This is a genomic window from Actinomadura chokoriensis (assembly GCF_039529475.1).
GTDB classification, from domain to species: domain Bacteria; phylum Actinomycetota; class Actinomycetes; order Streptosporangiales; family Streptosporangiaceae; genus Spirillospora; species Spirillospora bangladeshensis.
On the sequence record NZ_BAAAMW010000002.1, the window covers coordinates 55,253 to 167,432 of the forward strand.

Annotated in this window: 109 protein-coding genes and 3 pseudogenes (2 of these 112 cut by a window edge); 48 read left to right on the top strand and 64 right to left on the bottom strand. The window is 73.0% G+C overall.

Annotation, left to right across the window (positions count from 1 at the left end):
* Positions 1-287, top strand: the 3' portion of a protein-coding gene (locus tag ABFX46_RS04430) for an ABC1 kinase family protein (protein ID WP_346040044.1). It extends 1,045 nt beyond the left edge of the window; the window shows 287 of its 1,332 coding nt (coding positions 1,046-1,332); its start codon lies off the left edge, out of view; the stop codon is at positions 285-287.
* Positions 288-507: 220 nt separating this feature from the next.
* Here ABFX46_RS04430 and ABFX46_RS04435 read toward each other — a convergent pair whose 3' ends face one another.
* From ABFX46_RS04435 to ABFX46_RS04460, 6 genes are all read right to left on the bottom strand, one after another.
* Positions 508-684 (bottom strand): hypothetical protein, encoded by a 177-nt coding sequence (locus ABFX46_RS04435; RefSeq protein WP_346040045.1) that lies wholly within the window; start codon positions 682-684, stop codon positions 508-510.
* A 92-nt stretch (positions 685-776) separates the two neighbouring features.
* Complete coding sequence (locus ABFX46_RS04440) at positions 777-1,055, bottom strand: WhiB family transcriptional regulator (protein WP_163059123.1); 279 nt, start codon at positions 1,053-1,055, stop codon at positions 777-779.
* A 122-nt stretch (positions 1,056-1,177) separates the two neighbouring features.
* Positions 1,178-1,498: a hypothetical protein gene (locus ABFX46_RS04445; protein WP_346040046.1), complete on the bottom strand. Its 321-nt coding sequence runs from the start codon at positions 1,496-1,498 to the stop codon at positions 1,178-1,180.
* Complete coding sequence (locus ABFX46_RS04450; protein WP_346040047.1) at positions 1,495-1,980, bottom strand: response regulator; 486 nt, start codon at positions 1,978-1,980, stop codon at positions 1,495-1,497. Before ABFX46_RS04450 ends, ABFX46_RS04445 begins: the two co-directional genes overlap by 4 nt.
* A 155-nt stretch (positions 1,981-2,135) precedes the next feature.
* The gene (gene tesB / locus ABFX46_RS04455) at positions 2,136-3,011 is read right to left on the bottom strand and encodes an acyl-CoA thioesterase II (RefSeq protein ID WP_346040048.1); all 876 of its coding nucleotides are present in this window, start codon (positions 3,009-3,011) and stop codon (positions 2,136-2,138) included.
* A gap of 76 nt (positions 3,012-3,087) precedes the next feature.
* Positions 3,088-5,154 (bottom strand): ATP-dependent DNA helicase UvrD2, encoded by a 2,067-nt coding sequence (locus tag ABFX46_RS04460; RefSeq protein ID WP_346040049.1) that lies wholly within the window; start codon positions 5,152-5,154, stop codon positions 3,088-3,090.
* 149 nt (positions 5,155-5,303) lie between these two features.
* On the opposite strand from ABFX46_RS04460, the gene ABFX46_RS04465 reads away from it, so the two are divergent.
* Positions 5,304-5,594: a mycoredoxin gene (locus ABFX46_RS04465; protein ID WP_131940559.1), complete on the top strand. Its 291-nt coding sequence runs from the start codon at positions 5,304-5,306 to the stop codon at positions 5,592-5,594.
* A 157-nt stretch (positions 5,595-5,751) separates the two neighbouring features.
* Here ABFX46_RS04465 and nudC read toward each other — a convergent pair whose 3' ends face one another.
* Together nudC and ABFX46_RS04475 are read right to left on the bottom strand one after the other, a co-directional pair.
* A complete protein-coding gene (nudC, locus tag ABFX46_RS04470) occupies positions 5,752-6,660 on the bottom strand; it encodes an NAD(+) diphosphatase (RefSeq protein ID WP_346040050.1) in 909 nt (302 codons plus the stop codon).
* A 21-nt stretch (positions 6,661-6,681) separates the two neighbouring features.
* Positions 6,682-8,067: a dipeptidase gene (locus ABFX46_RS04475; protein ID WP_346040051.1), complete on the bottom strand. Its 1,386-nt coding sequence runs from the start codon at positions 8,065-8,067 to the stop codon at positions 6,682-6,684.
* 18 nt (positions 8,068-8,085) lie between these two features.
* On the opposite strand from ABFX46_RS04475, the gene ABFX46_RS04480 reads away from it, so the two are divergent.
* Positions 8,086-8,448: a DUF4031 domain-containing protein gene (locus ABFX46_RS04480; RefSeq protein ID WP_346040052.1), complete on the top strand. Its 363-nt coding sequence runs from the start codon at positions 8,086-8,088 to the stop codon at positions 8,446-8,448.
* Positions 8,449-8,462: 14 nt separating this feature from the next.
* On the opposite strand, the gene ABFX46_RS04485 is transcribed toward ABFX46_RS04480, so the two are convergent.
* Entirely contained in the window at positions 8,463-9,071 is a 609-nt protein-coding gene (locus tag ABFX46_RS04485; RefSeq protein WP_346040053.1) for an HD domain-containing protein, read from the bottom strand.
* A gap of 170 nt (positions 9,072-9,241) precedes the next feature.
* On the opposite strand from ABFX46_RS04485, the gene ABFX46_RS04490 reads away from it, so the two are divergent.
* Genes ABFX46_RS04490 through ABFX46_RS04505 form a run of 4 tightly spaced genes read left to right on the top strand, consistent with a single transcriptional unit; the run spans position 9,242 to position 14,665 of the window.
* Positions 9,242-10,411 carry a siderophore biosynthesis protein gene (locus tag ABFX46_RS04490; RefSeq protein ID WP_346040054.1) on the top strand — a complete coding sequence of 390 codons (1,170 nt, stop codon included), beginning with the start codon at positions 9,242-9,244 and terminating at the stop codon, positions 10,409-10,411.
* The gene (locus tag ABFX46_RS04495; protein WP_346040055.1) at positions 10,408-11,994 is read left to right on the top strand and encodes an IucA/IucC family protein; all 1,587 of its coding nucleotides are present in this window, start codon (positions 10,408-10,410) and stop codon (positions 11,992-11,994) included. Before ABFX46_RS04490 ends, ABFX46_RS04495 begins: the two co-directional genes overlap by 4 nt.
* Positions 11,985-13,592 carry an IucA/IucC family protein gene (locus ABFX46_RS04500; RefSeq protein WP_346040056.1) on the top strand — a complete coding sequence of 536 codons (1,608 nt, stop codon included), beginning with the start codon at positions 11,985-11,987 and terminating at the stop codon, positions 13,590-13,592. Before ABFX46_RS04495 ends, ABFX46_RS04500 begins: the two co-directional genes overlap by 10 nt.
* A complete protein-coding gene (locus ABFX46_RS04505) occupies positions 13,589-14,665 on the top strand; it encodes a type III PLP-dependent enzyme (RefSeq protein ID WP_346040057.1) in 1,077 nt (358 codons plus the stop codon). The genes ABFX46_RS04500 and ABFX46_RS04505 overlap by 4 nt, the downstream gene beginning before the upstream one ends.
* Before the next feature lie 29 nt (positions 14,666-14,694).
* Here the strand turns inward: ABFX46_RS04505 and ABFX46_RS04510 are convergent, their stop codons facing one another.
* The gene (locus ABFX46_RS04510) at positions 14,695-15,555 is read right to left on the bottom strand and encodes a maleylpyruvate isomerase family mycothiol-dependent enzyme (protein ID WP_346040058.1); all 861 of its coding nucleotides are present in this window, start codon (positions 15,553-15,555) and stop codon (positions 14,695-14,697) included.
* Between the two features lie 106 nt (positions 15,556-15,661).
* Between ABFX46_RS04510 and ABFX46_RS04515 the strand changes: the two genes are divergently transcribed.
* Positions 15,662-16,234 carry a dihydrofolate reductase family protein gene (locus tag ABFX46_RS04515; protein ID WP_346040059.1) on the top strand — a complete coding sequence of 191 codons (573 nt, stop codon included), beginning with the start codon at positions 15,662-15,664 and terminating at the stop codon, positions 16,232-16,234.
* 715 nt (positions 16,235-16,949) lie between these two features.
* Here ABFX46_RS04515 and ABFX46_RS04520 read toward each other — a convergent pair.
* The 3 genes from ABFX46_RS04520 to ABFX46_RS04530 form a co-directional block, all read right to left on the bottom strand.
* Positions 16,950-17,588, bottom strand: coding sequence for a maleylpyruvate isomerase N-terminal domain-containing protein (locus tag ABFX46_RS04520; protein WP_346040060.1), 639 nt, complete (start codon positions 17,586-17,588; stop codon positions 16,950-16,952).
* 25 nt (positions 17,589-17,613) lie between these two features.
* Positions 17,614-19,197 carry an HNH endonuclease signature motif containing protein gene (locus ABFX46_RS04525; RefSeq protein WP_346040061.1) on the bottom strand — a complete coding sequence of 528 codons (1,584 nt, stop codon included), beginning with the start codon at positions 19,195-19,197 and terminating at the stop codon, positions 17,614-17,616.
* A gap of 466 nt (positions 19,198-19,663) precedes the next feature.
* Positions 19,664-19,825 (bottom strand): hypothetical protein, encoded by a 162-nt coding sequence (locus tag ABFX46_RS04530; RefSeq protein WP_346040062.1) that lies wholly within the window; start codon positions 19,823-19,825, stop codon positions 19,664-19,666.
* 31 nt (positions 19,826-19,856) lie between these two features.
* Between ABFX46_RS04530 and ABFX46_RS04535 the strand changes: the two genes are divergently transcribed.
* Complete coding sequence (locus ABFX46_RS04535) at positions 19,857-21,476, top strand: AMP-binding protein (protein WP_346040063.1); 1,620 nt, start codon at positions 19,857-19,859, stop codon at positions 21,474-21,476.
* A gap of 52 nt (positions 21,477-21,528) precedes the next feature.
* Here ABFX46_RS04535 and ABFX46_RS04540 read toward each other — a convergent pair whose 3' ends face one another.
* The 5 genes from ABFX46_RS04540 to ABFX46_RS04560 all read right to left on the bottom strand — a co-directional run bounded on the left by ABFX46_RS04540 (position 21,529) and on the right by ABFX46_RS04560 (position 30,285).
* Positions 21,529-21,834, bottom strand: coding sequence for a hypothetical protein (locus ABFX46_RS04540; RefSeq protein WP_346040064.1), 306 nt, complete (start codon positions 21,832-21,834; stop codon positions 21,529-21,531).
* Positions 21,835-21,888: 54 nt separating this feature from the next.
* The gene (locus ABFX46_RS04545) at positions 21,889-22,668 is read right to left on the bottom strand and encodes a class I SAM-dependent methyltransferase (RefSeq protein ID WP_346040065.1); all 780 of its coding nucleotides are present in this window, start codon (positions 22,666-22,668) and stop codon (positions 21,889-21,891) included.
* Between the two features lie 93 nt (positions 22,669-22,761).
* The gene (locus ABFX46_RS04550; RefSeq protein ID WP_346040066.1) at positions 22,762-26,394 is read right to left on the bottom strand and encodes an ATP-dependent helicase; all 3,633 of its coding nucleotides are present in this window, start codon (positions 26,392-26,394) and stop codon (positions 22,762-22,764) included.
* A gap of 23 nt (positions 26,395-26,417) precedes the next feature.
* Complete coding sequence (locus ABFX46_RS04555; protein ID WP_346040067.1) at positions 26,418-29,669, bottom strand: ATP-dependent helicase; 3,252 nt, start codon at positions 29,667-29,669, stop codon at positions 26,418-26,420.
* Between the two features lie 172 nt (positions 29,670-29,841).
* Positions 29,842-30,285, bottom strand: a complete 444-nt coding sequence (locus tag ABFX46_RS04560) for a GlcG/HbpS family heme-binding protein (protein ID WP_346040068.1) — start codon at positions 30,283-30,285, stop codon at positions 29,842-29,844.
* 220 nt (positions 30,286-30,505) lie between these two features.
* On the opposite strand from ABFX46_RS04560, the gene ABFX46_RS04565 reads away from it, so the two are divergent.
* A complete protein-coding gene (locus tag ABFX46_RS04565; RefSeq protein ID WP_346040069.1) occupies positions 30,506-32,233 on the top strand; it encodes a PucR family transcriptional regulator in 1,728 nt (575 codons plus the stop codon).
* On the opposite strand, the gene ABFX46_RS04570 is transcribed toward ABFX46_RS04565, so the two are convergent.
* The 8 genes from ABFX46_RS04570 to ABFX46_RS04605 form a co-directional block, all read right to left on the bottom strand.
* Positions 32,230-33,585: an MFS transporter gene (locus tag ABFX46_RS04570; protein WP_346040070.1), complete on the bottom strand. Its 1,356-nt coding sequence runs from the start codon at positions 33,583-33,585 to the stop codon at positions 32,230-32,232. The two genes, ABFX46_RS04565 and ABFX46_RS04570, sit on opposite strands and share 4 nt — an antisense overlap.
* The gene (locus ABFX46_RS04575) at positions 33,572-33,934 is read right to left on the bottom strand and encodes a Rieske (2Fe-2S) protein (protein ID WP_346040071.1); all 363 of its coding nucleotides are present in this window, start codon (positions 33,932-33,934) and stop codon (positions 33,572-33,574) included. The genes ABFX46_RS04570 and ABFX46_RS04575 overlap by 14 nt, the downstream gene beginning before the upstream one ends.
* Positions 33,935-33,937: 3 nt before the next feature.
* Positions 33,938-35,161: an NAD(P)/FAD-dependent oxidoreductase gene (locus tag ABFX46_RS04580; RefSeq protein ID WP_346040072.1), complete on the bottom strand. Its 1,224-nt coding sequence runs from the start codon at positions 35,159-35,161 to the stop codon at positions 33,938-33,940.
* Between the two features lie 16 nt (positions 35,162-35,177).
* Positions 35,178-35,522 carry a Rieske (2Fe-2S) protein gene (locus tag ABFX46_RS04585; RefSeq protein ID WP_346040073.1) on the bottom strand — a complete coding sequence of 115 codons (345 nt, stop codon included), beginning with the start codon at positions 35,520-35,522 and terminating at the stop codon, positions 35,178-35,180.
* 69 nt (positions 35,523-35,591) lie between these two features.
* On the bottom strand, positions 35,592-36,305 hold the full coding sequence (locus tag ABFX46_RS04590) for an iron-containing redox enzyme family protein (protein ID WP_346040074.1): 714 nt from the start codon (positions 36,303-36,305) through the stop codon (positions 35,592-35,594).
* Positions 36,306-36,340: 35 nt separating this feature from the next.
* Complete coding sequence (locus tag ABFX46_RS04595) at positions 36,341-37,783, bottom strand: aldehyde dehydrogenase family protein (RefSeq protein ID WP_346040075.1); 1,443 nt, start codon at positions 37,781-37,783, stop codon at positions 36,341-36,343.
* A complete protein-coding gene (locus ABFX46_RS04600) occupies positions 37,780-38,277 on the bottom strand; it encodes a RidA family protein (protein ID WP_346040076.1) in 498 nt (165 codons plus the stop codon). The genes ABFX46_RS04595 and ABFX46_RS04600 overlap by 4 nt, the downstream gene beginning before the upstream one ends.
* Positions 38,270-39,910 (bottom strand): gamma-glutamyltransferase, encoded by a 1,641-nt coding sequence (locus tag ABFX46_RS04605; RefSeq protein ID WP_346040077.1) that lies wholly within the window; start codon positions 39,908-39,910, stop codon positions 38,270-38,272. Before ABFX46_RS04605 ends, ABFX46_RS04600 begins: the two co-directional genes overlap by 8 nt.
* 254 nt (positions 39,911-40,164) lie before the next feature.
* Here ABFX46_RS04605 and ABFX46_RS04610 point away from each other — a divergent pair, with 254 nt between their 5' ends.
* Together ABFX46_RS04610 and ABFX46_RS04615 are read left to right on the top strand one after the other, a co-directional pair.
* Positions 40,165-41,796: a hypothetical protein gene (locus ABFX46_RS04610; protein WP_346040078.1), complete on the top strand. Its 1,632-nt coding sequence runs from the start codon at positions 40,165-40,167 to the stop codon at positions 41,794-41,796.
* Between the two features lie 8 nt (positions 41,797-41,804).
* Entirely contained in the window at positions 41,805-42,539 is a 735-nt protein-coding gene (locus tag ABFX46_RS04615) for a YoaK family protein (RefSeq protein ID WP_346040079.1), read from the top strand.
* Positions 42,540-42,743: 204 nt separating this feature from the next.
* Here the strand turns inward: ABFX46_RS04615 and ABFX46_RS04620 are convergent, their stop codons facing one another.
* From ABFX46_RS04620 to ABFX46_RS04645, 6 genes are all read right to left on the bottom strand, one after another.
* Entirely contained in the window at positions 42,744-43,052 is a 309-nt protein-coding gene (locus ABFX46_RS04620) for an MGMT family protein (protein WP_131944941.1), read from the bottom strand.
* Entirely contained in the window at positions 43,036-44,265 is a 1,230-nt protein-coding gene (locus ABFX46_RS04625; protein ID WP_346040080.1) for a S8 family serine peptidase, read from the bottom strand. The genes ABFX46_RS04620 and ABFX46_RS04625 overlap by 17 nt, the downstream gene beginning before the upstream one ends.
* Positions 44,259-45,026, bottom strand: a complete 768-nt coding sequence (locus ABFX46_RS04630) for a hypothetical protein (RefSeq protein WP_346040081.1) — start codon at positions 45,024-45,026, stop codon at positions 44,259-44,261. Before ABFX46_RS04630 ends, ABFX46_RS04625 begins: the two co-directional genes overlap by 7 nt.
* Before the next feature lie 25 nt (positions 45,027-45,051).
* Complete coding sequence (locus ABFX46_RS04635) at positions 45,052-46,428, bottom strand: S8 family peptidase (RefSeq protein WP_346040082.1); 1,377 nt, start codon at positions 46,426-46,428, stop codon at positions 45,052-45,054.
* Positions 46,416-47,195 carry a hypothetical protein gene (locus tag ABFX46_RS04640; RefSeq protein WP_346040083.1) on the bottom strand — a complete coding sequence of 260 codons (780 nt, stop codon included), beginning with the start codon at positions 47,193-47,195 and terminating at the stop codon, positions 46,416-46,418. The genes ABFX46_RS04635 and ABFX46_RS04640 overlap by 13 nt, the downstream gene beginning before the upstream one ends.
* Before the next feature lie 217 nt (positions 47,196-47,412).
* Positions 47,413-47,613 (bottom strand): CsbD family protein, encoded by a 201-nt coding sequence (locus tag ABFX46_RS04645; protein ID WP_346040084.1) that lies wholly within the window; start codon positions 47,611-47,613, stop codon positions 47,413-47,415.
* 236 nt (positions 47,614-47,849) lie between these two features.
* On the opposite strand from ABFX46_RS04645, the gene moeZ reads away from it, so the two are divergent.
* The 6 genes and pseudogenes from moeZ to ABFX46_RS04670 all read left to right on the top strand — a co-directional run bounded on the left by moeZ (position 47,850) and on the right by ABFX46_RS04670 (position 54,312).
* Positions 47,850-49,031: an adenylyltransferase/sulfurtransferase MoeZ gene (gene moeZ / locus ABFX46_RS04650; protein ID WP_131938816.1), complete on the top strand. Its 1,182-nt coding sequence runs from the start codon at positions 47,850-47,852 to the stop codon at positions 49,029-49,031.
* 155 nt (positions 49,032-49,186) lie between these two features.
* A pseudogene (locus tag ABFX46_RS43410) lies at positions 49,187-49,471 on the top strand (cation:proton antiporter domain-containing protein); the annotation flags it as partial.
* A gap of 65 nt (positions 49,472-49,536) precedes the next feature.
* A complete protein-coding gene (locus ABFX46_RS04655; RefSeq protein ID WP_346040085.1) occupies positions 49,537-49,740 on the top strand; it encodes a hypothetical protein in 204 nt (67 codons plus the stop codon).
* Positions 49,737-49,961 (top strand): ATP-binding protein, encoded by a 225-nt coding sequence (locus ABFX46_RS04660; protein ID WP_346040086.1) that lies wholly within the window; start codon positions 49,737-49,739, stop codon positions 49,959-49,961. The genes ABFX46_RS04655 and ABFX46_RS04660 overlap by 4 nt, the downstream gene beginning before the upstream one ends.
* Before the next feature lie 80 nt (positions 49,962-50,041).
* The gene (locus ABFX46_RS04665) at positions 50,042-53,029 is read left to right on the top strand and encodes an alpha-N-acetylglucosaminidase TIM-barrel domain-containing protein (RefSeq protein WP_346040087.1); all 2,988 of its coding nucleotides are present in this window, start codon (positions 50,042-50,044) and stop codon (positions 53,027-53,029) included.
* 113 nt (positions 53,030-53,142) lie between these two features.
* Positions 53,143-54,312 carry an ROK family transcriptional regulator gene (locus tag ABFX46_RS04670; RefSeq protein WP_346040088.1) on the top strand — a complete coding sequence of 390 codons (1,170 nt, stop codon included), beginning with the start codon at positions 53,143-53,145 and terminating at the stop codon, positions 54,310-54,312.
* A gap of 6 nt (positions 54,313-54,318) precedes the next feature.
* On the opposite strand, the gene ABFX46_RS04675 is transcribed toward ABFX46_RS04670, so the two are convergent.
* Positions 54,319-55,038 (bottom strand): TetR/AcrR family transcriptional regulator, encoded by a 720-nt coding sequence (locus ABFX46_RS04675; RefSeq protein WP_346040089.1) that lies wholly within the window; start codon positions 55,036-55,038, stop codon positions 54,319-54,321.
* 165 nt (positions 55,039-55,203) lie between these two features.
* On the opposite strand from ABFX46_RS04675, the gene ABFX46_RS04680 reads away from it, so the two are divergent.
* From ABFX46_RS04680 to ABFX46_RS04690, 3 genes are all read left to right on the top strand, one after another.
* Positions 55,204-57,360 (top strand): MMPL family transporter, encoded by a 2,157-nt coding sequence (locus ABFX46_RS04680; protein WP_346040090.1) that lies wholly within the window; start codon positions 55,204-55,206, stop codon positions 57,358-57,360.
* Positions 57,361-57,500: 140 nt separating this feature from the next.
* Positions 57,501-59,783 (top strand): MMPL family transporter, encoded by a 2,283-nt coding sequence (locus ABFX46_RS04685; RefSeq protein ID WP_346040091.1) that lies wholly within the window; start codon positions 57,501-57,503, stop codon positions 59,781-59,783.
* Positions 59,768-60,070, top strand: a complete 303-nt coding sequence (locus ABFX46_RS04690) for a response regulator (protein WP_346040092.1) — start codon at positions 59,768-59,770, stop codon at positions 60,068-60,070. Before ABFX46_RS04685 ends, ABFX46_RS04690 begins: the two co-directional genes overlap by 16 nt.
* 81 nt (positions 60,071-60,151) lie before the next feature.
* Here the strand turns inward: ABFX46_RS04690 and ku are convergent, their stop codons facing one another.
* Positions 60,152-61,039 carry a non-homologous end joining protein Ku gene (ku, locus tag ABFX46_RS04695; protein ID WP_346040093.1) on the bottom strand — a complete coding sequence of 296 codons (888 nt, stop codon included), beginning with the start codon at positions 61,037-61,039 and terminating at the stop codon, positions 60,152-60,154.
* 143 nt (positions 61,040-61,182) lie between these two features.
* Between ku and ligD (ABFX46_RS04700) the strand changes: the two are divergent.
* The 8 genes and pseudogenes from ligD (ABFX46_RS04700) to ABFX46_RS04740 all read left to right on the top strand — a co-directional run bounded on the left by ligD (ABFX46_RS04700) (position 61,183) and on the right by ABFX46_RS04740 (position 69,061).
* A pseudogene (gene ligD / locus ABFX46_RS04700) lies at positions 61,183-62,114 on the top strand (non-homologous end-joining DNA ligase).
* A 597-nt stretch (positions 62,115-62,711) separates the two neighbouring features.
* The gene (gene ligD, locus ABFX46_RS04710; RefSeq protein WP_346040095.1) at positions 62,712-63,620 is read left to right on the top strand and encodes a non-homologous end-joining DNA ligase; all 909 of its coding nucleotides are present in this window, start codon (positions 62,712-62,714) and stop codon (positions 63,618-63,620) included.
* Positions 63,621-63,728: 108 nt separating this feature from the next.
* The gene (locus ABFX46_RS04715) at positions 63,729-65,084 is read left to right on the top strand and encodes a dihydrolipoyl dehydrogenase family protein (protein WP_346040096.1); all 1,356 of its coding nucleotides are present in this window, start codon (positions 63,729-63,731) and stop codon (positions 65,082-65,084) included.
* Positions 65,081-65,362 (top strand): hypothetical protein, encoded by a 282-nt coding sequence (locus ABFX46_RS04720; protein ID WP_346040097.1) that lies wholly within the window; start codon positions 65,081-65,083, stop codon positions 65,360-65,362. The genes ABFX46_RS04715 and ABFX46_RS04720 overlap by 4 nt, the downstream gene beginning before the upstream one ends.
* Positions 65,363-65,583: 221 nt before the next feature.
* Positions 65,584-66,213, top strand: coding sequence for a TetR/AcrR family transcriptional regulator (locus ABFX46_RS04725; protein ID WP_346040098.1), 630 nt, complete (start codon positions 65,584-65,586; stop codon positions 66,211-66,213).
* Between the two features lie 94 nt (positions 66,214-66,307).
* Entirely contained in the window at positions 66,308-66,607 is a 300-nt protein-coding gene (locus ABFX46_RS04730) for a DUF3107 domain-containing protein (protein ID WP_346040099.1), read from the top strand.
* A gap of 113 nt (positions 66,608-66,720) precedes the next feature.
* Positions 66,721-67,020 carry a GlsB/YeaQ/YmgE family stress response membrane protein gene (locus tag ABFX46_RS04735; protein ID WP_346040100.1) on the top strand — a complete coding sequence of 100 codons (300 nt, stop codon included), beginning with the start codon at positions 66,721-66,723 and terminating at the stop codon, positions 67,018-67,020.
* A gap of 583 nt (positions 67,021-67,603) precedes the next feature.
* A complete protein-coding gene (locus ABFX46_RS04740; protein WP_346040101.1) occupies positions 67,604-69,061 on the top strand; it encodes a DEAD/DEAH box helicase in 1,458 nt (485 codons plus the stop codon).
* 121 nt (positions 69,062-69,182) lie between these two features.
* Here ABFX46_RS04740 and ABFX46_RS04745 read toward each other — a convergent pair whose 3' ends face one another.
* Positions 69,183-69,914: a glycerophosphodiester phosphodiesterase gene (locus ABFX46_RS04745; RefSeq protein ID WP_346040102.1), complete on the bottom strand. Its 732-nt coding sequence runs from the start codon at positions 69,912-69,914 to the stop codon at positions 69,183-69,185.
* Positions 69,915-69,973: 59 nt separating this feature from the next.
* On the opposite strand from ABFX46_RS04745, the gene ABFX46_RS04750 reads away from it, so the two are divergent.
* The gene (locus tag ABFX46_RS04750) at positions 69,974-70,849 is read left to right on the top strand and encodes an alpha/beta fold hydrolase (protein WP_346040103.1); all 876 of its coding nucleotides are present in this window, start codon (positions 69,974-69,976) and stop codon (positions 70,847-70,849) included.
* 59 nt (positions 70,850-70,908) lie between these two features.
* On the opposite strand, the gene ABFX46_RS04755 is transcribed toward ABFX46_RS04750, so the two are convergent.
* Entirely contained in the window at positions 70,909-71,166 is a 258-nt protein-coding gene (locus tag ABFX46_RS04755; protein WP_346040104.1) for a hypothetical protein, read from the bottom strand.
* Positions 71,167-71,171: 5 nt separating this feature from the next.
* Positions 71,172-72,752 carry a hypothetical protein gene (locus ABFX46_RS04760; protein WP_346040105.1) on the bottom strand — a complete coding sequence of 527 codons (1,581 nt, stop codon included), beginning with the start codon at positions 72,750-72,752 and terminating at the stop codon, positions 71,172-71,174.
* Positions 72,753-73,395: 643 nt separating this feature from the next.
* Between ABFX46_RS04760 and ABFX46_RS04765 the strand changes: the two genes are divergently transcribed.
* Positions 73,396-73,734: a cyclic-phosphate processing receiver domain-containing protein gene (locus tag ABFX46_RS04765; RefSeq protein ID WP_346040106.1), complete on the top strand. Its 339-nt coding sequence runs from the start codon at positions 73,396-73,398 to the stop codon at positions 73,732-73,734.
* Here ABFX46_RS04765 and ABFX46_RS04770 read toward each other — a convergent pair.
* Positions 73,731-74,180: a TetR-like C-terminal domain-containing protein gene (locus ABFX46_RS04770; protein WP_346040681.1), complete on the bottom strand. Its 450-nt coding sequence runs from the start codon at positions 74,178-74,180 to the stop codon at positions 73,731-73,733. The two genes, ABFX46_RS04765 and ABFX46_RS04770, sit on opposite strands and share 4 nt — an antisense overlap.
* A 5-nt stretch (positions 74,181-74,185) precedes the next feature.
* Here ABFX46_RS04770 and ABFX46_RS04775 point away from each other — a divergent pair.
* A pseudogene (locus tag ABFX46_RS04775) lies at positions 74,186-74,413 on the top strand (IS110 family transposase); the annotation flags it as partial.
* A 254-nt stretch (positions 74,414-74,667) separates the two neighbouring features.
* Here ABFX46_RS04775 and ABFX46_RS04780 read toward each other — a convergent pair.
* The 4 genes from ABFX46_RS04780 to ABFX46_RS04795 all read right to left on the bottom strand — a co-directional run bounded on the left by ABFX46_RS04780 (position 74,668) and on the right by ABFX46_RS04795 (position 77,442).
* Positions 74,668-74,922: a DUF6406 domain-containing protein gene (locus tag ABFX46_RS04780; protein ID WP_346040107.1), complete on the bottom strand. Its 255-nt coding sequence runs from the start codon at positions 74,920-74,922 to the stop codon at positions 74,668-74,670.
* Positions 74,919-75,221 carry a hypothetical protein gene (locus ABFX46_RS04785; RefSeq protein ID WP_346040108.1) on the bottom strand — a complete coding sequence of 101 codons (303 nt, stop codon included), beginning with the start codon at positions 75,219-75,221 and terminating at the stop codon, positions 74,919-74,921. The genes ABFX46_RS04780 and ABFX46_RS04785 overlap by 4 nt, the downstream gene beginning before the upstream one ends.
* Positions 75,222-75,647: 426 nt before the next feature.
* Positions 75,648-76,976, bottom strand: coding sequence for a metal-dependent hydrolase family protein (locus tag ABFX46_RS04790; RefSeq protein ID WP_346040109.1), 1,329 nt, complete (start codon positions 76,974-76,976; stop codon positions 75,648-75,650).
* A 79-nt stretch (positions 76,977-77,055) separates the two neighbouring features.
* A complete protein-coding gene (locus ABFX46_RS04795; RefSeq protein ID WP_346040110.1) occupies positions 77,056-77,442 on the bottom strand; it encodes a hypothetical protein in 387 nt (128 codons plus the stop codon).
* Positions 77,443-77,621: 179 nt separating this feature from the next.
* Between ABFX46_RS04795 and ABFX46_RS04800 the strand changes: the two genes are divergently transcribed.
* Positions 77,622-78,128, top strand: a complete 507-nt coding sequence (locus ABFX46_RS04800; protein WP_346040111.1) for a GNAT family N-acetyltransferase — start codon at positions 77,622-77,624, stop codon at positions 78,126-78,128.
* Here ABFX46_RS04800 and ABFX46_RS04805 read toward each other — a convergent pair.
* A complete protein-coding gene (locus tag ABFX46_RS04805; RefSeq protein ID WP_346040112.1) occupies positions 78,066-79,649 on the bottom strand; it encodes an FAD-binding oxidoreductase in 1,584 nt (527 codons plus the stop codon). The genes ABFX46_RS04800 and ABFX46_RS04805 overlap by 63 nt on opposite strands.
* Before the next feature lie 71 nt (positions 79,650-79,720).
* On the opposite strand from ABFX46_RS04805, the gene ABFX46_RS04810 reads away from it, so the two are divergent.
* The 4 genes from ABFX46_RS04810 (at position 79,721) to ABFX46_RS04825 (ending at position 82,795) form a co-directional block, all read left to right on the top strand.
* Complete coding sequence (locus tag ABFX46_RS04810; protein WP_346040113.1) at positions 79,721-80,596, top strand: oxidoreductase; 876 nt, start codon at positions 79,721-79,723, stop codon at positions 80,594-80,596.
* A 124-nt stretch (positions 80,597-80,720) separates the two neighbouring features.
* Positions 80,721-80,912 (top strand): DUF1059 domain-containing protein, encoded by a 192-nt coding sequence (locus ABFX46_RS04815; protein WP_203595945.1) that lies wholly within the window; start codon positions 80,721-80,723, stop codon positions 80,910-80,912.
* Positions 80,913-80,973: 61 nt separating this feature from the next.
* On the top strand, positions 80,974-81,807 hold the full coding sequence (locus ABFX46_RS04820) for an alpha/beta fold hydrolase (protein ID WP_346040114.1): 834 nt from the start codon (positions 80,974-80,976) through the stop codon (positions 81,805-81,807).
* 79 nt (positions 81,808-81,886) lie between these two features.
* A complete protein-coding gene (locus ABFX46_RS04825; protein ID WP_346040115.1) occupies positions 81,887-82,795 on the top strand; it encodes an oxygenase MpaB family protein in 909 nt (302 codons plus the stop codon).
* Positions 82,796-82,800: 5 nt separating this feature from the next.
* Here ABFX46_RS04825 and ABFX46_RS04830 read toward each other — a convergent pair whose 3' ends face one another.
* The 4 genes from ABFX46_RS04830 to ABFX46_RS04845 are packed head-to-tail and all read right to left on the bottom strand — an operon-like array spanning position 82,801 to position 85,892.
* On the bottom strand, positions 82,801-83,637 hold the full coding sequence (locus ABFX46_RS04830) for a RecB family exonuclease (protein WP_346040116.1): 837 nt from the start codon (positions 83,635-83,637) through the stop codon (positions 82,801-82,803).
* A gap of 10 nt (positions 83,638-83,647) precedes the next feature.
* The gene (locus ABFX46_RS04835) at positions 83,648-84,355 is read right to left on the bottom strand and encodes an MBL fold metallo-hydrolase (protein WP_346040117.1); all 708 of its coding nucleotides are present in this window, start codon (positions 84,353-84,355) and stop codon (positions 83,648-83,650) included.
* Positions 84,356-84,365: 10 nt separating this feature from the next.
* A complete protein-coding gene (locus tag ABFX46_RS04840) occupies positions 84,366-85,232 on the bottom strand; it encodes a PHP domain-containing protein (protein WP_346040118.1) in 867 nt (288 codons plus the stop codon).
* Positions 85,233-85,244: 12 nt separating this feature from the next.
* Positions 85,245-85,892 carry a DUF6758 family protein gene (locus tag ABFX46_RS04845; protein ID WP_346040119.1) on the bottom strand — a complete coding sequence of 216 codons (648 nt, stop codon included), beginning with the start codon at positions 85,890-85,892 and terminating at the stop codon, positions 85,245-85,247.
* A gap of 97 nt (positions 85,893-85,989) precedes the next feature.
* Between ABFX46_RS04845 and ABFX46_RS04850 the strand changes: the two genes are divergently transcribed.
* A complete protein-coding gene (locus ABFX46_RS04850; protein WP_346040120.1) occupies positions 85,990-86,301 on the top strand; it encodes an NUDIX hydrolase in 312 nt (103 codons plus the stop codon).
* 55 nt (positions 86,302-86,356) lie between these two features.
* Here ABFX46_RS04850 and ABFX46_RS04855 read toward each other — a convergent pair whose 3' ends face one another.
* Both ABFX46_RS04855 and ABFX46_RS04860 read right to left on the bottom strand, forming a co-directional pair.
* The gene (locus ABFX46_RS04855) at positions 86,357-87,724 is read right to left on the bottom strand and encodes a CPBP family glutamic-type intramembrane protease (RefSeq protein ID WP_346040121.1); all 1,368 of its coding nucleotides are present in this window, start codon (positions 87,722-87,724) and stop codon (positions 86,357-86,359) included.
* Positions 87,725-87,775: 51 nt separating this feature from the next.
* Positions 87,776-88,714: an HpcH/HpaI aldolase/citrate lyase family protein gene (locus ABFX46_RS04860; RefSeq protein ID WP_346040122.1), complete on the bottom strand. Its 939-nt coding sequence runs from the start codon at positions 88,712-88,714 to the stop codon at positions 87,776-87,778.
* A gap of 39 nt (positions 88,715-88,753) precedes the next feature.
* On the opposite strand from ABFX46_RS04860, the gene ABFX46_RS04865 reads away from it, so the two are divergent.
* A complete protein-coding gene (locus ABFX46_RS04865; protein ID WP_346040123.1) occupies positions 88,754-89,254 on the top strand; it encodes a hypothetical protein in 501 nt (166 codons plus the stop codon).
* 48 nt (positions 89,255-89,302) lie between these two features.
* On the opposite strand, the gene ABFX46_RS04870 is transcribed toward ABFX46_RS04865, so the two are convergent.
* Complete coding sequence (locus ABFX46_RS04870; RefSeq protein WP_346040124.1) at positions 89,303-90,190, bottom strand: RNA polymerase sigma-70 factor; 888 nt, start codon at positions 90,188-90,190, stop codon at positions 89,303-89,305.
* Between the two features lie 119 nt (positions 90,191-90,309).
* Between ABFX46_RS04870 and ABFX46_RS04875 the strand changes: the two genes are divergently transcribed.
* Together ABFX46_RS04875 and ABFX46_RS04880 are read left to right on the top strand one after the other, a co-directional pair.
* Positions 90,310-91,608 (top strand): magnesium transporter MgtE N-terminal domain-containing protein, encoded by a 1,299-nt coding sequence (locus ABFX46_RS04875; RefSeq protein ID WP_346040125.1) that lies wholly within the window; start codon positions 90,310-90,312, stop codon positions 91,606-91,608.
* A gap of 14 nt (positions 91,609-91,622) precedes the next feature.
* The gene (locus ABFX46_RS04880) at positions 91,623-92,102 is read left to right on the top strand and encodes a DUF1003 domain-containing protein (protein WP_207923677.1); all 480 of its coding nucleotides are present in this window, start codon (positions 91,623-91,625) and stop codon (positions 92,100-92,102) included.
* Between the two features lie 11 nt (positions 92,103-92,113).
* Here the strand turns inward: ABFX46_RS04880 and ABFX46_RS04885 are convergent, their stop codons facing one another.
* Positions 92,114-92,569, bottom strand: a complete 456-nt coding sequence (locus ABFX46_RS04885; protein WP_346040126.1) for a MarR family winged helix-turn-helix transcriptional regulator — start codon at positions 92,567-92,569, stop codon at positions 92,114-92,116.
* Positions 92,570-92,679: 110 nt separating this feature from the next.
* Here ABFX46_RS04885 and ABFX46_RS04890 point away from each other — a divergent pair, with 110 nt between their 5' ends.
* Positions 92,680-93,819 carry an Mrp/NBP35 family ATP-binding protein gene (locus tag ABFX46_RS04890; RefSeq protein ID WP_346040127.1) on the top strand — a complete coding sequence of 380 codons (1,140 nt, stop codon included), beginning with the start codon at positions 92,680-92,682 and terminating at the stop codon, positions 93,817-93,819.
* A gap of 161 nt (positions 93,820-93,980) precedes the next feature.
* Here ABFX46_RS04890 and ABFX46_RS04895 read toward each other — a convergent pair whose 3' ends face one another.
* The 5 genes from ABFX46_RS04895 to sigE all read right to left on the bottom strand — a co-directional run bounded on the left by ABFX46_RS04895 (position 93,981) and on the right by sigE (position 98,912).
* Positions 93,981-94,343, bottom strand: a complete 363-nt coding sequence (locus tag ABFX46_RS04895) for a sec-independent translocase (RefSeq protein WP_346040128.1) — start codon at positions 94,341-94,343, stop codon at positions 93,981-93,983.
* A 98-nt stretch (positions 94,344-94,441) separates the two neighbouring features.
* Positions 94,442-96,229 carry a S1C family serine protease gene (locus ABFX46_RS04900; protein WP_346040129.1) on the bottom strand — a complete coding sequence of 596 codons (1,788 nt, stop codon included), beginning with the start codon at positions 96,227-96,229 and terminating at the stop codon, positions 94,442-94,444.
* A 103-nt stretch (positions 96,230-96,332) separates the two neighbouring features.
* A complete protein-coding gene (locus ABFX46_RS04905; RefSeq protein WP_346040130.1) occupies positions 96,333-97,472 on the bottom strand; it encodes a sigma-E factor regulatory protein RseB domain-containing protein in 1,140 nt (379 codons plus the stop codon).
* Positions 97,469-98,086, bottom strand: a complete 618-nt coding sequence (locus ABFX46_RS04910) for an anti-sigma factor family protein (RefSeq protein ID WP_346040131.1) — start codon at positions 98,084-98,086, stop codon at positions 97,469-97,471. The genes ABFX46_RS04905 and ABFX46_RS04910 overlap by 4 nt, the downstream gene beginning before the upstream one ends.
* Positions 98,087-98,150: 64 nt before the next feature.
* Positions 98,151-98,912 (bottom strand): RNA polymerase sigma factor SigE, encoded by a 762-nt coding sequence (gene sigE, locus ABFX46_RS04915; protein WP_346040132.1) that lies wholly within the window; start codon positions 98,910-98,912, stop codon positions 98,151-98,153.
* Positions 98,913-99,095: 183 nt separating this feature from the next.
* On the opposite strand from sigE, the gene ABFX46_RS04920 reads away from it, so the two are divergent.
* Both ABFX46_RS04920 and ABFX46_RS04925 read left to right on the top strand, forming a co-directional pair.
* The gene (locus ABFX46_RS04920; RefSeq protein ID WP_163058629.1) at positions 99,096-99,755 is read left to right on the top strand and encodes an O-methyltransferase; all 660 of its coding nucleotides are present in this window, start codon (positions 99,096-99,098) and stop codon (positions 99,753-99,755) included.
* A 4-nt stretch (positions 99,756-99,759) separates the two neighbouring features.
* Complete coding sequence (locus tag ABFX46_RS04925; protein ID WP_346040133.1) at positions 99,760-100,404, top strand: hypothetical protein; 645 nt, start codon at positions 99,760-99,762, stop codon at positions 100,402-100,404.
* On the opposite strand, the gene ABFX46_RS04930 is transcribed toward ABFX46_RS04925, so the two are convergent.
* Positions 100,405-101,868: a leucyl aminopeptidase family protein gene (locus ABFX46_RS04930; RefSeq protein ID WP_346040134.1), complete on the bottom strand. Its 1,464-nt coding sequence runs from the start codon at positions 101,866-101,868 to the stop codon at positions 100,405-100,407.
* Positions 101,869-101,968: 100 nt separating this feature from the next.
* Entirely contained in the window at positions 101,969-102,136 is a 168-nt protein-coding gene (locus ABFX46_RS04935; RefSeq protein WP_083980698.1) for a DUF3117 domain-containing protein, read from the bottom strand.
* A gap of 177 nt (positions 102,137-102,313) precedes the next feature.
* Here ABFX46_RS04935 and ABFX46_RS04940 point away from each other — a divergent pair, with 177 nt between their 5' ends.
* From ABFX46_RS04940 to ABFX46_RS04950, 3 genes are all read left to right on the top strand, one after another.
* A complete protein-coding gene (locus ABFX46_RS04940; RefSeq protein WP_346040135.1) occupies positions 102,314-103,099 on the top strand; it encodes an enoyl-CoA hydratase-related protein in 786 nt (261 codons plus the stop codon).
* Positions 103,100-103,209: 110 nt separating this feature from the next.
* Complete coding sequence (locus tag ABFX46_RS04945) at positions 103,210-103,974, top strand: ABC transporter ATP-binding protein (protein WP_346040136.1); 765 nt, start codon at positions 103,210-103,212, stop codon at positions 103,972-103,974.
* Positions 103,975-103,979: 5 nt separating this feature from the next.
* On the top strand, positions 103,980-106,565 hold the full coding sequence (locus ABFX46_RS04950; protein ID WP_346040137.1) for an FtsX-like permease family protein: 2,586 nt from the start codon (positions 103,980-103,982) through the stop codon (positions 106,563-106,565).
* 32 nt (positions 106,566-106,597) lie between these two features.
* On the opposite strand, the gene ABFX46_RS04955 is transcribed toward ABFX46_RS04950, so the two are convergent.
* Genes ABFX46_RS04955 through ABFX46_RS04965 form a run of 3 tightly spaced genes read right to left on the bottom strand, consistent with a single transcriptional unit; the run spans position 106,598 to position 108,060 of the window.
* Entirely contained in the window at positions 106,598-107,161 is a 564-nt protein-coding gene (locus tag ABFX46_RS04955) for a DNA-3-methyladenine glycosylase I (RefSeq protein WP_346040138.1), read from the bottom strand.
* 9 nt (positions 107,162-107,170) lie between these two features.
* Entirely contained in the window at positions 107,171-107,641 is a 471-nt protein-coding gene (locus ABFX46_RS04960; protein WP_346040139.1) for an SRPBCC family protein, read from the bottom strand.
* On the bottom strand, positions 107,638-108,060 hold the full coding sequence (locus ABFX46_RS04965; protein WP_346040140.1) for a hypothetical protein: 423 nt from the start codon (positions 108,058-108,060) through the stop codon (positions 107,638-107,640). Before ABFX46_RS04965 ends, ABFX46_RS04960 begins: the two co-directional genes overlap by 4 nt.
* Positions 108,061-108,123: 63 nt before the next feature.
* Between ABFX46_RS04965 and ABFX46_RS04970 the strand changes: the two genes are divergently transcribed.
* Complete coding sequence (locus ABFX46_RS04970) at positions 108,124-108,441, top strand: hypothetical protein (RefSeq protein ID WP_346040141.1); 318 nt, start codon at positions 108,124-108,126, stop codon at positions 108,439-108,441.
* A 37-nt stretch (positions 108,442-108,478) separates the two neighbouring features.
* Here ABFX46_RS04970 and ABFX46_RS04975 read toward each other — a convergent pair whose 3' ends face one another.
* From ABFX46_RS04975 to iolD, 3 genes are all read right to left on the bottom strand, one after another.
* Complete coding sequence (locus ABFX46_RS04975; protein WP_346040142.1) at positions 108,479-109,795, bottom strand: alkaline phosphatase PhoX; 1,317 nt, start codon at positions 109,793-109,795, stop codon at positions 108,479-108,481.
* Between the two features lie 137 nt (positions 109,796-109,932).
* The gene (locus ABFX46_RS04980; protein ID WP_346040143.1) at positions 109,933-111,417 is read right to left on the bottom strand and encodes a CoA-acylating methylmalonate-semialdehyde dehydrogenase; all 1,485 of its coding nucleotides are present in this window, start codon (positions 111,415-111,417) and stop codon (positions 109,933-109,935) included.
* Between the two features lie 11 nt (positions 111,418-111,428).
* On the bottom strand, positions 111,429-112,180 hold the 3' portion of the coding sequence (iolD, locus tag ABFX46_RS04985) for a 3D-(3,5/4)-trihydroxycyclohexane-1,2-dione acylhydrolase (decyclizing) (protein ID WP_346040144.1). The gene runs 1,105 nt beyond the window's last position; only the last 752 of its 1,857 coding nucleotides appear in the window; the start codon falls outside the window, past its right edge — the gene reads right to left on this strand; the stop codon is at positions 111,429-111,431.

Genomic DNA, 112,180 nt, shown 5'->3' on the forward strand with positions numbered 1-112,180 from the left:
CGCTGCAGGCGTTCCTCGCCCCGATCACCGAGCCGTTCGTCACCGAGACGTTCAAGTTCAACCGGGAGTGGCTGCGCGACATGGCCGCCCGGGTCACCGACCTGCGGCCGTCCAACGTCGTCCGGCAGCTGAACCTGCCGCCCGAGTACGTGATCATCCACCGGGTGCTGTCGGCGGGCACCGGCGTGCTGTGCCAGCTGGACTGCGAGATCCCGGCGCGCGCCGAGTCCCTGAAGTGGGTGCCCGGCTTCGCCGACGACGAGGACACCGAGCTCGTCACCGGCTGACCCGGGCCGGGCTCAGCGGAGCCCCGCGCACTGATGGGGTGCGCGGGGCTCCGCTCTTCGCGCGTCCGGTGGAGTGGGGCCATCGGACGCGCTCCAGGTGCCCGCCCGGGAGGCGCCTACCGTCCGCCAAACCATCCAAGAAGGACGGACGGGGCCTCGACCGGGCGGCCACTTCGTCGGCTGGGGCAGAGGCCGGCCCCCGTCGGCGGCCTCTGCGCCGTCAGTCCCGGTAGTGGGGCTCCCGGGCGGTCGGTGCGAGCAGGACGCGGCGGACGCGGGACGCCCTGGTCCGCGCGTCCCGGCGCGCCCGGCGCAGCGCGCGCACGCGGGCGGCGACCTCGTCCGGCACGGTCACCGGTATTCGTTCTCTCGACAGGTCCTGGCTGAGCAACGTCATCTCGTTCTCCCCGGCCGCCCGGAGGCGCGGTCCCCGCGTGGGGACCACGCCTCCGGGGTCGATTCGGCTGAGCGTCGTGGACACCACCGCGCTCACACGGCCACTTCGTCGGGCCGCGGGTGCTTGCGCGGGCGGCCGCGCGGCCGCTTGCGCGGCACGATCACGCCGCGGACGAAGAGCTCGCCGCCCCAGACGCCCCAGGGCTCCTGGCGCTCGAGCGCGCCGGCGAGGCACTCCTTGCGGAGCGGGCACTCCAGGCACAGGGCCTTGGCGAGCTCGACATCGGCGGGAGCCTCGGCGAAGAACAGCTCCGGGTCGGTCCGGCACGGAAGCGTGAGGTCCTCCTCGCTGATCGCGAGGGCCCCCTGCATCACAGTCACCCTTGTTCCTCTCGTTGGATCTCAACGGGTGTGTCGGTGGGTTGTCTGGGCAAAGAAGAAGGCCGCGGATCCGGTGTCTGGATCCGCGGCCTGGGGGCTTGCCGGTAGTCGTGCTAGACCGGTCGCCTCCAGGGGTACGGACCCGACACGCCACCCTTGAGGGTGACGCCCACGTGGGCCGTGGCCGGAGCCGGGACGTTCGTGTCCTCGATGAGGTGTTCGGAGACACTCCGCCCCTGGTCGTCCTGGATCAGCTGCTCAAAGCGCAGATCCGCGCGCTGCCACTCGCGCAGTCGTCCGCCGGGCGCCTGGGCATAGGCGCCGGGCATGGCGACGCGGGACATGGACGCGCCGCGCACCGAGACACAAGGCATGGAGGCGCCAGGGACGGCAGCGGTCCAGGACGACGCGAGTTTCAGCAACGTGTTGCTCACCGGACTGCACACCACCTCTCTGGTTCCTCGGGCCGGGGCCGGCGGATCAAGATCCACACGGTCGGCCGGTTGATTGCTCGCGACGAGCGTACGGGGATCCCGCCGAATCTAGCAAGATATTTTTGACCTGCGGTTTTGTGGGTGAGTTCACCCTTTTCCCGGGAAACCCGCGCCGCCCCGCCCGCGTCGAAGCTCACGGGAGTCCCGTGAGGAACGATCTTCCCACGGGACGGCGCGCACCCCCGCCGGCGGCGGGGGCGCGGCGCTGCGAGGTCACCGTCACGCCCGGCCTGCTCCGCGTCCGCGGCGACCAGCTCGCCGGGCGCGCTGTCCTTGACCATGAACCCGGCGACCCCGGCCGCCATCGCGCGGCGCAGCGCCCCGACGCCGGTCAGGATCAGCGTGCGGCAGCCGGGCAGGTGCCGGGCCAGTTCCGCCGCCGCGCCGAGGCCGTCCAGGCGGGACAGCTCGATGTCGAGCACCGCGACGTCCGGCCGCTCGCGCAGCGCCGCGGCGACGATCGCGTCCCCGGCCCGACCTGCGCGACGACCCGGATGCCGTCCTCCCGGTCGAGGAGGTCGGCCAGCGCCTCCCGCAGGATCCGGACGTCCTCCGCCAGCAGAACCCTGATCAAGGGTCAGCGCTTGCGTTCGCCGTCGGAGACCCGGACCAGGCCCTCCTGCATGACCGAGACCACCAGTTCCCCCGACCGGGTGAACACCTGGCCGCGGGCGAGGCCGCGGGCGCCGCCGGCGAACGGCGTGTCCTGGTAGTACAGCAGCCAGTCGTCGGCGCGGAACGGCCGGTGGAACCACATCGCGTGGTCGAGGCTGGCGCCCATCGTCCGCTTGTCGCCCCAGGCCAGGCCGTGGTTGAGCAGGACGGTGTCGAGCAGCGTCATGTCGGACGCGTAGGTCATCAGGCAGACGTGCAGCAGCGGGTCGTCGGGCAGCTCGCCGTCCACCTTCAGCCACACCTTCGACTCGGGGGTGGCGAGCGCCGGGTCCTTGGCGGCCTCCCACGTCAGCGGCGTCGCGTGCCGGATGTCGAAGGGGCGCCGGGTGACGAACTCGCGCGCGCCGACCTCGCCGAAGATCGGCGTCAGCCGCTCCAGGCCGTCCGGCAGCGTCTCGGGGGCGGGCGCCTCCGGCATGGGGGCCTGGTGGAACGGGCCGTCCTCGGCGATCTGGAACGACGCCGACAGCGTGAAGATCGCCTTGCCGTGCTGGACGGCCATGACGCGCCGCGTCGTGAACGACCGCCCGTCCCGGACCCGGTCGACGGTGTAGACGATCGGGACGAGCGGGTCGCCGGGCCGGATGAAGTAGGCGTGCAGCGAGTGCACGGGCCGGTTCGCGGGGACGGTGCGCCCGGCGGCGACGAGCGCCTGCCCGGCCACCTGGCCTCCGAAGACGCGCTGCCGCCGCTCCTCGGGGCTGCGGCCGCGGAAGATGTCGTTCTCGATCTGTTCGAGGTCGAGCAGGTCCAGCAGGGCCTTCAGCGATTCCTTCACGGCGGCCAGTCTTCCGTATCGACCACTCTGACCGAGATCTCACCCCACAGGTTCAACAGCCCTGCCGCCCCTGGGGTCAGTATCCGCACAGGGTGAGGACGGCGTCGCCGTAGCGGTCGAGCTTGACCTTGCCGACGCCCGGGATGCGGGCGAGGTCCTCTCGGGACTCGGGGCCGTGCTCGGCGATCGCCTGGAGGGTGGCGTCGGTGAACACCACGTACGCGGGGATCTTCTGCTCGGCGGACACCTGGGCGCGCCAGTCCTTCAGCGCGATGAGGAGCTCCTCGTTCAGCTCGGACGGGCAGTCTTCGCAGCGGCCGAGCTTGCGCTCGACGGCGGCGGTCAGCGGGCGGCCGCAGACGCGGCACGGCTGCGGGCCCTTGGCGGGGCGCCGCTTGGCCCGGTCGGCGCGGGGCGGCGTGTGCGTGGTGGTCTTGCCGGTCAGGCCGTCCAGGAAGCGGGACGGACGGCGGTTCTGCGCCCCGCCGGGCGAGCGCGACAGCGCCCACGACAGCGCCAGGTGGACGCGCGCCCGCGTCACCCCCACGTACAGCAGGCGGCGCTCCTCCTCGATCTGCGCGGGGGTCTTGGCGTAGATGATCGGGAGGGTGCCCTCGGCCAGCCCGACGAGGAACACCGCGTCCCACTCCAGGCCCTTGGCGGCGTGCAGGGACGCCAGCGTGACGCCCTCCAGCGGCGGCGCGTGGCTCGCGGCGGCGCGCTCCTCCAGTTCGGCGACGAAGTCGGGGAGGCCGGCCTTCGGGTTGTCGGCGGCCATGTCCTCGGCGAGCTGGGCGAGCGCGGCGAGCGACTCCCAGCGCGCGCGGGCCGCCCCCGCGCCCTCCGGCGGCCGGTCGGAGAAGCCCGCCCCGGACAGCACGTGCCGGACGGTGTGGATCAGCCCCGTCCCGTCGTTCTCGGCGTCGGCGCCCGCCCGCGCCGCGCCGCGCAGCCGGACCACCGCCTCGCGCACCTCGGGCCGCTCGAAGAACCGCTCCGCGCCGCGCAGCACGTACGGGACGCCCGCCGCCGCCAGCGCCGACTCGTAGGTCTCCGACTGGGCGTTGATCCGGAACAGGATCGCGATCTCCCGTGCGGGGACGCCCTCGTCGATCAGCTTGCGGGCCTGCCGGGCGGCGTCGTCGGCCTCGGCGACCTCGTCGTCGTACTCGTTGAACACCGGCTCGGGGCCGTCCGCGCGCTGGGCCAGCAGCTCCAGCTCGTGCCGGGCGCCCCGCGCCTGCCCGATCACGCCGTTGGCCAGCCGGACGACCTGCGGCGTCGACCGGTAGTCGCGGACGAGCTTCACGACCTTCGCGCCGGGGTGCTCGCGCGTGAAGTCGAGCAGGTGGGACGGGGACGCGCCGGTGAAGGAGTAGATCGTCTGGTTCGGGTCGCCGACGACGCACAGGTCGTCGCGGTCGCCGAGCCAGGTGTCGAGCAGCATCTTCTGCAGCGGGTTGACGTCCTGGAACTCGTCGACCACGAAGTACCGGTACTGCTCGCGGACCTGGTTGGCGACCTCCCGGTGCTCGGTGAGGACGGCGGCGGTCAGCTCCAGCATCCCCTCGAAGTCGAGCAGGTTGCGCTCGCGCCTGAGCTGCTCGTACATCGCGTAGACGCGCGCCACGTCGACGATCTCGGCGGGCGGCCTCCGGTCGGCCTTGACGACGGCGGCCGGGTAGTCCTCGGGGCGGTGCTGGGTGACCTTCGCCCACTCGATCTCGCTCGCGAGGTCGCGCAGCTCGGTCCGCGCGAACGACAGCCCGCACGCGCGCGCCGCGTCCGCGACCAGCCCGATCTTCGAGTCGACGATCTTGGGCGGTTCGCCGCCGACGACGCGCGGCCAGAAGTAGCTGAGCTGCCGCAGCGCCGCCGCGTGGAACGTCCGGGCCTGCACGCCGGGCGCGCCGAGCTGCCGCAGCCGGCTGCGCAGCTCCCCCGCCGCCCGCGTGGTGAACGTCACGGCGAGGACCCGCTGCGGCGTGACGACGCCGGTGAGCGTCGCGTAGGCGATCCGATGCGTGATGGCCCTGGTCTTGCCCGTCCCGGCGCCCGCGAGCACGCACACCGGACCCTTCACCGCCTCGGCGACCGCCCGCTGTTCGGGGTCGAGTCCCTCCAGCACCGACTCAGCCAACATGCCCCCATACTCGCAGCCCGTCCCACCTGCCTCAGCCGATCCGCCACCTGTGGACAACCGCGTCCGGGCGGCGAAGGAATGCGCGGAGCGCGTCCACTGTTCTGCGGTAGGCACGGACCGTCCGAACGAACGAGGGAGACGACGAAGCGATGGCGACGCCTTCGACCGCCCATGGCCCCGGCCCGAGCGGTCAGCTCACCATGTACACGACGACCTGGTGCGGGTTCTGCCGCCGGCTGAAGAGCCAGCTCGCCCGGGACGGCATCGAGATGGTCGAGGTCGACATCGAGCGGAACCCGGAGGCCGCCGAGTTCGTGATGAGCGTCAACGGCGGAAATCAGACGGTCCCGACTGTTTTGTTCCCTGACGGGACGGCCGTGACCAACCCGAGCGCCAAGGAAGTCAAGCGCCGCCTGGCAGAGATCGCCAAGACGCACTGAGACCCGCATGAAGAAGGCCCGCCGACAACGGCCGGCGGGCCTTTCTCATCCCCGCGTGCGCGGGGAGCACCCGTCCGGCAAGACCATGGTCGGAACGGTTTGTGGACCATCCCCGCAGCGGTGGGGGACAGATCGCTCACTCTACGTGAGCAACACTTCAGAAGTCCGGCATCTTGGGGAGTTCGCCGCCGTACCAGCGCATGATGAGCTGCGCGGCGATGGACAGCGGGCCCGGCGCGACGATCTCGCCCGACTCGATGGCAGCGCGCAGGTCGTCGCGGGTGTACCAGGCGGCGTCCAGGATCTCCTCCGGGTCGGGGTTCAGCGGGACGTCGCCGTCCGCCCGCGCGGTGAAGCCGAGCATGAGGCTCTGCGGCAGCGGCCACGGCTGGCTGCCGAGGTAGTGGACGTCCCGGACGGCCAGCCCGACCTCCTCCTTCACCTCCCGCGCGACGGCCTGTTCGAGCGATTCGCCCGGTTCGACGAACCCGGCGAGGATCGAGCGGCGGTCGGCGGGCCACTGCGGGCCGCGGGCGAGCAGGACGCGGTCGGCCTCGTCGGTCACCAGCATGATCACGGCCGGGTCGACGCGCGGGAAGTGCTGCGAGCCGTCCCGCGGGCAGACGCGCACGTGCCCGGCGGACGACACCCGGGTCTCGGCGCCGCAGCGCGGGCAGTACCGGTTGGTGTTGTGCCAGTGCTCCAGCGCGACGGCGTGGGTGAGCAGCCCGGAGTCCCGGTCGCCGAGGAGGGCGCCGACGCGGCGCAGCCCGGCCGGCTCCGTCCCCTCGATGGCGGGCAGCTCACCGGACACGCCGAAGTAGACGGTGCCGTCGTCGTCGGCGCCGAGGAGCCAGCGCTCACCGTCCGGCGCCCGGTCCGGCGGGACCAGCAGCAGCGCGGGGCTGGGCTCGTAGGCCACCAGCGCCCGCCCGTCGCGCACGACGAGGACCCGGGTCTTCGGATCGTTCCAAGCGTCGTCCAGCCAGGCGTCGTCGGTGCGGTGCAGCGCGACCCGGTCGAGCGTTCCCCGCGAGAGCGCGAGCCATTCGAGGCTTTCCGTCACAAGTGCCCCCTCCCGGGTGTGTCAGCGCAGCGCGGTGGCGAGTTCTTCCCACAGGTACGCGGCCGCCTCGGCCCCCTTGAGCAGCAGCGGGATCTCGACCTTCTCGTTCGGGGCGTGGATGCGGTCCTCGTCCAGCCCGACCGCCACGAAGATCAGCGGGGCGTCCAGGATGTCGGCGAGGTCGGCCTCGGGGCCGCTGCCGCCCTCGCGGGTGAACAGCACCTCGGTGCCGAACGCCCGCTCCATCGCGCGCCGCGCGGCGGCGACGCCCGGCGAGTCGATCGGCGAGAAGCAGGGCCGGACGCCGCCCGCCGGGACGCGGACCTCGGCCGCCACGCCGGGCGGGGCGTGCTCGGCGACCCACGCCTCGAACGACTCCTGGACCTTCGCCGGGTCCTGGCCGGCGACGAGCCGGAACGAGATCTTCGCGTGCGCGTCGCGGGGGACGATCGTCTTGCCGCCGGGGCCGGTGTGCCCGCCCCACATGCCGTTGATCTCGGCGGTCGGGCGCGCCCAGACGCGTTCGAGGGTGGTGTAGCCCTTCTCGCCGTGCGCGGCGCGGCTGTCGCCGGCGGTGCGCAGCCACGCGTCCTCGTCGAAGGGGAGCCGCGCGAACAGCTCGCGCTCCTCGTCCGTCAGCGGGACGACGTCGTCGTAGAAGCCGGGCAGGGTGACGCGGCCGTCGGCGTCGTGCAGGGCGGCGAGCAGCGTCGCCATCGCCTGCAGCGGGTTCGGGACGGCGCCGCCGAACGAGCCGGAGTGCAGGTCGGTGGACGGCCCCCGCAGCGTGACCTCGACTTCGGTGAGGCCGCGCATCCCGGTGCACATGGACGGGACGTCCGCCGCCCACATGGTCGTGTCGCTGATGACGACGGCGTCGCAGGCGAGGCGGTCGCGGTGGGTGCGGAGCAGGTCGGCGAAGTGCACCGACCCCGACTCCTCCTCGCCCTCCACCAGCAGCTTGACGGTCACGGGCGGGGCCTGCCGCCCGGACGCGGCGAGCAGCGCGCGGATGCCGAGCGTGTGGAAGAAGACCTGGCCCTTGTCGTCGGACGCGCCGCGCCCGATGAGCCGGTCGCCCTTCTCCACGGGCGCGAACGGGTCGGTCTCCCACTCCTCCAGCGGCTCGACCGGCTGGACGTCGTGGTGGCCGTAGACGACGACGGTGGGCGCGTCCGGGTCCTCGGCGGGCCATTCGGCGAAGACGGCGGGCAGCCCGGCCGTCTCCCACGTCTCGACCGTCGGGAAGCCCTGCTTGCGCAGGTGGGCGGCGAGCCATTCGGCGGAGTCGCGGACGTCGGCGGCGTGGGCCGGATCGCCGGAGATGGACGGGATCGCCAGCCACTCCTTGAGGTCGGCGACGAACCGGTCCCGTTCAGCCTGGATGTACCCGACCACGTCGTTCACCCGCATGCCCCTTCGCATGTGTGTCTGTCGTACCGTTGCACCGGCTCCGCAGCCGTCACCGCCGCGAGCTTACATTGGTGTCAACGCAGGGTTAGGGGAAGCGGCTTGATCCTCATAGATCCCCCGTTGTGGCCCGCCCGCGGCCGGGTCTGGTCGCACATGGTGAGCGACGTGTCCTACGAGGAACTGCACGCGTTCGCAGCGGACCTGGGGATGCCTCCGAGGGCGTTCGAACGCGACCACTACGACGTGCCGTCCGAGCTGTACGAGGCGGCCGTGCTGCAAGGGGCTCAGGCGGTGGGGTGCCAGGAGTTGCTCTTGCGGCTCACCAAGGCGGGCCTGCGGCGGCGCAAGGAGTACCGGCCGCGCATCACGCACTGAGCGCTGACCGGGTGTCATCCACCGAGGAGCATCAGTTCCGTCCGGATGTTGTTGCGCGCGGGCTCTTCGAAGCGCTCGTGAGCGGCGGGCGTGTGGAAGAGCTTGGGGAGCGCCAGTAGGCCGTTGAGCACTTCGGCTCGTCCGGCACGGAAGAACTCGTCGGGGACGAACGCGTACTCCTCCCGGACGGCGGCGGCGTACGCGGCGTACGTGTCAGGGTCCGCGGCGAGGATGGCGAGGTCCGCGTCGCAGAGCACCTGGCCGTTGCGGTCGTCCTCGTCCGGTGCGTGCGTGGCCGTGAGTTCGACGAGCCGGACGACCTCCTGGACGCGCGCGGGCGCGAGGTCGGTGTCGGCGAGCATCCGGGCGGCGAGGCGGGCGCTGCGCTCCTCGTTGTCGGCGCGCTCGGGGTCGTAGACGGCGTCGTGGAACCAGGCGGCGAGCCGGACGGCGTCGGGGTCGGCGGCGTGCGCGGCGAACTCGTCCACCCGGTCGAGGACGGCGGTCAGGTGCGTCCGGGTGTGGTAGCGGCGATGCGGCTCGCCGTAGCGCTCGTCCAGCTCCGTCCCGATATGCCGGGTGTGAGGCCCCGCGAGCGCGACCCACCGGTCGACAAGATCCATGGCCCCATCCTGGCGGACGGCCGGCGGGCCGGGACACGCGGTGCCGCCGTTCTTGCGCGCGCCGAGCCGCCCCGCCACTATGGTGATCACTAAGAGTTAGGCAAGGCTTACCTCACTGCTGCTTACCTCACTACTGCCCGAGCTGGATGCCCGAGCTGGAAAGGCCGATCGTGGCCGCCTCTGTCCACCTGGTCGCCGGGAAGGCGACCGACTCGGTGACCTACGGGTTCCTGCCCGCCGCCGCGCGCCTGGGCCTCGACGTGACGCTGCTCACCGACCGTCCCGCCCTCTACCGGTCGGGCCCGCACGCGTTCGGCGGGCCGGTCGTCGAGTGCGACGTCTCCGACTTCCGGGACATCGTCGCCCACACGGCCGAGGGCGCGGTCGACGGTCCGCCCGCTGCAATCTTCTCCAACAGCGACTTCCTGCAGGCGCCCACCGCGCTGGCGGCGGGGTATTTCGGCCTCCCGGCCAAGGACTGGCGAGCGGCGACCCGTGCGAAGAACAAGGGCCTCATGCGCCGCCACCTCGCGGCCATCGACCCGGTCTTCTCGGCGGACGCACGCCGAGTACCAGCGGATGCGCCGTATCCGCTCGTCGTCAAGCCGCGTGAGGGCGTGGCAAGCGAGGACGTGTTCCTCGTCCATGACGCCGTGGAGCTGGCCGCCCGGGTCGGCGAGATCGCCGCTCGGCGGGACGATCCGCTAGTGGCCGAGGAGTACCTGCCAGGGCACCTGCACACGCTGGAGACACTCGGCGATGGGCGGGAGCTGCGCGTCCTGGGTTCGTTCCGTACGACGCTCTCGCCGCCGCCGTTCTTCGTGGAAGAGCGCCTTGAGTGGGCGGAGCCGCCCCCAGAGACCCCGCAGGTTCTACGCCAGCTGGAGGAGCTGGGGATCGGGTTCGGTGCGTGCCACACCGAGTTCGTCGTCCACGAGGGCCGCGCCCGCATCATCGAGGTCAATTACCGGTTGATCGGCGACCACTGCGACTTCCTCTTGGCCGACCTCCTCGGCGTCCCGCTCTTCGAGCAGATCCTCAAGGTGCACCTAGGCGAACCGTTGCCGGGCGTGCGGGTGCCGCAGCCGCGGCACGCGATCGCCGAGCCGGTCATCGCCGACCGCTCCGGCACGCTCACCTCGGCCCCCGGCCCACTGCGGCTGGACGACGGCCCGGTGCAGCTCTTCTACCGTCCACAGCGCGCGGTCGGCGATGCGGTAGCCATCACCCGCACCAACCGCGACTACCTCGGCACCGTGCGCGCGATAGGCCCCGGCCCGGACGAGGTGAACGCCGCCCTCGCCCGCTTCCGCGCCGCGCACTCCTGGACCATCACGTGACGGGCGATGCCGAGGGCCGGCTGGCGGCCCGTGTCCTGGACGCGCTGCTACGCGAGGACTACGGGGGCATACGGCGCTTCATCCGGGACGGCTCGTTAGACCTCCCTGGCCTTTCGGTGCGCCTTCTACCGGCACGCCCCGTGTTCCTCTCCGAACTTGTCGTCGCTCCTGACCAGGACCTCAAGCTGAGCGACGTCTTCCAGGTCGTCCGCACCGTGGCCGATCCCCGCGACGACACGGCGGCCTTCGAACGCGAATGCCTGGACGCGCTGGCGACCGCGAAACTCCACGACGACGCGCGGCCGGCCGTGCAGCGGCGGCTGGCGCGCATCCCGGACGGGCTGCGGACCGGCTCCGGGACGTTCTACGAGACGCTGGCGGCCTACAACGGCCATCCGGTGCACCCGGCGGGGCTCGGCCGCGCCGGGCTGTCCATGGCCGACCTGAGCCGCTACGCGCCCGAGTTCGCACCGTCGTTCCCGCTGCGGTGGGCGTCGGTCCGGAGGCCGGAGCTCACCGGCACGCTGCCGGAGTGGTGGCCCGTCCCGTCCGATGTGGGGTCGGACGCGGCGGGCGCGCTGTTCCCCGTCCACCCGCTGGCCGTGCCGCACGTGCAGAGGCAACCGGGCGCGGTGGTGGCCCGGGAACCGTTCCTCCTGGCCGGCCCGACGCTGTCGATGCGCACCGTGGCCGTCCTGAACGGCGACGCGCCGCTCGTCCACGTGAAGATGCCGCTGCCGACCAGCACGCTCGGGCTCCGCAACCGGCGCACCATCATGCCCGGCACACTTCCGGACGGCGCACTGGTCGAACGCATCCTGCGCCAGGTGCTCCAGCGGGAACCGGGACTTCCCGTTCTTCTCGCCGATGAGCAGACCTACGGCCATGCCAACGACCCGCTCCTCGCCTACTTGGTGCGGCGCTTCCCACCGGAGACGGCGCGCGCGCACATCGTCCCGGTGGCGGCGCTGCTCGCGGAGGCTCCCGGCGGAGGCCACGTCATCGAACGCTGGGGCGTCGAAGACCTCTTCAGCACCTACCTGTCGGCATTGTTCGCCTGGAACGTCACGCTGTTCCGCTACGGCATCGCGCTAGAGGCGCATCAGCAGAACGTCGCCCTCGTCTTGGACGACACGTCCCCGCTCCGTCTCCTCATCAAGGACAACGACGGCGCCTTGATACTGGCCTCGCGACTCAGGGAGCACATCACGCCGTCCCCGGGCACGGACCCGCGCGACCTCGTCGACCGCCGCATGACGACCGACGACCCGGACGCCCTGGCCCGCGTGTTCGTCACCATCACGCTGCACCTGTGCGCCGCCGCGATCGCCGCCGGCCTGGCGGAGCGCCGTCTGCTCCCCTGGCGCACCGGGCGCGCGATGATCCGCGAGCGGCTCGACGGCGCGCTCGGCCCGGACGACGCGTTCCTGCGCTCCCGCACCCTCGACGCCGACACGCTGCCGGGCAAGGCCATGGTCACCGCCGGAACCCTCGTCGACAAGGCGAGGACGGGCGCGGCCGACATCAACAAGCACTACGGCCCGCCAGGGCCCAACTACCTACGGGACGCGACGTGCTGCTAACAGAACTGTCCGGATCGGCCGTCACGGCCGGCGACGCCACCGCGACCGCGCTGCTCAACTGCCTCATCCGCGAGGTCTGCGCGCCCGAGCAGCAGGTGTGGCCGGACGGTGCCCGCCTCGTCGCGCGCCTCCCCCGCGCGGGCGTCGTCCTGCGCACCGGCCTGGCCCGTCCCCCGGTCGGCCCCACCTACCGCCTGGCGCCGCCCTACGAGGAGCGGCGCGAGGACGCGTGGATCCCTGCCTCCTGGGACAGGCTGGCGAACCTGCTCGCAGGTGAACTGGAACTGGCGACCGGCCGCCCCAATCCCGAGTTCCTCACCCAGGTGGAGGACAGCCACGCGGCCCTGGCGGCCATCCTCGCCACACGAGGTGAACCCTCGGGCGACCGGTACATAGCCTCAGAACAGGCTCTTGTGGCGGGTCACCGGTTTCACCCGTCCCCGAAGTCGCGCCAGGGAACGCCTAGTGACTGGCTCCAGTACGCGCCCGAGACGAGGGCTCGTTTCCGCCCGCACTGGCTGGCCGTCCCCGAGGACCTCGTCGCGGAAGAAGGCGACCCGGACGCGTTCACAGCCCTGTCGTCCTACGGCCCCACCGCCCCTCCCGGACGAAAACTGCTCCCCGTCCACCCGTGGCAGTTCTCCCTACTCGCGGACAACCCCGTCCTACGGAAGGCCCTGGCCGAAGGGCTCCTCCTTGACCTCGGCCCGTCCGACCTGGAGGCGGTCCCGACCTCCTCCGTCCGGACCGCCTACCTGCCGGACGCCGACGTGTTCTGCAAGTTCAGCCTGGACGTGCGCATCACCAACTGCGTGCGCAAGAACGCCTGGTACGAACTGACCGGGGCGATGGCCCTCAACGAGTTGGTGCCGCCCGTCTTCGGCAAGCTGAACTCGACGCTTCTCTCCGAGCCCGCCTACCGCAGCGTCGCGCTCCCCGACCGCCGCCTCTACGAAGGCTTCGGAGTGATCCTGCGCGAAGGCGTCACCTCTCTTCCCGGCACCCCACTGCTGGCAGGCGCCCTAACCGACCCCTACAGCACGTTCCTCGCGGACCTGCCCGCCCTGGAAACCCCGGAGAGCGCCCGAGCATGGTGGGACGCCTACGTGGCCCAAGTAGCACCGCCCGTCCTTCGCGCCTACCTGGACCACGGCATCGTCCTGGAACCGCACTTGCAGAACGTGCTCGTCTGCGTCGACTCGACCGGCATGCCGATCCACGCGGCGTTCCGCGACCTGGAGGGGACCAAACTGACCGCCGGCCGCTGGGACTTGACGCACCTCCCGTCCCGCGTGGCCGAAAGCCTCACCTACGCACCCGACCGAGGCTGGAACCGCGTCGTCTACTGCCTCCTGGTCAACCACCTCACCGAAATCGCCGCCGCAGTAGCCGACCTCCACCCGCATCTGGAACAAAGGCTCTGGCTGGACGCGAGAAAGCACTTCGCGGCCCACGACCATCACCCCCAGGTCAGAGCCCTCCTGGCCGGCGTGCCATTGCCAGCCAAGGCGAACCTCCGCACCCGCTGGTCCCGCACGGCCGACCGAGGCGCCACCTACGTCCCCGCCCCGAACCCCCTGGCAGCCCGACCGCTATGAACGAACTCGCCCTGAACCTCGGCAGTTACCCGGCCTACATCTACGACCTGCCGGGCCTGGAAGACCACGTAAGAACAATCCGCGGGACCCTCGGCTCCACGGAACTGTTCTACGCCGCCAAGGCGAACCCGGACGCCGAGATCCTCCGCACCCTCGCACCCCACGTGGACGGCATCGAGGTGTCATCGGGCGGTGAACTGACCCACGTCCGCGAAACCACCCCCGGCAAACCCCTCGCCTTCGGCGGACCAGGCAAGACACCCGAAGAACTGCGCCTAGCCCTGGCCGCCGACCGGATCCACGTAGAAAGCCCCAACGAGCTGAGAAACCTGGCCGAACTCGGCCCCGCCGAGATCCTCCTCCGCGCGAACCTCCCCCTGGACACCCAGAACGCCGCCCTGACCATGAGCGGCCCCTTCGGCATGGACGAGGACGCCCTCAACGAATGCGCCCGCCTCCTGGCCGACCACCCCGATCTGACCCTCCGCGGCATCCACGCCCACCTGGCCTCCGGCCTGGACGCCCCCGCCATGCTCGACCTCGCGCGCCACATAGCCGAATGGGCACTCCCCTGGCTGAAAGCCCAAGGGGTGGACGACCCGGAACTCAACGTGGGCGGCGGAATGGCCGCCGACTACACGTCCCCCGAAACCCGCTTCGACTGGCACACCTACGCACAGGGTCTCGCCTCCCTCCCCGCCCGGATCCGCATAGAACCGGGCCGGGCCATATCCGCCTACCACGGCTGGTACGTGACCGACGTCCTCGACACGAAAACGACCCGAGGCGAGACCTACGTCATTCTTCGGGGCGGCACCCACCACCTGAGAACCCCGGTGACGAAAGGCCACAACCAGCCCTTCAAGGTCCTCACGGCGACCGGCCCGACGAGCCCCGCCACCCTGGTAGGCCAGTTGTGCACCCCGAAGGACGTCTTCGCCCGCAACGTCCCCGTCCCGCCCCTCGCCCCCGGCGACGTGATCGCCTTCACCATGGCCGGCGCCTACGCCTGGAACATCTCCCACCACGACTTCCTCATGCACCCCAAACCAACCTTCCACTACCTGCGCTGACCACGCCGAACCGACGACGGCGGCGTAGGTCAGAGTCCTGCTGCCCCCGAGTGGATGATGGACACGATCTGAAGCGCCGCGTCCGCGAGCACACGATCTCCCGTGATCAGAGCCCGCTCCCCAGCCGCATCCGGCGCAATGCCGCGCGTGCACAAACGCCAAGCGGTGTCGGCATCAAGCTCGATCAATGCGTCAGGCCGAGATTCCATCCCCCGCCGCAGAGACCACCGCTCCTCGCCACGCCGACAGACCCAGCCACCGAAGCCGGAGACGACCACCTGAACAACGGCGCCCTCACCCGCCGACGCATCGCGCATCGTATGCGGCAGCGCCCTCATGAACGTGTCGAGGACGGGCCCGAGATATCGCGGATCGGTGAGCCCAGGGCGTCCGGTCGCCTCACAGATCTGCTGATGATGCGTCCAGTACTCGGTGAAGTCACGCGCGGCGTCCAACCAGACGGGATGCGCCTCCGGACCGGCCCATCTGACAGAACCGCCCAAGGCCTCAAGATCGACGCCCTGCCAGAACTCGACGACCTGATCCCCGACCTCCGCCAGCAGCCCGACGAGCAGCGCCGGGCTGATACGCCGCGCAGCGGTGACCCACTCGTCGTTGATGCGGTCGAGAAACCGAGGGAACGGCTCGTCGCCAAGGGGGCCGAGGGCGGTGAACCCGTCCCGGTGCCTGGACAGCCGACCGACATGGTCACCGAGCACGTGCGCGGCGACGTCCTTGACGCTCCATCCCGGGCAGACGGTGGCCCGCTCCCACTCATCGGCGTCCAAGCCGCCCAGCACGTCGATGAAGGCGGCCTGCTGCTCGGCGAACAACGGCCGCACGTCGATCATCGGGCCCAGATGCGACGCCCGCCCATCCCCGCCGGTCATCGGCCCACGATACGACCGTCAACGGCCGACCGATGAGTTCACGCGGTCAAGGTGGTCACACCCGTCAGGGCGGGCATCGCTCCACGAGAACTCTGGCGGGAGGGCCATGCGTGAACTGAGAGTCGACGTGTTCAGCACCGTCGACGGATACGGAGGCGGCGGACCCCGTCCAGCGGCGTACTGGGGTTACGACGGGCCGGGGCTGTACGACTGGATCAACGCCCAACTCGCCGAAGACCACGTCATGCTCATGGGCGCGACGACGTACCGGGAGATGTCGGAGATCGTCGCCACGGGCGACGACCCGTCCTTCACACGGATGGCCGAGCTTCCCAAAGTCGTATTCTCCAAGACTCTCCGGCCTCCGCTGACATGGCCGAACACCACGCTCATCGATGAGCCGATCGAGACGGCCATACCCGCGCTGAAGGCCATGGCGGACGGCCTGCCCATGCGCACCATCGGCAGCGCGTCCTTGGTCCGCAGCCTGTTCCAGCACGATCTCGTCGACCGGGTCCGCGTGATGGTCTTCCCGATGATCCACGGCGTGGCGGGCGAGGGCCCCGTCTTCACCGAACTCCCGCCCTGCGAGCTGCACCTCACCGGCACCACTGTGCTCGACGACCGCCTGGTACTCCTCGACTACCAGGTCAACGACTCAACTCAACTCCGAAAGTAGCCCAACGCCGCCGCCCGTCACCGTCCAAGACCCCATCCCAGACCGCACGCAAAGCGCTGGACGCTAGCCGCGAACTGCGCGCCGGGTCCGACCACAACGCCCCTCCACGTCATGGCCTCTGCGTTCTGCGCCCTACCGGGGTCCCTAGTGCGGTGTCCACGAACGCCGACCGGGTCGCCACCACGTTGATCTGCGGCGTGTTGTTGCTTTCGACGCGCTCATAACAACAACACGCCGCAGGTCAACGCACCCGGTGAACGGACACCGCACTAGCGCCTGTCTTTACCCGGGCCACCCGCTCAGGACGGTCGGTGGGGCAGATCACCGTTCGATGCTGAACGTGACCTTGTGGAAGGTGACCACCAGCACCCGTCGCGGGACTTGCCCGAACGGTATGGCAAGTGGAAGACCAAGATCCACTTGACGGTCGACTGACTTAGATCAGGCCTACAGTTCGGCCGCGATCGGCCGGTCACTGCGGGACCGAGAATCGCCGCAACCATCCCCGAACGCGGCGGCCAGAAGGCTGGACGCGTTTGCTGCGGCTGGTACGGCGGAGCCCCACCGGCCTTCGGGCCTGGCCACGGGCAAGCGCCGCAACGTGATCGAACGCTGCATCAGACGTCACAAGCAATGGCGCGGCATCGCCACCTGCTACGACACATTGACCGGCAACTGGTGGGCAGCGGTCGGCCTACATGATCCGCCGGACGTGCTAGGGCTGTGGGGTGCCTTGCCAGCGCCAGGAGGTGAGGCGGGGCCGTCCGGGGAGGTCTGCGCGGCCGGTGGACCACAGCAGTGTTCGCCAGGGCTCAGTGTCTTGCGGCGCGTCGGGGAACAGGCGGTGGAGTACGCGGCGGCACAGGTGAGCGGGTGGCTCCCATGGGAGGCCCAGGCCGTCTGCCAGGTCGTGGGTGTGGACGAGAGTTTCCACGATTCCCATGGCGGCGAAGCCCTCAGCGTCCGACGCGCCGAACGCGTGATGGGCGCGGACGTGCGGGGGGACGGTGCGCACCATGGCGGTCAGGAGTCCGCCGCAGGCTTCAAGGACTTGCAGCAGCCCTGCGGGTCCGGCATCCCGGTTCGCATGGACGGCGTTCGCCGGGCCACCCGGTCGCAGGCTTTGCCACACGAACGGCACTTCGCCGTCCATCGGTGGCGTCTTCGGCCCCAGTTGGGCGGCGTAGGCGAACAGGTCGTCGGCGAGATGCTCGACGGTCTCCCAGCAGTCCCATTCGAGTGATCCGGCCTTGGCGTCCCAGGCGTCCGGCGGTGCTTCTCGGAGGGTGGAAACGGCGAGCCGAACAGCCAGTTCGAGGTCTTCGGCGGTCACGGCGGCTGGTGAGGTCGGCATGCCTAGACGCTATCCAAGCGGTGAGTCACTCCCGGTCGGGGTGGACGACGTACCAACCGCCGGACGGGGTCGTCCAGATCATGAGGCCGGGCCAGATCTGGTGGAGCGTCCAGCCGGGGGTTTGTTTGAGGCGGTGATGTCGTCGGCAGAGTGGAGCGAGGTTGCAGTGGCACGTGGTTCCGGGGCGCCAGGGAATTGTGTGGTCGAGGTCGCATCGCCGTGCGTCGCGGTTGCAGGTGGGGAACACGCAGGTGGCGTGTCTGGTGAGGATGTCGCGGCGTAGTGCGTCCGGTGGCCGGTAGCCGGGTCGGCCGTGGCTCTCGTCCCGGCCTTGGCAGACCGCGTCCCGCGCGGGCGCCAACTCATCGTGGATGCTCTGGACTGCCCGCACGATCGCGGCAGGAAGCACGTGTGGTGCAACGCGGTCGCGGACGTGGGTGAGCCGGTGCTCGACCATCCCCGCCAGTGCCCGAGTGATGGCGCCCTGCCCGGTCCCGCGAACGTCCGGGATGGCGATGGCTTGGGGGCGGCCGTCCTGCGGGGGTCGCGGCGGTGGCGGCAGTGCTTTCAAGCCGGGGGCGGGTGGTTTGACGAGGACGGATTCGATGGCCGTCGCGGGGTGGGGGTCGCGGTGACCGTCGGCACCCCGGGCGCCCCTGACACCCCAGCGGCTCTGAACGCCGTGGACGCTTTGGGGGCTGTGGTCTTGCGGGGGTGGCGACAGCAGGCCGAGGACAGAGGTGGCGTCGGTGTCGTCGGGGTGAGGGGCCGCGTTCGCGGGAGCGTCGCAGGGCTGAGGAGGGTCGGCGAGGAGCATTTGGACGGCGGTGGGGAGCTCGGCGCCCTTGAGGAGGAGGGTGGTCAGATCGGCGCGGAGCTGTGGGAGCGGGCGCGGGTCGCCGTCCTTCTTCAGTCCGTGGGCGGCGGCGGTGATCTTGTTGTAGATGGCGTGTGCGTCTTCGGGGGGCAGGTCGCACAGGGCCAGGTCTGCGGTGCCGGCGGGGGTGTCCCAGAGTTCCAGTCGCCGGGCGCGCACGGCTTCGCGCTTGCGTTCCTCGGCGGCGGCCGGGGCGAGGCGCTGGGCGATCCGCTTGATGCGGCGGCGGAGCTGGCCGGTGGTCTGGCCGGGCGCCTTCTCCAGCGCGGCGGTCTGGAGTTGGCGGGTGACCTGGTCGGGCATGTCGTCGGTGACCTCGCAGATGACCCGAGCCCGGGACATGTCGATGCGCCCGGCCTCGAGCGCGGCCGCAGTGTCGGCCAGGGCCCCAGCGAGGCGTTCGGACAGGTGGACCAGGGTGGCGGCGGCGTTGCCGGTGATGGTGAGGGCGGCGGCGACCTCTTCGGTGACCGAGTCGTGCGCGGACAGGATGCGGTAGTCGGGGTCGCCTGCGGTCTCGGCGTCGGCGCGGCGCCGTGACAGTTCGGCGACGGCGGCCAGTTCCCGCGCCTGCGCCCATGAGGTCTGTCGGCGCGCGGCGGCGGCGAATTGGAGCAGTTCGTCGTCGGTCAGGTCGGCCAGCCGCTCTTTCCGGCCGGACAGGCAGATGGCCAACTGCGGGCCGGGCGGGAACCATTCCCGGTCTTCCCATTCGCGTTGGCGGCGGCCCACACCTACAGTGCGCTCGACAGGTTCGACAGCTTCGACCGATATCGACATCAGGATTCACCTCCCTTCTCTACCTTCCATTCGATTATAGTGCAGCAGCCCAACAATAGCGCGGGACATTTTGGACACGATACATTTATGTCACCGAAAACCTTGCGGTATTTCCGCCTGAAAGGAAACCCCTGCGACATAGTGATCATCCAACAGTATCCGGGGGCTGAGCACGGCTTTATCGGGTGAGTGTGGTTGCTGCAGGTGGGCGGCTGAGGTCACGTTGGTTGCGGTTGCTGATGGAGGTTCCGCCCGACCGCCTCAGTCCGCGCGTAGCGCGGACGTCTACAAGCGAACCACGCACCAAACCGACGCGATAAATCACCCTCCCAAACCGACAACCGCAACCAACGTGACAGCAACCGGCGACAACGCGAGCGAGCGCACCCACCTACGGAAGGCCACCTCAGCCGACCACTCACCCGAGCCACACCAAAACCAGTAGAAAAGAGGCACCAGCCACGCGCACATCCCGCAGATAACCGCCGGACGGCAAGCCGGTGGCGACCGTCCGGTGGCGCCCCAGGAAGATGCCGACACAGTCAATATCTAGGGAAACGGCGGGTATGGCGGTGGTCACCGGGCCGGTGCTACCGAAGGAGAGGCGTTCAGTGCTGTTGGTCGACCGACTACGTCATGCCGTGCAGGTGGGCGCGCGAGCGGGCCACGCCATCCGCAATGTAGGGGTCCTGCAGCCGATACGTCCAGACCGGGCCGCGCGGCTGCCGCTGCCCTATGTCCGCTTCGGTCCCGTCCCGGCGACGCTCGGCGCGATGTCGGCCCTCCGCTTTCCCGAACGGACGGCGCTGATCGACGAGCACGGGGCGCTCTCGTACGCGGAACTGGAGCAACACGCCGCATCACTGGCCACCGCCCTCAAAGGCCGCCTCGAAGGCCGCCTCACGGCCCGCCACAAGGACGGACGGGTCGGAATCCTCTGCCGCAACCACCGAGGCTTCGTAGAGGCGGTCCTCGCAGCGTCCCGCCTAGGCAACGACGTCGTCCTGCTCAACACCGACTTCTCCGCCGCACAGCTCGGCAAGGTCGCCGAGCGCGAGGGCATCGAGCTCATCATCCACGACGAAGAGTTCACCCCCACCATCAACGACGCACACTTCACCGGACAGCAACTCGTCGCCTGGACCGACGGCAACACGAAACCATTCGAGAAGCTGATCAGCGACACCAAACCCGAACCGCTCACGACGAAGCGCGCCAGCAAAGTCATCGTGATGACGTCCGGCACCACCGGCACACCGAAGGGCGCCCGGCACGACATGTCGCTCTCGGCGCTGCTGCCGGTCGCGCTCACCCATGCCATGCGGGTCCCCGTCCGTTCCGGGAAGCCGATCGTGATCGCGCCGCCGCTGTTCCACATTCTCGGCTTCGCCTACACGGCCGTGGGCCTCGGAATGGGCATGCCCCTCATCCTGTCCCGAAGGTTCGACGCCGAAGAAACCCTCCAGGCCATCGCGGACTGCCGCGCAGAAGCGCTGGTCGCGGTCCCGGTAATGCTCCAGCGCATCCTGGACGTGGACGAAAGGCCGGAGACACCGACCCTGCGCGTGGCCGTGTCCGGCGGCTCCGCGCTCCCCTCCCACCTGTCGGACGCCTTCATGGACGCATTCGGCGACGTCCTCATCAACGTGTACGGCGCGACCGAGACGGGCTGGGCCACCATCGCCACGCCGGACGACCTGCGCACCGCGCCCGGCACCGTCGGGAGGCCGTCCCTGCGGATCACCCTCAAGATCCTCGACGAGGACGGACGGGAGGTCCCCAGAGGCGAGACCGGCGAGATCTACACCGGCGGCGGCCTGCGGTTCGCCGGATACACCGGGGGCGGGAGCAAGCGGACGCTGGACGGCCTGACGGGCACCGGCGACCTCGGCCATCTCGATGACGAGGGGCGGCTGTTCATCGACGGACGCGCCGACGACATGATCGTGTCCGGCGGGGAGAACGTGTTCCCGGGCGAGGTGGAGGGCCTGCTCGGCGGGCATCCGGACGTCGCCGAGGTCTCCGTGACCGGCGTGGACGACGAGAAGTTCGGCCGGCGCCTCGCCGCCTACGTCGTCCGGGCACCGGGCTCAGAGGTCACCGAGGACGACCTCAGAATGTACGTGAAGGAGCACCTGGCCAGGTACAAGGTGCCGCGCGATGTCCACTTCGTCCCGGAACTGCCGCGGACGAGCACCGGCAAGGTGAAGGCCACAGCGCTGCCCGGGTGAGGGCGGCGTCCGGGGCCAAGGCCGCACGGTCCCGGACGCGCCCGGTCACCGATCAGGCGGCGCCGCGGTTCTTGGCGGCCATGCAGATGCGCGCGAGGTCGTTGAGGGCGTCGGCGCGGCGTTCGTCCAGGGTGCGCCGGTCGCCCGGGCCGGCCTCGGCGAGAGTGTCGATGACCAGGGAGAACACCGGCCATTCGGCGGGACCGATGGCGCCCTGGAAGTCGACGCCGTCCGCCAGGTCGTCCAGGTCGAGGTTGCGGGCGAAGGTGGCGAGGGCGGCCTCGGCGGCGACGACTCCGATGCGCATCGCCAGTGCGGCGGGCTCGCGGTCGAGGGACCGCACGGTGGTGGAACGCATGGCCGACAACATAGAACATATGAGCGACCCGCGTCGAACATTTGGTCGAAACCGTTATCCGGCGATCGCCTGCTGGAAGAGGTATGTGTGGGTGAAGTGCAGGACGCCGTCGACCATGCTCGGACGCATGCCGGTCGCGGGTCCGCCGGCCAGCTCGTCCTGCAGCTCACGCCTGATCTGCGCGGCGTCCGCGTCCGGGGTCTGGGAGAACTCCAGCCACGGGTCGAGCGGGCGGACGTAGTCGAACCGCTCGGAGCGCTTCACCTCCGCGCCGGCCGCCGTGACAAGGTCCGCGATCTGCGCTTCGGTGAGCATGGTGCCGTGGGACGGGTCGCGGAGGCGCTCGATGCGGTCGGCGTCGCCCTCCAGGCCGTCCGGGCGGATCAGGTCGGCGATGATCAGCGCGGCGCCGGGGCGGCTGACCCGCACCATCTCCCGCACCACTGCCTCGGGGTCGGCGACCTGGTGCAGCGAGAAGCGGGTGACGACCAGCGTGTACGAGCGGTCCAGGTAGGGCAGGGCGGTGGCGTCGCCGCGCGTGAAGGTGATGTTCATGAGGCCCGCGTGGTCGGCGTCGCGCTTGCCTTCGGCGAGCATCGCGGGGGTGAGGTCGAGGGCGGTCACATGGCGGACGCGGCGGGCGATCGCGCGGGACACCAGCCCGGTGCCGGCGGCCACCTCCAGGACGACGTCCTCAAGGTCGAGCTCCGGGTCCATGAAGCGGACGAGCTGATCAAGATGACGGGTGAACGCGACGTTCAGCCTCGGGTCGGCGAAACCCGCCGCCTGCTTCGAGAACTCCTGTACGACCTTCTCGTCGTGGGTCACCGTCACCGTCGCCTCCCTGAATGGTTGCCCGGATCATCCCCGAAAGCACGAACGGTGAACAGGGGTCAGTGAGACTCATCACCCCTTTACGGGTACAAATCACACCGCCGGAACGCCGTCGAGCAGGGCGGCCAGCCCGGCGGCGTCCAAGAGGTCGGCCGGGCGGACGGTGACGTTGGCGCTCACGTAGTGGAAAGCCGCGCTGACCTGCGCGACGTCCACGCCGGTCAGCTCGGCCCACGCCAGCCGGTACGCGGCGAGCTGCACCGACACGAACCGCGCCTCGTCCCCGGACGGCGGCGAACCCGTCTTCCAGTCGACGACCTCGTAGCCGCCGCCCGGCGACCGGAAAACGGCGTCCATCCGGCCCCGGATCAGCCGGTCGCCGATGATCGTCTCGAACGGCACCTCGATGTCGAGCGGTTCCCGGGACGCCCATTCCGATTCCTCGAAACGCGTCCGCAGCCGTGCGAAGTGCGCGTCGTCGGCGGCGCCCTCGTCGGCGGCGCCGGGCAGCTCGTCCGGGTCGAGCAGGCGCTGCTGCCCCCAGCGGCCCTCCAGCCAGGCGTGGAACGCGGTGCCGCGCCGGGCGTAGGGGGCGGGCGGCCGCGGCATGGGGCGCCGGATCTGCCGGGCCAGCGCCGCCGGGTCGCGCGCGAGCGACACCAGCGACGACACCGACAGGTGCGCGGGCAGGTCGACGAGCAGGCCGTCCCCGCCGCGGCCCCGGTCGCGTTCGGCGAGCAGCAGCTCGACGTCGCGCGCCCACGCGGTCATGCGGGCCCGGTCGGCGTCGGACAGCCCGGCGTCGCCGGCCCAGTGGCGCGTCCGGCCGGCCATCTCGTCCTCGACCATGCGGGCGCCCTCGACGACCGCCTCGTACCGTTCGCGGGCGGTGATGTCGGACTGGCCGCGCTCGCCGGGCTCGAGGGGCCACTGCGCCTCCTCGGGGTCGGCGAGCAGCGGGTTCTCGGCGCCCTCCTCCGGCGGGTCGGTCCACACGGCGACCGACCCGGCGCCGGCGACGCAGATCGCGCGGATCTCCTCCAGGAACGGCGACGGCCCGAGGGGGCGCCCCGACGACCCCCACCAGTACCCGGTCGTGATGAGCAGGCTGGACGCGCGGGTGACGGCGACGTAGGCGAGCCGCCGCTCCTCCCGCAGGTCGCGTTCGGCGCACGCCTGGTCGAACGCGGCGAGGTCGTCCTTCTCCAGCCCGGTCAGCGCGGGCAGGTCGGCGCGGTCGCCGCGCAGCATGAACGGCAGGACGCGCGGGTTCGCCGTCCACCGGGTGGCGTTCTGCGGCGGCGACGGGAAGATCGACCCCTTGGCGGGGCCGCCGTTCTTCTGCGGCGCGTACGACAGGCCCGGCACGACGACGACGGGCCACTCCAGCCCCTTGGACGCGTGGACGGTGAGGAGCTTCACGCTGTCGGTCTCCCCGACCCGTCCGGCCTCCAGCCCGAACTCCTCGGTCTCGGCGGCCTTCAGGTAGGCGAGGAACGCGCCGAGCGTCGGGTCCTCGGCGTCGCCCGCGAACGTGGCGGCGGCGTCGATGAACGCGTCGAGGTCGGCGCGGGCGGTGACGGGGTCGAGCCCGGACCGCGCGGCGACCTCGATGTCGAGGCCGAGCGCCCGCTCGACCTCGTTGACCAGGTCGGGCAGCGGCAGCCCGACCTGGCTCCGCAGGCCGCGCAGCTCGTCGCGGAGGCGCCGCAGCCGCCCGCACCCCTCCGGCGAGTACGCCTCCGCCGGGCCGAGGTCGTCGAGCGCGTCGACCAGGCTCCCGGTCTCCTGGTTCAGCTCCCCGACGAGCTGCCGGAGCGGATCGTCGACGGGCTCCGGCCCAGCCTCACCCGACGGCCCGGCCTCACCCGGCGCCACGCCATCCGACGACACAGCGCCCAACGACACAGCACCCGACGACGCGACGCCCGGCGGCACAGCGCCCGACGACACAGCGCCCGACTGCACGGCACCCGGCGGCACAGCGCCCGACTGCACGGCACCCGACTGCACGGCACCCGGCGACACGGCACCCGGCGGCACAGCACCCGGCGGCACAGCACCCGACGACGCAGCATCCGGCGACGCAGCGCTCGTCGAGGTGTCGGCCGGTGGGGTGGCGGTCGGCGCTTCCCCGGAAGAAGGCTTCTCCGGTGGTGTGATGTCGCGGGCGGAGTCCTGGGCCAGGGTGCGGGCGCGGCGGCCGAGGGCGACGAGGTCGCGGGGGCCGAGGCGCCAGCGCGGGCCGGTGAGCAGCCGGGCGAGGGACGCGCCGGCGGTCGGGTCGTGCATGACCCGCAGCGTCGCGACGACGTCCTGCACCTCGGGGACGGTGAGGAGCCCGCCGAGCCCGACCACCTCGACCGGGATGCCGCGCGCCTCCAGGGCCCGCCTGATCAGCGGGAACTGCGACCGCTTCCGGGCGAGGACGGCGATGTCGGAGTACCGGAGCGGTTCGGCCTGCGGGCCGCCGTCGGGCGCGGTCTCGGGGTCGGCGGCCATGAGCCCGGCGATGCGCGCGGCGATGCGGTCGGATTCGTCCTCGACGGTGTGGAAGAGGGCGCATTCGACGCGTCCACGCCCTTCGCGTCCGGCGCCCGGGATGAGGCGCGGCACGGCCTTCGTCTCGACGCGCAGCTCCTCCTGCACCTTGGCGGCCGCTTCGAGGATCTGCTCGCCGTTCCGGAACGACCGGCTCAGCTGGACGACGGGCGCCGGCACCGGCCGCCCCCCGTTGACCCCGGGCTGGAGCGGGAAGTCGTAGGCGAACCGCAGCAGGTTCCCGGCGCTCGCGCCGCGCCACCCGTAGATCGACTGGCAGGGGTCGCCGACGGCCGTCACCGGGTGCCCGCCGGTGAACAGCGACCGCAGCAGGACGAGCTGCGCCTGCGAGGTGTCCTGGTACTCGTCCAGCAGGACGACGGAGAACCGGGACCGCTCGATCATCCCGACCTCGGGATGCTTGAACGCGATCCGCGCGGCGAGCGCCATCTGGTCGCCGTGGTCGATGACCTCCCGGTCGGCCTTGGCGCGCGCGTACGCCTCGATCAGCGGCATGAGCTGCTCGCGGACGGCGTGCTTGGCGAGGATGTCGCGCTGCGCCTTGAGCGGCTTCTTCACCGCGGCGAACCGCTCGTCCAGCCAGGCGCCGACCTTGCGGACGTCCTCGGCGGTCCGCAGGTGCTCGGCGAGGTCGCCGGCGAGTTCCATGACGGCCTTGGTGACGGTGTCGGGCTGCCAGTCGATGCGGTCCATGGGGCCGTTGTAGGCGTCGACCACCCGCGAGCAGATCTGCCAGGCGACGGCCGGCGAGATGAGCCGCATGGTGGGTTCGAGGGCTTCGCGCAGGGCGTGGTCGCCGAAGAGCCGCGCCGCGTACGAGTGGTACGTCGACACCATCGGCTCGCCGTCGAACAGGGCCTCGCCGCCGAGCCGCTCGAGCTCGTCCCCCGGCAGGACCTCGCGGAGCTTGTCGAGCCGTTTGCGCACGCGCACGCCGAGCTCGGCGGCGGCCTTGCGGGTGAAGGTCAGCCCGAGGACGCGCTCCGGCCGGACGAAGCCGTTCGCGACCAGCCACACCACCCGCGCGGCCATCGTCTCGCTCTTCCCGGACCCGGCGCCCGCGATCACCGCCATCGGCGCCATCGGCGCCTCGATCACCCGCGCCTGCTCCTCCGTGGGCGCCGGGATCTCCAGCAGCCGGGCCAGCTCTCCCGGCGTGATCACCTCGCTCCCCCCGAGCTAATCCGTCACTCTCCGACCTGCCCGCCCTCGTCATGGACGGGGCAGCAGGAGCGTACGGGACAGGTGCGACACTTGTCGTTCGCGCGCGCCTGGAACACGTCGCTCGCCATCCCGGTGGCGACGATCTCGATGAGCTTCTTGGGCCATTCGGGGTCGGCGTCCTCGGCGGGCGGCGGCTGCTCTTGCTCGCGCGCCTTCGCGGTGAACGCGGCCTTGCCGACCTGGATGAGCTTGGCCCCGCCGGGTTCGATGAGCCCGTGACGCTCGAACGCGCCGAGCATGACCGCGTACTGGTAGACGCCGAGCTGGGGGTGCCGGGCCAGGTCGTCCTTGGGGACGGCCGTGGAGGACGTCTTGATGTCGATGATGACGGCGCGGCCCTGCTCGTCGCGTTCGGCGCGGTCGATGCGACCCTTGATGACGACGCGCCCGAGGTCGACCTTGAAGGACTCCTCCAGCGCGACGACCTCGTTGGGGTTGTCGCGGTGCCAGGCGAGGAACTTGTCGACCATCGCGGTGGCCTGCTGCCGCTGCTTCTCGGAGTACCAGGAGCTGCGGAACTCCAGGTCGTTCCAGATCTCGTCGAGCCGCTCGGCGACGTGCACCTCGTCGATGCCGTCGTCGGCGCCGGCCATCTCGGCGACCGCGTGGATCACCTTGCCCATCGTGCTGTACTCGTTCGGCCCGCCCTCCTGCGCGCCGACGGCGGAGGCGAGCAGCCAGCGCAGCCCGCAGGTGGTGAACGCCTCGACCTGGGACGGGGAGATGGTGATCTGCTCGTCGTCGGCGAACGCGGGCCCGGTGTCGGACAGCGCGGTGATGGCGTACCAGTTCTCAGGTCGCGCGCCACGCACGCCCGCGCGCGCGAGGCGGGCCAGGTGCCCGGCGGCGGCGCGCCTCAGCGGTTCCGGACGGGACGGGTCGGCCACCACCGAGCGCAGGTCGGCGACGAGCGCGGACAGCGACAGCCACCGCGTCTTCTCGTCCAGTTGCGATTGCTCGATCGCCCCCGGGAGCAGTTCGTTGAGGAACCGCGACGGCCGCTCCTCGGTGTCGTCGCCGCCGACGGCCGTCACGACGAGGCGCTTGCGCGCGCGCGTCACCGCGACGTAGAAGAGGCGTCGTTCTTCGTCCAGCATCTTGGCGGCCATGGAGGCACCGGCCGCGACTTCACCGTCCGGCTCCGCCCCGGCGGCATGCTCGATGAGTTCCTCGACGCCTAGCAGCGACCCCCGTAGACGGACATCGGGCCAGACACCCTCCTGGACGCCGGCGACGACGACCACGTCCCACTCCAGCCCCTTCGAGCGGTGCGCGGTGAGGATGCGGACGGCCTCGCCCTCCGGCGCCTGCTCGGCCAGCGTGTCACCGGCGATCTCCTGGGACGCGATGTTGTCGACGAACAGCTCGGGCCCCGCCTGGGGAAGCCGGTCGACGAACCGCGCGGCGTGGTCGAACAGCGCGACGACGGCGTCGAGGTCGCGGTCGGCCGCCGCCCCGCGCGTCCCGCCCTTGACGCTCTGCTCCAGCAGGACGTCGGCCTGCCCGCTCTCCTGCCACACGGCCCACAGCACGTCCTCGGCGGTACCGCCGTCCTGGACGGACCGCCGCGCCACGTCGATCAGGCGCGCGACCCGTTCGGCGGGCGCCCGCACCTTCTCGTGGACGAGGATCAGTTCCCGTGGGTCGTTGACCGCCGCGATCAGCAGTTCACCCAGCGGACGGTCGCCGCCCGACAGTTCCTCCAGGTCGCGCAGGGCCCGCTTGAGCCGCCGCATGGCCAGCGCGTCGGCACCGCCCAGCGGACCGGTCAGCAGGTCTTCCGCGACCTCCTCGTTCAGGAAGCCCTTCTTCAGCGCGGCCCGCAGCAGGACCAGGAACGGCCGGACGGCGGGCTCCGCGATCAGGGGGACCTCGTCACCCGCGACGACCACCGGCACACCGGCCTGGGCGAGCGCACGCCGGAGCACCGGAACCTGCCGCACGGCGCTCCGCACCAGCACGGCCATACGCGACCACGGCACGCCGTCCAGCAGGTGGGCGCGGCGCAGCTCGTCGGCCACCAGCGCGGACTCCTGGCTCTCCGAGTCGGCGATCACAGCACGCACTTCATCGGGGGGTCCAGGGGGGTCGGCCCCCCTGGAAGACACAGCGCGCACTTCATCGGGGGGTCCAGGGGGGTCGCCCCCTCTGGAGGACACAGCGCGCACTTCGCCGTCGTCGAGTTCCTCCACGGGATGCAGGGCCCGGTGCTCGGCGGCCCCGGCCGACCCGGCGGGCAGCCTCCGCGCGATCCGGCGCGACGCCGCCAGGATCTCCGGCCCCATCCGGCGGCACGTCCGCAGCGCCACCACGGGCGCGGGCTCGCCGTCCAGCGTGAGGAAGCGGTTGGGGAACTCCTGGATCCCCCGGACGTCGGCGCCGCGGAACCCGTAGATCGACTGGTCGGGGTCGCCCACCACCACGAGGTCGCGTCCCTCGCCGGCGAGGTGGTGCAGGAGGGCCTCCTGCGCGGGGTCGGTGTCCTGGTACTCGTCCACGAACACCACGTCGTAGGCGCCGCGCTCCCTGATCCGCACCTCCTCTTCGGCGAGCATGCCCGCGGCCATGTGAATGAGCTCGCCGTAGTCGTAGGTGGGGACGGGGTCGAGCAGGAAGCGGTCGACGTAGCGCTCCATGAAGCCGCCGATGGCGGGCCAGTCGTCGCGCCCGCGCATGCGTCCCAACGCGATGAGGTCTTCGGCGACGTACTGGCGCTCAACGGCACGCAAGGTGAAGTCGCGCAGCTCTTCGGCGAAGCCGCGCGTCGCCAGGGCGGCCCGCAACCGCTCAGGCCAGTCGCGCGCCCCGTCCGCCAGCTCGCCTTCCAGCAGCCGCCGCACTTCAAGGAGCTGCTCCGGCCCCGACAGGAGCCTCGGGGCGGGCTCTTCGTTCAGCACGGCGTCCCGCCGGATCAGCGCGTACGCGTAGCTGTGGAAGGTGAGGGCGAGCGGCGTGCGGGTCGTCCGGTGCAGGCGCCCGGTGATCCGCTCCCGCAGCTCGCCCGCCGCCTTGCGGCTGAACGTCAGGACGAGCACGCGCTCCGGATCGACGCCCCGGTTCTCGATGCGGTCGACGACCGCCTCGACGATCGTCGTGGTCTTCCCGGTGCCCGGCCCGGCCAGCACGAGCAGCGGCCCGCCGGCGTGCTCGACGACCCGCCGCTGCTGCTCGTCGAGCGCAGGCGGGACGGCCCGCGCGGGACCGGCGCGGCGCACGAGACGGTAGGAACCAGAGGGCACAACAGTTCATTGGAACAGATCACCGGGACGGTTCTGACCACAACGCACGCATGTCGCCAGGGAGAAAAGCCACACCGCGCGCTCGGGCGGCGGCGACCTTCACCGCCCGCCCCGGCGCCCGCACGCTCCCCCGCCGGCTCCCGGGCGCTCAGGCGGCGGCGACCTTCTCCCTGAACGCGCGCAGCGCCGCCGCGCCCACGGCCTTGTCCTGCTCGCCGTTGCCGCCGCTGACGCCGACGGCGCCGACGACCTCGCCCTCGTGGACGATCGGGAACCCGCCCACGAAGATCGCGAACTTGCCGGGGTGCGTCTGGTCGATGCCGAACGCCTCGTTGCCGGGCAGCGCGGGGCCGTTCGGGGGCTCGTTGAACGTATGGGTGTCGCGCTGGTGGCCGGCGGCGGTGAACGCCTTGGCGATGGCGATCTCGACGCCGGTGAGGCGGGCGCCGGTCATGCGGTGCAGCGCGATCGGGTGCGCGCCGTCGTCGGCGATGCAGATGGTCTGCTTGACGCCGATCCGGCGCGCCTCCTCCTCGGCCGCGGTGAGCATGACGAGGGCGTCTTCCAGGGTGAGCCGGTGAACGGTGTGCACGGGGCCTCCAGACGGGCGCCACCCCCCATCTGAAATGTGGGGTATTGCCGGATACGGAATGGTCAAGCAGGATGTGGTGGACGGTTTTTCCGATTCCGCGCCGTCCGCCACGAACTCCTCCACTCCCGTCAGTCTCGGAGGACCGCGTCCGTCGAGGCTATGTACACTCTGCCGAACGAACCCGACGGGATGTGGGCACATGGCACATCACCCTGCGATCGTGACGACCACCGACGGGCACGTGCCGGTCGGCACCCTGCTGGCCGAGCCGCTGCTGCGCGGCACCCTCCTCGCCGGACGCGACGGCCTCCGGCGCGGCGTCGGCTGGTGCCTCCCGCTGTCGGAGACCCGCCGCTACGGCGACGAGCGGGACGCCGATCTCGCCGGCGTCGCCGTCCACCTCCCGGTGACCGCGCTGGCCGCGCCGGGCGAGGCCGCCGCGCTGGTCGCCGACCTCGCCCGCCGGGACGCCGCCGCGCTGCTGGCCTGGCGCCCGCCCGGCGTCGAGTCCGACCTGGTGGCGGCCGCGCACGCGGCCGACGCCGCCGGCGTCCCGCTGCTGGCCCTGCCGGCGGAGGCCGACTACCGGGCGGTGAGCCGGCTCATCGGGCAGAAGGCCCTCGCGCAGTCCGCGCACATCCTGGAGTACGGGACGCGGGTGCACCGGATGCTCGCCGAGGTCCTCGCGCGCGGGCCGGGCGTGCCGGCGATGGCGCGCGCGGTGGTCGGGCTGTCCCGGTGCAGCGTGCTGGTCTGCGACGCCGACGGCGAGCGGCTGGCCTGGGAGGAGGCGCCGGACGCCGCGCCGCCCGACCCGGACGCGCTGCTGTTCGCGCTCCCCGGCGACCTCGCCCGCCCCGAGGACCACCCCGAGTTCGCCGACGGCAGCGCGCACGCCGCGGAGGTGCGGCTGCGCCTCGTCCCGGACGCGCCGCCGGTGTACGCGCTGGTCACGCCGGTGCTGGTGGGCGGGCAGGTGTTCGGGCGGATGGTGCTGGTGGAGCGGTCCAGCCCGCCGGACCCGCACGACCTCGCGCAGCACCGGATCGTCGCCGAGCACGGCGCGACGCTGGTCGGGTCGGAGATGCTGCGGCAGCGGTCGGTGCGGGCGGCGGAGGAGCGGGCCCGCGGCGACTTCGTCGAGGCGCTCGTCCACGGCCGGTTCGCCGACTCCTACGAGCTCGGGGCGCGGGCCCGGCACCACGGCTTCGACGTGGACGGGCACTTCGCCGTGCACGTGGTGGCGGCGGCGTCGCTGCTGCCGGTCGGCCGCGACTACCTGCGCCGGACGGTGACCGCGACCCGCACCGCGCAGGACCTGGAGCCGGGCGGCTGCGCGCTGACCGCCGCGATCAGCTCGACGATCGTGGTGATCCAGCGGGTCACGGCCCGCTACGACCCGATCAGGCAGCGCGGGGAGGCGGCCCGGTTCGCCGAGCGGCTGCACCGGGCGCTGCTGCCCCAGCTCGGCGACGACCTGCGCGTCGCGCACGGCCGCCCGGGGCAGGGCGCGGCCGGCGTCGCGGCCGGGTACCACGAGGCGCGCCTGACGATGGGCCTCGCCCGGCACGCCGCCGCCGACCCGGTGTGCGGCTACGACGACCTGCGCGTGTTCGCGGCGCTGAAGGACGTCGCGGACAGCGCCGAGGCCCGCTCGTTCGCCCGCGAGACCCTCGCCCCGCTGCGCCGCGCGAACGGCGGCGACCTGGAGCGGATCGTGCTCGCCTACATCCGGACGTCCGGGAACCTGAACGCGGCGGCCCGCGACCTCGGCCTGCACCGCAACACGATGCTGTACAAGCTGGACCGGGCGTCCCGCGCCCTGCGCATGGACATCCGGTCGGCGGACGCCCAGTTCACGTTCTGGCTCGCGCACCACATCGACAAGCTGACGGCGGTGACCGGCGCGCTCGCCGACGAGATGGCCCCGCCCGCCCCGGCCGACTAGGCGGGGTCGGGGCCGGCGAAGGACGACAGGAGGCCGAGGGCCGCGGTCGCCGCGCAGACGGCGAACACGACGCCGAACGCGGGGGCCTGGTCGAGGACGGCCCCGACCCAGGCGGCGCCGAGCGCGGAGCCGCCGAAGCGGAGCAGGTTGAACAGGCCGAGGCCGGCGCCGCGGCGCCCGGCGCCCGAGCGGGTGGCACCGGTCGCCGCCGGGGTCTGCACGAACGCGACGCCGGCGCCGGTCAGGGCGAGCGCGGCGAGCAGCCACGGCACCGTCCCGGACGCGGCGAGGACGGCGGCGACGAGCACCTGCCCGGCGATGAGGACGACGAGGCCGCCGCGCAGCACCGCGCGCGGGGACAGCCGCTCCATGAGGACCCCGGTGACCGGCCCCAGCACCGACATCATCACGGGCAGGCTCAGCAGGACGGCCCCCGCGTAGAGGGCGCCGCTGTGCCGTTCGGTGGTGAGGTACACGGGGACGGCGAGCAGCGTGGCGCCCAGGCAGAACATCTGCGCGAAGACGCTGAGGCAGGAGCGGAGGTAGCGGGCCTCCAGCAGGAGCCGCGGCGGCAGGAACGCGTCCGGGCGTCCGCGCGAGGACGCGACGTAGGCCGCGGCGGCGAGGAGCCCGGCGAGGGAGCCGCTCCAGACGACCGGCGACGTCGCGCCGAGGGTCGCGGCGGCGGACGTGGCGCCGAGGCCGAGCCCGGCGGCGAGCGTGAGCAGGGCGGCGCCGCGCCAGTCGAGCGGGACGGGCCGCGCCCGTCCCGCCGGGACGAACCGGACGGCCAGCGCCGCGGCGGCGACCCCCAGCGGCACGACCGGCCAGAACACCGCGTGCCAGCCGAACCAGGTGGCGAGGCCGCCGCCGAGCGTGGGCCCGGCGGCCTGGCCGACGCCGTTCGCCGCCGCCCACAGCCCGAGCGCCCGGCCGCGCCGCCCGCCGCCGAACAGCCGCGCGATCAGCGCCATGACGGCGGGCAGCATCGCGGCGGTCGCGACGCCCTGCACCACCCGCATCGCGACGAGGGCGGTGAGGTCGCCGGCGAGTCCGGCGCCCGCCGAGCCGAGCGCGAGCACCAGCATCGCCGCGATGAACACCCGGCGCGGGCCGCAGCGGTCGCCGAGCCAGCCCGACACCGGCAGCAGGACGGCGAACGGGAGCGTGAACCCGATGACGATCAGGGTCCCGGCGGAGATCGAGGCGTCCAGGTCCCGCAGGATCAGGGTCAGCGGGACGTTGACGATCGTGTTGGCGACGGTCCCGGTGAACGTGCCGAGCAGCAGCGGGACGAGCGCCGCCCACGAGCCCCGCGCGACCCCGTGCGGCGGCGGGTCAGGCTCGCCCAACGGGCCTCCGCCGCCGGGGCCCGGCGTCCGCGGCGTCCTCCGGCGGGAGGTGGACGAGGATCTGCCCGTCCTCCTCCTTCACCGGGTACACCTTGATCGGCCGGGTGGCGGGCGGGGTGATCGGCTCGCCGGTCGCGAAGTCGAACACGCTGCCGTGGCAGGAGCACAGCAGCCCGTCCTCGGTCGCCCGGCCGGACGACAGCAGGCAGTCGAGGTGCGTGCAGTAGTTGGACATGGCGTGCACCTCGCCGTCCCAGCGGGCGACGGCCACCTCGGCCTCGCCCACGAAGAAGCGGCGGACGACGCCCTCGGGCACCTGGCCCGAGCGGGCCACGCGCTGGTACTCCATCGGTCACTCCTCGGTGAGGCGGTCGAACAGGTCGGTGAGGTCGGCGTCCTCGTCGCGGAGGACGTCGGGGTCGGGGGCGGCACCGCAGGCGATGAGCTGCCGCGCGACCGCGAGGTCGGCGCCGCGGTCGATGGTGAACGCGCCGCGCAGCACGCCGCCCGCGAGGTAGAAGGCGATGAAGTCGAAGTCCTCGACGCGGCCCCGGACGACGAGCCGGTCGGCGCCGTCGCCGAACCCCGCGTGCTGGACGCTGTGGCCGAACTGGTCGGACCAGAACCACGGCGGCGCGGTGTGCGGGGACCCGCCGCCGAGGATGTTCTTCGCCGCCGCCATCCCCTGCGTGTTGGCGTTGTCGAAGTGCTCGGCGCGGACGTGCCGGCCGAGCGCGGGGCGCCACTGGCACGCCACGTCGCCGGCCGCGTAGACGCCGTCCAGGGACGTCCGGCAGTACTCGTCGACGGGGATGCCGCCGGCGGTCCCGATGCCCGCTCCGGCGACGGGTTCGACGTTCGGGACCATGCCGGCGCCGACGACGACCGCGTCCGCCTCCAGGGACGTCCCGCCGCTGGTGGTGACGACGGCCGCCGACGGGGTCTCCGCGTAGCACTCGACCTTCTCGCCGGTCAGCAGGTCGGCGCCGCCGGTGCGGAGCATGGCCGCCATCACGTCGCCCATCAGGTCGCCGAGGACGTGCCCGAACGGCCGCGCCGCCTGCTCGACGAGCGTGACGTGCGCGCCGCGGTCGAGGGCCGTCGAGGCGACCTCGCAGCCGATGAACCCGGCGCCGATCACCACGACCCGGGCGCCCGGCCGCAGCTCGGCGCGGAGCCGGTCGGCGTCGGCGACCGTCCGCAGGTACCGGACGCGGTCGCCCTCCACGCCGGGCAGCCGGCGCGGGCGCCCGCCGGTCGCGATGAGCACGGCGTCGCCGCGCAGCGCCGTCCCGTCCGCCAGTTCGAGCGACCGCTCGGCCGGGCGGACCGCCGCGACCTCGGTGCCGAGCCGCAGCTCGACGCCGTTGGCCGCGCACCAGTCCGGGGTGAGCACGCACAGCTCGTCGCGGTCCTGCTCCCCCGCCAGGTACTCCTTCGACAGCGGCGGACGCTGGTAGGGCGCGTCGTGCTCGGCGCCGACCAGGGTGACCCGGCCGCCGAAGCCGCGGCGGCGCAGCGTCCGGGCCGCGACGGCGGCGGTCTGCCCCGCCCCCGCCACCACAACCGATTCCATCACGGGCGCTCCTCGCTCATGACTGCTCCTCGGACAGGACGCGGGGCCGCGGATCGACGTAGACGACGTCCCCGTCGACGCGCACCGCGTGGCTCGGCTGGCACTCGTCCCGGTCCTCGACCCGGCCGGTCGCCGGGTCGAACACCCACTGGTGCCCCGGGCAGATCACCCGGCCGTTCAGCACGGCCCCCTTCGACAGGGACCGCTGCTTGTGGATGCACACGTCCGCCAGCGCGTAGACGTCGCCGCCGACGAGGAACAGCGCGATCTCCCGCCCTTCCACGGTGACGGCGAGGCGCTTGCGCCGGCGCACCTCCGCGAGCGTCGCCGCCGCCACCCACTCACCCGTCTGCTGGTCCACGGGCGTCCCTCCTCACATGCGGTCCGGCGGCGGGACGGGGCGCGCCCGTCCCGCCGGGGCGGGTTCGGATCAGGCGCCGACCAGGTCGGGCTTCACGTAGGAGTCGTAGAGGCCCTGCGTGTAGGAGAAGCGCATCTCCGCGCCCCACCGGCACATCTGCAGGCAGCGCTGCTGGAGCTCCGGCGTGTCGGCGTGGTCGAGGACGATCTGGTAGCCGCGCTCCCCGTGCACCACGTCGGAGGTGATGTGCAGGTCGAAGAACTCGATCTCGTCCTCGGTGAACCCGTAGGCCTCGCGCAGCGGCACGATCTGCTTCTTGTAGATGCTCGGCACCTGTGACTCCAGCCCGACGACGAGCGCCGCGGTCGCGACGACGAAGTGCTCGCGCATCGCGACGGCGTAGCACCACGCCTGGAGGCCGCGGGTGATGGCGTTCATGTTGGACGGGTCCTCGACCCGCTCCCGGGTGGTGCCGCACGCCTCGGCGAACCGGATCAGCAGGTCCGTGTGCCGGATGTCGGCGAGCTCCTCCTCGTACATGTTCTGGAGCGTGAAGTCCTTCGCGCCGGTGAACTCGTCGGGCGTGTTGGCGTAGACGTAGGAGAGATAGTCGGCGAACGGGCCCACGTAGTGGTAGTGGTTCTCCGCCCACCGGGCGAAGTGCTCCCGCTTCAACTGGCCGTCGGCCCATGCCCTGCTGAACGAGGCGTCCTTCGCCTCGCGCCCCTTGATGGCGTTCTGCAGCTCGGCACGGAACGCGTCCTTGGACAGCAGCTCTGCCATTTCCCTGACTCCTTTCGGGCCCTTTCTCGGGTCCATTACCGGGGTGAGATGTAGATGCTCTTCTCCTGCGTGTAGAAGAGCATCATCGAAGGTCCGGCCTGCTCCTTGAACGTCTGCGTGCTCGATTCCCCGAGCCCGCCGAACGGCACGGTCATCGCCATTCCGGACGTCGGCTGGTTGACCTTGACGAGCCCGCTCCGCGACCGCCGCGCGAACTCCAGCGCCCGCTCCAGGTCGCGGGTGACGATCCCGGCGGACAGCCCGTACTCGGTCGCGTTCGCCAGCGCGACCGCCTCGCCGAGCCCGGACGCCCGCTGGAACGCGAGCACCGGCCCGAAGATCTCCTCCCGCGCGATCCGCATCTCCGGGGCGACGCCCTCAAAGACCGCCGGCCGCACGAAGTACCCGTCGCCCTCCAGGCGCCGCCCGCCGGTGACGAGCTCGGCGCCCTCGTCCTCGCCGATGCGCACGTAGTCGAGGAACTTCTCCAACTGGAAGCCGGCGGCGAGCGGCCCCATGTCGACGCCCGCCTCCAGCCCGTTCCCGACCGCCTTCGCGTCCGCCGCGCGGGCCACGCGTTCGAGCAGCTCGTCGTGGACGGCCTCGTGCGCGATGACGCGGCTCGTCCCGGTGCACGCCTGCCCGGACAGCCCGAACGCGCCCTTGGCGATGATCTGCGCGGCACGGTCCAGGTCGGCGTCCTCCAGGACGACCACCGGGTTCTTGCCGCCCATCTCCAGCTGGCAGCGCCGCGACGGCCCCATCGCCGCGTGGACGGCGCGCCCGGCCGCCGTGGAGCCGGTGAACGTCACGGCTCCGACCCGCTCGTCGGCCGCGAGCGCCGCGCCCGCCTCGGCGCCGCCGTGCACCAGCGCGATGGCCTGCGGCGGAAGCCCGCCCGCCAGCAGCGCCTCCACGAGCCGCTGCGCCAGCAGGGGCGTCACCGGGCTGGGCTTGAACACCACCGCGTTGCCCGCCGCGAGCGCGGGCCCGATCTTCCTGGACGGGATGTTCAGCGGGAAGTTCCACGGCGTGATGGCCCCGACGACGCCGACCGGCTCGCGCCGCGTGTAGACGATGCCGCCGTCGGCGGCGGGGTAGCTCCGGCCTTCGATCCGGTGCGCCTCGGCCGCGTAGAACCGCAGGTTCCGGGGCGTCCGGGAGATCTCCATCGCCGCCTCGGCGCGCGTTTTCCCTTCCTCGCGCACCAATTCGACGACCAGGTCGTCCGCCCGTTCTTCCAGCCACCGCGCCGCCGCCTCCAGCACGTCGGCCCGCTTCTCGGCGGGCGCCGCACCCCACAGGGCGGCCCCTTCGACGGCCCCGGAAACGGCCGCTTCCACGTCCTCGGCCGACGACTCGGGGAATTCGCCGACAAGGTCGCCCAGATCGGCGGGGTTATGCCGCCGGAACGTCACCCCGGACGTGCCCGGCGTCCATTCCCCGCCGGCGAAGTTCAGGCCCTCGTGCACGGTCACTCGTCCTCCACATTCCTGTCGCGGGCGTTCGCGTCGCGGGCGATGGCGGTGAGTTCGACCTCGACCGGGGCGCCGCCGGGCAGGGCGCGGACGCCGACGGCGCTGCGGGCGGGGCGTCCGAGGCCCGGCGTCAGCCCGTCGAAGACGGCGGTGGCCGCGTCCGCCACCGCGGACAGCTCGGTGAACCCGTCGGCGCACGCGATGTAGACGGTCATCCGCATCCAGCGCCGCACGCAGCCGAGGTCCCCGACCGTGACGGCGGCGACCGCGTTGCGGGCGGCGAGGGCGGCGGCCTCGCGCGCCCGCCGGACGTCCAGGTCGCGGCCGACCAGTCCCGTCGCGGTCAGGCGGCCGTCCACGCGCGGGGTCATGCCGGCGCTCGTGACCAGGAGGTCGCCCGCGCGGAGCGGCTCGGCGGCGGCCGGGACGTAGGCGCCCTGCGGGCGGGGCGAGGCGGGGAGGCCGGAAACAGAGTCGAGCACCGAGTCAGACACCGAGGGCCACTCCGTCCTGGCGGGGGTCGGACGCGCCGAGGAGGGCGTCCCCGGTGACGGAGATGATCTGGGCGCTGCCGCCCGCGTCCCAGGCGCCCTGCACGGTCACGTCGTGGCCGGACGCGCGGAGCGCCTCGATCCGCGCGGCGCCGAGCCGGGACTCGACGCGCAGTCCGGGCGGGACCCCGAGCACGTCGGCGTCGCTTCCGGGGTGGACGGTGAAGCGGGGCGCGGCGACGGCGGTGGCGGGGTCGTGGCCGTGGTCGAGGAGGTGCGAGATGAGCTGGGTGTTCCACTGGACCTGGCCGTCCCCGCCGGGGGTGTTGCCGACGTGCAGGAGACGGCCGCCGGTGCCGGTCACGAGCCACGCGTTCAGCGTGTGCAGCGGGCGGCGCCGGGGACGCACCTCGTTCGGGTGCCCGTCGATCAGGTAGGCGCCGCGGCCGAGGCGGTTGTTCAGGACGATGCCGGTGCCGGGAACCGTGATCCGGGCGCCGAAGGTGAAGGCGAGGGAGTGGATGAGGTTCACCGCGCGTCCCTCGGCGTCCACCGCGACCATCGAGGTGGTGTCGCCGCCGACGGGGACGGGCGAGGCGGCGGGGACGGGCGAGGCGGCGGGGGCGGGCAGGTCGCCGGCGTCCAGGCGGGCACGGGCGTCCGCCAGCGCGGCCGGGGCCAGCAGCGTGCGCCAGTGGTCGCTGTCGGCGCCGCAGCCGGCGAAGCGGTCGGCGAACGCGATGCGGGCGGCGGACGCCATCCGGTGGACGGCCTCGGCCGACAGCCACGGCAGGTCCGCCAGGGCGCCGTCGCAGAGGCCGGCCTGCTGCGCGACCATCCAGCCGGGCGTGGGCGGCGGCGTCAGATGGACGGTGGCACCGCGATAGGTGCAGGTCAGCGCGGGTTCGGGCGCCGAGCGTCCGCTCGCCATCCAGTCGTAGCCGGAGAACGGCGCGCCGGCGTCCACGAGCGCGTCCACGCACCGTTCGGCGAGGCCGCCGGAGTAGAGGTCGCCGGGGTCGTCCGCCAGCCGGCGCAGGGTGGCGCCGAGGGCGCGCTGGAAGACCGGCTCGCCGGTGCGGGGGACGCGGCCGCCGGGCAGGAAGACCTCGGCCGTGCCCGGGTCGCGGGCGAGCGCGTCGCGGCGTTCGACGATGTCGGCGCGCGTCTTGGCGGTGCAGGGCAGGCCGTCCTCGGCGGCGGCGATCGCGGGCGCCCACAGCTCGGGCAGGCCCAGCGACGCGGAGTCGGCGTGCAGCGCGGCGAGGGCGGCGACCGCGCCCGGCGCGGCGACGGCGAGGGCCCCCTCCAGCGGGAGGGCGCGCAGGCCGCGGTCCCGGTAGAAGGCGGGCTCGCCGCCGTCCGGGCCGAAGCCGCTGCCGCCGAACGCCTCGACGGAGCCGTCCGGGCGGCGCAGCAGGACGAACGCGTCGCCGCCGACCCCGCACTGGCCGGGCAGCGCCAGCCACGACAGGGCGGCCATGGCGAGGGCGGCGTCCGCGGCGTTCCCGCCGCCCGCGAGGACGCGGGCGCCGGCGAGGCTCACCGCCGGATGGCTGGAGGCGACCATTCCGCCGGATCCGGCGGCGGACGCGACGGCGGGACCGCGGCCGGGCAGTCCGAACTCTGCTGACATGCCGCCAGTGTCGGCGGCGCCCGATCAGCGCCGATACGGACCGAGTGCCGAGAATCCGGCGGATTCCTTGGGCACCGTGCACACGGCCGGCGCGCACCGCGCCTTCATCGGCCCGCGGCCCGGCATGGTGCACAAAATGACTAAGCCCGCCGTGTGCACGTTCCTCATTGTTCACCTCTCGCGGATCGAGCAGATTCTCTGCAACCGTTGCGCCCGTCGGTCCAGCCGAGGCGCGTACAGGGAGGGGGCGTCCTTTGGGAGCCGCTCACTGGATCTATCTGTCCGGAATCGTCGTCATCATCGCCGTCATGATCGCCCGCAAGAACGTCGTCATCCCCGCGGTCGCGGCGACGTTCCTCACCGCGTGGGTGTTCACCGGGAACTTCGTCACCGGGCTGGAGTCGATCTTCAACGCCAGCCTGACCGCGGCGACCGAGCTGTTCAGCATCTTCCTCATCATCGCGCTGGTGACCGCGCTGCTCGGGTCGCTGCGCGCGCTCGGCGCCGACCGCCGGATGGTGGAGCCGTTCCGCGTCGTCATGCGGTCCGGCCACTCCGCCTTCTGGGTGCTCGCGCTCGTCACGTACGTGATCAGCCTGTTCTTCTGGCCGACGCCGGCGGTGCCGCTGATGGGCGCGATCCTGCTGCCCGCCGCGATCGCCGCCGGGCTGCCGCCGCTCAGCGCGGGCATCGCGATCGCCATCGCCGGGCAGGGCATGGCGCTGTCCAGCGACTACGTCATCCAGGTCGCGCCCGGCCTGTCGGCCAAGGCCGCGGGGGTGGAGACCGGCGCGGTCGCCGACCGCGCCATGGTGCTGTCCCTCATCACCGGCGGGGTCGCGCTCGCCCTCGGCTACCTGATGACCCGCGCGGAGTTCCGCAAGCCGGACGCCGCGCTGCTGGAGCGCTGGGAGGCCGGCGAGTCGGAGGCCGCGGCGGCGCCGCGCCGGTCGCTCATCCGGGTGCTGCCGCGGCGCCGCGTCGTGCAGACCGAGCCCGCCACCGCAGGCGGCGCGGGCGGCGTGGCCGTGCTCGACTCCGGGCCCGGACGGGGCGGCGGGTCCGGCGGCGGGTCACGCGCGTCCGGCGGCGGGACGGGCGGTGAGGACGCCGGCGACGTCATGGCCCGCGAGGCGCTGTCGTCCCTGAACGGCGGCGACGCACCGGGCGCCGACTGCCCGCGCCGGTCCAAGGCGTTCGCCGCGATCGTCCCGCTGGCCCTCATCGGCCTCGTCGTCTACATGATGCTGGGCAAGTTCACCGGCCTCGTCCCCGAGGTCGTCGGCGGGGACGCGGCGGCGCTCGTCGGCGGCGTCGCCACCGCGCTGCTGCTGTCGGCGACGATCTCCAAGGACGGCCGCGGCAGCCTGGAGCGGTGCGCCGACCACATCGTGGACGGCCTCGTCTTCGCGATGAAGGCGATGGGCATCGTCATCCCCATCGCCGGGTTCTTCTTCATCGGCAACGCCGACTTCGCCGGGAAGATCATGGGCCTGGGCGAGGGGGCGAAGGCGCCCGCGTTCCTGTTCGACATCGTCGTCCGGATCCAGGACGCCATCCCCGACAGCCAGTACGTCGTCGGCTTCGGCGTGCTGATCATCGGCATGCTCACCGGGCTGGACGGCTCCGGCTTCTCCGGGCTGCCGCTCACCGGCTCGCTGGCCGGGTCGCTCGGCCCCGCGTCCGGCGTCGACCCGGCGCTGCTCGCCGCGATCGGGCAGATGGGCTGCATCTGGGCCGGCGGCGGCGTGCTGGTCGCCTGGTCCTCGCTGATCGCCGTGGCGGGGTTCGCGCGGGTGCCCGTCCTCGACCTCGTCCGCCGCTCGTTCCTGCCCGTCGTCGCCGGCCTGGTCGTGGCCACGGTCGTCGGGCTGATCATCTACTAGGGAGCGCCTTGACCGCCTCGTCCGGCCTGTCCCCCGCCGCCGCGCCCGCCGCGGCGGCGGGGGCCCGTCCCGGCGCGGGCCCGCTCCGGCTGCGCACCGCGCTGCTGGTGCTGCTCACGTTCGGGTCCGGGACGACCGACATCGTCGGGTTCCTCGGCATGGAGAAGGTCTTCACCGCCAACATGACCGGCAACATCGTGCTGTTCGGGCTCGCCGCCGGCGAGGGGAACGGCGCCGACCTGGCCCGCTGCGGCGCCGCGACGCTCGCGTTCGCGCTCGGCCTGCTCACGGGGTTCCGCATCGCCGGACGCCCCGACCCCGGCCGCGTCTGGCCGCCCCGCATCACCGCCGTCCTCGCCGCCGTCCTCGCGCTGCAGACCGCCTTCCTCGCGGGCTGGACGCTCGCGGACGCCGAACCGCGCGGCGGTGAGCTGCTCGTCCTCATCGCGCTGTCGTCCACCGCGATGGGCGCGCAGACGGCGGCGGCCCGCAGCCTGTCCGCCGACGGCATCACCACCACGTTCGTCACCGGGACGCTCACGTCCATGATGGGCGGCTTCGCGGTCGGGCAGGGCGGCGCCGCGGGCCTGCGCACCGCCGTGATCCTCAGCCTGGGCGCGGGCGCGGCCGTCGCCGGCGCGCTGATGGCGAGCGCCCCCGTCCTCGCCGCCGCGCTCAGCCCCCTCGTCCTGGCGGCCGTGATCGCCGGAGCCTTCCCCCTCCACCCCTCACGAACCACCTGACCAGGACCGGCGACCTCAGGACGCTGCGGAACCCGACCAGCGCGCACGGGACATGTCCACCCGGCGGCAGTGTCCCTGGACTCAGGAGGGCCCCGGCCAGCGCGCACGGGACATGTCCACCCGGCGGCAGTGCTCCTGGACTCAGAAGGGCCCCGATCAGCGCGCGCGGGACATGTCCACGCGGCGGCAGTGCTCCTGGACGCTTCAGGAGGGCCCCGGCCAGCGCGCACGGGACATGTCCACGCGGCGGCCGTCGGGGCGCAGGGGAGTGCCTTCGGCGCGGTAGTGCTCGTGGGCGCGGCCCTCGTGGCACTGCGGCGGGCTCCCGTCGGCGCGGATCACCCGCCACCACGGGACGGCGCCGCCGTACAGCGACATGACGCGGCCGACCTGCCGCGGCCCGCCGCGCCCGACCAGTTCGGCGACGTCGCCGTAGGACAGGACGCGGCCCGGCGGGATGCGCTCCACCGCGTCCAGCACCGCCTCGGCGTACTCGTCAGGTTCGGACCACATCCGACGATTCTCCCGGATCGCGCGGGGCGCCGCGCACGGCCACCGCCGCGGCCGCCAGGCCGAACAGGGCCAGCGCGCACACCAGCAGGTAGGTGAAGACCAGCCCGCCCGAGCGGTGCACGACCCGCACCGGCCGGGCGGGGCCGTCCGCGAACCGGTGGTCCGCCGGGAGGCCGGCGCCGTCCATGCGGGCGCCCGCGAGGGCGTCGGACGCGGTCAGCGCGGCGGCGGCGTCGACCCGCCCGAACCCGACCGCGCGGTTGTAGCCGCGGCCCGGACGGTTCCGGGTGCTCGCCACGATCGCCTGCGTGACCAGCGCGGGCGCGAGGCCCGGGTGTCGCGACCTGATGAGCGCGGCGATGCCGGAGACGAACGCGGTGGCGGGGCTCGTGCCGTCCCCGATCCAGTAGCCGCCGTCCGGCCCGGCGCCGATGATCTGCACGCCGGGCGCGGACACGACGACGCCGGAGTTGCGGTTGGAGAACCCGGCGTGCCGGCCGGCGGCGTCCACGGCGGCGACGGAGATGACGCCGGGGAACGACGCCGGGTAGGAGTACCTGGTGTGCCCGCCGCGCTTCGCCGTCCGGTCGGCGCCCCCGTTGCCCGCCGCCGCCACCACGACCACGTTGCGCCGGATCGCGTAGGCGACGGCCTCGCGCTCGCGCGGCGTCGGGTACGAGCGGCCCAGCGACAGGTTGATCACGTCGGCGCCGTGGTCGACCGCGTAGCGGATGCCCTCCGCGATCGTGCCCGCGAAGCGCTCGGCGCCGGTGAACGCCGCGAAGCCCGGTTCGTCCCGCTCCAGGATCACCCGCAGGGACAGCAGCCGCGCCTCCGGCGCGACGCCGATCATCCCGAGCGCGCCGCCGGGGCCGTGCCCGTGCCCGGCGATGATGGACGCCATGTTGGTGCCGTGCAGCCGCTTCGGCCGGGCGCCCGCCGGTCCGGCGCCGCGGGTGAGGTCGGGGCCCACGGTGACCGACCCCGCCAGGTCGGCCTGGCCCGGGTCCACCCCCGAGTCGAGGACGGCGACGGTCACGCCGGCGCCCTTCGCCATCGTCCACGCGCGCGGCACGTTCAACGATTCGAGGACGGGCATCACGGCGTCCCGCACCTGGTCCGCACGGGCCGGGACGGGCATCGCGACGAGCGCCACAGCGAGCGCCACGGCGAACGCCACGGCGGCCGGCGCGGCGGTGAGGCGCCTCAGCACCGCCACTCCCGGTCGCCGCAGCGCACCGGCGCGGGCGTCGCCAGCGGCCCGAGCACGCCCCGCACCAGCTGCGGCACGAGTTCGGCCAGGTCGGCGAGCGGCCCGCGCAGCGCGGGGCGCCCGTCGGCGTACCCGGCGGTGGCCGCGACCACGTACGGGCCGCGCTGGGCGGCGGCGGAGGTCTGCCGGGCGGCGTCGCCGAACCGGGCGGCGACCGAGCCGGGGAACGGCAGCGCCCGCAGCCCGGGTCCGGGCTTGCGGTCGGGGAACCAGGCGGCCGCCTCGCGCGCCGACCGCTCGTCCGGGAACACCACCACGCCGACCGTCACCGCGAGGCCCTGCGCCTGGTCGAGGTAGGTGGCGCGGAGCGCGGCGCGGCACCCGCGCGACGTCAGGGACCGGACGAGCGCCTCGTCGGCGGCCGTCTCGCAGCGGGTGTCGGTGCCGATGCCGACCCGGCGGGCCGTCTCCGGGGACGCCTGGCCGAGCGTGTACGGGAGCTCGGCGGGGAAGATCCGCCCCGCCGGCCAGGTGCGGTAGCGGCCGGCCAGCTCCGCCGCGGACGCCGCCGCGCGCTCGGCGGGGGTCGGGCCGCGGGTCAGCTCCGCCGACAGCCGGACCCCGGCGACGACGAGCACCGTCGCGCACGCGGACGCGGCCACCAGCGCGGCCGTCCGGCGCGACACCCGCCATCCGCCGGACGGTTCGCCCGATCCCGGTTCCGGCTCGGTGCCCGGGGCGGTGATCTCGGCGCGCGACACGCAGCGGAGCGTAGCCGAAGCCGGGTCAGGACGGGGGGACCAGCGTCGGACCGCCGGGCGCGCTGCGCGGTGGGGGCGGCGCCGGGTCGCGCGGCGCGATGTAGGGCGGCCGCGGCGGCGGGCCGTACGGACCGCGGCCCTGCGGACGGCCGGGCGGCGGACCGGGCGCGGGACCATCCGCGGGACCGTCCGCCGGCCTCCGGTGGGCGCGCCAGAAGGCGAGCGCGAGCGCGCCGCCCCCGGCCGTCCCGCCGGCGCCGAGCACCAGGATCGCGACGATCATCCACGTCACCCAGCCGGGATGGTCGATGATCTTCACCGGGCCCGGTTCGGCCGCGCCGAACCGCTCGCGCTCGGGCTTGCCCTCGCCCGGTCCGGCGGACGTCGACGCGATCGTGGCGGCCGCCGCCAGGGCGCGGGCCGCGTGCACCTCGCCGAACCCGACCTCCGGGTCGTAGCCGTCCTTCGGCCGGTGCCCGGTGCTCTGCACCAGCGCCTGCGACACCAGCGCCGGCGCCATCTCCGGGTGCTTCGCGCGGATCAGCGCGGCGATCCCGGAGACGAGCGCGCTGGCCTGGCTGGTGCCCGCGCCGATGACGTAGTCGCCGCCGGAGCCCGCGGACACCACGGCGTCGCCCGGCGCGGACACGAGCACCGAGTAGTTGCGGTTGGAGAAGGGCGCGCGCTCGTGATCGGGTTCGGCGGCCGCGACCGCGATGACGCCGGGGAAGGACGCCGGGTAGGAGTAGGGCGCGAAGCCGTCCTCGTCCAGCAGGCGCTTCTTGAGGCCGTCGTTGCCGGCCGCCGCGACGACCACGATGCCCTTGCCGATGGCGTAGGCCACGGCCTCCCGCTCGTCCAGCGCCTCCCCCTCGTTGCCGAGCGAGAGGTTGATGACGTCGGCGCCGTGGTCGGCGGCGTAGCGGATGCCCCGCGCGACCGAGCTCTTGGCCTCCTGCGACCCGCGGTAGCGGCGGTAGCTCGCGTCCTCCGGCTCGCTGATGACCCGGACGGCGAGGATCCCCGCCCGCGGGGCCACCCCGATCACCCCGGAGCGGCGGCCCGCGCCGTGGCCGCGCCCGGCGATCAGCGACGCCATCGCCGTGCCGTGCAGCCGCTTGGGCGTGGTGCCGCGGTCGACCTCGGCGATCATGTTGGGCCCGGTGGTGACCTTGCCGCGCAGGTCCGCCTGGTCCGGGTCGACGCCGGAGTCGACGACCGCGACGGTCACCCCCTGGCCCTTGGTGATCTTCCAGGCGGCGTCCATGCCGAGGGTCTTCAGGACGGGCGCCTGCCGGTCGCGGACCTCGTCCGCCCGCGCGTGGACCGGCACCAGCCAGCTCCCGGCCAGCGCCCCCGCCAGCAGCACGGCGGCGGTGCGCCGCCGGGTCAGCACTGCCACTCCGGGTCGTCGCAGTCGGGCAGCGCCTTGGCGGCGAGCGACCGCGCGACCGCGTGGCCGAGCTGCGGCGCCACGGCGAACGGCTCACCCGGACGCGCCTTCCTGATCTCGGACGCGGGACGGCCGTCGGCCTGCCCCGACGTCGTCAGCACGACGTACGGGCCGCCGCGGTCGCTGGTCCGGTCCTGCCGGGCCCGGTCGGTGAACTTCGCGGACGCGGTGCCGGGGAACGCGGCGGCGTGCAGCGCCGGCTCGGCCGATCCCTTCCCCGCGTCCGGGCCCTGCGAGCGGGGCAGCTCCTTCAGCGCCAGGTCGGCCTTCCACGGGTCGGGGAACACGACGACGCCGATGGTGACGACGACGCCCTGCAGCTGGTCGGCGTACGTGGCGCGCAGGACGGCGAGGCAGCCGTGCTCGCGGAGCGTGGGCGCGATCTCCTCGTCGACGGCCCGGGCGCAGCCGGTGTCGGGGACGATGCCCGTCCGGGTCGCGTACTCGGTGTGGTCGCCGGCGGGGCGGTACGGGATCCGCCGCGGGAAGATGCGGCTCGCGGGCCACGCCTGCCAGCGCCGCGCGACCTCCTTGTTCGCGGCCACCTGCAGCTCGGCGTTGGTCGGCTCGCGGTGGTAGGTCGTCCAGGCGCCGGTCATCGCGACGGCGGTGGTGAGGAGGTAGCAGCAGCCGACGACGAGCGCGACGGCCGTCCACTGGCGCCCGGTCAGCCCCAGCACGGTCAGCGGGTCGCGCGCCGGAGGCGGTGGGCCCATCGGCCGCGGCGGACCCGCGTACGGAGGCCCCGGCGGGGACGGCGGCCGCGGCGGGGGCGGGTACTGGGACGGGGGCGGGAATGCCACAACAGCCAAGATTAACTGTGCTTCGCGACATTCCGCCCTGCCCTTGCGGGGAGGGCGCCGTCCCCGGGACCGGAACGGTGGAAGGCCCCTCCGCGGAGGGGCCTTCCACCGGCAGAGGCTATGACCGGTCTCAGGACCCGGTGCCGAAGGTCTTGCGCGCCTCCTGAGCGGCGTCCTTGGCCTTCTCACCGACCTGCTTGGTGCCGCCGGCCGCCTGGTCCTTGCGCCCCTCGGCCTCCAGGCGGGAGTCGCCGGACCGCCGCCCGGCCTCCTCCTTGCCCTGGCCCTTGGCCTGCTGCGCCTTGTTCTTCAGCTTGTCGAGGAAGCTCACTGCTCCTCCTTCATGTACGGAGAGTCGTACGCCCTCCGTCCGTGCCCGCTGAGTCCCGGCCTATGCAGTGCTCCATCTCTCACGGCTCCGTTCCCCACTCCGCATCGCGCGGCGGCAGCACGCCGCGGGCACGCCCGGCTGCGGGGAATGCGGCGGGGCGTGGCAAGGTTGTGCGGGAAGAGGACAGTGACGTCCGCCCTCACTCACAGCCGAGCGTCAGCACAGGAGCACCCACCGTGTCGTTGCCACCTCTGGTCGAGCCCGCAGCGGAGCTCACCCGCGACGAGGTCAACCGCTACTCGCGGCACCTGATCATCCCCGACGTGGGCATGTCCGGGCAGAAGCGCCTCAAGAACTCCAAGGTTCTGATCGTGGGCGCCGGCGGGCTCGGCTCCCCCGCCCTCCTCTACCTCGCCGCCGCCGGCGTGGGCACCCTCGGCGTCATCGACTTCGACGTCGTGGACGAGTCCAACCTGCAGCGGCAGATCATCCACCGCCAGTCCTCCCTCGGCAAGCCGAAGGTCGAGTCGGCGGCCGAGACCGTCCGTGAGATCAACCCGCTGATCGACGTCGTCGTGCACAACATGGCGCTCGACCGCGACAACATCATGGACATCTTCTCCCAGTACGACCTCATCCTGGACGGCACCGACAACTTCGCCACCCGCTACATGGTGAACGACGCGGCCGTCCTGCTCGGCAAGCCGTACGTGTGGGGCTCGATCTACCGCTTCGACGGCCAGGCGTCGGTCTTCTGGGCCGAGTACGGCCCGTGCTACCGCTGCCTCTACCCCGAGCCGCCGCCGCCCGGCATGGTCCCGTCCTGCGCCGAGGGCGGCGTCCTCGGCGTGCTGTGCTCCTCGATCGGCTCCATCCAGGTGAACGAGGGGATCAAGCTCCTCACCGGCATCGGCGAGCCGCTCGTCGGCCGGCTGATGATCTACGACGCGCTGGAGATGACCTACCGCACGGTCAAGGTCCGCAAGGACCCGGAGTGCCCGCTCTGCGGCAAGAACCCGACGCAGACCGAGCTCCTGGAGGACTACGAGGCCTTCTGCGGCGCCGTCTCCGAGGAGGCCACCGAGGCCGCCAAGGACTCCACGATCACCGTCCACGACCTCAAGGCCATGCAGGACGGCGGCGAGGACATCTTCCTCGTGGACGTCCGCGAGCCCAACGAGTACGAGATCGTCTCGATCCCGGGCGCGACGCTGATCCCGAAGGGCGAGTTCCTGAACGGCTCGGCGCTGGAGCGCCTCCCGCAGGACAAGAAGATCGTCCTGCACTGCAAGTCGGGCGTCCGCTCGGCCGAGGCCCTGGCCGTCGTCAAGAACGCCGGCTTCAGCGACGCCGTCCACGTCGGCGGCGGCGTCCTGGCCTGGGTCAACCAGATCGACCCCAGCCAGCCGTCCTACTGACGCTCCACCCGGAGGCCCCCGGACCCGCCCGCGGCCGGGGGCCTTCGCGCGTCCGGCCGCCGGCGCGCCCGTCCGCGCTCTGATCGGGCTCTGATCGGACTCTGAGATTCGCCGCTTTCACTGGGGTCGAGCGATCACCACGGCGGAGGGCGGGCATGCCGACCATCACGGCGGCCGCTGAGGACCCCAACCTGCAACTGACGCTGCGGGTGCTGCCCGCGCTGGTCCTCGTCCTGCTCGCCGCCTGGTGGTGCGGGCGGGCGGCGCAGGCGGTGGGGCAGCCGCGCGTCCTCGGCGAGATGGTCGCCGGGATCCTGCTCGGCCCGACCCTGTTCGGGCAGGTGTGGCCGGACGGGCAGGCGGCGGTCTTCCCCGGCGAGGTCAGGCCCGTCCTGTACGTGCTGAGCAACATCGGGCTGACGCTCTCCATGTTCCTCGTCGGCGCGGGCCTGCACCATGGCGCGCGGGCGAGGGGCGGCGGGCGGCGCTGCTGGCGGTGTCGGGCGTGCTGCCGGCGATCGTCCTCGGGTTCGGGACCGGCGCGGCGCTGTGGGGCCCGCTGTCCATCGACGACGCGGCGGCGTGGTGCCTGCTCGCCGCCCTGTCGGCGATGCACCTCGGCCGGGGGTCGGGCGGGCCGCTGCGCGGCTGTCGGCGCTCCTGGACAACGCGCTCCGGCACACGGCGCCCGGCGGCGCCCTCCGGGTGACGCTCACGGCGGGCGGCGGCGCGGTGGAGGTCGCCGTCCGCGACGACGGCGACGGCTTCGACCCGCGCGACGCCGGGCGCCTCCTCGCCGGGTCCGGCGGACACGCGGACGGGTTCGGCCTCGGCCTCGCGCTCGCCCGCCTACGGAGGGCGGGGCCGGCAGTGGTCCGCCGGAAAGATTCCCGGGCTTTGGATCTTGACCGGGTGCCCTCGGGTATTTAGTTTGGGCCCCGATCAAAACCCGGCGAAGGGACGCGACCGTGGTTCGACGGAGCGGCACTCAGCGACGATGGCGGATCACGGTGGCCGGGGTGGTGAGCGTCCTGCTCGTCATCGGCGTGCTGCCCGGGACCATGGCGTCGGCGGGGACGGCCGGGCACGGCCGCCCGGCGTTCGACCTGCGGCCGGCCCATGAGGTGATCAAGCGGCTGGTCGGGCCGTGGTACGCCGCGCAGGTGAGCCTCGAGACCCTGCCGGGCGGCCGGGACGCCTTCCGCGTCTCCAGCCGGCACCGGCGGCCGGTCGTCGCGGGCACCAGCACGCCCGCGCTGCTCATGGGCTTCAACTGGTACCTCAAGCACGTGGCCAAGGCCGACATCTCCTGGACGGGCGAGCAGCTCGACCTCCCGCGACGGCTCCCGCTCCCGGCGCGGCCGATCCAGCGGTCGTCCGTCGTGAAGCACCGGTTCGCGGGCAACGACACCGAGGACGGCTACTCCGGCCCCTACCGGACGTTCGAGGACTGGGAACGGCTCATCGACGTCTACGCCCTCCACGGCGTCAACGAGATGTTCATGCCCGTCGGCACCGAGGCCGTGTACTTCGAGACGCTGACGTCGTTCGGCTACTCGGCGGACGAGGTCCGCTCCTGGATCCCGGGCGCCGGGTACCAGCCGTGGTGGCTGCTGCAGAACATGTCCAACTTCACCTCGCCGATCAGCGAGAAGCAGATCCGCGACCGCGCGAGGCTCGGCCGCCGGATCGCCGACCGGATGCGGCAGGTCGGCATCACGCCGGTGCTGCCGGGCTACTTCGGGACCGTCCCGACCGATTTCGAGACCCGCAACCCCGGTGCCGTGACGGTGCCGCAGGGCACCTGGCAGGGGTTCACCCGGCCCGACTGGCTCGCGCCCACGAACCCGGTGTTCGGCAAGGTCGCCGAGCGCTTCTACGGCGTCCAGGACCGCCTGCTCGGCACGTCGACGATGTACAAGATGGACCTGCTGCACGAGGGCGGCAAGGCCGGCGACATCCCGGTGGGCCAGGCCTCGGTGGCCGTCCAGGACGCGCTGGAGAAGGCGCACCCGGGAGCGACCTGGGTGATCCTCGGCTGGCAGAGCAACCCGCGCGCCGAGACGGTGGCCGCCGTCGACCGGAGCAGGATGCTCATCGTGGACGGCCTGTCCGACCGGGCGCTCAAGGTCGACCGCGACGCCGACTGGAAGGGCACGCCGTACGCGTTCGGGTCGATCTGGAACTTCGGCGGCAACTCCACCATCGGCGCCCCGATCGGCGCCTGGAACGAGCGGTTCTGGGCGTGGCGGGCGCGGGCCGGCGGCAGCGCGCTCGACGGCATCGCGATCATGCCGGAGGCGAGCTACAACAACCCGGTCGCGGTCGAGTTCCTCGCCGAGATGCCGTGGCACGACGGCCCCGTCGACGTCCACCGGTGGTTCGACGAGTACGCGGACGCGCGCTACGGCGGCGCCGACCCGCACGCCCACGCCGCCTGGCGGGTGCTGGCCGACACGGCCTACGCGATCCCACCGACCGGCGGCCGGTCGTCCGGGCACGGCGGGCTGTTCGCGGCGGCGCCGGGCCTGACCGCGACGCGGCCGCACCGGTGGGCGCAGGCGGCGTTCGCCTACGACCCGGCCGCGTTCGCGCGGGCGCTGCCCGAACTGCTCAAGGCGGACCGGTCGCTGCGGCGCAGCTCCGCCTACCGCTACGACCTGCTCGACGTGGCCCGGCAGGCCGTCGCGGACCGGTCCCGCACCCTGCTGCCGCAGATCAACGCGGCGTACCAGGCCCGCGACCTCGCCGCGTTCACCACGCTGACCGACAGCTGGATGGACCACATCAAGGGCCTCGACGACCTCACCGGCACGGACCGGAGCTCCATGGTCGGGCCGTGGCTCCAGCGGGCGCGGCAGGCGGCCGGCGGTCCGGCCGAGGCGCGGCAGCTGGAGTACGAGGCGCGCAAGCTGATCACGTCGTGGGGCGAGAGCGACACCAACCTGCACGACTACGCCTACCGCGAGTGGTCCGGCGTGCTGCGCGACTACTACGCGCCGCGGTGGAAGAAGCTGTTCGACGGCCTGAAGGAGTCGCTGCGCACCGGCGGCACCCCGCCGGTAGTCGACTGGTACGCCATGGCCGAGGCGTGGTCGAAGGACGGCGGCACGTACCCGACCAGGCCGTCCGGGGACACCTACACCGAGGCGTCCGAGACGCTGCGGCGGCTGATGGGCGACACCTACGACCTGCGCCTGGCGCTGCGTCCGACGGGCTCGCTCTCCGGCTCCGCCGCGGTGGCCGCCTCGGTGACCAACACCAACTACTTCGCGCCGATGAGCGGCCTGACCTTCGACGTCTCCGCCCCGGCGGGCGTGGAGGCCCGTCCCGCAGGGCCGGAGAAGGGGGAGATCGATCCCGGCGCCACGCTGGAGCAGTCCTGGACGCTGCACGCCACCGACGCCCTCCCGGCCGGGACGACGCAGGTCGCGGTGGAGTTCACCGTCGGCTTCGACCAGGCCGGGCAGCACCTCACCCGGAAGGCGACGGCGGTGCTGCCGGTGGCGGCGGACGGGCGCGTCCAGCTGAGCGACCTGCCGTTCACCTACTCCCGCAACCATGACGGCATCTACGCGGTGGCCCGGGACACGGTGACGCCGGGCACGCCCGAGGGCAACGGCAAGCCGATCCGGCTGGACGGGACCTTCTACAGCAAGGGCCTCGGCACCAACGCGAACGCCGACGTGCGCTTCGCGCTGAACCAGGGCTGCCGGCGGTTCACCACCGTGGTCGGGATCGACGACGCGATGAACCACACCGCCGACGGCGACGTGGTCGTCCGCGTCTTCGGCGACGGCCGGCTCCTGCACGAGACCGGGGTGCTGCGCAGCGGGCTCGCGCCCTCCGGGGCCGAGGCCGTGCGGCTCGACGTGGACGTGGCGGACGTCAAGGAACTGCGTCTCGTCGTCGACCAGTACGACGTGAACCGCTGGTTCGACGCCGTGTCGTTCGGCGTGCCGACGCTCACCTGCACGTCGCCGCCGGCGACCCGGTAACCCCCACCCCCGGGGCCCGTGCCCGCCGACCCGGCGGGCCGGGCCCCGGGGCATGTCCGATCCCTATACGCTCCCGTGCAGGGGTCAGCGCGGTGGGCACGGGGAAGGCGACGATGACCAGGCCGGTCCGGATCACCGAGAAGGCGACACCCGCCGTTCTCCGCGAGCGCAACACCGAGCTGGTCCTGCAGAGCGTGCTGGCGGGCGGCGGCACCGTGTCCCGCGCCGACATCTCCCGCTCGACGGGCCTCGCCCGCGCCGTGGTCTCGGAGATCGTGGAGACCCTCGTGACGCGGCGGCTGGTCGTCGAGGAGGCCGGACGCCCGTCCGGCCGCGGCAAGCCGGCCAGGCTGCTGGCCATCGACACCGTCCGGCACTGCCTGCTGGCGGCCGACGTCCGCCCCACCGAGGTGCGCGGCGGCGTCATCGGGCTGGACGGCGCGATCGGCGCCACCGCCCGGGTACCGCTTCCCGCCCGTCCGGGCACCGCCGACGTCGTGGCCGCGCTCGGCCCGATGCTCGCGGACCTGGCCGCCGCCGACGGGCGCGCGGTGCTGTCCGCCGGGGTCGCCGTCCCCGGCATCGTGTCCCCCGAGCAGCGCGTCATCGAGGCGCTGCAGCTGCGCTGGAAGGACGTCGACCTTGCGGGGCCGCTGACGTCCGTGCTCGGGCACGACGTGGTGCTGGTGAACGACGCGACCGCGGTGGGGATGTCGGAGCTGTCGCGCCGGCGCCGGGACGGCGACAGCGTCATCGTGCTGCACATCGAGGGCGGCATCGGCTCGGCGATCCTGCTCGACGGCCGCGTGCACCTCGGCGAGCGGCGGCGCGCCGGGGAGGTCGGCCACATCGACGTCGGCGTCAGCGACCGCGACTGCGAATGCGGCCGGCGGGGCTGCCTGGAGACGGTGGCGAGCCTGCCGGCCGTGCTCGCCGGCGCCCCCGTGGAGCGGCTCGACGCGGTCGCCGCGCCCGGTGACGCGCCGGCGGCGCCGGAGCTCGCGGCGCTCGCGGCGCGGGTCGACTACGCGGGCGCGAGCCTCGCGGCGCTGCTCTGCGTGCAGGCCGCGATCCTCGACATCGGGGACGTCGTGATCGACGGCCCGATCCGGCGGGCCGGGGAGCGGCTGCTCGACGCCATCGAGCGCGAGCTGGCGGTGCGGCTCCCGCCCAGCGACGTCCGGCGGCCGCGCTTCTCCACGATGGCCGCGCGCAGCATCATGCACGGCGCCGCCGCGACCGCCATGCACGACCGGCTCGGCGTCATCTGGCACAGCGCCTGACCGGCCTCAGCCGCCGGCCGGGGGGCGGTAGGCGAGGCCGATCTGGGGGCTGGTCTCGGCCAGCATCAGCTCGAACATGGGGGCGGCGTCCGCCAGGGCGAACTCCAGGTGCCCGAAGACCTCCAGGCTGACGCCGCCCTGGAGGCGGATCCAGCACTTCAGGAACTGCTGGACGACGCCGAGCGGCAGGTCGACGCCGACGACGTCGTCGCGGTAGCGGCGCAGCTGCGGCAGCAGGACGGGGTCGATCTCGTCGTCGGAGGGGACCGGGAACGGGCTCTTGTTCCACAGCTCCAGGAAGAGGGCCATGAACGTCCAGCCGAACTGGCGGGCGCACTCCTCGGCGAAGTCGGCCTGCTCCTGGTCGTCGATGCCGCGCACCGGCGCGCCGAACAGCAGCGCGTACTCGCGGGGATGCGCGAGCGCCCAGGTCCGGAACCGGCGGGACGCGGTCAGGAACTTGCCGCTCATGTCGCCCTCCGGCACCCGCTTCAGGGCCGCGGTCAGCTCGCCGGTCAGCTCGTTGAACAGCTCGCCGACCAGGTGCCGCAGCAGCTCGCCGTGGCTGCCGAAGTAGCGGTAGAGCGCGGGGGCGGTCATGCCCATCTCGCGGGCGATCGCCCGCAGGGTCACCGCCTCGGGGCCCTCCTCGACGAGGATCCGCCGGGCGGTCTCGGTGATCTCCCGGACCGTCGCCGCGCGCAGCCGATCGCGCCGTGTCTCCACTTCGCCGCCCTCTTCTCCCCTGCTCCGCGGCCGCGTCCGGCCGTCCTCGCATGATTCCCCAGAAACACCCTTGACGGAAGCTAACGCCGTATGCAAAGTTAACGCTGTTCGCAGTTTACGGCGTTCACCAACCTTACAGCTGTTATCAGGCAGGGGGAACGGGTCATGTTCGATCGATGGGGACGATGGGTCCACCGCCGCAGACGGTGGGTCCTCGCGGCGGCCGGCGCCGCACTGGTCTTCGCCGGCGTCTGGGGGACGGGCGTGTTCGGCGCGCTGACCTCGGCCGGCGGATTCGACACGCCGGGCAGCGAGAGCGCCAAGGCGGCGCAGATCGCCGAGCACGACCTCGGGCGGGACGAGGCGGACGTCGTCGTCCTCTACCGGGGGCCGGTCACGGTCGACGACCCGTCCTACCGGGCGTCGGTCGAGCGGGCGCTCGCCGCGCTGCCGCAGGACCGGATCGCCTCGACCGCGACGTACTGGACGACCGGCGCGCCGCAGTTCGTCAGCGCGGACCGCAAGTCCACGTACGCGGTGCTGCGGCTCGCGGGCGCCGGCGGAGGAGCGCGCAGCGACAACTACAAGGCGATGCAGGACGAGCTGACCGAGGTCGGCGGCGGGCTCACCGCCTCGGTCGGCGGGTCGGTCGGCACCGAGACCGCGATCAACGAGCGGGTCTCGTCCGACATCGGGCGGGCCGAGGGCATGGCCATGCCCGTCCTGATGGTCCTGCTGGTGCTGATCTTCGGCGGGCTGGTGTCGGCGAGCCTGCCGATGCTGATCGGCGGCATCGCGATCCTCGGCTCGTTCACCGCGCTGCACGCGCTGACCTACGTGACCGATGTGTCGATCTTCGCGGTGAACATCACCACGTTCCTGGGGCTGGGCCTCGCGATCGACTACGGACTGTTCATGGTCAGCCGGTTCCGCGAGGAGGTCGGGCGAGGCTCCTCCGTCGAGGACGCGCTGGCCGCGACGATGGCGACGGCCGGGCGCACGGTCGCGGTCTCCGGCGTCACGGTCGCGGTGTCGCTGTCCGGGCTGCTGCTGTTCGACCAGAACTTCCTGGTCTCGATGGGCTACGGCGGCATCGCGACCGTGTTCGTGTGCATGGTCGCCGCGCTGACCGTGCTGCCCGCGCTCCTCGCCGTCCTCGGACCCAAGGTCAACGCGCTGCCGGTGCGGCGGCGCCGGCGCTCGGAGAGCCGGACCGACGGCTGGTGGGGGCGGCTCGCGCACAGCGTCATGCGCCGTCCGGTCGTCTACGTGGTGGCGACGGTGGCGCTGCTCCTCGCGCTCGGCGGCCCGTTCCTGCGCATCAACTGGGGCGGCGTCGACGCCCGGGCCATGCCGGAGGGCGCCGAGGCGCGGGTCGTCGCCGAGGCGCTGGAGACGCAGTTCCCCCGCAACGCCACCAGCCCGATCGAGGCGGTGGTGACCGGGACGTCCGACCGGGCCGCGGTCCAGGCGTACGGGGACCGCCTGGCGGCGGTGCCGGGGGTGACGGGCGCGCAGGTGACCGGTGCCGAGGGCACGACGACGCGGATCTCGCTGACCTACCGGGCCGAGCCGAACTCCGACGCGGCGCGCGACCTCGTCCGGGAGGTCCGGGACGTCCCGGCTCCGCCCGGCGCGCAGGTCCACGTCGGGGGCGCGACCGCCGAAGTCGTCGACCAGCTCGGCAGCATCGGCGCGACGCTGCCCTGGCTGGCGGTGCTCGTGGGCGGGGCGACGTTCGTCCTGCTGTTCCTGGCGTTCGGGTCGGTGGTGCTGCCGCTGAAGGCGATCGTGATGAACACGCTGTCGCTGTCGGCCACCTTCGGCGCGGTCGTGCTGATCTTCCAGGACGGGCACCTGTCCGGCCTGCTGGACTTCACCGCGACCGGCGCGATCGACCCGGCGATGCCGATCCTGATGCTGGCGATGCTGTTCGGCATCTCGATGGACTACGAGGTGTTCCTGCTCTCCCGGGTCCGCGAGCAGTACGACCTGACCGGCTCCAACACGGCCGCCGTCGCCGCCGGCATGCAGCGCACCGGCTCGATCATCACCAGCGCCGCGCTGCTGTTCATCATCGTGATCGGCGCGTTCGCGACGTCGGGGATCACGTTCATCAAGATGACGGGCGTCGGGATGGCGATCGCGATCCTGATGGACGCGACGGTCGTGCGGGGGCTGCTCGTGCCGGCGGCGATGCGGCTGATGGGACGCGCCAACTGGTGGGCGCCGGGGCCGCTGGCGAAGATCTACCGAAGGTACGGGATCCGCGAGGGCGACTCCCCCGCACCGCCGGCGTCCCGGCTGGAGCCGGTCGGCTGAGCGGGCCTCGCCGGGAGCGGGGGCGTTCGGTGGCCGGCGGCCCGCACCGCCGGCCACCGAATCAGGTCAAACCAGTACAAAGCGCTGCTTACCCTGCTTGTCGGTAACACCGGAGGTCGCGGGCGGGCGGGGGACGACGGATGTTCGATCGATGGGGCCGCTGGGTCCACCGGAGGCGCCGGTGGGTCCTCGCCGCCGCCGGGGCGCTGCTCGTCTTCGCCGGTGTGTGGGGGACGGGCGTCTTCGGCGCGCTGAGCTCGTCCGGCGGCTTCGAGACGCCCGGCAGCGAGAGCACGAAGGCCCGGCAGATCAGCGAGCAGGCCCTCGGCCGGGACGCCGCCGACGTCGTGATCCTCTACGAGGGCCGGACCACGGTCGACGACCCGTCCTACCGGTCGTCCGTCGAGCGGGCCCTCGCCGCGCTGCCGCAGGACAAGGTCGTCGGCACCGCCACGTACTGGACGACCGGCGCGCCGCAGTTCGTCAGCGCGGACCGGACGTCCACCTACGCCGTCCTCGAACTCGCCGGCGCCGACGAGACCGCCCGGGACGCCGCCTACCAGGCGGTCAAGGGCGGGCTGGACGACGTGGGCGGCGGGCTCACCGCCGAGGTCGGCGGCTCGGTCGCCACCTCCGCCGCCATCAACGACCGCGTCGCCTCGGACATCCCCCGCGCCGAGGCCATCGCCATGCCGATCCTGCTCGTGCTGCTCGTGCTGATCTTCGGCGGGCTGGTCGCGGCGAGCCTGCCGCTGCTGGTCGGCGGCATCGCGATCCTCGGCTCGTTCACCGCCCTGCACGTCGTCGCGCAGCTCACCGACGTGTCGATCTTCGCGGTGAACATCAGCACGTTCCTCGGCCTCGGCCTCGCCATCGACTACGGCCTGTTCATGGTCAGCCGCTTCCGCGAGGAGCTCCGGCGGGACGGGACGTCCGTCGAGGACGCCCTCGCCACCACCATGAACACGGCCGGGCGCACGGTCGCGGTCTCCGGCGTCACGGTCGCGGTGGCCCTGTCCGGGCTGCTGCTGTTCGACCAGAACTTCCTGGTCTCGATGGGCTACGGCGGCATCGCCACGGTGTTCGTGTGCATGCTCGGGGCGCTGACCGTGCTGCCCGCGCTGCTCTCCGTCCTCGGCCCGAAGGTCGACGCGCTGCCGATCCGGCGGCGGCGCCGGCACCGGGCGTCCCGCGGTTGGTGGGGGCGGATCGCCTACAGCGTGATGCGCCGCCCGGTCGTCTACGTGGTCGCGACCGTGGCGCTGCTCGTCACGCTGGGCGGCCCGTTCCTGCGCATCAACTGGGGCGGGATCGACGCCGAGGCGCTGCCGGCCGGCACCGATGCCCGCGCCGTCGCCGAGGCCCTGGAGACGCGGTTCCCGCGCAACGCGACCAGCCCGATCAACGCGGTCGTGACGGGAACGTCCGACCGGGCCGCGATCGACGCCTTCGGCGAGCGCCTCGCCGCGCTGCCCGGCGCCGCCGACGCGGCCGTCACCGGCTCCAGCGGCACGACCGCGCAGATCTCGGTGCGCTACGACGCCGACCCGTACTCCGCCGCCACGCGCGACCTCGTCCAGGAGGTCAGGGACGCCCCGGCGCCGGCCGGGGCGCAGGTGCACGTCGGCGGCTCGACGGCCGAGGTCGTGGACGAGCTCGCCGGCCTCGGCGGCACGCTGCCGTGGCTCGCGCTGCTCGTCGGGGGCGCGACGTTCGTGCTGCTGTTCCTGGCGTTCGGCTCGGTGGTGCTGCCGCTGAAGGCGATCGTGATGAACCTGCTGTCGCTGTCGGCCACGTTCGGGCTGGTCGTGCTGATCTTCCAGGAAGGCCACCTGTCCGGCCTGCTGAACTTCACGGCCCTCGGGGCGATCGCGCCGGCGATGCCGATCCTGATGCTGGTCCTGCTGTTCGGCATCTCGATGGACTACGAGGTGTTCCTGCTCTCCCGGGTCCGCGAGGAGTACGACCGCACCGGCTCCAACACCACCGCCGTCGCGGCGGGCGTCGAGCGCACCGGCTCGATCATCACCAGCGCGGCGGTGCTGTTCATCGTCGTGATCGGCGCGTTCGCGACGTCCGGCATCACGTTCATCAAGATGGTCGGCGTCGGGATGGCGGTCGCGATCGCGATGGACGCCACGGTCGTCCGCGCGCTGCTCGTGCCCGCGATGATGCGGCTGATGGGCCGGGTGAACTGGTGGGCGCCCGGGCCCCTCGCCCGTCTCTACGGCAGGTACGGAATTCGTGAAACCCCGGCCACCAATCCGCGGAAACCGCTTGTGATCTCCCTCACCCGGCGCGAGACTGAACGTCATTCCACCGGCACCACCTCGCGTGACGCGTACCGCGACGGACCGCGTCCGGCGGACACCCACACCACATCACGGGACGTCCCTTTGGAGGCACCATGGCCACGCGGGTGATCATCGACGACGAGACGGCGCTCGCGCACCTGGAGCGGCTCACCGACGCGCTGCGCGCCGCCGGCTGGGCCGTCGAGGTGGCCGCGCCCGGCGACCGCCGCCCGTCCGCGCTCGTCGCCGACCCGCACGTGCGGCGGATCAACGAGAGCGTCATCGCCGCCCCCGAGGGGACCGGCGGCGCCTGGTCCTACTGCTACGGCTGGGGCGAGCGGATCGCGCCCTGCACCGACCCGTCCGGCGCCGCCACCGCGCTCGGCCGCGTCCTCACCGCCCGCCGCGACAACTGACCCACCCGCCCGGCCCGGGTCTCAGGCCGACTTGCGGCCGCGGCTCTTCGCGGGCACGTGTCTTCCAAGCCGGCGCCCGGCTCAGGCGGACTTGCGGCTGCGGCTCTTCGCGGGTTCCTTCTTGGCGGTCGACTTCGCGGACGACTTGCGCGCCGGCTTCTTCCCCGACGAGGACGCGGCCTTGCCGTCGCGCTCGCCGCGGCTCTTCTTGGCGGCCTCGACGCTGGCGCGCAGCGCGCTGAGCAGGTCGGCGGCGGGCTCCTCCTCGGCCTCCTCGGGCCGGGTCACCTCGCGGCCCTCGATCTTGGCGTCGATCACCGCCTGGAGCGCCTCCCGGTAGGCGTCCTTGTACTCCGTCGGGTCGAACTCGCCCTCCATCGACTCGATCAGCGACGTCGCCATCGACAGCTCCTGCTTGCGGATCTCGATGTCCTCGTCCAGGAACGGGAAGTCGGGGGTGCGGACCTCGTCCGGCCACAGCATCGTCTCCAGCACGAAGATGCCCTCGCGGACGCGCAGCGTCGCGAGCGACTCGCGCTGCCGCAGCGCGACCTTCACGATGGCGACCTGCCCGGAGTTCTCCAGCGCATCGCGGAGCAGCACGTAGGGCTTCGCGCCCTGCGCGTCCGGCTCCAGGTAGTAGGACTTCGCGAAGTAGATCGGGTCGACCTCCTCCTGCTCCACGAACTGCAGGACGTCGATCCGGCGGCTGGACGACAGCGGCAGCTCGGCGAAGTCCTCGTCGGTGAGGATGACCATCTCGCCGGACGGCAGCTCGTACCCCTTGGCGATGTCGGAGTACGGCACCTCCTCGCCGTCGACCGTGCAGACCCGCTTGTACTTGATGCGCCCGCCGTCCTCCCGGTGCACCTGGTGGAAGCTGACGTCCCTCTGCTCGGTCGCCGAATAGAGCTTCACCGGTATCGTCACCAGCCCGAACGAGATCGCGCCCTTCCAGATACTCCGCATGATCCGTCCTTACCCCGCACGTTCCGGCTCCTAGCGTCGCAACCCCGCGTGATTTGCGCCAGAACGGCGCCTTGATCCTTTTCTGCGGGGCGGGGGCCGGGTAAGACGGCGGTATGACCATGCCGTGGCCCGTTGAGCCGATGATGGCCGCCACCGGGGACCTCCCCTCCGACGGCGAGCAGTGGGGCCTGGAGCTGAAGTGGGACGGCGTCCGCGTGCTGGCGTACGTCTCCGCGGACGGCGTCCGGGCCGCGGGGCGGCGCGGCGGCGACGTGGCGGGCCGCTACCCGGAGCTGTCCGCGCTGGCGGACCTGCTGCCCGACAACGACGTCGTCCTGGACGGCGAGGTCGTCGCCTTCGACGAGGGGCGGCCGAGCTTCGAGCGCCTCCAGCGCCGGATGCACGTCGAGCACCCCGACCCGCGGCTGATCCGGCTCGTCCCGGTCAGGTACGTGGTGTTCGACGTCCTGTATCTGGACGGGCACCTGCTCTACGACCTGCCGTACGCCGACCGCCGCTCGCTGCTGGCCGAGCTCGACCTGGCCGGATCCGGCCCCGTGGAGGTCCCCCCGTACCTGCACGGCGGCGACGACACGCAGGTGCGGGAGCTGCTCGACTTCACCCGCGAGCAGCATCTGGAGGGCGTGCTCGCCAAGCGGCTCGACTCGCCGTACCGCCCCGGACGCCGCGTCGACTTCTGGCGCAAGGTGAAGAACTTCATGACGCGCGAGGTCGTCGTCTGCGGCTGGAAACCGGGCAAGGGCCGGCGCGAGGGCGGCGTCGGCTCGCTCCTGCTGGGCGAGTACGACGTGAAGGGCATGCTCGGGTTCGTCGGCCACGTCGGCACGGGCTTCACCGACCGCGCCCTGGACGAGCTGTACGAGACGCTGTGGCCGCTGCGCCGCCCGACGAGGCCGTCCCGCGCGAGTTCGCCAGGGACGCCCAATGGGTTGAGCCGCAGCTCGTCGGGGAGGTCGCCTACAGCGCCCGCACCAGGGACGGCCGCCTGCGCTTCCCGTCCTGGCGGGGCCTGCGTGACGACAAGGACCCCCTGGAGGTCACGAGTGAGCATTGACGCGCTCTCCGGCTCGAAAGCCGGGGATTCGGCCTGTGCCGCGCTGTTGTCAGTGCGGCACTTCCGTGGCTTCCTGCTTCGCCGGGCTGCGCCCCGACGGGTCGGGGTCCTCCCTGCCCTCCACATGCGTTCAGTGTCTCCGCCGCCCCCGCGCGGCCCGGCGCGCGTCGGCGACCTCGGCGTGGCGGCGGGCAACCCTCGTGCGGGCCTTGTCTCTATTCTTGCTGCCCCTCTGTTCGCCCGTGGCGGCGGGTGCCCCGTCCACGCGGCCCGATTGCCGGCCATCCTTGCGGGACTTGAACCGGGGCGCCCCCACCCGAGCGGCCGACACCAGCGGCGACCCGGCCTCGCGAGCGGCCCGGCGCGCCCGGAGCGCGTCGTTGTACACCACCCGCGCACACCCGAATGCCCGCGACAGCGCCTGTCGTCGGCAGGCGGTGGGGTAGTGCCGGAACGCATACCTAAGCTGCACTGGGCAATCTCATCATTACCGTGTGTTGATTCGCGGGAGGAGCGAGAACCGAAGGGTACGGCGCCTCATTCCGCATGCGCGCCCGGTTCGAGGCGGCGGCCGACGAGAGGCGCCAGGGGTGTCCATTGAGTGGCACGAAGACGACGGTCGAGGTGGACGGGCGGCAGCTCACGCTGTCCAACCTCGACAAGGACCTCTACCCCGAGTTCACCAAGGGCGAGGTCATCGACTACTACGCGCGCATCGCCCCCGTGATGCTGCCGCACCTGAAGGACCGGGCCGCCACCCGCATCCGCTGGCCGGACGGCGTCGACGGCGGCAAGTTCTTCGAGAAGAACGCCCCGTCCCACACGCCCGGCTGGATCCGCACCGCGACCGTGCCGAGCCCCGGCAGCACGCGGGGCCGCGAGACGCTCGACTACGTCGTGGTCGACGACCTGCCCACGCTCGTGTGGTGCGCGAACCTCGCGGCGCTGGAGCTGCACGTCCCGCAGTGGAAGGTCGGGCCGCGCGGCAAGGTCCACGCCCCCGACCTCCTCGTCTTCGACCTCGACCCGGGCCCGCCCGCCACGGTCGTGGAGGCGTGCGAGGTCGCGCGGCTGCTCCGCGGCCTGCTCGCCGAGGACGGTCTGGAGTCCTATCCGAAGACGAGCGGCAAGAAGGGCCTGCACCTGTACGTCCCGATCGAGGAGCCCAAGGAGGCCGAGCGGACGTCGGAGTACGCCAAGTCCATCGCGCAGCGGCTCGCGGAGGCGCACCCCCGGCTGGTCGTCGCGAAGATGGAGAAGCGGCTGCGCAAGGGCAAGGTCTTCGTCGACTGGAGCCAGAACAACCCGGCGAAGACGACGGTCGCGCCGTACTCGCTGCGCGCGGCGAGCCGCCCGTCGGTGTCGACCCCGGTCACGTGGGACGAGCTCGGGTCGTGCGCGGACGCCGCCGACCTGGTGTTCGGCCCCGACGACGTGCTGACCCGGGTGGACGGGCACGGCGACCTCCTCGCGCCGCTCCTGGAGGACCACCGCCCCCTTCCCTGACAATCCCGCCGAAATTCGAGTGCCCTATGTGTTCGAACCGGCACTCTCCGGCATCGGATTCCGCCACCATGGACGCGGGGACACCGATGCGGGGCGGAAGGAAGAGCAGTGTCGCAGAACCACCACTACGACGCCGTGGTGCTGGGCGGGGGGACGGCGGGGGAACGGGTCGCGACCGGCCTCGCCCGCGCCGGGCGGGACGTCGCCCTCGTCGAGAGCCGCCTGGTCGGCGGGGAGTCGCCGTACTTCGCGTGCGTGCCGTCCAAGTCGCTGCTGCTGTCGGCGCGCCGCGGCGAGACCTGGGAGATGGCCCTCGCCCGGCGCGACGCGCTGGCCGGGCACCGGGGCGACGACCCGGCCGTCGCGCGGATGGCCGAGGACGGCGTCACCGTGCTGCGCGGCCGGGGCCGGGTCCTCGAACCCGGGCGCGTCGAGGTCGACGGGGCCGTGCACGGCTACGGCGACCTCGTCGTCTGCACCGGCAGCGAGCCGGTGATCCCGCCGGTCGAGGGGCTCGCGGACGTCCCGCTCTGGACGAGCGCGGAGGCGCTGTCGGTGCCCGACCTGCCGCGCCGGCTGGTGATCCTCGGCGGCGGCCCGGTCGGCTGCGAGCTGGCGCAGGTGTACGCGGCGTTCGGGTCGCAGGTCGCGGTCGTCGAGGCGTCCGGGCGGCTGCTGACCGCGGAGGCGCCGTTCGCCGGCGAGGTCCTCGCGGACGCGCTGCGCCGGATGGGCGTCGACCTGCGGCTCGGCGCCGCCGTCGGCAACGTCGAGCGCAAGGACGTCGGCGTGCGGCTCTGGCTGTCGGACGGCGGGACGCTCGACGCCGACCGCGTCCTCGTCGCCGCCGGGCGCCGTCCCCGCGTGGCGGGCCTCGGGCTGGAGAACCTCGGCGTCACCGTGACGCCGGGCCAGGGGATCCCCGTGGACGAGACGTGCGCGGTGCCGTCCGCCACCGGGGGCGTGTGGGCGGCCGGCGACGTCACGGGCATCGCGCGCACGGCGCACGCGGCCCGCTACCAGGCCCGCATCGCGCTGTCGAACCTCCTCGGGCGGCGCCGCGAGGCCGACTACCGGGCGATCCCGCGCGTCGTCTACACCTCCCCCACCGTCTACTCGGTGGGGATCTCACCCATGCAGGCGGACGAACTTCGCATAGACCTCCACACCGCCGGGTACGACCTCGCCGCGACGGCGCGGGCCGCCGTGGAGGCCGACGAGCGCGGCCGGGTGGAACTGTACGCCGACCGCTCCCGCGGAGTCCTGGTCGGCGCCGCCGCGGCCGGACTGTACGCCGAGGAGTGGATGAGCGAGATCGCCCTGGCCATCCGCGCGGAGACGCCGCTGAGCCTGCTCGCCGACGTCGTCCACGCGTTCCCGACCTATGGCGAGGCCGTCGAGGCGCCGCTGCGCGAGCTGGCGGGGGCGCCGGCCGGCGGCACCGCGGAGGAGGATCCGAGATGAGCGAGACCGAGGACCCGGCCCGTGCGGCACCCGTGCCGGACGAGGCGAACGAGGCCGACGCCGCCGAGCAGCGCGCCGGCCTGGACGACTACGACGCCGGGGCCGGAGCCGCCCCCATGCCCGACGACGCCAACGACGCCGACGCGGCCGAGCAGCGCGCCGCGCTCGACGAGGAGGACGAGCGCGTCGGCGCGGCGCCCATGCCGGACGAGGCGAACGACGCCGACGTGGCCGAGCAGCGGCGCGAAGTGCGGCTCGACGAGGACGAGTACCGCTGAGCCGGCCGGTCCCGGCTGGGCCCCGTCACAGGCAACAAGGTTTTCGAAAAAGATCGGCGCGGGGTGGCGCCCGTCCCGGCGGGAATACACTGACCTGCGCGAAGGAACGCCGCCGGTGCTCGTATGCGACCAGCGGAGTTACTGGCGCGTAGGATGATGTGATTGTCAACACGCGACGGAAACCCCCTCCCGTCGCGACGATTCGGTGATCGGAGAGTGTGGTGACCGCGACCCCGGACGCCCGCCCCCGCGGCACGAGGCTGCCGCGGCTGGCGCGCCGCAGGCAGCTGCTCGGCGCGGCCCAGGAGGTGTTCGTCGCGCAGGGGTACCACGCTGCGGCGATGGACGAGATCGCCGAGCGCGCAGGCGTCAGCAAACCCGTGCTCTACCAGCACTTCCCGGGCAAGCTGGAGCTGTACCTGGCCCTGCTGGACGAGCACGCCGAGAACCTGGTGAAGATCGTCCGGGAGGCGCTGGAGTCCACCACGGACAACAAGCTGCGCGTCCAGGCGAGCATGCAGGCGTTCTACGACTTCGTGGCGGGCGACGGCGAGGCCTACCGGCTCGTGTTCGAGTCGGACCTGCGCAACGTGGCGCCCGTCCGGGCCCGCGTCGACCGCGCCAACCAGCAGTGCGCGGAGATGATCGCCCAGGTCATCGCCGAGGACACGGGCGCCGCCGCCGAGGAGGCGCACCTGCTCGGCATGGGCCTGGTCGGCATGGCGGAGGTCAGCGCCCGGTTCTGGCTCTCCCAGCACCGCGCCATCCCCAAGGACACCGCCGAGAAGATCATCGCCCGGCTGGCCTGGCGCGGCATCTCCGGCTTCCCCCGCACGGCCGACCAGCCCTGAGCCGCGGCGGCGGCCGGGCGGCCCCCCGCGGGCGTCCCGCGCGCCGGGCGTTCACCCTCGGCTCAACCGTGTGACGGCGCATCGGGTGATCTCCGTGCGACGATCGGAGGACGGTCCCGCCGGCGGTCGGCGGGACGCGACGGACGACGGGAGCAGCACGTTGCAGGTGCGCATCGGGGTGCAGAACGTTCCCAAGGAGCTGGTGGTGGACACGGCGCAGTCGGCCGACGAGGTGACGGACGCGCTGTCGCAGGCCCTCGGCGAGCCGAACGGGGTGCTGGTCCTCAAGGACAGGCGCGCCGGCCGGATCGTGATCCCGGCCGCCCGCGTCGGCTACCTGGAGATCTCCGAGGAGGAGCAGCGCAGCGTGGGCTTCGGCACGCAGTACGCGTGACGGCTTGCCGCGGTTCGACCGGGCGTTGACCTGCGCTTTGTTTCATTCCGGCACGACGGGCATATCGATCTCCGTGCACGGACCGCCCGGTCCGGCCCACGGAAAAGGAATGGATGATCGACATGCTCACGACGATCCTCTGGTTCATCGTCGTCGGTGCCGTCATCGGAGCCCTCGCGCGGCTGCTCGTCCCGGGCCGCAACCCGATCGGCATTCTGCTGACGCTCCTCATCGGGATCGCCGGCGCCATCCTCGGAGGCGTGGTGGCGGACGCGCTCGGCGCGGGCACCGTCATCGCCTTCGTGTTCGCGATCGTGATCGCCGCGCTCGGCGTGGCCGCGCTCACCGGCCTCAACACGCGCGGACGCGGCGGCCGCAGGGGCGGCTGGCGCACGCGCCGCGGCACGTTCTGACGCACCGCTCGACCCCTAGGCGAAGGCCCCCGTCCCCCCCGGCGGGGGCTTTCCCCTGCCCGGGCGCCCTCATGGCGCTCCGGCCGCGCGGAAGGCCACCGGCCGGACGACATCGGGGGGACGGGCGGTGATCGCCGGGGCGCGGACTGTCCGGATGTGGCCGTTCGGGCGGGGCCGGGCAGGGGGCGTCCGGACGCGGCTACCCCCGCCGGATAATGCCTGGAGGAACGGGCATGGAATAGACGAAACCATGGAAACGTTGGGTGGAGTGATCGGCTATTGGTGTATACAACGGCCGGTCGGTACACTGCGTCGCGGAGTGTGACCGCACGCAGCCACCGTGAGTGACTGCTTTCAACCCCTGACTGCGGTCGCCGAGAGATTTGAGCAACGGCTGGTCCCTCCCGCGCGAGCGCGCGGCCATACGTTCGACGGGCACGTCCGCGAGGACGGCGCCGCGCCGGCGAGCCGCGCCGCACCCGGGAGTGGAGACCCCGCATATTGGAGGCTGAAAGCCCTGACTACCTTTCGTGAACTCGGGGTCGTTCCCGAGATAGCAGACGCCCTTGAAGCAGAGGGCATCGTGGAAGCGTTCCCCATCCAGGAACTCGCCCTGCCGATCGCGCTGGGCGGGCACGACATCATCGGCCAGGCCCGCACGGGCACCGGCAAGACCCTCGCGTTCGGCGCCGCGCTGCTGCAGCGCATCGAGCACGGCGGCAAGGAGCCGCGCGCGCTCGTCGTCGCACCGACCCGCGAGCTGGCCCTCCAGGTGACGGACGATCTGCTCGTCGCCGGCGGCAAGCTCGGCACCCGCGTCCTGTCCGTCTACGGCGGGCGCGCGTACGAGCCGCAGATCAACGCCCTCCGCGACGGCGTCGACGTGGTCGTCGGCACCCCCGGGCGGCTCCTCGACCTCGTGAAGCAGAAGCACCTCGACCTGTCCAAGGTCGGGATCCTGGTGCTGGACGAGGCCGACCGCATGCTCGACCTCGGGTTCCTGCCCGACATCGAGCGGATCATCAAGCGGATCCCGGCGCAGCGCCAGACGATGATGTTCTCGGCGACCATGCCGGGCGAGATCGTCGCGCTGTCGCGGCAGTACCTGACCCGGCCCACCAACGTCCGGGCCGAGTCGCACACCGAGTCCGACGCGACGCCGCAGGTCGCCCAGCACGTCTTCCAGGCCCACCAGATGGACAAGCCGGAGATGCTGGCGCGGCTGCTGCAGGCCGAGGGCCGCGGGCTGACGATGATCTTCTGCCAGACCAAGCGGGCCTGCGACCGGGTGGCCGCCGACCTCGCGCAGCGCGGCTTCGACGCCGCCGCCGTGCACGGCGACCTCGGCCAGAGCCAGCGCGAGCGGGCGCTGCGCGCGTTCCGCAACGGCAAGATCGGCGTGCTGGTGGCCACCGACGTGGCGGCCCGCGGCCTCGACGTCGACGACGTCACCCACGTCGTCAACTACGAGTGCCCCGACAGCGCCGACACCTACGTGCACCGCATCGGCCGGACCGGCCGCGCGGGCAAGCGGGGCGTCGCGGTCACGCTGATCGACTGGTCCGACCTCACCCGGTGGAAGCTGATCAACGGGCAGCTCGACCTGCCGTTCGCCGAGCCGCAGGAGACCTACTCGACGTCCCCGCACTTCTTCGAGACCCTCGGCATCCCCGCGGGCACGAAGGGGCGGCTGCCGAAGGACCAGCAGCACGGGCGCGCCGGGCTGGACGCCGAGGAGCTCGAGGACATCGGCGAGACCGGCAAGGTCCGCAGCCACCCGCGGGGCGGCCGCGCCGAGGAGGAGCGGCCCCGGCCGCGCCGCCGCAAGCGCAGCCGGACCCGCACCCGCGCCGGCAAGCCGATCGAGGCGACCGCGGCGGAGGCCGAGACCGCCGCGGAGAGCACCGTCGCCGACACGGTGGTGGACGCGGTGGCGACCGAGCGCAAGCGCAGCCGGACCCGCCGCCGCACCCGCGCCGGCAAGCCGGCGGCCGCGGCGACGGCCGCGTCCGAGAGCGCGGAGGCGCCGCAGACGGCCTGATCCGCACCTGGTTACGACCGCGAGACCACCACACGGTCTCGCGGTTGTGCTGTTTCCGGGCCCGAACGACGCGCGAGGGCCGTGCCACGGGCGGACCTGGGGCCACGCCCTGGCGGGGTGTCTATGTGCGGGAGCGGCCGTTTCGGCGGTTCGGGCGGTCCGTGCCGTCGCCGTCCTCGTCGCGCAGCTTCAGGGCGGTGCCGGGGTGGTCGGTCACCAGGACGGCGACGCGCGGGTCGCCGAGGAAGCGCCGCATCACCGGCTCGGCGTTGACCGTCCAGATCATGGCGGGGATCCCGGCGCGGCCGCACTGGCGCAGCACGCCGACGCGGGCCAGCCGGTGGTTGAGCGCGACCATGTCGGCGCCCGCCCGGCGGATGAGGCGCAGCGGCGCGAAGTCGTGCGCGGCGCCGCGCTCCCACAGGTTGCGCCCCACCGACAGCGCCGTCCGGACGCCGGGGAAGCTCTTCTTGATCTCGAACAGCGAGGTGACCTCGCGGGTGGTGACGACGAAGCCGTCCCGCCCGAACGCCTCCACGGCGAGGGCGACGGTCTCGTGCTCGCAGCCGCGCTCCTTGAGGTCGAGGTGGCCCTTGGCGCGGCCGGCGATGACGTCCATGGCCTCGCTGACCAGCGGGACGGGACGGGACGCGAGGTCCTGGACCCGCGCGTAGCTCAGCCTGCCGATGCGGAGCCCGCCGACCTCGGGGTCGTGGTGGACGACGAGCCGCCCGTCCCCCGTCCGCCTGATGTCGATCTCCACGTACTCGGCGCCGGATTCGGCGGCCTCGCTGAGCCCCGCGAGCCCCGCCTCGTCACGGCGGTGCGCGGAGATGGCCGGCTTGGATGGCACGCTCGTGACGCTACCACCGAAACTTTTTCACCGACCTCCATTGACTAGGCTGGTACCCCGTGAGTACGCCCCGGTTCCTGACCCTGCCCCCCGGCGTGAGCCGTACGACCATCGAGACGTCGCGCGGCCCGCTCGCCGCACTGGAGGCGCTGCCGGGCTCGGGCGTGCCCGAACGCCTCCCCGCGCTGCTCGTCCCCGGGCTGACCGGCAGCAAGGAGGACTTCCTCGCCGTCCTGCAGACGCTCGCCGCGTCCGGCCGCCGCGTCATCGCCGTCGACATGCGCGGCCAGTACGAGTCGATCGGCCCCGACGACGCGGCCGCCTACACCCGCGCCGCCCTCGGCGAGGACATCGCGGCCGTCCTGGACGTCCTGGGCCCCGACCCGGTGCACCTGGTCGGCCACTCGTTCGGCGGGCTCGTGTGCCGGGAGACCGTCCTGTCCGGGGCCCTGCCGGCGTCGCTGACCCTGATGAGCTCGGGCCCCGCCGCGGTCGACGGCCAGGCCGCCGCCAAGGCCCGCGCCCTCCGCGACGCCATCCCCGAACTCGGCATGGAGCAGATCTGGGCACTCAGCCTCGAACCGGACTACCTGGGGCGCGGCGTCCACCAGGAGATCGTCGCCTTCCTCAGGGCCCGCACGCTCGGCAACTCCGAGATCGGCCTCGCCTGCATGGCCGGCGAGATCCTCTCCGCACCCGACCGCGTCGACGAACTCGCCAAGAACTGCACCGACTCGGGGCTGCGCACGCTCGTCCTCTACGGCGAGAACGACGACGTGTGGTCCCCCGCCACCCAGGCCGCGATGGCGGAGCACCTGAACGCCGCCAAGGTCGTCATCCCGGGCGCCGCCCACTCCCCCGCCTGGGAGGCCCCGGAGACCACCGCGGCCGCCCTGAGGGCCTTCTGGAACGAAACGGAACACACCCTGAAGTAACGCGCGGCGACGCCTTCGGGATCGTCACCGCACATGGTCGTCGGGTGGGCGCCCGGAGGTCAGTAGGGACCGCCCGCGCGAAAGGCTTCAATGATCTGCATCGCCTTCTCTTCGCCGACCTCTTCCAATTCATCATCGAAACTTGCGTGCTCCCACTCGACGATGATGCCGGTTCCATGCCATTGGAGGTCCCGATGCAGCGCCTCATCAACAATGCCGATCTCTGCCGAAGTGCGCCGCCGAACGATTCCGTGCGGAGAATCGACCGTCTTGCCTCCGCCGGTGATCGCATAGTAGGTAACACTTTCCTCAGACATGCCCGCTAGTACCCCTCTTTCCGATAGTCCGATATATCGCCAACCGCAGCGGGGACGGGAATACCGGCCGAAACTTCTCGCTGGAAGGCTTTTAGCTTCACCCTCTCCTGACCGCTCGTCAGCGGATTCCTCTGCCGCTCATAAGCCTTGTGAGTCAACTGCTTCGCCTCAAAGCTTTCAGGCGTATGGAACTGAACTTCGAAAAGCTGGCCATCAGGCGTCCGCCACCTAGTATTCACACCTTTATACTCCGGCGCATCCCAAGAGTTTCTACAAAAAACCATCTCATTGCCCTTGTCCCGCAACCCATCGGCGATCTGCCGGTACCCTTGGGCATACTTATCGACAGGAACCTGATAGGTATATCTCAGGCCATCCGATATCGAGTCCGCCGCTTCGGTAGGACTCTTGCGAAACTCAGCCGCAAGCTTCTCGGCGACCTTCTCCTTGAACCTGTCCTCGCCCTTTAAACGGTACTCAAGGCCCACCAGCTTCACGTCGACCATCTCTGCCTCCTGCGTCTTCAGGTCGTCCGTGACATCGATTTCTCGATCCCGCAGGCGGCTGAAGGAACGATCAACCGAATAATTCTCTTCGTAGTTCAGGTATTGATCGCCGTCCCCGCGCCAGGAGCCCGGTTCGTCTCCAGGGAGGTCAGCGTCTTCGCTCGTGCCTTCGCCCTGGGGGTCCTCGCCTTCGTCGCTCTCTTCCGGCGGCTCGTCAGGGGTCTGCTCCGCTTCGAGGTCGGCCCATTTGGATCTCATGCTGTCGGCGTGCTCGCGCCACGCGTCATCTTGGGCTGCCATCTCGGCGGCGGCTTCGGCGTCGGCTTCGGCGGCGCCTGTTTCATCCGACCCGGCGGTCTCGTTACCGGGCTCGTCCGCTCCCGCGTCGGCCGGAGCCTTCTCCTTCGCGGAGGTCGTCTCGTCCCGGTCGACTGGCTCGTCCTGAACCTCCGCCTGACGAGCCTCTGCGCGCTTGCCCATCGCCTCGCGGGATGCTCGGCGGGCTTCGAACTCCTCACCCCAGGTGCGGTACCCGAACTCGCGGCCGTCCAAGGTATATGTCGCCGACTCGTTCGCGAACTTCTCCCATACGTCGCTCCCCGAAGGCTTCTCCGGTTCGCCCTCGGGCTCCGGCTGAGCATCCGTGGCGCGAGCGTCACCGGGCTCGTCATCGTCGTCCTGCTCCGCGGCTTGCTCATCGCGCTCCGCGCCGGGACGGTCCGCCGTCGCAGGCCGGGCGTCCTCAGATTCGCCCGGGTCCTTGTCCGCCTTCTGCCCGGCGTCCTCCACCGGCGAAGCGCCCGGAGGTCGGTCCTCACGTAACCGGTCGTCGTCCGAGCTTTCCTTCTCCGCTTCGGCTTGAGGCTTCTCAGCGGCGGCGGGAGGCTGCTCGTCGTCCCGCTCGTCACTCTGCTCGGCCGGGAGTTCGCGGCCGGCTGCGGCGGCCCTGCCTTCGAGGCGGGACGGCTGTCCGGGCGAGCCCGGCCGGTCGGGCGGAGAACGCCATGCCCTGTCCTGGGCCGGCGACTTGTCGACGTTCTCGGGCCCATCAGTGCCGTTGCCATTGCGCTCGACACCCACGCGTGGTCAGTCCCTCCGACTGCCGGACGAGAACAGCACCGGCGCCGAACGGTGGTCCAGATGTCCGCGGGGTTGTCAGCGCCGACTTACCCTGAGACTGGACTAATCCGACATATCCCGTCAAGTTACGCAGGGTGGCTTGTCGGACGGTGCACCACGGCACCGCACCCACCGCGTCCCGTCAAAGTGTCCCGGGACGATCGTCCCCGGACTAAGAGTCCGAGGTCGCAAAGGCTGTGACTCTGCACTGATCGATGTCAAGGTCACTTATGGCCGCAGCCCGGTGGCCGACGGGCGCTGGCTCCCGGAGCGGCGGGCCAGTTCGGGCCGCCGGTGCCGAAGCTGGTCGCCCTCACCAGGCGTTCAAGGGGCGGCTCACCCAGCGCCGCCGCGACTCAGCCGCGTGTACTTCGATTCCCCCTGGTCGCGCTCACCTCCAATGACGCCGTGCTTATCGATCCCGACGGGGGAACGCGATGAATTCGTCGGAAAGACGACGTCCTGCGGCTGTTCTTGGCCTCATGCAGAGGACACCGAGGACGAATAGAAGCTCGCGGGCCGTCGAGGCGGCCCGTGCCGAGCGAACACAGGCCGGAAGGCATCGCCGCAGCGCATTCCGCGGCAGGGGTGCGACGCTGGACGGGTGGGCGATGGGTCGGAGGAGCGGGCGCGGGTCGTTCTCGGCATTGATGATCTGCGGTCTCTGCCGGGGGTCACGCGGGTTGCTCGGAGCAGTCGCGAGGGTGTTCTCCTTCTTGAGGAGCATCGGGGCGTCGAGATCGACGAGCTCTGGCTCGACCACGATCTCGGCGGGGACGACAGCATCATGCCCGTCGTGGCAATGCTGGAGGAGGCGGCCTTCGAGGGGCGTCCCTTTCAGATCGGCATGGTGTTCGTTCACAGCGCCAATCCGAGCGGGGCGGAGACCGTGGTTCGGGTGTTGGGGCGTTGGGGGTACCGGGTGCGGCGGGCGGTCGTTTAGAGGTGGCCGCGGACCAGCGGTAGGAAGAGGTCGTCGACGATCGAGTGGATGCGGGCCGGCTTCAAGGGTTCCAGGTCCATGAGCAGGTCGTGGCGTACCAGGTCGAAGGGAAGGGCCAGTACCGCGGCGGGGATTCTGTCGACGTCCAGCGCGCCGCGGTCATGGGCGCGCCGGTAGATGGTCTGGACACGTGAGATCCGCTGCTCGCCCATGATCCGGTCGCGCACCTGGGCGGGGGTGAGCCCGGTGTCGGCCAGGAGGCCCGAGAACGCGGTGGCGGCGAGGGTGACGAAGAAGGCGGCGCGGGCCTCGCCCATGCCGGTCAGCGCGGCGATGAGGTCGCCGCGCAGCGTTCCGGTGTCGGGGATGTCGACCGGGTGGGCGTTGCGGTGGTGCTCCAGCGCGGCCAGGACGATCTGGTCCTTGTTGGCCCAGCGGCGGTACAGGACGGGTCAGGACCGCAGCACGCGTCTTGCTGGAGGTCGGCGACGGCAGTTCGTTCCCGACGCCCGGTCACCTGGCCGCCTACGCCGGGCTCGCGCCGGTCACCCGGCACTCGGGCACCTCCATCCGCGGCGAGCACCCGCCCAAGGGCGGCAGCAAGAACCTCAAACGCGCCATGTTCCTGGCCGCGTTCGCCTCCCTCGCAGACCCGGTCTCGCGACCGTATTACCAGCGGGCTTGACAGATCCAATAGGGACCCCCCGGGAGGCAGACGACGCTTAACACTCCGAGCCACGGGCTTGTGGGTGTCGACGCCGACGGTTATGGCCCCGTCGATGACCGTGTCCGCCTCGACGCCGGGCGGCGGGTCCCCGTCCCCCACGGCCTTGACCTTGATGCCTTCCGTCACCACATGCCCGGCCGTGGTGACGGTCCGGGCGCTGTCGGATGGGGCGCTTCGGCGCTCCGTCCGGCCACGCGGCTCCGGACTTATGGGACTCTGGTCAGTACGACGGCCCATGCCTCGCTGCCGGGATTCTCAACCCGTTCGAGCTTCCACACCTGGTCGCCCACCGGAAAGGTGCCACCGGGTTGAAGGGTGTAGGCCCGATCCTCGTCGGTTTCGACGGCGAGGCGGACAGTGAGCGGATGCCCTTCCCGGACATCGACGTGGACCACCCCGAAACTCCCTATCGAAGTGTTGCGCTGCCCGTCGGGCCCTAGAACGATCTCGTTGATGCTCATCGCCGCTCCAGTGTGGTGTAGAGAGGCCGGACGCTGGCCTTGAACTCACTAATGCTCAGAGGTTGCGGGTGACGTCGATTCCATGGGTTACGCAGATGCAGCCGACCTTGGTCATCAACCTGAGTGATCTCGTAAACATGGCCCGGACGCAGGTCCTTGACCAGTGGCGATTCGTTCTTCCCCAGGCTTCGCGTGCCGACCAGCACGGGGTTGTGGTCAGCGAGTTTGCCGCGCAGATCCTCAAGAAGCTGCCTATCGGGACTGCGGCCCTGATTGTCGTATCCGGTGGGGAACTCCACTGTTTTAGCAGGTTCGCAGTGAGTTGGGTGAGCACCTCGGCGCGGTCACCCGCCGCACTGCCCTGATTCAGAGGCGGGACGGCTGTCCGGGCGAGCCCGGCAGGTCCGGCGGAGGCTGCCATTTCCCGTCCCGAACCGACGGCTTGTCGATGCCTTCAGGCCCACCAGTGCTGTTGCCCATGCGGTCGACACCCACGCGTGGTCAGCCCCTTCGACTGCCGGACGAGAGCGGCACCGGCGCCGAACGGTGTCCAGATGTCTGCGGGGTGTCAGCGCCGACTTACCTGAGATGCTGAACTAATCCCCGCTTCACCGACACCGAAGGAGCCGCCGGGCACTGCCAGCCGATGGCCCGCGCCCTCACCGCCCAGCGCTTCTACGACTTCCTGGACGACCACGTCGCCCTCACCGCGTCCTGAGCCGCGATCAACCGGTCAGGGTGTTCTTGTAGATGCGGCCGTCCTTGATGATGACCTTCAGGTTGGCGCCGGGATCGGCCAGCGCCGCCAAGTCGTCGGTGGGGTCGCCGTCGACCAGCAGGAGGTCGGCCCACGCTCCTTCAGCGATGACGCCCAGGTGGGCCACGTGCGGCCCGGTGCCGTAGGCGGCCACGTCCGCGGCCGTTGGAATCTGGTACGGGTCGCGGGGGCCCGACATGCGAAACAGTTCGGCGTTACCGGACGTCGCGACCTTCAACCCCGCGATGGGGCCACCGGCCAGCCCGGCCATGCGGGTCAGCATCTCGCTCTGCCTGGCGCTCGCGGCCGGATTCAGCATCAGGTCGGTGCCGAACGCGAGGGGCACGCCGTGCTTCACCGCCCATCCGAAAACGCGCTCCACCCCCTCGCACACCTGCCGGTTCTTCTCGGCCGACGCCGGATTCGCGTAGGCATGGTCGTCCTCGGCGAACGGCTGGATGCACAGTCGGACGTCGTGGTCGGCCATGTACCTGACGTCGTCCTCCCCGGCCAGGTGCCCGTGCTCGATCACCCGGACGCCCGCCTCGACCGCCCGGCGGATGCCGGCGCCGGTGTAGACGTGGACCGCCACGTACGTGCCCCAGTCGGCCGCCGCCCGCACCCCGGCGCGCAGTTCGTCCGGCGTGTACTGCAGGACGTCCAGATGGTCGTAGGCCGAGGCGACACCGCCCCCGGCCATCATCTTGATCTGGGAGGCGCCCTTCTTGAGCTGTTCGCGGACGCCGGCGAGCACCTGCGCGGGGCCGTCGGCGATCCGCATGAGCCCGAGATCCTCGGCGCGCGTGGCGGTGCCGCCGAGGGCGGTCGGCACGTCGTAGACCATGCCGAAATCGCCGTGCCCGCCGGTCTGCGACAGGCCGGCCTGGCTGGGGTAGATCCGGGGGCCGGGCAGCGCGCCCGCGTCGATCATGCGCTTCAGATCGCCGGTGTCGCCGGCCATGTCGCGGACGGTCGTGAACCCGCGCATCAGCATCGCCTCGGCCTCGGCCGCGCCCTTGAGGTATCCGAGGCCCGCGCCGCCGAGCATCAGCTCGGCCTGCGTGGCGCCGGCCAGGATGAGGTGGACGTGGGCGTCGCTGAGTCCGGGGATGAGCGTCGTCCCGCGCCCGTCGACGACCGTGGCCGCCGCGACGTCGGCGGGTGGGTCGCCCTCCCCCACCGCCTTGATCTTGGTGCCGTCGAGCACCACATGCCCGGCCCGGACCCGGTCGCTCACCCCGTCGAAGATCCGCACATCGCGGATCAGCACCGTCCCGGCGCGCCGCTGTTCGCTCACGCCCGCCTCGTGCCCGCTGCACCAGCGGCGAGCGGCCGACCGCCAAGCATTTGCGAACGCTTGCCCCCCGCGTGACGCGTCAGCCTCGGACGGGGAGCCTGCGCAGGGCGATCGCCTGGCTCGTGGCGAAGAGCGCAACGTCGATGGCCACGGTCACGACGGCCGCGACGATGAGCACTGTCGCGGCGGCGACCGAGGCGACCCCGGCGGCGATCGCCGCGAGCACGTTGGCGGTCATCACCAGCCGAAGCGCGAGCCGCAGCGGTAGCCGGGCGAGCATCCACACGATGCCTCCCGCCCACACCACTACGGCGACGCCGAGGACCGCGATCAGAAGCGGAGAGAACGCGATCTTCTGAGCGATCTGCTCTGCGAACAGCGCCACCGCAGTGCCGAGCACCGCGCAGTAGGCGGCGTCGAGGCGGAGACTCCACCGCCCGGCCTTTTCACCATGGATCCGTTGCACGATCACCTGTCTACCACGCCGAGACGCTGCGGCCGCGGCTGTAAGATCCCCGTATCCAGCGGGAGCCTGCGGGCCGGTGAGAACCGGCCGGCAGGCTCTTCGTCGTTTCAAGGAGAGTTTTGCGAGGAGTCCTCGTGGTCGAACTGTCCGTTCATCGCGCCGGTGCCGCCGACCGTCCAGTGCTGGAGCGGCTGTGGCTGATGTTCCAGCACGACATGTCGGAGTTCTGGGGACTACTTCCCTACCCGGACGGGACGTTCCGGAGCACGCGCCTCCAAGCCGCGTTCTCCGGTGACGATTCGGTCGCCTATCTGTTCACGAGTACCGACCGTCCGGTGGGTTTCGCAGTGGTCCGAGGGCTCACCGAAGAGCGGCGGGTGCTGACCTCGTTCTTCGTCGTGCGAGGGGTCAGACGAAGCGGGATCGGCCTGCGCGCCGTCCGAGAAGTGGTGGACCGGCATCCCGGACGCTGGGAAGTCGCCTTCCAGGACGGCAATGCCGGCGCGGTGCGATTCTGGCGGCGCGCGGCCGACGCGATCGCTCCGGCCGCCTGGACGGAGGACCGCAGACCGGTGCCGACCCGCCCCGATCTGCCGCCCGACGTCTGGATATCGTTCGCCGGTTCAGGCCCCGGCGGGGTCGAGGAGCACACCGGGGTTGAGGATGGCGGCCGGGTCCAGGGTTGATTTCACGGCCTGGAGCGCGGCGGCGAACGGCTCAGGGCGCTGGCGGTCGTACCAGGGGCGGTGGTCGCGGCCGACGGCATGATGGTGGGTGATCGTGGCGCCATGGGCCGACAGGACGTCGGACACGGCCGTTTTGATCTCGTCCCATTGCGCCACGGTGGAGCCCCACCGGCCGCTGGCGTAGACGCCGAAATAGGGCGCGGGGCCGTCGGGATAGACGTGGGTGAAGCGGCACGTCACCACGCCCTCGGCGCCGACCGCGCGCATCGCGTCCCGCGCCGCCGAGACGACGGCCTCGCGCAGGGCGGGGAAGCCGCCCCAGGTGCAGGCGGTCTCGAAGGTCTCCACGATCATGCCGTGGGCGGCCAGGGCGTCGCGCTGGTAGGGCATGCGCAGGAACGCGGTGCGCCAGGTGTCGGACGCGTTGCGGACGCCCGAACCGCCCGGACGCGGCTGCGGGCGTCCGCCGTGGTCGCGGCACAGCTCCAGGGCCCGCTCCAAGCCCGCGTCGACCGGATGGTCGGCGGACTCGAAGCCCAGCACCAGGACCCCGCCCGGTGAGTCGGTGCCGGCGTTCAGCAGCGCCTCCATGGGGTCGAGCAGGCGGCAGTTGGCCGGGTTCAGCCCGGATTGCGCCAGCGCCCGGGTCGCGGCGACGGCGTCGTCGTAGTCGGCGAACAGGACGGATGCCCCCGCACGCCACCGGGGCCGCTCCTGGAGGCGCATCCACGCCTCGGTGATGACGCCGAGCGCGCCCTCCGACCCGAGGAACAGCCGGTCCGGGGACGGGCCCGCGCCCGAGCCGGGCAGCCGCAGCGACGCGCTCACCCCCGCCGGAGTCACCACCCGCAGCGACTCGACCAGGTCGTCGATGTGGGTGAGGACGGTCGCGTAGTGGCCGCCCGAGCGCGTCGCCAGCCACCCGCCGAGGGTCGAGAACTCGAACGACTGCGGGAAGTGCCGCAGCGTGAGGCCGTGCGGACGCAGGCGCGCCTCCAGGGCGGGGCCGTGGATGCCCGCCTGGATCCGGGCGGCCCGCGCGGCGGTGTCGATCTCGACCACGTCGGCGAGGCCGCCCAGGTCGAGGCTGACCGCGGGTCCGAGGCCGCGGGGCTCGACGCCGCCGACGACCGAGCTGCCGGCGCCGTAGGGGACGACGGCGATCCCGGCGCCGGTGCACCAGTCCAGGACGTCCACCACGTCCTGCTCGTCGCGCGGCCTGACCACCAGGTCGGGGACGTCGCCCACGTCGCCCGTCAGGTTGCGGACCACGTCCCGGAACGCCTTCCCTCGCGCGTGCCCGAGCCGGTCGGCGGCGTCGCCGGAGCAGAGGGCCGCGAGGGACGGCGGCGGCGCGATCCGCGGCGCCCGCACGTCCAGTTCGCCGACCGGCGGAGGGGCGTGGTCGACCAGTTCGGCGCCGGGCAGCAGCCCGGCCACGCGCCCGATCAGCGCCGCCCGTTCCACACCCCCGACCGCGGCTTCCAGGTCGCCCCAGCCCCACCATGATCGCGTCGTCATCACCCCACGATGATGCCGGTCCGCGTCCGCTCCGGTCGAGGTGCCCCCGCGCGGACCTAGAGTGGGTGATCATGACTTGGGAACGGTGGGCACTGGGCGGAGACCTGAGCGTCGCGCGGATCGGCTACGGCGCGATGAAGCTGACCGGTTGGCCGAGGGGCGACCGCCCCGGCCGCGAGACGGCCCTGGCCGTCCTGCGCCGGGCCGTGGAACTCGGCGTGAACCACATCGATACCTCGCACTACTACGCGCGGGACGGGGTCGCGGCGAACGAGCTGATCCGGGAGGCGCTGCACCCGTATCCGGACGGCCTGGTGATCGTGACGAAGGTGGGGGCGCTGGTCGAAGGCTCCGACATCGCCCTGCCCGCGGCGGAGAAGACCGGCCTCACCCCCGACGGGCTGCGCCGCGGCGTCGAGGCCAACCTGCGCTCCCTCGGCCTGGACCGGCTGGACGTGGTGAACCTGCGGATGGGCGACGTCGACCGCGCCGGGACGTCCATGGCCGGCCCGCTGGAAACGCTGCTCGCGTTGCGCGACGAGGGGCTGATCCGTCACCTCGGCATCTCCAACGTCACCGCCGCCGAGTTCGCCGAGGCGCGCTCGATCGCGCCGGCCCTCGCCTGCGTCCAGAACCTCTACAACGTGTCGTCGCGCGACGACGACCCGCTCGTCGACGCCTGCGCCGAAGCTGGTGTCGCCTACGTCCCCTTCTTCCCGGTCGGCGGTTTCCAGCCCATCACGGCCGGACGGCTGGAGGCCGTCGCCGCCCGCCACCGCGCGACCGTGCCGCAGGTGGCTCTGGCCTGGCTGCTGGCCCGATCGCCGAACATCCTCCCGATCCCCGGCACCGGGTCGCCGGACCACCTGGAGGAGAACATCGCCGCCGGCACGCTGACGCTCAGCGCGGACGACCGCGCCGAACTGGACTCCCTGGGAGAGGTGTGAACGAACGCGCGACGCGCTGGTGACATTGCGCCTCCGCCGTCTGCGTGCATCTTCACTCCTGCCTGGGCTTATGTCAGGCTGAAGGGAGTAGGTGCGGCGGTGCGGCGGGCCGCGAGGAGGAATCATGCGCAAGGTCGCCGACTGCCGGGACATGCCGAGCGAGTCCGGCTGCACGCTCACCATCAGCGGCGAGGAGGACGAGGTCGTCCGGGCCGCCGCCGAGCACGCCGCCTCGGTGCACGGGCACACCGACACCCCGGAACTGCGGGACGAGATCCGCCACGGCCTCAAGGACGAGGAGATGAGCGTCCGGTAACCGATGAGTTCCGGACGTCCTCGGGGTCTCCCTCTCCACACCCTGCAGACCGGAGGACCCGATGACGTCCGTTTCGTTCCAGCCCACCACTGGATCCCTGCGCGTGCCCGACGGGCGGCTCCACTACGAGCTGCGCGGGTCGGGGCCGCTGGTGGTGCTCGCGGGGGCGCCCATGAACGCCGACGCGTTCGCGCCGCTCGCCGACCTGATCGCCGGGGAGTTCACGGTCCTGACCACCGACCCGCGCGGCATCGGCCGGAGCCCGCTGGACGACCCCGAGCAGGACTCGACGCCGCCGCTGCGGGCCGATGACCTCGCCCGCCTGATCGAGCACGTCGATGCCGGGCCCGCGGCCGCGTTCGGGTCCAGTGGCGGGGCCTGCAGCGTGCTGGCGCTGGCGCAGTCCCACCCGGAGCGAGTCCGCGTGGTCATCGCCCACGAGCCGCCGCTGAACGAGCTCGTGGCCGATCGCGACGACCTCCACGCGGCCACCGAGAAGATGATCGAGACCCACCAGAGCGGCGACATGGTCGGGGCCTGGCGGATGTTCATGCGCTCGGCGAACATCATGATCCCCGACCCGGTGCTGGAGCAGATGTTCGGCCCCGACCGTCCCGCCGACCAGCTCGCGGACGAGCGCCGCTGGTTCGCGCACGAGCTGCGCGGGACGACGCGCTGGAAGCCCGACGCCGGCGCGCTGCGCGCCGTCAAGGACAAGGTCGTGATCGGCATCGGGGAGGACTCGGACGGGCAGCTCTGCGACCGGGCGTCGCGGGCGCTCGGCGAGGCCGTCGGCATCGAGCCGGTGCTCTTCCCCGGCGGCCACACCGGCTTCGCCGACGACCCGGCCTCGTTCGCCGAGCGCCTGCGCGGCGTCCTCGCCGGGACGGGCTGAGGCGTTCGCCCGGGGGGCGGTGTCACGGGCGCCGCCGGGTAATGACACACTTACATGAGTTTGTCTCATGGAGGTGTTCATGTCCGCGACCATCCAGCCGCCCGAGAGCGTCACCTGGCGCGTCCACCTCGACCGGTCCATGTGGGTCGGCGGGGTGCGGAGCCTGATGCTGCAGGCGCTGCACCCCATGGCGATGTGGGGCGTGTGGCAGAACTCGAACTTCCGCGAGGACCCGTTCGGGCGGCTGCAGCGGACGTCCGACTTCGTCGGGCTCGGCACCTTCGGCAGCCCGGAGGAGGTCGAGAAGGCCGCCTACCGGGTGCGCGAGATCCACCGGAGCCTGCGGATCCTCAACCACGACACCGGTAAGAAGGAGCGGCTCGACCAGCCCGAGCTGCTGCTGTGGGTGCACTGCGCGGAGGTCTACTCCTACCTGGAGGTGGCGCGGCGGGCCGGGCAGCCGCTGACCGACGCCATGGCCGACCGGTACCTCGACGAGCAGCGGAAGTCGGCCACGCTCGTCGGGCTGCACGCCGAGGACGTCCCCGGCAGCGTCGCGGAGATGGAGGCGTTCTTCGCCGAGATGCGGCCCCGGCTGCGGGTCACCGAGGAGGCGGCCGAGACCGTCCGGTTCCTCATGTGGCCGACGCTGCCGGACAACCTCAAGTTCCTCTCCCCCGGGAAGCCGGGCTACTTCCCGTTCGGGGCGCTCTGCTACTACTCGCTGCCGGACTGGGCGCGCGCGATGTACGGGGCGCTGCCCGAGGTGCCGCAGCCCGCGGTGACGGCGGCGCTGAGGTCGTTCCGGCTCGCGATGAACTCGGTGCCCGAGCGCGTCCACGACTACGCGTTCGCCAAGAACACCCGCGACATGCTCGAACGGAGCCGGCAGCGGCTCGCCGCCGAGGGCTACGACGTCAGCAGGGGCCTCTACGGGCTCCGCGACCCGCGCCGCTGGCCGAGCCGGCGGGCGCTCGCCTCGGCCTAGCCGGCCTAGTCGGTCCGGAGGGCCGCCCACGGCTCCTTGCGCGGGGCGGCCTCCTGCCCTTCGGGGCAGTGGCGGGCGAAGTCGCACCATCCGCAGAGGGTGCCGGGACGGGGCGGGAACAGCCCGTCGTCCGCCCGGCCGTGCGAGCGGTACGCCTCGTCGGCGGCAGCGGCCTCGGCGGCGATCTGCTCGGCGCGGCGCATGTGCCGGGCGAGCGAGTCGTCGGTGTGCTCCCACACCGCGACCTCGCCGGACGGCAGGTGGTGCAGCTCGACGCGGCGGCACGGGCGGCGCAGGACGCGGGACGCCGCCACCGCGTAGATCGCCAGGGCGAGGGAGCCGCGCGCGTCGTCGGACGTCAGGACGTGCCGGCCCGTCTTGTAGTCGACGACGACGAGTTCGGGGCCGCGCGCGTCGAGGCGGTCGATGCGGCCGGACACGGCGATCCGGTCGGTGCGGGTCGCGACCGTCCGCTCGACGCCGAGCGGCTCATCGGACGGGTCGAGGCCCGCGGCGTAGCGCTCGGTCATCTCCCGGGCCCGCTCGCGCCACTGCGCCGACTGCGCCTCGTCCCGGAAGCCGTCGGTCAGCCAGCCCCGGACGAGCAGCCGCCCGGCGGCCTCCGGCGTGCGCTCCTCCAGCGGCAGCCGCCACCAGCCCGCCAGCGCGTTGTGCACGCTCGCGCCGACGCTGTTGTGCGCCCACGGCGGGCCCTTCGGCGGCATCGGACGATCGAGGTAGGTCATCCGGTACCGGCGCGGGCAGTCCAGCCAGGTGTTCAGCCGCGACGGCGTGCACGTGTACAGCCGCTGGGGCATCCCGTCGAAGCCCAGCTGCTCCATGCCCGGCCGCTCAGTCGTCGGACTCGTTCGCGAGCGAACCCCAGGTCTCCCAGCGGGCGTCCTCGTCGCCGACCGTGGTCTCCTCGCCCTGCGCGGGCAGCACCTTCAGCTCCTTCGGCAGCGGGGTCAGCAGCGCGCCGATCGAGTTGAGCTGCTTGCGCAGGTCCTCGTAGACGCCGCCGATCGAGCCGGGACGGCCGCGGTGCAGCGTGTCGCCGGAGAACAGCACGCCGAGCTGCTCACTGATCACGCAGATGCTGCCGGGCGTGTGGCCCGGGGTGTGCACGATCTCCAGCTGCGCGTCGCCGATCTCGAAGACGCCGCCGTCCTCCAGCCAGATGTCGGGTTCGAGGGAGCGGAGCGCCTTGGCGTCGTCCTCGTCCTCCTCTTCCTTGGCGAGGCGGCCGAAGTAGTCGCGCCACAGCAGCCGGTCGGCGCGGTGCATCGCGATGTTGGCCCAGTCGTCCTCGTCCTCCTCGCCGGCCGCGGCGACCTCCAGCACCACGCTGAGGTGGTGCTCGTTGCCGTCGGTCAGGATGACGGCCATGACCTCCCGGTCGCCGACCTCCTTGAGGATGGCCTCGGCGTCGTACGCCGGGTCGATCACGATGACCTCTTCGTCGTCGCCGACGATGTAGGTGTTGTTCTCGACGTCGTACTCGGTGTCGTCCAGGGTGAGCTTCCCCGACGTCACCACCTGTTCGATGCGCGCGTCCACGCAAGGCACCCTACCGTGCTTCGCGCTCCCGTTCCGGCACACCGAGATCACCGCCGGACGCGGCCTCCGCGAGCCGCTCGAAGGCCTCCGGCGCGGTGGTCTCCGCGCCGAGCCGGTCGCCGGTCAGCGCGCCGTGGTCGTCGCTGGAGCCGGTCGCGGCGAGCCCGAGCGCCTTGGCGAGATCGTGCAGGCGGGCGCGGTCCTCGGGGACGTGGTCGGGGTGGTCGGCCTCGATCCCGGCGAGCCCGGCGGCGGCGAGCCGCTCGATCACCTCGTCGTCGAACACGTAGCCGCGGCGGCGGGCCCGCGGATGCGCCAGCACGCACACTCCCCCGGCCTCGCGGACCAGCTCGATCGCGCGCTCGGGGTCCAGCGCGTACCGCTCGACGTAGGCGCGGCCGCCCTGCGCGATCCACTGGGACGTGAACGCCTCGTCCGCCGTCCCGATCACGCCGGCCTCCACCATGGCGCCCGCGATGTGCGGGCGGCCGACGGCCTCGCCGCGCGCGAGCGCCCGGACCATGCCCCAGGTGACGTCGACGCCGAGGTCGCGGAGCCGGTCCACCATGCCCTGGGCCCGGATCACCCGGTCGTCGCAGATCCGGGCCAGCTCGGCGGCGAGCGCCGGGTGCTCCGGGTCGAACAGGTAGCCGAGCATGTGCAGGCTCCGGCCGTCCTCCTGGCAGGACAGCTCGATGCCGGGGACGAGCGTGAGGCCGTCCGGCAGGGCGCCCGCGGCCTCGTCCCAGCCGGCGACGGTGTCGTGGTCGGTGAGCGCGACGACGTCCAGGCCGCGCGCCCGCGCCCGCTCGACGAGCTCGGCGGGCGGCCGGGTCCCGTCGGACGCGTCGCTGTGGCAGTGGAGGTCGATGCGCATGCCCGATCCGTATCAGTCGTCGAGCCGCGGGCTGTGGGCGCCGTAGGGGAGATCGAGGTCCATGCCGGGTTCGCGCAGGTCGAGGAGGTTCTGGCTCTCCAGCATCAGGACGCCGGCGTCGGCGGGCCACAGCACCGCCCACAGCCAGTCGCCCATCGCCTCGCCCACGTAGACGGCCCGGTCGGGCCGGGCGCCGACCGCCCACATGGGGACCGAGCGCCCGCACGTCGCCGCCGGGCCGCTGACGTCGAGCTTCACGTGCGGCGGGCCGCCGTTGAACGCGTCGCCGGGGTCGGTGCCCTCCAGCCCGGCGTAGTGGGCGCCGAGCCCGATGCCGGGCTCCTCGGCGATCAGCACCATGTCGGCGGGGCCGCGCAGGAGCCCCGGCCCGGACACGGCGACGGCCGTCGCCCGCGCGCCGGTGCGGTCGTCCCCGACCGTGGCGAATCCCGTGACGAGCCAGGCCGGCGGAAGGGGCCAGGGCGTCCAGACGGGGACCTTCGCGTCGCGCAGCACGGCGGCCAGCCCGTCCGGGCCGGGACGCTTGGAGGGCTGCCTCGGCAGTACGGCGCCGTGCACGCCGCACGTCCAGTCGCTGGACCAGAGTCCAGGTGCGCTGAGCGGACCCGCGCAGCGCGGGCACATCGGCTCCGCCCTCATGACTACCCACCCTGCGCGGCGACGTCCCGGATCGTCAAGTTGGGGCAGGTAGCCCGCCGGGAAAGGGGGCACAAAATGGGGTCATGGGGAATCGGTCATGAGGAAGCGGTGCGTCGGCGGGATCGTGCGCGACGGCGACGGGCGGCTGCTGCTCGTCCGGCGCGGGCGCCCGCCGGGCCAGGGGCAGTGGTCGATACCGGGCGGCCGGGTCGAGCCCGGCGAGGACGACCCGGCCGCCGTCGCGCGGGAACTGAAGGAGGAGACCGGCCTGGACGTCGCCGTCGGCGCGCTCGCCGGGACGGTCGAGCGCCCCGGGCCGGGCGGCGTCACCTACGAGATCCACGACTACACGGCCACCGTGACCGGCGGGACGCTCCGCGCGGGCGACGACGCCGCCGACGTGCGCTAGGTGCGGCCGGACGCCCTCGGCGACCTCCCGCTCACGCCGGGGCTCGTCGACGCGCTCAGGCGGTGGGGCGTCCTGTGACGGCGGCGTCCTCCGGCACCTGCGCCTGCACCGGCTCGGGCTCCGGGGCGACCGGCACGCCGCCGCCCCCGGTGACGCGCTGGACGCGCATGCGCCGCGCCAGCAGGACGACGACGGCCGCGTAGAGCGCCATCGGGACGACGTCCGCCGCCACGACCTGCCACGGCACGCTGCCCTGCTCGATGTCGAGCTTGCCGACCGCCGCGGGGAGGAGGAACGCCATCAGGTTGTTGAACACGTGCAGCGCGATGCTCGACTCCAGTCCGCCCGTCCGCACGGTCAGCCACGCGGCGATCGCGCCGAACAGGAAGATGTCGAGGATGCCCCAGCTCGTGTAGCCGTGCCCGGCCGTGAACAGCGCCGACCCGAGCACGATGCCGGGCCACGGGGTGCGGAACACCGCGCTGAAGGCCCGCCCGACCCGGCTCCGCGCGTTCTCCAGAGTGCAGGCGCCCACGGCCTGGAGCAGCCAGCCGCGGAAGACGTACTCCTCGGCCGCCGACTGGAACGGCACCAGCAGGACGATCACGATCGCGGGGGCCAGGAACCGGCCCCAGCCGACCCAGTGCTCGTCGGCGCCGGAGCGGTCGTCCATCGCGATGGCCGCCACGACCGACGTCCCGTAGGACACGACGCAGAACGCGATCGCCAGGCCGCAGCACACCAGCATCCAGCGCCACCGCAGCCGTCCGGCGACCGAGGACAGCGTGCCCGGCCGCCGCCGCTGGACGAGCCAGGCCGCGCCCAGCGCGACCGGCAGGAACAGCGCGAGCGACCCGAGGTTGAACACGAGGTCGGCCGTGTCGTTGTCGAAGAGCGAGTCGGTGCCGGTCGCGGCGGGGTCCGGCGCGTCCCCGGTGACCAGCGCGTTGACGATCATGATCACGGCCATCAGCGGGATCGCGAGCCCGAACCCGACGACGAGGAGCACCAGGCTGCCGACCAGCGGGCGCCACCACCGGTGCGCCTCGTCCCGCGCCGCCTGGTGGTAGGGCCGCCCCTCCGGCGGGGGCACCGTCCACGGCCGCTTGGCCGGCGGCATGCCGTACCCGTAACCGGGGCCGTAGGGTCCCGGCCCGTAGGGGGCCTGCGGATAGGGCCCGGGCGCGTACGGCTGCCCCTGGGCGCCGGGCTGCGCGGGCGCTCCCGGCCAGTAGGGCATCCCGGGCACGTACTCCGGGCCGGCCCCGCCGTAAGGCTGCGCCTGCTGCGGCTCCGCGTACTGCGGCTCCGCGTACTGCGGCTGCACGTAGGGCTGCGGCTGCTCGGGGCGGCCGGGTTCCGGGGCGGGGACGGCGGCGTCCGGCGGCGCCCAGCCGCCGCTGCTCTCCCCTGGTTCTGACACGTGCGACCCCTCCCGTGGACCTTGCGTCCGTGGGACGAATCGTACGGCCAGTCAGTGCCCGCGGGGGCCGGGGCGCTCGGTGCGGGCCAGCCCGGCGGCGCGGCCCTTGGCGGCGATGACGAGCGCCATCTTGCGGGACGCCTCGTCGATCATCTCGTCGCCGAGGGTGGCGGCGCCGCGTCCCTCGCGCAGGGACCGCTCGTAGGCGTCCAGGATCAGCTCGGCGTGGTCGTAGTCCTCCTGGGACGGGGAGAACACCGCGTTCCCCGCGTCGATCTGCGACGGGTGCAGCACCCACTTGCCGTCGAAGCCGAGGGCGGCCGAGCGCCGCGCGACCCGCGTGAACGCGTCCACGTCCCGGACGTTGAAGTAGGGCCCGTCGATGGCCTGCAGGTCGTGGGCGCGGGCGGCGATCAGGATCCGCATGAGGATGTGGTGGTAGGCGTCGCCCTCGGTGTAGCCGGGCGGCTGCTCGCCGACGACGAGGGTCTTCATGTTGAGCGACGCCATGAGGTCGCCCGGCCCGAGCACGAGGGCCTCCAGGCGGGGCGACGACGCGGCGATCGCGTCGATGTCGGTCAGCCCCTGGGCGTTCTCGATCTGGGCCTCGATGCCGATGCGGCCCACCGGCAGGCCCGTCGCCCGCTCGATCTGGGTGAGCAGCCGGTCGAGCCACTGGACGTGCGTGGCGTCCGACACCTTCGGCAGCATGATCGCGTCCAGGTTCGCGCCGGCGGCCTCGACGACCTCGATCACGTCCCGGTACGCCCACGGCGTGTCGAGGTCGTTGACGCGCACCACCCTGGTCCTGCCGGACCAGTCGCCCTCGTTCAGCGCCGCGGCGACGGTCGTGCGGGCGTCCTCCTTGGCGGACGGCGCGACGGCGTCCTCCAGATCGAGGAAGATCTCGTCGGCGGGCAGGCCCTGCGCCTTCTCGATGAAGCGCGGGTTGCTGCCCGGGACGGCGAGGGTGGTACGTCGAGAGCGCATGGCCCGGATGCTATCCAGCGGATGTGAGACCCTTCGGACATGGGTCTGAACGGCGCGCTGGTGGAGGAGGCGGCCAAGAAGTCGGGGCTGCTGTGGCTGGACCTGCCCGGCCTCCCGCAGCCGCGGGCCGCCTGGCATGTGTGGCACGGCGGCTCCGCCTACGTGCTGACCGGCGGCGAGGGCGAGCAGCCGCTGCCGGGGCTGGCCGAGTCCGCTCAGGTGACGGTGATCCTCCGCAGCAAGGACAAGGGCGGGCGGCTCCTCTCGTTCACCGCCGACGTGCAGGTGGTCGAGCCGGGCACCGAGCTGTGGGACGCCGTGACGCCCGTCCTCGCGAAGGAGCGCCTCAACGCCCGCACCCACGAGGGGCAGGTGGAGACGTGGGCGACCGAGTCGTGGATCGTCCGGCTGACCCCGGTGGAGGAGGTCGTGACGGCGGACGAGGAGTACGCGGCCGTCCGCCCGGTGCCGACCCCGGCGACCACCGCCGGCCCGCCGCCGCGGATGCTCGGCGGCAAGCGCCGCCGAGCCGACCGCTAGCCCGAGCCGACCGCTGAACCCGGCCGACCGCCGGGCGGCGGCCACCGGCTACATCGGGAGCCGGCGGCCCTCCGCGAGAGCGCGCAGCTTGTCCGGATTGGCGACCAGGTGGATCGTCTGGACCTGGCCGGACGGGTCGATGTCGACGGTGACGGCGCTGATCGGGCCGTCCGGGCCGGCCACCACGATCGCCGGCTCGCCGTTGACCTCGACGCGCTCGAACCGCATCGCGGACGGCTCGACGCCCTGGTAGGTCACGCCGCTGATCCCGCCGAGGAAGCGGCCCACCTTGTCGGCGCCGAAGATCGCCCGGCGCGGGGCGCGGACCTTGCCGCCGCCGTCCGACCACAGCGCGACGTCGGGGGCGAGGACCTCCATGAGCCGGTTGATGTCGCCGCCGAGGACCGCGTCGAGGAACCGCTCGGTCGCGGCGCGCCGCTCGGCGCCGTCCGCCTCGAAGCGGGGGCGGCGCGCCTCCACGTGCTTGCGGGCGCGGGTGCCGAGCTGCCGCACGGACGCCTCCGACCGGTCCAGCGCCGACGCGATCTCCGCGTACGGGTAGCCGAAGACCTCCTTGAGGACGAAGACGGCGCGCTCCAGCGGGCTCAGCGTCTCCAGGACGACCATCATCGCGATCGACACCGACTCCGACAGCTCGGCGTCCTCGGCGACGTCCGGGCTGGTCAGCATCGGCTCCGGCAGCCACGGCCCGACATAGGTCTCCCGCCGGGCCTGCGCCGAGCGCAGCCGGTCGAGCGCGACGTTGGTGGTGATCCGGACGAGGTAGGCCTTCGGGTCGGCCACCCCCGACCGGTCACCGGAGGACCAGCGCAGCCACGCGTCCTGCACGGCGTCCTCCGCGTCGGCGGCCGTGCCCAGCATCCGGTAGGCCACCGCGAACAGCAGGTTCCGGTGCTCCTCGAAGGCGTCGGTCATCGTCGTCAACCCTTTCATGCCCGCTAGGACGGAACACCCGCGGGGAATGTGACATGCCCCGCCCGAAGAGTCCGATGTGACCCCGGATCAGCCGGTCGATCATGGGTAGTGTCCGGACCATGAGTGCGGCTCCGACACGGGTGTTCATCGCCCGGCTGGCGGGCATCGCGGTGTTCGACCCCGCCGGCGACCAGGTCGGCAGGGTCCGCGACATCGTGGTCGCGCTGCGGCTGGCGCCGCGCCCGCCGCGGGTGCTCGGGCTGGTGGTGGAGGTCGCGTCGCGGCGGGCGGTGTTCCTGCCGATCACGCGGGTGACGGTGATCGAGGCGGACGCGGTCATCTTCGACGGGCGGCTCAACGTGCGGCGCTTCCAGAAGCGCGAGTCCGAGACCCTCGTCATCGCGGAGATGCTGGACCGGACGATCCGGTTCCGCGACACCGGCGAGCCCGTCTCCGTCGTGGACGTGGCGATGGAGCCGACCCGCACCCGGGACTGGCTGGTCACCAAGGTCGCCGTCCGCCGCCGGACGGGACGCGCCCTGCGCAAGCGCGGTGAGAGCCTCGTCGTCGACTGGGACGACGTGGAGGGCTTCTCCGCCGTCGAGCACGGGCAGGGCGCGGCCGGGCTGATCGCCGCGTTCGAGCGGATGAAGGCCGCCGACCTCGCCAACATCGTCCACGAGCTGCCGGAGAAGCGGCGCACCGAGGTCGCGGCGGCGCTGGACGACGAGCGGCTCGCCGACGTCCTGGAGGAGCTGCCCGAGGACGACCAGATCGAGATCCTCGGCAAGCTGAGCGTGGAGCGGGCCGCCGACGTCCTGGAGGTGATGGGCCCCGACGACGCCGCCGACCTGCTCGGGGAGCTGCCGACCGAGCAGCGCGAGCGGCTGCTGACGCTGATGGAGCCGCAGGACGCGGCGCCGGTGCGGCGGCTGCTCACCTACCCCGACCACTCGGCGGGCGGGCTGATGACCACCGACCCGGTGATCGTCGCGCCGGACGCGACGGTCGCCGAGGCGCTCGCGCTGATCCGCCGCCCCGACCTGAACCCGGCGCTCGCCGCGCAGGTGTACGTGTGCCGGCCGCCGACCGCGACGCCGACCGGCCAGTACCTCGGCACGGTGCACTTCCAGAAGCTGCTGCGCGAGCCGCCGCCGACGCTGGTCAGCGGCATCGTGGACACCGAACTGGACCCGCTGCGGCCGACCATGTCGCTGGAGGCCGTCGCGATGTTCCTGGCCACCTACAACCTCGTCGCGGGCGCCGTCGTGGACGAGAACGGGCACCTGCTCGGCTCGGTGACGATCGACGACGTCCTCGACCATCTGCTGCCCGAGGACTGGCGGGAGGCGGTGATGGACGCCGCCGCCGAGGAGTCCGCCGATCCCGAGGAAGAGGCTCTGCGGGGGACGACATGATGACGACACGGCCGATGACCGCGCGCCTGGACCAGCCGAGGGAGGTCCGCCGGACGCTGCTGCCCCGGATCCACTACGACCCCGAGTCGTTCGGGCGGCTGTCGGAGCGGATCGCGCGGTTCCTCGGCACCGCCAGGTTCATCGTCTACATGACCGTGTTCGTGGCGGTGTGGATCGTGTGGAACCTGGCGGCGCCCGCCGCGCTGCGGTTCGACCCGTACCCGTTCATCTTCCTGACGCTGATGCTGTCGCTGCAGGCGTCCTACGCGGCGCCGCTGATCCTGCTCGCGCAGAACCGGCAGGACGACCGGGACCGCGTCCAGTACGAGCAGGACCGGGCCCGCGGCGACCGCAGCATCGCCGACACCGAGTACCTGACCCGGGAGATCGCCGGGCTGCGGGTGGCGCTGAGCGAGGTCGTCACCCGCGACTTCCTGCGCTCGGAGCTCCAGCAGATCATCAAGGACCTGGACGCGAAGGAGCCCGCCCCGTAGCGGTCCGGGCCTCAGCCGGGGGCGTTCTCGTCGGCGAGCTTGTCGAGGATCCGCCCGAGGGCGCGCAGGTCGGCCTCGTCCAGCCGGCTGAGCAGGTGGTCCTGGACGCCCTGCCGGTAGGTCGGGGCGGCCTCGGCGAGCCGCTCCCGCCCGGCGGCGGTCAGCGCCGCGTACAGGCCGCGGGCGTCGTCCGCGCAGGACTGCCGGACCACCAGCCCGTCGCGCTGCAGCCGGTCGACGAGCCGGGTCAGCCCGCTGCGCGACAGCAGGACCCGGTCGGCGAGGTCGTTCATCCGCAGCCGCCCGCCCGCCGCCTCGCCGAGGTGCATGAGCACCTCGTAGGAGCCGAGCGCGAGGTCGTGCCGGGCCGCCAGGTCCGCCTGCAGGCGGCGGGAGAGCTGCGCCTGGGCGCGCAGCATCGTCCGCCAGACGGCCGGCTCGGCGGCCGCGAGGATACCGGTGGTCACCGGACCGATGGTACGGCGGGCGGGCCGCCGGCGCGATGGAGACGCACGCGACATGTGAGGACCGACACCCTGATTAACGGGTACGCCCTCGGGGTTCATACCATGGACGCATGGCCTCCCAGTTGACGACCGAGCGGGTGACCGAGGCTCTCGCCACGGTGAACGATCCTGAGATCCACAAGCCCATCACCGAGCTCGACATGGTCAAGAGCGTCGACATCGCCTCGGACGGCACCGTCCGCGTCGGCGTCTACCTGACCGTGGCCGGATGTCCGATGAAGGACACCATCACCAAACGCGTCACGGAGGCCGTCTCGAAACTCGAGGGGGTCGCCTCCGTCCAGGTCGAGCTGGACGTGATGAGCGAGGAGCAGCGCAAGGACCTGCAGACCAAGCTCCGCGGCGGGCAGCCCGCCAAGGAGATCCCGTTCGCCAAGCCGAACTCGCTGACCAAGGTGTACGCGGTGGCGAGCGGCAAGGGCGGCGTCGGCAAGTCGTCGGTGACGGTGAACCTCGCCGCCGCGCTGGCCGCGCAGGGCCGTAAGGTCGGGGTCGTCGACGCCGACATCTACGGCCACTCGGTGCCGCGGATGCTGGGCGTGGAGAACTCGCCCACCAAGGTGGAGGACATGATCCTCCCGCCGACCGCGCACGACGTGAAGGTGATCTCGGTCGGCATGTTCACCGCCGGGAACCAGCCGGTCGTGTGGCGCGGGCCGATGCTGCACCGCGCGCTCCAGCAGTTCCTCTCGGACGTGTACTGGGGCGACCTCGACATCCTGCTGATGGACCTGCCGCCCGGCACCGGCGACATCGCGATCTCCGTCGCGCAGCTGCTGCCGTCCGCGGAGATCCTCGTCGTCACGACCCCGCAGCAGGCCGCAGCCGAGGTGGCCGAGCGGGCCGGCGCGATCGCCGCGCAGACGCACCAGCAGGTCGTCGGCGTGATCGAGAACATGTCCTACCTGTCCTGCCCGCACTGCGGCGAGCAGCAGTTCCTCTTCGGCGAGGGCGGCGGCCAGACGGTCGCGGACGCGCTGACGAAGACGCTCGGCACCCGCGTCCCGGTGCTCGGCCAGGTGCAGATCGACCCGCGCCTCCGCGAGGGCGGCGACAACGGCGTCCCGCTGGTGCTGTCCGACCCCGACGCGGGCGCCGCCAAGGAGCTGCGCACCATCGCCGACAAGCTCGGCGGCCGCAGCCGCGGCCTCGCCGGCATGTCCCTGGGCATCAGCCCCAAGGGCCGGTAGGCCCCGGCCCACCGCCCCTCACGGGTCGGGTGGCCGGAGGGCGCTCTGCGCCCGGAGGTCACCCGGCCCGCCGAACGAGAGGCCGTTTCCCGAGACGCGCCAGCGGCTCGGGAAACGGCCTCTCGTTCGTAACGGGGGTTCCAGGGGGGCGCCCCCCTGGGCTAAGTAGCCTCGTTGTCGAAGGGCGGGGGCTCGTCGGATTCGAGGCGGCCGGCCGTGGTGGCGTAGGAGGGCTCGTCGTCGAACAGGCCGGAGCCGTTCTTGCTCGCGGCCGCCGGGTGGGTGTCGTCGTCCTCCAGCAGGTGCTTGCGGACGAATGTCTTGGGGTTCAGGTCGTTCAGGTCGAAGTCCTTGAACTCCGGCCCGAGGCCCTCCTGGAGGTCCGCCTTGGCGCTGTCGGCCATCTGGCGGAACTGCCGCAGCATGCGGCCCGCCTGTCCGGCGACCTGCGGCAGTTTGTCCCCGAAGATGACCAGGGCGAGGACGACGAGCACCGCCATCTCACCGAGTCCGACGTCGAACAACCCGTCCTCCACAAGCCGTCAGGGGCCGGTCCGCGCGGACCGGCCCCCTCAGCGTATCCCGAGCCCGGACGAACCGGACCTGCGGATCTCTCCGCGTGCTAGTCGGCGCCCAGCGTCAGCTGGACGGTGCTCTCCCGGCCGTCGCGCTCGTAGGTGACCGCGATGCGGTCGCCGGGGGCGCGGCTGCGGATCTGCGCGATCAGGTCGGTGGCGTCCTCGATCGGCTTGTCGTCGATCTTGGTGATCACGTCGCCGGGCTTCAGCCCCGCCTTGTCGGCCGGGCCGCCCTTGATCACCGGGTCCTGCCCGTTGACCGGCTCCGTCATGATCTTGGCGCCGCCGTCCTGGTAGCGCGGGTCCGGGAAGACGCCGAGCTTGGCCTGCCGGACGCTGCCGGTGCGGATGATCTCCTCGGCGACCCGCTTGCCCTGGTTGATCGGGATCGCGAAGCCGAGGCCGATGCTGCCGCTCTGCTGCTCGCCGCCGAGCGACTGGCCGCCGAGCGTCGCGATGGCGGTGTTGATGCCGATGACGCGGCCCTTCGCGTCCACCAGCGGGCCGCCGGAGTTGCCGGGGTTGATCGCCGCGTCGGTCTGGATCGCGTTGAGGTAGGACGCGTCGCCGCCGCCCTCGCCCCGCGTCGGCACGGCCCGGTTCAGCGAGCTGACGATGCCGGTGGTGACCGAGCCCTGCAGGCCGAGCGGCGAGCCGATCGCGATCACCGGGTCGCCCACGGCGATCTTGCTGGAGTCGCCGATCGGCAGCGGCGGCAGCGAGTGCTGGCCGGACGGCTTGAGGACGGCGACGTCCGAGCCGGAGTCGGCGCCCTTGACGGTCGCGGGCAGCGTCTTCTTGTCGTTGAAGACGATCTGGATCTGGCCGCCGCCGGCGCCCGCGACGACGTGGTTGTTGGTGATGACGTAGCCGCCGTTGACGATGAAGCCGGTGCCGCCGACCTCGCCCTGCGCGGACTGCACACGGATCATCACGACGCTCGGCAGCACCCGCTGCGCGACGCCGGCGACGGAGTCCGGCGGGCGGCTCTGCACCTTGCTGTCGCTGCTGTTGCTGCCGCCGAGGCTCACCGAGCCGCCGTTGTCGTCGTTGTCGGTCGCGATGACGCCGATCCCGGCGCCGAGCGCGCCCGCCACCAGCGCGACGATCAGCGCGACGACGGCGAGCAGCCCGAGGCCGGGCCCGCCGCGCGAGGACGGCGGCATCGCGGGCACCGGCGCCCAGTTCGGGCCGGTGCCGCCGGGCGGCATCCCGTAGCCGGCCATCGGGCGGGGGCCGGGGCCGCCGGGCGGCGGGCCCAGCGGCGCGGGCGGCGGCGCCATCGGCGGCCGGGCGCCCGGAGGCGGCGGCGGGGCCTGGTGGGACTGGTGCGGCCAGCCGCCGGCCGGTCCGCCCTGCGCGAGGCGCGGGTCCTGGTTGTGCGGGACGAAGCCGGGGCGCGGGCGATCGTCGTCCACGGCGGGCTTGTCGAGCGGGACGGGCGGCGGGGGCTGCGGCATGTCGCGCGGCGGGGCGTCCTGCAGCGGCACCTCCTGCGGCCCCATCCCGGCCGCGGCCCCCTGGAACGGCACGTCCTCGCTGGTGTCGGGCGGGCTGCCGAGCGAGTCCGGCGGGGCGAACCCCCCGGCCACCAGGCGGTCGCCCTCGTTCGCCGGCTCCCGGGCGTCCCGCGGGCCGTCCGCCGGGCGCGGGTCGTCGCCGGCCTCCGGCGCCGCCCCCGGCTCGGGGTCGTCCGCGGGCTGCGCCGCCGGGATCTCCCGGTCGGTCACCGTCTCGGGAGGAGCCGCCTCCTGCCGTTCAGGCTCCCGGCCGGAGGCGACCTCGTCGTCCTCCGCCGGCGCCCCCACCGGCCCGCGGTTGTCTTCCGTCATCCCCATCTCTCCTACCGAGCATGGTCCTCGTCATCCGTGCTCATGCTGCCCCTCAAGGCATGTGGCGAGCATAAGACCTCGTGGGCCGCGCGCTCACCTTCGGTCAGTCGAACGGGTTCGCCGCCGAGGCCAGGCGGCGGGCGCCCCGGAACAGCCTGCTCCAGAACGTGTCGGTGCCGCGCGGCATGCTCACGGCGACCGCGTCCGCCGTGCTCTGCGGGGCGTCCGTCAGAACCGTGTAGACGTAGCCCCGCCCGGCGGAGACGGCCCAGCGCCGCAGCGCCTCGCGGCGGTACACCGTCCGGCCGCGGCGGACGGTCTTCTGCCAGCCGGCCAGCCCCCGCTCGTCGAGGCCGCCGCGCTGCACGAACACCGAGACGGCGGCGAGGCCGTCGGAGTAGCTGAGGTGGACGGCGCCGCCGTCCCGCTCGCGGCGCACGTCGTAGAGCGTGAGGCGGCCGGGCAGGTCCGCCGGGACGGGCCAGCCGCGGTCGCGGAGCCCGGCGATCCCGGCGCCGTCCAGCCGCTCGCCCCACGCGTCCGCAGCGGAGCCGGGGGCGGCGCCGTCGACGGCTCCGCCCGCGCTGGACCCGGGGAAGCGCAGGAGCCCGCCCCGGGGCTGGCCGAGCACGACCGGCTCCGCGGGCGGCGCGGTGAAGCTGATCTCGCTGAACCCGGTGACGACCACGGGCCGCCCGGTGGCGTCGATCAGCTCGCGGTGCAGCATCAGCCCCGTCTCGCGGTCGATCCAGAAGCGCCCGGCGGGGCTGCCGTCGGGGCGGCGGGCCTCGACGACGCGGGCCGGGCGGCCGCAGATCGCCGCGTCCGCCGCGCGCACCACCGAGTAGTTGCGGGTCAGCAGCGCGAGGGTCTCGGAGGTGAAGCCGGTGGTGTCCCCGGCGGCGGACTCGGCCCGGTACCCGGTCCCGCCGGTCCCCGACCGGTAGCGGATGCCCTCGCCGGGCCGGTGGGACACGCTCACGCGGGACGTGGCGGACCTGCTGCGGTTCCACGTGGTGAGGAACCGCCGGCCCTGGTACGGGACGCGCTGGGCGGCGTCGGCGGCGGCGCGCAGCAGCCCCACGGCGCCCGGGTCGCTGCCGACGCGGCGCGCCGCGGCCGGGTCTCCGGTCAGCAGCCCGGCGATGGCGAGCGCGCCCGCGATCCCGCCGACCAGCAGGGCGCCCCGCCGGTTCCGCCAGCTCCCGAGCACGCCGGTCCGGGCCGGCGCGGGCGCGGTCACGGCCCCGGGGAGACCTGGACCTGGTAGACCGGGTCGGTGAGCGGGTCGGTCATCGGCGCGTCCCCGGAGGTCAGCGCGTGCTCCACGGCGAACCGGTCGAAGGCCGGTGTGACGGTCGGCGCGTCCTGGCGCCCGCCGGCGATGTAGGAGGCGGTGCCCAGGCCGAGGACGAGCGTGGCGGCGCCGACGGCCAGGACGCGGCGCCCGGGGCGGACCTGGACGGCGGCGGCGTGCCCGGCCGGGCGGTTGTCGCGCGGGCGCGCGGCGGGAGCCGTGCGCGCCGGCCGGCTCGATGACCGCAGCGGGCGGGCGGGGCGGTGGGACGGGGCGCCCGCGGACGGGGCCCCGGCGGACGGCGGAGGCTCGGGGGGCTCGGCGGCCCCGGCCGGCAGGGCGCGCAGCCGGTTCAGGAAGTCGGGGGTCGGCAGATCGTCGGTGCCGTCGCTCGCGGGAAGCTCGGACAGGCCCCGCAGCCGTCCCTTGACCCGCCGCAGGCCGGCGACCTCTGCCCTGCACGGGGCGCACCCCGCGAGATGGGCGAGCACGCGGTCGCGCTCCTCATGCCCCAGCTCGCCGTCGACCAGAGCGGTCAGACGCTCCCCCAGACAACTCACGCCGCCTCCGTCGATTCCATTCGGTCAGGCGCGCGGTCCCGCCCCGCGCGCGTCCACGTACCGCTTACGCGCCGTCCGGCAGCGGCTGCGGCAGGGCGCCGCCGGCCGCGTGCGCGCCCCCCGCGGGCGCCGCGGCCGCGCCGTCATCGGCCGCGGCCATGGCGGCGCCGCGCGCCTCGGCCGCCTGGTAGTCGTTCCTCGTGCCGGGCCGGCGCCGCGTCGGCGCGCGGTGCTCCAGCGCGGCGCGCAGCTGCGCCCGTCCCCGGTGGATGCGGCTGCGCACGGTCCCGAGCTTGACGCCGAGCGTGGCCGAGATCTCCTCGTAGGACAGCCCCTCGATGTCGCACAGCACGACGGCCGCGCGGTACTCGGGGGCCAGCGCGTCGAGGGCGGCCTGGACGTCGGCGTCGAAGTTGGTGTCGTCGAACGCCTGCGCCGGCGTCGGCTCGCGGCCCTGCAGGCGCTCGGCGGCGTCGTCGGCGAGCCCCTCGAAGCGGATGCGCTGGCGGCGCCGCGCCATGTCGAGGAACAGGTTCGTGGTGATCCGGTGCAGCCAGCCCTCGAACGTTCCGGGCGTGTAGTTCGACAAGGACCGGAACACGCGGACGAAGACCTCCTGGGTGAGGTCCTCGGCGTCGTGCTGGTTGCCGGTCAGCCGGTAGGCGAGCCGGTAGACGCGCGCGGAGTGCTCGCGGACGACCTCGTCCCAGGACGGCGGCGCCCACTCCGCTTCGGGGGCGTTCTCGCGCGTACGAGCGGCGTTTCCAAGCCCCTGCCTGGCGCCGACCCCCACAGCGCTTCTGAAACTCAGTGCTGCGACTCCCATGGTGCCGGGCTGTTCCTCTCTCGTAGCCAAGGTTCTCGCCTTGGAACGGCACGGTCTCGCCTGGGCTGGGGCGGTTCCTGGACCAACTGTCCTGCATGCTGCGCGGTTGTGCTTTCACGGGTTACAACGCGCTGAAACTCCAGTTGGTTCCCTGTCAACGATATGGTCTTTCCAGCATGAGGCATGCGGGGGTCCCGCGAGGAGGCAGCCATCGACGCCATTCAGGCCACCCGGGCCTACGTGGAGGATTTCCTCCCCGAAGACGAGGCGCTGCTTGCCGCCAGGCGGCGCGGCGAGGAGGTCGGCGCGGCGCCGATCGGCCCCGCCGGGGGTGCGGCGCTGCGCTTCCTCGCGACGCTGATCGGCGCGCGGACGGTCGTGGAGGTCGGCTCGGGCTGCGGCGTGTCCGGCGTCTGGCTGATGCGCGGCATGCCGAAGGACGCGGTGCTGACGAGCGTCGACATCGAGCCGGAGAACCAGCGCCTCGCGAAGATCGCCTACCGGGAGGCGGGCCTGTCCGGCTTCCGCACCCGGATGATCAGCGGCCCGGCGCTGGAGGTGCTGCCCCGGCTCACCGACGGCGCCTACGACATGGTGTTCTGCGACGCCGACAAGCGGGAGTACCCCGAGTACCTGACGGACGCGCTGCGGCTGCTGCGCCCCGGCGGCGTCGTCGCGTTCGACAACGCGCTGTGGCACGACCGGGTCGCCGACGCCGCCTACCGCGATCCCGACACCGAGGCGATCCGCGAGGTGCACCGCATGATCCGCGACGACGAGCGGCTCGTCCCGCTGCTGGTCCCGGTCGGCGACGGCCTGCTCTGCGCCGTCCGGCTGGGCTGACCCCGTGGAGACCGCCGAGAGCGCGGAGAGCGCGGAGAGCGCGGAGAGCGCCGGTACCACCTCGGAGCCGTTCGCGGTGCGGGTGCGGGTGACATGGCGCGGGGCGGGGCAGTCGCTGGCGTTCCTGATCCTGTTCGCCGCGTCGGCGGGGTTCATCACCAGCGGCATGGTGCGCGGCGCCGGTGTGGGCAGCGCCCTGTTCATGGTGCTCGGGGTCGCGGGGCTCGTCCTGTTCGGGGCGGGCCTGCTGCTGTCGGCGGGCGGGATGCTGGCGCGCCGACCCGTCCTCGAACTGGACGGCGGCGGGGTGCGGCGCCCGGCGCGCTGGCCGCTGCCGCGCCGGTCCGGGCGCTCGCTGCCGTGGGACGAGGTCGCGGCGATCACGGCGCTGCGGCGCGGGATGGCCGGCACCCGCCGCGGCGAGCAGGACTACCTCGTCTTCCTGCCGTCACCGGAGCTGGCGGAGATGGCGCGCACGTCGGAGCGCCCGACGCTGGTGGCGCTCACGATGCGGGACGTCCCCGCCACGGCGGCGGCCGTCCCCTGGTGCTTCGCGGTCGAGCAGGGCTGGGACGCGACGCTCCCCGAGATCGTCAAGCAGGCCCGGCGGCGCCGCCGCGTCCCGGTGATCGACCGCCGGTCGAAGTGATCAGGCCGCGGTCAGCCAGTCGAGCAGCAGCCGGACGCCGTAGCCGGTCGCGCCGCGGGTGATCTCGGCGTCGTCGGAGGTGGCGCGGCCCGGCCCGGCGATGTCGAGGTGCGCCCAGGGGCGGTCGCCCGCGAACTCGCGCAGGAACAGTGCGGCCGTGGTGGCGCCCGCGCCGTAGCCGCCGCGGCCGATGTTGGCGACGTCGGCGAGGTCGGAGTCGATCGCGGCGCGGTAGTCGGCCGTCAGCGGCAGCCGCCACACCGGCTCGCCCGCCGCCGTCCCGGCCCGGGTGAGCGCGGCGGCGAGGTCGTCGTCGGTGGCGAACAGCGCCGCGTGCCGCAGCCCCAGCGCGACCTTCGCGGCGCCGGTCAGGGTCGCGACGTCCACGACGGCGTCGGGGGCGAGTTCGGCGTCGGCGTAGGCGAGCGCGTCGGCGAGGACCAGCCGGCCCTCGGCGTCGGCGTTCAGCATCTCGGAGGTCGTCCCGCCGAAGTGGGTGATCACGTCGCCGGGCCGCATCGACGACCCGGACGGCATGTTCTCCGCCGCCGCGACCAGGCCGGTGACGCGGGCGCGGACGCCGAGGGCCCGCAGCGCGCCCATGACCGCGATGACCGCGCCGCCGCCGGCCATGTCGGTCTTCATCGTCTTCATGCCCTCGTTCGGCTTGAGCGACAGGCCGCCGCTGTCGAACGTGATGCCCTTGCCGACCAGCACGATGTGCCGGCCGGCGGCCTCGCCGGGCTGGTAGGAGAGTTCGATCAGGCGGGGCGGGCGGGCCGATCCGCCGCCGACGGCGAGGAGCCCGCCGAAACCGCCCTCGGCCAGCTCCTTCTCACCGCGCACGCGGATGTCGAGGCCCGCCTCGGCGGCGACCTGCTCGGCCCGCGCGGCGAGCCAGGACGGGTCCTTCTCGCCGGCAGGGGTGTTGGCGAGATCGCGGGCCAGCGCGGTCGCGCGGGCGCGCACGGTGCCCCGCTCGATCGCCGCGGCGCCCGCCTCCGGCCCGGCCTCGGTCAGCACGGCGAGGGTGCCGAGCGCCTTCTTGGCGGGCGGGGCGCCGATCTTGAACTCGTAGGACGCGAGCAGCGCGCCCTCGGTGAACGCGGCGAGGTCGCCGGCGGGGACGCCGGCGGCGAGGGCCGCGCGGCCCCTGCCGCGGCGGGCCAGCGCGGCGCCGGCCCTGCGCAGGTCGGCCGGGGCCGCGTCGCCCACCCCGTACAGCAGCAGCTCGCGGACCCGGTCGCCGACGCGGACCTGGGTCGCGGTGATCTCCCCCGGCTCGCCCTTGGCCCGGTGCAGCGCCAGCAGCTCGTCCAGCGTGAAGGGCAGCCCCTCGGCGACCTCCGCCGCCGGTGCGACGGGGCCCTTGCGGACGGGCACCGCCACCACCTCGGCCCCGAGGTCGGCCGCCGCCTGCGAGACGGTGCCGCCGGCGCCGTGGACGCGGGTCTCGATGGGCATGGTGATGGTCCCCCTGATCTGCGCTTCTGGGTACGGAAATGGCAAGGGCCCCGGCGGCGTCGCCGGGACCGTCACCAACAAGCCGGGAGCGGTGGAGCCGTCAGCCCACGACGTCCTTGAGCGCCTCGCCGAGCTCCTTGGCCTCGTCGGCGGAGAGCTCGACCACGAGTCGGCCGCCGCCTTCGAGGGGGACTCGCATGACGATCCCGCGTCCCTCCTTGGTCACTTCGAGCGGACCGTCTCCCGTCCGCGGCTTCATCGCCGCCATGCGTGGTTCCCCTTCCTGCGTAGGGCCGCGGCCTCGCACACCGTTGGCCGCGTGGCCGCGTGTCGCATCCGCGTCATCAGTAGTGGTCCATTATCTCGTCTTCCGGGCGCGAAGTGGTAACGATCAGCCTCCAGATCGGAAGATGGGAGGATCTGCGGGCGAAACGAGAGGACGCCGATGTCTGAGACCGTGCTGTACGACGTGACCGACGGTGTGGGGACGATCACACTCAACCGCCCGGACGGGATGAACTCGCTGACGGGCGGGATGAAGGAGCTGCTGCGCGAGACGGTGCTGCGCGCGGCCGCCGATCCGGCCGCCCGCGCGGTGATCCTGACCGGCGCCGGGCGGGCCTTCTGCGCGGGCCAGGACCTGCGCGAGCACGCCGACAACCTCGCCGCCGGCAGGGGCCTGGACGACACCGTCCGCAAGCACTACAACCCGATCGTGCTGGCCATCGCCGGGATGCGGAAGCCGGTGGTGGCGGCGGTGAACGGGGTGGCGGCGGGCGCGGGCGCGTCGCTGGCGTTCGCCTGCGACCTGGTCGTGGCGTCCGACAAGGCCCGGTTCGCGACCGCGTTCACCGGGATCGGGCTCGCGCCCGACAGCGGCATGTCGTGGACGCTGCAGCGCCTCGTCGGCCGCGCGAAGGCCGCCGAGCTGCTGCTGCTCGGCGAGCCGCTGAAGGCCGAGCGGGCGCTGGAGCTGGGCCTGGTGAACCGGGTCGTCCCGGCCGACGAGCTGGCCCCGGCGGCGGTGGAGCTGGCGCGGCGCCTCGCGGCGGGCCCGACGGTCTCCTACGGCGCGGTGAAGGCGGCGCTCGACCACGCGGCGACGCACGACCTGGCGTCCGCGCTGGAGCGGGAGGCCGAGCTCCAGGACGAGTGCGCGGAGACCAGCGACCACAAGAACGCGACCGAGGCGTTCCTGAAGAAGCAGCAGCCGGAGTTCGAGGGCCGCTAAGCGGTCGCTCGGGGGTCTCCGGGGGTCTCCGGGGGTAGGGCCTTCCCCAGCATCGACCGGGGAGGCTCCGCCAATGCGCCGAGGGGGGCGCCGGCGGTTGTCTTGAAGGCATGATCCAGACATCCGCCGCACCCCCTGCCGGCCGCGCCCACGACCACGTCGCCGCCGCCCGCGACCTCGTCAAGTCCTACGGGACGGGCGAGCACGCGGTGACCGCGCTGCGCGGCGTCTCGGCGGCGTTCCCGCGCGGCCGGTTCACCGCGATCATGGGGCCGTCCGGCTCCGGCAAGTCGACGTTCCTGCACTGCCTGGCCGGGCTCGACACGGTCACCTCCGGCTCGGTGCTGATCGGGGACGTGGACATCACGAAGCTGTCGCGGACCCGGCTCACCAAGCTGCGCCGCGACCGGCTCGGGTTCGTGTTCCAGTCGTTCAACCTGCTGCCGATGCTGACGGCGGAGGAGAACATCCGGCTGACCGGGCGGCTCGGGAACCGGCGCGCCGACCGCGAGTGGTTCGACACGATCGTGGACGCGCTCGGGCTGCGCGGGCGCCTCGCGCACCGGCCGGGCGAGCTGTCGGGCGGGCAGCAGCAGCGGGTCGCGGTGGCGCGGGCGCTGCTGACCCGGCCGGAGGTGCTGTTCGCCGACGAGCCGACCGGCAACCTCGACTCCCGGTCGGGCGCCGAGGTGCTCGGGTTCCTGCGCCGCGCCGTGGACGCCTACGGCCAGACGGTGATCATGGTGACGCACGACCCGGGCGCCGCCGCGCACGCCGACCGGGTGCTGTTCCTCGCCGACGGCATGATCGTGCGCGAGCTGCTCTCCCCCACCGTCGACCAGGTGCACGACGTGATGCGCCGGATGGAGGGCTGAGCGCCATGTGGCTGATCGCGCGCCGCTCCTTCGCCGAGGGCTGGATGCGGATGGCCGCCACACTGCTGGCGGCGGCGTTCTCGATCGGGCTGATCGCGGGGTCGCTGCAGTTCACGCTGCGGGCGCAGGAGGCGGTGTCCGGCAGCGACGCCAGCGAGTACGCCCGCTCCGACGTGCTCGTCCTGGGCGGGTCGGTGGACACCGACGACCCGTACGCGAGGCCGGACGGCCAGGTCGCGCTGAGCGCGGTCGCGGGACGTCCGGGCGTGGCGGCGGCCGCCGGGGACGCGATGGTCCCGGTGACCGCGCACGGGTCCGGCGGCAAGGCGATCCTGCCGCCCGCCGGGGCCGGGACGACGCTGCGTCCGTGGACGTCCGACGCGCGCCTCAACCCGTACCACCTGGAGTCGGGACGGGCGCCCGCCGCCGACGGCGAGGTCGCCGTGACCCGGCACGTGGCGCGGGCCGGGAAGCTCGACGTGGGCGACCCGGTCCGGGTGCTGCTGCCGAAGCAGAGCCGCACCCTCAAGCTCGTCGGGATCGTCACCGTGCAGGACCACAGCTCCGTCGCGAGCGGCGACCTGCTGCTGGCGCCGCCCGCGACCGTCCAGGCGGCGGCGGGCCTCCCGGCCGGGACCTGGCAGGGCGTCTGGGTGAAGGCCGCGCCGGGCGTCGCGCCCGCGAAGCTCCGCACGGACCTGGCCCGCGCCCTCGGGCAGGACGTCACCGTCCGCACCGCGAAGGGCGTCCGCGACGCCCAGTCGGCCGATCTGCGGTCGGCGGGCGCGTCGATCGGCGGCGCCATCGGCATGGTCTCGTCCGTCGCGGTGTTCGTCGGGCTGTTCGTGGTGGCGAACACGTTCGGCACGCTGGTGCGGCAGCGGACGCGGCGGCTGGCGCTGCTCAGCGCGATCGGCGCGACGCCCCGCCAGATCAAGCGGCTGATCCGGTGGGAGGCGCTGGCGCTCGGCCTGGTCGGGTCGGCCGGCGGCGTGCTGCTCGGCTACCCGGTGTCGGCGCTGCTCACCCGGCTGTTCGCCGACGACGGCTTCGACATCTCCGCCGCGGACGTGCAGTTCGGCTGGGTCGCGCTCGCCGTCCCGGCCGTGGCCGGGATCGTCGTCACCCAGCTCGCGGCGTGGCGGGCCGCGCGCCGCGCGGCGCGCGTCTCCCCCATGCAGGCGCTGCGCGCGGCGAGCACCGAGACCCCCGGCCGCCGCCGGGGGCGGGTGATCGGCGCACTCGCGATCTTCGCGTGCGCGTGGATCTTCTTCGGCGGCGTCTTCGGGATCAGGTACGAGGAGCCGCCGGGCCCGGAGCGCACCATCGGCGTCTGCGTCATGGTCCTGCTGGGCTGCATGACGACGGTCGCGGCGCTCGCCGTCCTCGCCCCGTTCTTCGTCGGCCCCCTCGGCGGCCTGGTCGGCCGCATCGGGACGGCCGTCAGCGGCGAGGCCGGGCGGCTCGCCCGCGCCACCATCACCCGCAGCCCGCAGCGGGTGTCGTCGGCGGCGTCGTCGCTGATGCTGGGCGTGGCGCTGGTCGGCGCGACCGCGCTGACCGTCCTGTCGGTGGACGCCCGGTTCGCCGAGACCGGCGGGCAGGTGATGCGCGCCGAGCACGCGATCGCGGCGACCGGCGCGGCGTCGAGCGGCCCGGCGCCGCTGCCGCGCGACGCGGCGGCCAAGGCCGCGGCCGTCCCCGGCGTGTCCGCCGCTGCCACGCTGACCTCGTCGCAGATCAAGCTCGTCTCGCCGCCGCCGAAGCGGCCGTCGCCGGAGGAGCCGCCGCTGCCCGTCTACCTGGCGGTGACGGGCGCCGACCAGAAGGCGCTGCCGGAGGTGCTGAGGCTCGGCGGGAACCTGCCCCGGCTCGGGGACGGCGAGATCGCCCTCACGTCCACGGTGATGAAGGGCCAGAAGATCGAGAAGGGGCAGACGATCGTCGTGCGCGGGGCGCAGGGCCGCGTGCCGCTGACGGTCGCCGCCGCCTACCACGACCCGTCGCACCTGTTCGCCGACCAGGCGCTGGTGTCGGCGGCGACCATGGACCGGCTCGACCCGGACGCGCCGGCGCAGGTCGTCCTCGCGCGGGGCGGCTCCGAGCGGGACCTCGCCCGCGCGTTCGCCGGCACGCCCGGCGTCGAGGTCCTCGGCAAGGGCGCCTACATCGACCTGGCCAAGGGGTCGATGACCAGCGGGCTGACGGTCATCTACGGGTTCATCGGGATGGCGCTGGTCCTCGCGCTGTTCGGGATGGCGACCACCGTCTCGATGAGCGTCGGCGAGCGGACCCGCGAGTTCGGGCTGCTCGGCGCGGTCGGCGCGACGGTCGCGCAGATCAGGGCGGTCGTCCGCTGGGAGGCCGCGACGGTCGTGCTGCTCGGCGGGCTGCTCGGCATCGGGACGGCGCTCGGCAGCGTGTTCCTGATGTACGCGGCGACGGGCAGCTCGTTCCTGGCGCCGAACCCGCCGTGGTGGCTGTTCCCGGCCGTGGTCGCGGGCGCGGCGGCGGTCGCCCTGGCGACCTCGGCGCTCCCGGCGCGCCGGGCCGCCGAGGTGCCGCTGCTGGAGGCGGCCAGGGCCGAATGACCGGCGGCCCGACTGACCGGCGGGGTGTGCGCCTAGCGGAAGGAGCAGCCGGTCAGGTGGTCGTTCACCAGCCCGCAGGCCTGCATCAGGGCGTAGGCGGTGGTGGGGCCGACGAAGCGGAAGCCGTGCTTCTTCAGCTCCTTGGAGAGGGCCTTCGAGGCGTCGGTGTAGGCGGGGACGTCGGCCGTGTCGGCGTAGGCCGGGGAGTCGGGGTCGGCGTAGCGCCAGGCGGTCGCGGCGAGGCCGCCGGGGAGGTCGAGGGCGGCGCGGGCGTTGGCGATCGACGCCTCGATCTTCGCCCGGTTCCGGACGATGGCGGCGTCGGCCATCAGGCGCTCGACGTCGTCCGGGCCGAACGCGGCGACCTTCTCGGGGTCGAAGCCGCAGAAGGCGGCGCGGAAGCTCTCGCGCTTGCGCAGGATCGTCAGCCAGGAGAGCCCCGACTGGAACGCCTCCAGGCAGAGCTTCTCGTAGAGGCCCAGGTCGTCGCGGACCGGACGGCCCCACTCGTCGTCGTGGTAGGCGATGTAGTCGGGGGTCGACAGCCCCCACGGGCAGCGCGCCAGCCCGTCCTCGCCCAGAATCGCGGTGGTCACCCGCCCGTTCTACCCGATGCCTCCGACAGAGCCGTCTCCCCGCGGCGGGGCCGGCTCCTCGGCCAGCGCGGCGAGGCGGCGGAGGCCGAGGGCCAGGAACGCCTTCACGACCGGGCCGGCGACCAGCCAGCCGGCGCGTCCGAGCGGGCCGAGGGGCAGGTCGATGAGCTCCGCCCAGACGACGCGGCTGCCCGTCCCCTCCGGGACGACCTTGAACCACGCCTCGCCGCGCACGACGCGGCCGGTGTGCCGGACGGAGACGCGGCGGCCGTCCCGCCAGTCGGTGATGACCATGGTGTCGGTGAAGCCGACCGGGCCGATGCCCGTCCGCGCCCGCAGTTCGTCGCCGACCTTGTCGCCGCCTTCGGCGCTGGTGAACGGCATCCATTCGGCGTGCCGCGGCCAGTCGGTGAGCAGGGCGAAGACGTGCTCGGCCGGGGCGGCGGACACGGCCTCCGCGTGGACGGCGACTCGGCTCACCGGCGCTCCTCCTCGGGGCCGGGCTCCTCCTCGACGGGCACGGTCTCCTTGCGGAGCAGCACGCCGTCGTCGGGCTCCTCCAGGCCGTGCAGGGCGCCGATGGCCGGTTCGCCGGCGCGGTTGCGGAGGTCGTACAGCTGGCGCTCCAGATCGGCCACGCGGGCGTCGCGCTCGCGCAGGGCGTCGGTCAGGCGGTGCACGGCCTCGTCCGTCACCTGCATCTGATAACCCCAGATCGTGGTGGGAAACCGGAGCCGCGAGCCCTCGGGCCCGAGGAGGGGGCGGCCCGCCGCGTCCAACGCGAGCGGCGGGTAGTCGGGATGGGTCTCGGCCAGCTCCCCGCCCCTGCCCATGGCGAGGACGACGACGGCGCCCAGCACGGCCAGGCCGGCCAGGACGAGCACCACGGTCACCATCACGCTCCGATCTCCGCGTCTCCTGAAGGACGATTCCAGGACTCCGATCGTGCCACGCTTGGCGGCATGGGGATGCAAGAGCGGATGGTCCTTCCACCGGACGCGCCGGTTCCGCCCGGTGCCGCGGACGCGGGCACGGCGCCCCCGGCGAGCCGGGTGGAACGGCTCGCCGCCTCCGGGGACGCCGTGCTGGTCACGCTGGAGACGGACGCGCGGGAGCCCGATCCCGGGCTGCTCGCCGCGGCGTCCGTCTACGCGTGGCTGGGGGCGAGGTATTTCCGCGTGCCGGAATCGCAGGCGGACGGGATGCGCCAGGTGCTCGACATGGTGGCCTCCATCCGGGGCACCCGGCCGCCCACCGTGGCCCGCAGGGGCCTCGCCTAGCCGCCCCGCCGCCCGCCGCCTCGCCGGCCGTCCCCGGCTAGCCGCGCAGGCGGTGCCAGGGGCCGGTGATGGCGAACGTGGCGCCCGGGTCGGACTGGCGGTTGGCGAACAGGATGCGGCCGTCCGGGGAGAACGTGACGCCGGTGAACTCGCTGCCGTTGAGGGCGTTGCGGGCCATCGCGAACGGCTTGTCCTTCCGGGTGGTGCCGACGAGGTACTGCTCGCCGTCGCCGTCCTCGGCGAGGATCACGCCGCCGCCGTACGGGGAGACGGTGATGTTGTCGGGGCCGTCGAACCGGCCGCCCGGCTTGAAGATCAGCTGGAGCTCGATCTCGTTGCGGCGCGGGTCGTAGGTCCAGACCTGCCCGGCGTGGTCGCGGGCGGCGCCGTCGCCGGAGTGCGAGAAGCTCGCGACGAAGTACGCCTTGCCGTGCCCCCACCAGGCGCCTTCGAGCTTCTGGCTCCGGGTGATCGTGTCGAACTGCCTGCGCACGGACGTGGTCTTCGCCGACGGGTCCGGGACGTCCAGCCACTCGACGCGCAGCCGGGTGCCGGGCTCGGTGACGAGCGACAGGTCCGGGACGCCCCGGACGTTCATCGCCTCCAGGCTCCCGCCCCGCATGTAGGCGTGGTAGCCGCCGCGGTGGGCGCGGGGGCGGAACCGGTAGAACAGCCCGAACGGCCCGGACGCGTCCTCGGTGAGGTAGGCGGTGAGGGTGTGCGGGTCGACGGCGACGGCCTCGTGCGCGAAGCGGCCGAGGCCCGTCAGCGGGACGGGCTCGGTGCGCCGGCCGTCCGGGTCGACCTCGAACACCCACCCGTGGCTCTTGGTCTCGCCCTTGACGCCCTCGGTCTCCTCGCAGGTCAGCCACGTCCCCCAGGGGGTGCGGCCGCCGGCGCAGTTCACCGCCGTCCCGGCGAGGCTGACGTACTGCGACAGCAGGTTGCCGCGGCTGTCGACCTCCAGGGTGGTGGTGCCGCCGTTGACGGCCGGGTCGTAGGTCAGCTCGGGGCGGCCGACGGCGCGGGTGCCGTTGGTGCCCTGCTCGTGGTTGCGCACGAGCCGGGTCCGGCCGTGCCGGCTGCCGGGGAAGGTGGCCATCCCGTCGTGGTGGCCGGGAACGACGACGCCCTCGGAGATCGGGTCGCCTTCCACCGACAGCTGCTTGTAGCGGAAACCCCGGGGCAGGTCCAGGACGCCCTTGGGGTCGGGGACGAGCGGGCCGTAGCCGTACGCCTCGCCGGTGTCGGCGCCGGCGGACGTCTGGAAGACGCCCTCCAGGCTTCCGGCGAGGGCGATGGACAGGGCGCCGGCCGCGCCGCCCTTGACGACTCCGCGACGGGTCACGGACATGGGCACTCCTTAGCGTGAGGGATCACGCGGGAGCCTGGTCGCCGCCGCTGAACCGGCGGTGAACGAGCCCGGACGCGCCGGGAAAGCCCCAGGACAATCTTGGGTCGGCCTTGGGCCGCCCTTGAGTCGGCCCTGGGTCAGCCCGCCGTCGGGAAGGCCATCCCGGGCGCCTCCGCGGCGACGCCGGCCGGCTCGGGCCACCGGGACGTGACGGCCTTCTGGCGCGTGTAGAACCGGACGCCCTCGGGCCCGTGGACGTGGGTGTCGCCGAACAGCGACGCCTTCCAGCCGCCGAACGAGTAGAACGCCATCGGCACCGGGATCGGGACGTTCACCCCGATCATCCCGACGTGCACGGACCGCTGGTACCGCCGCGCCGCCGCCCCGGACGAGGTGAAGATCGCCGTGCCGTTGCCGTAGGGGTTGGCGTTGACCAGCGCGATCGCCTCGTCGAGCGTCCCGGCGCGCAGGACCACCAGGACGGGCCCGAAGATCTCCTGCTCGTAGGCGGGCATGTCGGTGGAGACGCCGTCGAGCAGGCAGGGGCCGAGGAAGAAGCCGGGGCCGGGCAGGTCGCGGCCGTCCACGACGAGCGTGGCGCCCGCGCGGGCCGCCTCCTCGACGTGCCCGCTGACGCGCTCCCGCGCCGCCTCGCTGATCAGCGGGCCCATCTCGCTGGACGGGTCCCCGCCCGGCCCGACCTTGATCGCGCGGGCCCGGTCGGCGAGCCGCTCGATGAGCGGGTCGGCGGCGTCCCCGACGGCGACCGCCACGGAGATCGCCATGCAGCGCTGCCCGGCCGACCCGTAGGCCGCCGCGGTGATCTGGTCGGCGGCGAGGTCGAGGTCGGCGTCGGGCAGCACCACCGCGTGGTTCTTCGCGCCGCCGAGGGCCTGCACCCGCTTGCCGGCGGTGCTCGCCGCCTCGTGGACGTGCCGGGCGACGGGCGTCGACCCGACGAACGACACCGCCGCGACGCCGGGGTGCGTGATCAGGGCGTCGGCGGTCTCGGCGTCGCCGTGCAGGACGTTGAACACCCCGTCCGGCAGCCCCGCCTCGGCGTACAGCTCGGCGACCAGGTTGGACGCGGACGGGACGCGCTCGCTCGGCTTCAGCACGAACGCGTTGCCGCAGGCGATCGCGACCGGGTGCATCCACAAGGGCACCATCACGGGGAAGTTGAACGGGACGATCCCGGCGCACACGCCGAGCGGCTCCCGGAACGAGAACGCGTCCACGCCGGAGGAGACCTGGTCGGAGTACTCGCCCTTCAGCATCTGCGGGATGCCGCAGGCGAACTCGACGACCTCGCGGCCCCGGACGACCTCGCCGCGCGCGTCGTCGAGGACCTTGCCGTGCTCGGCGGTGATCAGCCGGGCCAGCTCGTCCTCGTGCCGGGCGAGCAGGTCGCGCAGCGCGAACATGATCCGCGCCCGCCGGGTCAGCGACACCTCCCGCCAGGAGGCGAAGGCCCGCGCGGCGGCGCCGACGGCGGCGTCCACCTCGGCCCGGCGGCCGAGCACGACCTCGGCGGTCTGCTGCCCGGTCGCGGGGTCGTGGACGGGCGCCGCGGCGCTCCCGCCGACCGGGACACCGCCGATCCGGTGCTGAATCGAGCGCATGGGGGTTCCTTTCACAGGTAGCGGCGCTGGGTCTTCTTGTCGTCGTCGTAGCGGGCGCGGGCCTGCGCGGTGGGCGCCAGCGCCGACACCTCCGCGACCGGCACGTCCCACCACGCCTCGCTGTCGGGGGCGGGGGCGAGCGGGTCGGTCTCGACATGGACGACGGTGGTGCGCGGGGAGGCGGCGGCCGCGCGCAGCGCGTCGCGGAGCCCGTCGGTCCCCTCGGCGCGGAGCACGTCGGCGCCGAGGCTGGCGGCGTTCGCGGCGAGGTCGACGGGGAGCGTCGCGCCGTCCAGGCCGGTGGCGGTCCGGGCGCGGTAGCGGGTGCCGAACCGCTCCGCGCCGACGCTCTCGGACAGGTTGCCGATCGAGGCGTAGCCATGGTTCTGCACGATGACGACGACCAGCTTGACGCCCTCGGCGACGGCCGTGGCGAGCTCCTGCGCCATCATCAGGTACGAGCCGTCGCCGACGAGGACGAACACCTCCCGGTCGGGCGCGGCCATCTTCACGCCGAGGCCGCCGGCGATCTCGTAGCCCATGCAGGAGTAGCCGTACTCGACGTGGTAGCCCTTGGGGTCGCGGGTCCGCCACAGCTTGTGCAGGTCGCCGGGCATGGACCCGGCCGCGCACACGACCACGTCCCGGGGCCCGGACACCTCGTTGACGACCCCGATGATCTCGGCCTGCGCGGGCAGCCCCTCCTTCCGCTCCGCGAACGCCCCGTCGACGACGGCGTTCCACCGCGCGGCGAGGCCCCGGG

What these genes read in the sequence shown, in the direction of transcription:
- ABFX46_RS04435 (WP_346040045.1), bottom strand. Translation starts at nt 684, where the DNA reads ATGACGTTGCTCAGCCAGGACCTGTCGAGAGAACGAATACCGGTGACC.
- ABFX46_RS04440 (WP_163059123.1), bottom strand. Translation starts at nt 1,055, where the DNA reads ATGCAGGGGGCCCTCGCGATCAGCGAGGAGGACCTCACGCTTCCGTGC.
- ABFX46_RS04460 (WP_346040049.1), bottom strand. Translation starts at nt 5,154, where the DNA reads ATGTTGGCTGAGTCGGTGCTGGAGGGACTCGACCCCGAACAGCGGGCG.
- ABFX46_RS04465 (WP_131940559.1), top strand. Translation starts at nt 5,304, where the DNA reads ATGGCGACGCCTTCGACCGCCCATGGCCCCGGCCCGAGCGGTCAGCTC.
- ABFX46_RS04485 (WP_346040053.1), bottom strand. Translation starts at nt 9,071, where the DNA reads ATGGATCTTGTCGACCGGTGGGTCGCGCTCGCGGGGCCTCACACCCGG.
- ABFX46_RS04505 (WP_346040057.1), top strand. Translation starts at nt 13,589, where the DNA reads ATGAACGAACTCGCCCTGAACCTCGGCAGTTACCCGGCCTACATCTAC.
- ABFX46_RS04510 (WP_346040058.1), bottom strand. Translation starts at nt 15,555, where the DNA reads ATGACCGGCGGGGATGGGCGGGCGTCGCATCTGGGCCCGATGATCGAC.
- ABFX46_RS04515 (WP_346040059.1), top strand. Translation starts at nt 15,662, where the DNA reads ATGCGTGAACTGAGAGTCGACGTGTTCAGCACCGTCGACGGATACGGA.
- ABFX46_RS04520 (WP_346040060.1), bottom strand. Translation starts at nt 17,588, where the DNA reads ATGCCGACCTCACCAGCCGCCGTGACCGCCGAAGACCTCGAACTGGCT.
- ABFX46_RS04540 (WP_346040064.1), bottom strand. Translation starts at nt 21,834, where the DNA reads ATGCGTTCCACCACCGTGCGGTCCCTCGACCGCGAGCCCGCCGCACTG.
- ABFX46_RS04575 (WP_346040071.1), bottom strand. Translation starts at nt 33,934, where the DNA reads ATGGAGTACCAGCGCGTGGCCCGCTCGGGCCAGGTGCCCGAGGGCGTC.
- ABFX46_RS04580 (WP_346040072.1), bottom strand. Translation starts at nt 35,161, where the DNA reads ATGGAATCGGTTGTGGTGGCGGGGGCGGGGCAGACCGCCGCCGTCGCG.
- ABFX46_RS04590 (WP_346040074.1), bottom strand. Translation starts at nt 36,305, where the DNA reads ATGGCAGAGCTGCTGTCCAAGGACGCGTTCCGTGCCGAGCTGCAGAAC.
- ABFX46_RS04605 (WP_346040077.1), bottom strand. Translation starts at nt 39,910, where the DNA reads ATGTCAGCAGAGTTCGGACTGCCCGGCCGCGGTCCCGCCGTCGCGTCC.
- ABFX46_RS04620 (WP_131944941.1), bottom strand. Translation starts at nt 43,052, where the DNA reads ATGTGGTCCGAACCTGACGAGTACGCCGAGGCGGTGCTGGACGCGGTG.
- ABFX46_RS04640 (WP_346040083.1), bottom strand. Translation starts at nt 47,195, where the DNA reads ATGGGCCCACCGCCTCCGGCGCGCGACCCGCTGACCGTGCTGGGGCTG.
- ABFX46_RS04670 (WP_346040088.1), top strand. Translation starts at nt 53,143, where the DNA reads ATGACCAGGCCGGTCCGGATCACCGAGAAGGCGACACCCGCCGTTCTC.
- ABFX46_RS04680 (WP_346040090.1), top strand. Translation starts at nt 55,204, where the DNA reads ATGTTCGATCGATGGGGACGATGGGTCCACCGCCGCAGACGGTGGGTC.
- ABFX46_RS04685 (WP_346040091.1), top strand. Translation starts at nt 57,501, where the DNA reads ATGTTCGATCGATGGGGCCGCTGGGTCCACCGGAGGCGCCGGTGGGTC.
- ABFX46_RS04690 (WP_346040092.1), top strand. Translation starts at nt 59,768, where the DNA reads ATGGCCACGCGGGTGATCATCGACGACGAGACGGCGCTCGCGCACCTG.
- ku (WP_346040093.1), bottom strand. Translation starts at nt 61,039, where the DNA reads ATGCGGAGTATCTGGAAGGGCGCGATCTCGTTCGGGCTGGTGACGATA.
- ABFX46_RS04720 (WP_346040097.1), top strand. Translation starts at nt 65,081, where the DNA reads ATGAGCGAGACCGAGGACCCGGCCCGTGCGGCACCCGTGCCGGACGAG.
- ABFX46_RS04735 (WP_346040100.1), top strand. Translation starts at nt 66,721, where the DNA reads ATGATCGACATGCTCACGACGATCCTCTGGTTCATCGTCGTCGGTGCC.
- ABFX46_RS04755 (WP_346040104.1), bottom strand. Translation starts at nt 71,166, where the DNA reads ATGTCTGAGGAAAGTGTTACCTACTATGCGATCACCGGCGGAGGCAAG.
- ABFX46_RS04780 (WP_346040107.1), bottom strand. Translation starts at nt 74,922, where the DNA reads ATGAGCATCAACGAGATCGTTCTAGGGCCCGACGGGCAGCGCAACACT.
- ABFX46_RS04805 (WP_346040112.1), bottom strand. Translation starts at nt 79,649, where the DNA reads ATGACGACGCGATCATGGTGGGGCTGGGGCGACCTGGAAGCCGCGGTC.
- ABFX46_RS04810 (WP_346040113.1), top strand. Translation starts at nt 79,721, where the DNA reads ATGACTTGGGAACGGTGGGCACTGGGCGGAGACCTGAGCGTCGCGCGG.
- ABFX46_RS04815 (WP_203595945.1), top strand. Translation starts at nt 80,721, where the DNA reads ATGCGCAAGGTCGCCGACTGCCGGGACATGCCGAGCGAGTCCGGCTGC.
- ABFX46_RS04820 (WP_346040114.1), top strand. Translation starts at nt 80,974, where the DNA reads ATGACGTCCGTTTCGTTCCAGCCCACCACTGGATCCCTGCGCGTGCCC.
- ABFX46_RS04825 (WP_346040115.1), top strand. Translation starts at nt 81,887, where the DNA reads ATGTCCGCGACCATCCAGCCGCCCGAGAGCGTCACCTGGCGCGTCCAC.
- ABFX46_RS04830 (WP_346040116.1), bottom strand. Translation starts at nt 83,637, where the DNA reads ATGGAGCAGCTGGGCTTCGACGGGATGCCCCAGCGGCTGTACACGTGC.
- ABFX46_RS04840 (WP_346040118.1), bottom strand. Translation starts at nt 85,232, where the DNA reads ATGCGCATCGACCTCCACTGCCACAGCGACGCGTCCGACGGGACCCGG.
- ABFX46_RS04845 (WP_346040119.1), bottom strand. Translation starts at nt 85,892, where the DNA reads ATGAGGGCGGAGCCGATGTGCCCGCGCTGCGCGGGTCCGCTCAGCGCA.
- ABFX46_RS04850 (WP_346040120.1), top strand. Translation starts at nt 85,990, where the DNA reads ATGAGGAAGCGGTGCGTCGGCGGGATCGTGCGCGACGGCGACGGGCGG.
- ABFX46_RS04860 (WP_346040122.1), bottom strand. Translation starts at nt 88,714, where the DNA reads ATGCGCTCTCGACGTACCACCCTCGCCGTCCCGGGCAGCAACCCGCGC.
- ABFX46_RS04865 (WP_346040123.1), top strand. Translation starts at nt 88,754, where the DNA reads ATGGGTCTGAACGGCGCGCTGGTGGAGGAGGCGGCCAAGAAGTCGGGG.
- ABFX46_RS04870 (WP_346040124.1), bottom strand. Translation starts at nt 90,190, where the DNA reads ATGACCGACGCCTTCGAGGAGCACCGGAACCTGCTGTTCGCGGTGGCC.
- ABFX46_RS04875 (WP_346040125.1), top strand. Translation starts at nt 90,310, where the DNA reads ATGAGTGCGGCTCCGACACGGGTGTTCATCGCCCGGCTGGCGGGCATC.
- ABFX46_RS04880 (WP_207923677.1), top strand. Translation starts at nt 91,623, where the DNA reads ATGACCGCGCGCCTGGACCAGCCGAGGGAGGTCCGCCGGACGCTGCTG.
- ABFX46_RS04890 (WP_346040127.1), top strand. Translation starts at nt 92,680, where the DNA reads ATGGCCTCCCAGTTGACGACCGAGCGGGTGACCGAGGCTCTCGCCACG.
- ABFX46_RS04900 (WP_346040129.1), bottom strand. Translation starts at nt 96,229, where the DNA reads ATGACGGAAGACAACCGCGGGCCGGTGGGGGCGCCGGCGGAGGACGAC.
- sigE (WP_346040132.1), bottom strand. Translation starts at nt 98,912, where the DNA reads ATGGGAGTCGCAGCACTGAGTTTCAGAAGCGCTGTGGGGGTCGGCGCC.
- ABFX46_RS04920 (WP_163058629.1), top strand. Translation starts at nt 99,096, where the DNA reads ATGCGGGGGTCCCGCGAGGAGGCAGCCATCGACGCCATTCAGGCCACC.
- ABFX46_RS04930 (WP_346040134.1), bottom strand. Translation starts at nt 101,868, where the DNA reads ATGCCCATCGAGACCCGCGTCCACGGCGCCGGCGGCACCGTCTCGCAG.
- ABFX46_RS04935 (WP_083980698.1), bottom strand. Translation starts at nt 102,136, where the DNA reads ATGGCGGCGATGAAGCCGCGGACGGGAGACGGTCCGCTCGAAGTGACC.
- ABFX46_RS04940 (WP_346040135.1), top strand. Translation starts at nt 102,314, where the DNA reads ATGTCTGAGACCGTGCTGTACGACGTGACCGACGGTGTGGGGACGATC.
- ABFX46_RS04945 (WP_346040136.1), top strand. Translation starts at nt 103,210, where the DNA reads ATGATCCAGACATCCGCCGCACCCCCTGCCGGCCGCGCCCACGACCAC.
- ABFX46_RS04950 (WP_346040137.1), top strand. Translation starts at nt 103,980, where the DNA reads ATGTGGCTGATCGCGCGCCGCTCCTTCGCCGAGGGCTGGATGCGGATG.
- ABFX46_RS04970 (WP_346040141.1), top strand. Translation starts at nt 108,124, where the DNA reads ATGGGGATGCAAGAGCGGATGGTCCTTCCACCGGACGCGCCGGTTCCG.
- ABFX46_RS04975 (WP_346040142.1), bottom strand. Translation starts at nt 109,795, where the DNA reads ATGTCCGTGACCCGTCGCGGAGTCGTCAAGGGCGGCGCGGCCGGCGCC.
- ABFX46_RS04980 (WP_346040143.1), bottom strand. Translation starts at nt 111,417, where the DNA reads ATGCGCTCGATTCAGCACCGGATCGGCGGTGTCCCGGTCGGCGGGAGC.